General features: G+C 43.3%; 77 protein-coding genes, 3 tRNA genes and 1 other annotated feature. Of the genes, 27 read left to right on the forward strand and 53 right to left on the reverse strand.

Features of this window, described 5'->3' with window-relative positions; genetic code table 11:
- Positions 1-489 precede the first annotated feature (489 nt).
- The 3 genes from clpB to rluD form a co-directional block, all read right to left on the reverse strand.
- Positions 490-3063 (reverse strand): ATP-dependent chaperone ClpB, encoded by a 2574-nt coding sequence (gene clpB / locus JK188_RS01300; protein WP_036949859.1) that lies wholly within the window; start codon positions 3061-3063, stop codon positions 490-492.
- Between the two features lie 125 nt (positions 3064-3188).
- Positions 3189-3923 (reverse strand): purine nucleoside phosphorylase YfiH, encoded by a 735-nt coding sequence (yfiH, locus tag JK188_RS01305; RefSeq protein WP_211886475.1) that lies wholly within the window; start codon positions 3921-3923, stop codon positions 3189-3191.
- Positions 3923-4900, reverse strand: coding sequence for a 23S rRNA pseudouridine(1911/1915/1917) synthase RluD (gene rluD / locus JK188_RS01310; RefSeq protein WP_036949853.1), 978 nt, complete (start codon positions 4898-4900; stop codon positions 3923-3925). Before rluD ends, yfiH begins: the two co-directional genes overlap by 1 nt.
- 137 nt (positions 4901-5037) lie before the next feature.
- On the opposite strand from rluD, the gene bamD reads away from it, so the two are divergent.
- The 3 genes from bamD (at position 5038) to pheA (ending at position 7963) form a co-directional block, all read left to right on the forward strand.
- Positions 5038-5766, forward strand: coding sequence for an outer membrane protein assembly factor BamD (gene bamD / locus JK188_RS01315; RefSeq protein ID WP_036949850.1), 729 nt, complete (start codon positions 5038-5040; stop codon positions 5764-5766).
- Between the two features lie 381 nt (positions 5767-6147).
- A complete protein-coding gene (gene raiA, locus JK188_RS01320; protein WP_036949847.1) occupies positions 6148-6477 on the forward strand; it encodes a ribosome-associated translation inhibitor RaiA in 330 nt (109 codons plus the stop codon).
- A 168-nt stretch (positions 6478-6645) separates the two neighbouring features.
- Positions 6646-6765: a sequence feature (Phe leader region), on the forward strand.
- Between the two features lie 25 nt (positions 6766-6790).
- On the forward strand, positions 6791-7963 hold the full coding sequence (gene pheA, locus JK188_RS01325) for a bifunctional chorismate mutase/prephenate dehydratase (RefSeq protein WP_154639454.1): 1173 nt from the start codon (positions 6791-6793) through the stop codon (positions 7961-7963).
- 75 nt (positions 7964-8038) lie between these two features.
- Here pheA and JK188_RS01330 read toward each other — a convergent pair whose 3' ends face one another.
- The 8 genes from JK188_RS01330 to ffh form a co-directional block, all read right to left on the reverse strand.
- A complete protein-coding gene (locus JK188_RS01330; protein WP_211886477.1) occupies positions 8039-9595 on the reverse strand; it encodes a methyl-accepting chemotaxis protein in 1557 nt (518 codons plus the stop codon).
- Between the two features lie 298 nt (positions 9596-9893).
- Positions 9894-11015 carry a bifunctional chorismate mutase/prephenate dehydrogenase gene (gene tyrA / locus JK188_RS01335; protein WP_154604586.1) on the reverse strand — a complete coding sequence of 374 codons (1122 nt, stop codon included), beginning with the start codon at positions 11013-11015 and terminating at the stop codon, positions 9894-9896.
- Positions 11016-11028: 13 nt separating this feature from the next.
- Positions 11029-12123, reverse strand: a complete 1095-nt coding sequence (locus JK188_RS01340; protein ID WP_283092570.1) for a 3-deoxy-7-phosphoheptulonate synthase — start codon at positions 12121-12123, stop codon at positions 11029-11031.
- A gap of 458 nt (positions 12124-12581) precedes the next feature.
- Complete coding sequence (rplS, locus tag JK188_RS01345) at positions 12582-12935, reverse strand: 50S ribosomal protein L19 (protein ID WP_036949834.1); 354 nt, start codon at positions 12933-12935, stop codon at positions 12582-12584.
- A 41-nt stretch (positions 12936-12976) separates the two neighbouring features.
- Positions 12977-13741, reverse strand: a complete 765-nt coding sequence (gene trmD, locus JK188_RS01350; protein WP_036949832.1) for a tRNA (guanosine(37)-N1)-methyltransferase TrmD — start codon at positions 13739-13741, stop codon at positions 12977-12979.
- A 37-nt stretch (positions 13742-13778) separates the two neighbouring features.
- A complete protein-coding gene (rimM, locus tag JK188_RS01355) occupies positions 13779-14327 on the reverse strand; it encodes a ribosome maturation factor RimM (protein ID WP_036949830.1) in 549 nt (182 codons plus the stop codon).
- A gap of 18 nt (positions 14328-14345) precedes the next feature.
- The gene (rpsP, locus tag JK188_RS01360) at positions 14346-14594 is read right to left on the reverse strand and encodes a 30S ribosomal protein S16 (RefSeq protein ID WP_036949828.1); all 249 of its coding nucleotides are present in this window, start codon (positions 14592-14594) and stop codon (positions 14346-14348) included.
- 137 nt (positions 14595-14731) lie between these two features.
- Positions 14732-16093: a signal recognition particle protein gene (gene ffh, locus JK188_RS01365; RefSeq protein ID WP_036949826.1), complete on the reverse strand. Its 1362-nt coding sequence runs from the start codon at positions 16091-16093 to the stop codon at positions 14732-14734.
- Between the two features lie 283 nt (positions 16094-16376).
- Between ffh and JK188_RS01370 the strand changes: the two genes are divergently transcribed.
- Positions 16377-17168, forward strand: a complete 792-nt coding sequence (locus JK188_RS01370) for a cytochrome C assembly family protein (protein WP_108479420.1) — start codon at positions 16377-16379, stop codon at positions 17166-17168.
- Positions 17169-17213: 45 nt separating this feature from the next.
- Positions 17214-18500 carry a CNNM domain-containing protein gene (locus JK188_RS01375; RefSeq protein WP_036949821.1) on the forward strand — a complete coding sequence of 429 codons (1287 nt, stop codon included), beginning with the start codon at positions 17214-17216 and terminating at the stop codon, positions 18498-18500.
- A gap of 84 nt (positions 18501-18584) precedes the next feature.
- Here the strand turns inward: JK188_RS01375 and luxS are convergent, their stop codons facing one another.
- From luxS to gpt, 16 genes are all read right to left on the reverse strand, one after another.
- Positions 18585-19100: an S-ribosylhomocysteine lyase gene (luxS, locus tag JK188_RS01380; RefSeq protein ID WP_036949818.1), complete on the reverse strand. Its 516-nt coding sequence runs from the start codon at positions 19098-19100 to the stop codon at positions 18585-18587.
- A gap of 156 nt (positions 19101-19256) precedes the next feature.
- On the reverse strand, positions 19257-20816 hold the full coding sequence (gene gshA, locus JK188_RS01385) for a glutamate--cysteine ligase (protein WP_211886478.1): 1560 nt from the start codon (positions 20814-20816) through the stop codon (positions 19257-19259).
- Positions 20817-21001: 185 nt separating this feature from the next.
- A tRNA-Arg gene (locus JK188_RS01390) sits at positions 21002-21078 on the reverse strand.
- Between the two features lie 11 nt (positions 21079-21089).
- Positions 21090-21182 (reverse strand) — tRNA-Ser (locus JK188_RS01395).
- 438 nt (positions 21183-21620) lie between these two features.
- Positions 21621-21806 carry a carbon storage regulator CsrA gene (gene csrA / locus JK188_RS01400; protein ID WP_004264815.1) on the reverse strand — a complete coding sequence of 62 codons (186 nt, stop codon included), beginning with the start codon at positions 21804-21806 and terminating at the stop codon, positions 21621-21623.
- Positions 21807-22031: 225 nt separating this feature from the next.
- Entirely contained in the window at positions 22032-24659 is a 2628-nt protein-coding gene (gene alaS, locus JK188_RS01405) for an alanine--tRNA ligase (RefSeq protein WP_211886479.1), read from the reverse strand.
- A 325-nt stretch (positions 24660-24984) separates the two neighbouring features.
- The gene (gene recA, locus JK188_RS01410) at positions 24985-26052 is read right to left on the reverse strand and encodes a recombinase RecA (RefSeq protein ID WP_036954212.1); all 1068 of its coding nucleotides are present in this window, start codon (positions 26050-26052) and stop codon (positions 24985-24987) included.
- Positions 26053-26144: 92 nt separating this feature from the next.
- On the reverse strand, positions 26145-26660 hold the full coding sequence (gene pncC / locus JK188_RS01415; protein ID WP_211886482.1) for a nicotinamide-nucleotide amidase: 516 nt from the start codon (positions 26658-26660) through the stop codon (positions 26145-26147).
- A 14-nt stretch (positions 26661-26674) separates the two neighbouring features.
- The gene (lplT, locus tag JK188_RS01420; protein ID WP_211886483.1) at positions 26675-27877 is read right to left on the reverse strand and encodes a lysophospholipid transporter LplT; all 1203 of its coding nucleotides are present in this window, start codon (positions 27875-27877) and stop codon (positions 26675-26677) included.
- 1 nt (position 27878) lies between these two features.
- Positions 27879-30026, reverse strand: coding sequence for a bifunctional acyl-ACP--phospholipid O-acyltransferase/long-chain-fatty-acid--ACP ligase (gene aas, locus JK188_RS01425; RefSeq protein ID WP_211886484.1), 2148 nt, complete (start codon positions 30024-30026; stop codon positions 27879-27881).
- 126 nt (positions 30027-30152) lie between these two features.
- The gene (gene aroL / locus JK188_RS01430) at positions 30153-30650 is read right to left on the reverse strand and encodes a shikimate kinase AroL (RefSeq protein ID WP_211886486.1); all 498 of its coding nucleotides are present in this window, start codon (positions 30648-30650) and stop codon (positions 30153-30155) included.
- Between the two features lie 292 nt (positions 30651-30942).
- The gene (gene proA / locus JK188_RS01435) at positions 30943-32196 is read right to left on the reverse strand and encodes a glutamate-5-semialdehyde dehydrogenase (RefSeq protein ID WP_108479427.1); all 1254 of its coding nucleotides are present in this window, start codon (positions 32194-32196) and stop codon (positions 30943-30945) included.
- A 2-nt stretch (positions 32197-32198) separates the two neighbouring features.
- Entirely contained in the window at positions 32199-33302 is a 1104-nt protein-coding gene (gene proB / locus JK188_RS01440; protein ID WP_211886773.1) for a glutamate 5-kinase, read from the reverse strand.
- Between the two features lie 115 nt (positions 33303-33417).
- The gene (gene crl, locus JK188_RS01445; protein ID WP_036954207.1) at positions 33418-33819 is read right to left on the reverse strand and encodes a sigma factor-binding protein Crl; all 402 of its coding nucleotides are present in this window, start codon (positions 33817-33819) and stop codon (positions 33418-33420) included.
- 71 nt (positions 33820-33890) lie between these two features.
- Complete coding sequence (frsA, locus tag JK188_RS01450) at positions 33891-35141, reverse strand: esterase FrsA (protein WP_211886493.1); 1251 nt, start codon at positions 35139-35141, stop codon at positions 33891-33893.
- Between the two features lie 169 nt (positions 35142-35310).
- Positions 35311-35775, reverse strand: a complete 465-nt coding sequence (gene gpt, locus JK188_RS01455) for a xanthine phosphoribosyltransferase (protein ID WP_108479429.1) — start codon at positions 35773-35775, stop codon at positions 35311-35313.
- 319 nt (positions 35776-36094) lie between these two features.
- Between gpt and pepD the strand changes: the two genes are divergently transcribed.
- Positions 36095-37555: a beta-Ala-His dipeptidase gene (gene pepD / locus JK188_RS01460; protein WP_211886495.1), complete on the forward strand. Its 1461-nt coding sequence runs from the start codon at positions 36095-36097 to the stop codon at positions 37553-37555.
- Positions 37556-37636: 81 nt separating this feature from the next.
- Here pepD and dinB read toward each other — a convergent pair whose 3' ends face one another.
- A complete protein-coding gene (dinB, locus tag JK188_RS01465; protein WP_036954203.1) occupies positions 37637-38692 on the reverse strand; it encodes a DNA polymerase IV in 1056 nt (351 codons plus the stop codon).
- A 234-nt stretch (positions 38693-38926) separates the two neighbouring features.
- Here dinB and JK188_RS01470 point away from each other — a divergent pair, with 234 nt between their 5' ends.
- Positions 38927-39823, forward strand: a complete 897-nt coding sequence (locus JK188_RS01470) for a glycerophosphodiester phosphodiesterase family protein (protein WP_211886498.1) — start codon at positions 38927-38929, stop codon at positions 39821-39823.
- 209 nt (positions 39824-40032) lie between these two features.
- A complete protein-coding gene (locus JK188_RS01475) occupies positions 40033-40398 on the forward strand; it encodes a hypothetical protein (protein ID WP_154600391.1) in 366 nt (121 codons plus the stop codon).
- A 104-nt stretch (positions 40399-40502) separates the two neighbouring features.
- Here the strand turns inward: JK188_RS01475 and nqrM are convergent, their stop codons facing one another.
- The 8 genes from nqrM to JK188_RS01515 all read right to left on the reverse strand — a co-directional run bounded on the left by nqrM (position 40503) and on the right by JK188_RS01515 (position 47847).
- Positions 40503-40730 carry a (Na+)-NQR maturation NqrM gene (nqrM, locus tag JK188_RS01480; protein ID WP_006657399.1) on the reverse strand — a complete coding sequence of 76 codons (228 nt, stop codon included), beginning with the start codon at positions 40728-40730 and terminating at the stop codon, positions 40503-40505.
- A 15-nt stretch (positions 40731-40745) separates the two neighbouring features.
- Positions 40746-41777, reverse strand: coding sequence for an FAD:protein FMN transferase (locus tag JK188_RS01485; RefSeq protein ID WP_036954198.1), 1032 nt, complete (start codon positions 41775-41777; stop codon positions 40746-40748).
- Positions 41778-42008: 231 nt separating this feature from the next.
- Positions 42009-43235 (reverse strand): NADH:ubiquinone reductase (Na(+)-transporting) subunit F, encoded by a 1227-nt coding sequence (nqrF, locus tag JK188_RS01490; protein ID WP_036954195.1) that lies wholly within the window; start codon positions 43233-43235, stop codon positions 42009-42011.
- A 15-nt stretch (positions 43236-43250) separates the two neighbouring features.
- A complete protein-coding gene (nqrE, locus tag JK188_RS01495) occupies positions 43251-43847 on the reverse strand; it encodes an NADH:ubiquinone reductase (Na(+)-transporting) subunit E (protein ID WP_006657396.1) in 597 nt (198 codons plus the stop codon).
- 4 nt (positions 43848-43851) lie between these two features.
- Entirely contained in the window at positions 43852-44481 is a 630-nt protein-coding gene (locus JK188_RS01500) for an NADH:ubiquinone reductase (Na(+)-transporting) subunit D (RefSeq protein ID WP_036954193.1), read from the reverse strand.
- On the reverse strand, positions 44474-45268 hold the full coding sequence (locus tag JK188_RS01505) for a Na(+)-translocating NADH-quinone reductase subunit C (RefSeq protein ID WP_036954191.1): 795 nt from the start codon (positions 45266-45268) through the stop codon (positions 44474-44476). The genes JK188_RS01500 and JK188_RS01505 overlap by 8 nt, the downstream gene beginning before the upstream one ends.
- Entirely contained in the window at positions 45261-46499 is a 1239-nt protein-coding gene (locus JK188_RS01510; protein WP_036954189.1) for an NADH:ubiquinone reductase (Na(+)-transporting) subunit B, read from the reverse strand. Before JK188_RS01510 ends, JK188_RS01505 begins: the two co-directional genes overlap by 8 nt.
- A 4-nt stretch (positions 46500-46503) precedes the next feature.
- A complete protein-coding gene (locus tag JK188_RS01515) occupies positions 46504-47847 on the reverse strand; it encodes a Na(+)-translocating NADH-quinone reductase subunit A (RefSeq protein WP_187128822.1) in 1344 nt (447 codons plus the stop codon).
- Positions 47848-48262: 415 nt separating this feature from the next.
- On the opposite strand from JK188_RS01515, the gene JK188_RS01520 reads away from it, so the two are divergent.
- Complete coding sequence (locus JK188_RS01520; protein ID WP_036954185.1) at positions 48263-49000, forward strand: L,D-transpeptidase family protein; 738 nt, start codon at positions 48263-48265, stop codon at positions 48998-49000.
- Here JK188_RS01520 and JK188_RS01525 read toward each other — a convergent pair.
- Together JK188_RS01525 and lpcA are read right to left on the reverse strand one after the other, a co-directional pair.
- Positions 48971-49738 (reverse strand): class II glutamine amidotransferase, encoded by a 768-nt coding sequence (locus JK188_RS01525; protein ID WP_036954184.1) that lies wholly within the window; start codon positions 49736-49738, stop codon positions 48971-48973. The genes JK188_RS01520 and JK188_RS01525 overlap by 30 nt on opposite strands.
- A gap of 26 nt (positions 49739-49764) precedes the next feature.
- Positions 49765-50343: a D-sedoheptulose 7-phosphate isomerase gene (gene lpcA / locus JK188_RS01530; RefSeq protein ID WP_036954182.1), complete on the reverse strand. Its 579-nt coding sequence runs from the start codon at positions 50341-50343 to the stop codon at positions 49765-49767.
- 339 nt (positions 50344-50682) lie between these two features.
- On the opposite strand from lpcA, the gene fadE reads away from it, so the two are divergent.
- Positions 50683-53148 (forward strand): acyl-CoA dehydrogenase FadE, encoded by a 2466-nt coding sequence (gene fadE / locus JK188_RS01535; RefSeq protein WP_211886500.1) that lies wholly within the window; start codon positions 50683-50685, stop codon positions 53146-53148.
- A gap of 94 nt (positions 53149-53242) precedes the next feature.
- On the opposite strand, the gene lysA is transcribed toward fadE, so the two are convergent.
- Positions 53243-54517 carry a diaminopimelate decarboxylase gene (gene lysA / locus JK188_RS01540; protein ID WP_211886501.1) on the reverse strand — a complete coding sequence of 425 codons (1275 nt, stop codon included), beginning with the start codon at positions 54515-54517 and terminating at the stop codon, positions 53243-53245.
- A 123-nt stretch (positions 54518-54640) separates the two neighbouring features.
- On the opposite strand from lysA, the gene JK188_RS01545 reads away from it, so the two are divergent.
- Positions 54641-55576 carry a LysR family transcriptional regulator gene (locus JK188_RS01545; protein WP_211886502.1) on the forward strand — a complete coding sequence of 312 codons (936 nt, stop codon included), beginning with the start codon at positions 54641-54643 and terminating at the stop codon, positions 55574-55576.
- On the opposite strand, the gene JK188_RS01550 is transcribed toward JK188_RS01545, so the two are convergent.
- Positions 55556-56470 carry a LysR family transcriptional regulator gene (locus tag JK188_RS01550; protein ID WP_211886503.1) on the reverse strand — a complete coding sequence of 305 codons (915 nt, stop codon included), beginning with the start codon at positions 56468-56470 and terminating at the stop codon, positions 55556-55558. The two genes, JK188_RS01545 and JK188_RS01550, sit on opposite strands and share 21 nt — an antisense overlap.
- 125 nt (positions 56471-56595) lie before the next feature.
- Here JK188_RS01550 and JK188_RS01555 point away from each other — a divergent pair, with 125 nt between their 5' ends.
- Together JK188_RS01555 and JK188_RS01560 are read left to right on the forward strand one after the other, a co-directional pair.
- Positions 56596-57468 carry an MBL fold metallo-hydrolase gene (locus JK188_RS01555; RefSeq protein WP_211886504.1) on the forward strand — a complete coding sequence of 291 codons (873 nt, stop codon included), beginning with the start codon at positions 56596-56598 and terminating at the stop codon, positions 57466-57468.
- 148 nt (positions 57469-57616) lie between these two features.
- Positions 57617-58261 carry a DsbA family protein gene (locus tag JK188_RS01560; protein WP_211886505.1) on the forward strand — a complete coding sequence of 215 codons (645 nt, stop codon included), beginning with the start codon at positions 57617-57619 and terminating at the stop codon, positions 58259-58261.
- On the opposite strand, the gene JK188_RS01565 is transcribed toward JK188_RS01560, so the two are convergent.
- On the reverse strand, positions 58254-58931 hold the full coding sequence (locus JK188_RS01565; RefSeq protein ID WP_211886506.1) for a prepilin peptidase: 678 nt from the start codon (positions 58929-58931) through the stop codon (positions 58254-58256). The genes JK188_RS01560 and JK188_RS01565 overlap by 8 nt on opposite strands.
- Before the next feature lie 277 nt (positions 58932-59208).
- Here JK188_RS01565 and rsmE point away from each other — a divergent pair, with 277 nt between their 5' ends.
- The 9 genes from rsmE to hemW all read left to right on the forward strand — a co-directional run bounded on the left by rsmE (position 59209) and on the right by hemW (position 66036).
- On the forward strand, positions 59209-59940 hold the full coding sequence (gene rsmE / locus JK188_RS01570) for a 16S rRNA (uracil(1498)-N(3))-methyltransferase (RefSeq protein WP_211886507.1): 732 nt from the start codon (positions 59209-59211) through the stop codon (positions 59938-59940).
- A gap of 9 nt (positions 59941-59949) precedes the next feature.
- Positions 59950-60897 carry a glutathione synthase gene (gene gshB, locus JK188_RS01575; RefSeq protein ID WP_154604536.1) on the forward strand — a complete coding sequence of 316 codons (948 nt, stop codon included), beginning with the start codon at positions 59950-59952 and terminating at the stop codon, positions 60895-60897.
- A gap of 150 nt (positions 60898-61047) precedes the next feature.
- Complete coding sequence (locus JK188_RS01580) at positions 61048-61611, forward strand: YqgE/AlgH family protein (RefSeq protein WP_211886508.1); 564 nt, start codon at positions 61048-61050, stop codon at positions 61609-61611.
- The gene (gene ruvX, locus JK188_RS01585; RefSeq protein WP_036954161.1) at positions 61611-62030 is read left to right on the forward strand and encodes a Holliday junction resolvase RuvX; all 420 of its coding nucleotides are present in this window, start codon (positions 61611-61613) and stop codon (positions 62028-62030) included. Before JK188_RS01580 ends, ruvX begins: the two co-directional genes overlap by 1 nt.
- A 128-nt stretch (positions 62031-62158) precedes the next feature.
- Positions 62159-62851, forward strand: coding sequence for a YggS family pyridoxal phosphate-dependent enzyme (locus JK188_RS01590; protein ID WP_283092569.1), 693 nt, complete (start codon positions 62159-62161; stop codon positions 62849-62851).
- 16 nt (positions 62852-62867) lie between these two features.
- Positions 62868-63689: a pyrroline-5-carboxylate reductase gene (proC, locus tag JK188_RS01595; RefSeq protein ID WP_211886510.1), complete on the forward strand. Its 822-nt coding sequence runs from the start codon at positions 62868-62870 to the stop codon at positions 63687-63689.
- Between the two features lie 21 nt (positions 63690-63710).
- Positions 63711-64295, forward strand: a complete 585-nt coding sequence (locus tag JK188_RS01600) for a YggT family protein (protein WP_187128812.1) — start codon at positions 63711-63713, stop codon at positions 64293-64295.
- Between the two features lie 15 nt (positions 64296-64310).
- Positions 64311-64904, forward strand: a complete 594-nt coding sequence (gene rdgB / locus JK188_RS01605) for an RdgB/HAM1 family non-canonical purine NTP pyrophosphatase (protein WP_211886511.1) — start codon at positions 64311-64313, stop codon at positions 64902-64904.
- Positions 64897-66036, forward strand: a complete 1140-nt coding sequence (gene hemW / locus JK188_RS01610; RefSeq protein WP_211886514.1) for a radical SAM family heme chaperone HemW — start codon at positions 64897-64899, stop codon at positions 66034-66036. Before rdgB ends, hemW begins: the two co-directional genes overlap by 8 nt.
- Positions 66037-66131: 95 nt before the next feature.
- Here the strand turns inward: hemW and JK188_RS01615 are convergent, their stop codons facing one another.
- The 5 genes from JK188_RS01615 to trmB form a co-directional block, all read right to left on the reverse strand.
- Entirely contained in the window at positions 66132-67082 is a 951-nt protein-coding gene (locus JK188_RS01615; protein WP_211886516.1) for a siderophore ABC transporter substrate-binding protein, read from the reverse strand.
- Between the two features lie 215 nt (positions 67083-67297).
- The gene (locus tag JK188_RS01620; protein ID WP_108479448.1) at positions 67298-68029 is read right to left on the reverse strand and encodes a DUF2884 domain-containing protein; all 732 of its coding nucleotides are present in this window, start codon (positions 68027-68029) and stop codon (positions 67298-67300) included.
- Positions 68030-68071: 42 nt separating this feature from the next.
- Positions 68072-69040: a glutaminase B gene (gene glsB / locus JK188_RS01625; protein WP_410431244.1), complete on the reverse strand. Its 969-nt coding sequence runs from the start codon at positions 69038-69040 to the stop codon at positions 68072-68074.
- Between the two features lie 36 nt (positions 69041-69076).
- Complete coding sequence (locus tag JK188_RS01630; protein WP_036954142.1) at positions 69077-69406, reverse strand: YggL family protein; 330 nt, start codon at positions 69404-69406, stop codon at positions 69077-69079.
- A gap of 2 nt (positions 69407-69408) precedes the next feature.
- Positions 69409-70125, reverse strand: coding sequence for a tRNA (guanosine(46)-N7)-methyltransferase TrmB (gene trmB, locus JK188_RS01635; RefSeq protein WP_108479449.1), 717 nt, complete (start codon positions 70123-70125; stop codon positions 69409-69411).
- Positions 70126-70362: 237 nt separating this feature from the next.
- Between trmB and mutY the strand changes: the two genes are divergently transcribed.
- From mutY to JK188_RS01655, 4 genes are all read left to right on the forward strand, one after another.
- A complete protein-coding gene (gene mutY / locus JK188_RS01640) occupies positions 70363-71430 on the forward strand; it encodes an A/G-specific adenine glycosylase (protein WP_211886518.1) in 1068 nt (355 codons plus the stop codon).
- Complete coding sequence (locus tag JK188_RS01645) at positions 71427-71696, forward strand: oxidative damage protection protein (RefSeq protein WP_006657365.1); 270 nt, start codon at positions 71427-71429, stop codon at positions 71694-71696. Before mutY ends, JK188_RS01645 begins: the two co-directional genes overlap by 4 nt.
- 123 nt (positions 71697-71819) lie before the next feature.
- A complete protein-coding gene (mltC, locus tag JK188_RS01650; protein ID WP_036954136.1) occupies positions 71820-72893 on the forward strand; it encodes a membrane-bound lytic murein transglycosylase MltC in 1074 nt (357 codons plus the stop codon).
- Positions 72894-73083: 190 nt separating this feature from the next.
- Positions 73084-73159 (forward strand) — tRNA-Phe (locus tag JK188_RS01655).
- Between the two features lie 174 nt (positions 73160-73333).
- Here JK188_RS01655 and JK188_RS01660 read toward each other — a convergent pair.
- The gene (locus JK188_RS01660; RefSeq protein WP_211886520.1) at positions 73334-74476 is read right to left on the reverse strand and encodes a Fic family protein; all 1143 of its coding nucleotides are present in this window, start codon (positions 74474-74476) and stop codon (positions 73334-73336) included.
- Positions 74477-75032: 556 nt separating this feature from the next.
- Between JK188_RS01660 and caiF the strand changes: the two genes are divergently transcribed.
- Positions 75033-75425, forward strand: coding sequence for a carnitine metabolism transcriptional regulator CaiF (gene caiF / locus JK188_RS01665; protein ID WP_036954132.1), 393 nt, complete (start codon positions 75033-75035; stop codon positions 75423-75425).
- A gap of 96 nt (positions 75426-75521) precedes the next feature.
- Here the strand turns inward: caiF and caiE are convergent, their stop codons facing one another.
- The 6 genes from caiE to caiT all read right to left on the reverse strand — a co-directional run bounded on the left by caiE (position 75522) and on the right by caiT (position 82625).
- Complete coding sequence (gene caiE, locus JK188_RS01670; protein WP_211886522.1) at positions 75522-76115, reverse strand: carnitine operon protein CaiE; 594 nt, start codon at positions 76113-76115, stop codon at positions 75522-75524.
- A gap of 33 nt (positions 76116-76148) precedes the next feature.
- Positions 76149-76934, reverse strand: coding sequence for a crotonobetainyl-CoA hydratase (gene caiD, locus JK188_RS01675; RefSeq protein ID WP_211886524.1), 786 nt, complete (start codon positions 76932-76934; stop codon positions 76149-76151).
- 27 nt (positions 76935-76961) lie between these two features.
- The gene (gene caiC / locus JK188_RS01680) at positions 76962-78521 is read right to left on the reverse strand and encodes a crotonobetaine/carnitine-CoA ligase (RefSeq protein ID WP_211886526.1); all 1560 of its coding nucleotides are present in this window, start codon (positions 78519-78521) and stop codon (positions 76962-76964) included.
- A gap of 72 nt (positions 78522-78593) precedes the next feature.
- Entirely contained in the window at positions 78594-79814 is a 1221-nt protein-coding gene (gene caiB, locus JK188_RS01685; RefSeq protein WP_108479453.1) for an L-carnitine CoA-transferase, read from the reverse strand.
- A gap of 70 nt (positions 79815-79884) precedes the next feature.
- Positions 79885-81027, reverse strand: a complete 1143-nt coding sequence (gene caiA / locus JK188_RS01690; RefSeq protein ID WP_036954121.1) for a crotonobetainyl-CoA dehydrogenase — start codon at positions 81025-81027, stop codon at positions 79885-79887.
- A gap of 80 nt (positions 81028-81107) precedes the next feature.
- Positions 81108-82625, reverse strand: a complete 1518-nt coding sequence (gene caiT / locus JK188_RS01695) for an L-carnitine/gamma-butyrobetaine antiporter (protein ID WP_036954118.1) — start codon at positions 82623-82625, stop codon at positions 81108-81110.
- Between the last annotated feature and the right edge of the window lie 105 nt (positions 82626-82730).

The following is an 82730-nucleotide window of genomic DNA, read 5'->3' on the forward strand; positions in this document are numbered from 1 at the left end:
TACCTATTAGTTCATATATATGAATTAACGTGTTAGTCACTCTTCAAGACTTAAAATCAAATATTTTTTTGATAGTGCCCTGTGAGTGCCCACACAGATTGTCTGATAAATTGTTAAAGAGCGGTGCGACATTTCTTGAGAAATTCGACTCAGTTTTTATCAACTTAGGTCGTTGTCGCGAGGTGGCGTATATTACGCTTTCCTCAGTGAGAGTCAAGTATTTTTTTACTTAATCTTTTCAGATTCTCTCGCTGCCGTTTCAGTGTCCATCGCGCTTTGCTTTGGCTTGTTCCCGGTCAGTGGATGCGCATTATAGGGAGTCAGAAAAATCTGGCAAGTGTTTTTTGCAAAATAATTTCCAACTGATTATCCTTTATACTTCACGTGTATTTTTTCAACAAAAAATGCCATTTTGGGCGATATTTATATGAAAAAGGCGACCTTAGGGTCGCCTTTTAACTTACATTTTGATAATAACCGAGCGCTTACTTACTGCTTTGCTACGATTTCATCGTTTTCAACATCCAGAGTAATTGGTTTACCCGGGATTAATCTGCCTGACAGAATTTCTTGTGCCAGTGGGTTTTCAATCTCTTGCTGAATTGCACGTTTCAACGGACGAGCACCAAAGATTGGATCGAAACCAGCTTCACCAATTTTCTCTAATGCAGCCGCCGTTGCAGTGACTTCATAACCATGTTCTTCCAAACGTTTATATAAACGAGCTAACTGAATATTCGCAATATTCGTAATTTGCTCTTTACCTAATGGATGGAATACCACGACTTCATCAATACGGTTAATAAATTCAGGTCTGAAGTTATGAGCGACGACTTCCATCACCATATCTTTCATTTCTGAATAACCGATCATACCAAAACGTTCTTGGATAAGATCGGAACCTAAGTTTGACGTCATGATGATTACGGTGTTACGGAAATCTACCGTTCTACCTTGCCCATCAGTTAAACGACCGTCATCTAATACTTGCAGCAAGATGTTAAATACATCTGGGTGCGCTTTTTCAACTTCGTCCAGCAAAATAACTGAATATGGACGGCGTCTTACCGCTTCAGTTAAATAACCGCCTTCTTCATAACCCACATATCCTGGAGGTGCACCGACTAAACGAGATACAGAGTGTTTCTCCATAAACTCGGACATATCGATACGAACCATGGCGTCGTCACTATCAAACATAAAGTTTGCTAGTGCCTTACATAATTCAGTTTTACCTACCCCTGTAGGGCCTAAGAACATAAACGAACCAATTGGGCGGTTAGGATCCGATAAACCTGCACGACTACGACGGATAGCATTCGACACAGCCACAACCGCTTCATCTTGCCCAATCACACGTTGATGTAATTGTTGCTCCATCCGTAACAGTTTTTCTCTTTCGCTTTCAAGCATTCTTGATACTGGAATACCTGTCCAACGAGCCAGAATTTCTGCGATTTCGACGTCAGTAACTTTATTACGTAAAAGCTTCATGCTTTTACCTTCTGCTTTCGTCGCCACTTCTAACTGTTTTTCTAATTCAGGAATACGCCCATACTGTAACTCAGACATTTTCGCCAAATCACCATTACGACGCGCTTTTTCCATCTCAATACGCGTATTTTCTAATTCAGCTTTGATATGTTGAGTGCCAGTTAATGATGCTTTCTCTGCTTTCCACTCTTCTTCCAATGCAGAATATTCACGCTCTTTTTCCGCCAGCTCTTCTTCTAACATTTCCAGACGTTTTTTACTGGCATCATCAGACTCTTTTTTCAGTGCCTGCTGTTCCAGTTTTAATTGGATAATACGTCTTTCCAATCTATCTAAAGATTCTGGTTTTGAATCCATCTGCATACGTAAGCTAGCGCCCGCTTCATCGATTAAGTCGATAGCTTTGTCTGGCAGCATACGGTCAGTAATGTAACGGTGCGATAACGTCGCTGCCGCCACAATAGCTGGGTCAGTAATTTGCACATGATGGTGCAATTCATAACGTTCTTTCAAACCACGCAAGATAGCAATGGTGTCTTCCACGGATGGTTCTGCAACATATACTTTTTGGAAACGACGCTCTAACGCAGGGTCTTTCTCTATATATTGACGATATTCATCAAGGGTTGTTGCCCCCACGCAATGCAGTTCACCGCGAGCCAGTGCAGGTTTTAACATGTTACCGGCATCCATCGCACCGTCGGCTTTACCCGCACCCACCATAGTATGTAATTCATCGATAAACAGAATGACGTTACCTTCTTGTTTAGCGAGGTCATTCAGAACACCTTTCAAACGTTCTTCAAATTCACCACGATATTTCGCCCCTGCAATCAGAGCCCCCATATCCAGTGATAAAACACGTTTGTTTTTCAATCCCTCAGGGACTTCACCATTAACAATACGCTGTGCAAGCCCTTCAACAATCGCCGTTTTACCTACACCAGGCTCACCAATTAATACTGGGTTATTTTTAGTACGACGTTGTAATACTTGGATGGTACGACGAATTTCTTCATCACGGCCAATCACAGGGTCTAATTTCCCTTGTTCTGCACGTTCGGTTAAATCAACGGTAAATTTTTTCAAAGCTTGGCGCTGGTCTTCAGCGCTTTGGTCATTCACTTTTTCGCCACCACGCATCTGTTCTATTGCCTTTTTCAAATTGTCTTTATTAACACCCGCCGCTTTCAACATATCAGCGAGGGTTGTATTGGCTTCTAAAGCAGCGAGCAGAAATAATTCTGAGGAGATAAAGTCATCCCCATTTTTCTGAGCAAGCTGGTCACATAAGTTCAAATGACGCATTAAGTCACTTGATGGTTGTACATCCCCAGCAACACCTTGCACTTGAGGGAGTCGAGCCAATGCATCTTCAATTTTGTTTTCGAACGTAACTGCGTTCACGCCGAGCGTCGTCAATAATGGACGCACGGTACCACTTTCTTGATTAAACAAAGCACTGAGTAAATGAATTGGTTCAATAAATTGATTTTCGCGCCCAAGGGCTAATGACTGGGCGTCAGCGAGAGCTTGCTGGAATTTATTAGTTAAACGATCCAGACGCATAACACCTCCAATAGAATATGATTAAAATTGCTACTGAAGATAAGATGCGGTCTGTTTTTAAATATTCAAGTTTTAGGCGGGATTATTTTTTCAATATTTGTTAATTTGGAATATTATTCCATGAACTAGTTATTTATCCATATAAGGGATGCCATTCTTCCCGTTTGCCCCTCACGTCGGTAGGAAAAAAATCTGTTTTCATCACTGACCGTACAAAACTCACCACCATAAATGGCTGAAATGCCCGCGGCTTGTAGCTTTTTACGCGCCAGTAAATAGATGTTTGCCAGAAATTTGTCATTGTGAGGTGTAAACGCATCTGCAAGATCGGCAGATTGACCAGTAAATGCTTGTTTAACTTCTACGCCAACTTCAAATTTTTCAGGGCCAATAGCCGGCCCCATCCACGCCATAATGTCGCTCGGTTGTGCATTAAATGCCGCTAGCGTATTTTCCAATACGCCATTGCAGAGGCCTCGCCATCCGGCATGAGCCGCTGCCACTTCTTTACCATCGCGGCTGCAAAACAATACTGGCAAGCAATCTGCTGTCATGATGGCACACACTTGACCAACTTGGTTGGTATACACCGCATCCGCTTGACGATTTTCAATCTCGCTTCCCATTAAATGCAGAACATGAGTACCATGTACTTGCTCAAGCCACACGGGTTGCTGTGGTAATTGAGCAAGCTTTTCAAGACGATGGCGATTTTCACTGACTGCCTCAGGCAAATCCTCAACATGGTCACCTAAATTTAGGCTATCAAAAGGCGGAAGGCTCACTCCACCTGCACGAGTTGTACTGCATGTTGAAATATTTTTAGGTTGCGGCCAATCAGGGAAAATCAACGTATTCATTACCAGTCCATATCGTCTTTATGAAGTTCAGTGTCAGCTTTCAGTGCTTCAATCAATTTCACCATATCATCAGGTAATGGCGCATGCCATTCCATTTGGATTCCTGTGATTGGGTGATAAAGACGCAGCATTGTTGCGTGTAGCGCTTGTCTATCAAAATTACGCATCACTTCGAGGAACTCTTCTGTTGCTCCTTTCAGTGGACGTGGTCGACCGCCGTATAATGGATCACCGATTAATGGATGGTTGATATGCGCCATATGAACACGGATTTGATGCGTTCTTCCGGTTTCTAAGCGTAGACGTAAGCGCGTATGAGCGCGAAAATGCTCCATGACTCGATAGTGAGTTACCGCAGGCTTGCCCATTGGATGAACAGCCATGTGCGTTCTTTTGGTTGGATGGCGAGAAATTGGCTCTTCGACCATACCGCCTGCTGTCATACGGCCAACAGCGACCGCTTCATATTCACGTGTAATTTCACGGCGTTGCAACGCTTCCACTAAGTGAGTTTGTGCAGGGACCGTTTTAGCGACGACCATCAACCCAGTTGTGTCTTTGTCTAAACGGTGAACAATGCCCGCTCTTGGTACATCCGCGATTTCAGGATAGCGATATAATAATGCGTTTAAAATGGTTCCGTCTGGATTACCCGCCCCCGGATGAACAACTAAATCACGCGGTTTATTAATAATTAGGATATCTTCATCTTCATAAACAACGTCAAGTGGAATATCTTGAGGTTCCCAACGGCTATCTTCTTCAATCAAGGCATCGATGGAAATTTGTTCACCACCTAAAACTTTTTCTTTTGCCTTATTGATAACTTTGCCGTTAACCTGCACTCTATCGTCTAAGATCCATTCTTTTATTCGAGAACGTGAATAATCAGGGAACAATTCAGCCAAAGCTTGATCTAAACGTTGACCAAGCTGTGATTCAGCGATAGTTGCACTTAATTGTACTTGTTGAGCCATAAATTAATCTACTTTTTGGTGTTTGTGTTTTGACGGCGCTGCCGTTTCATTTAAAATGTATGCTATTGTAACTCGAATTTTGCCGGGAGCCTTACGGATAGACTCCCTCGATACAGTCAGAGGATAACCAACACGTGATGATACGTATGAAATATCTGGTGGCAGCTGCCACGTTGAGCCTGGCTCTCGCCGGATGCTCCAGCAATAACGAAGTCAGCCCCGATAGTTCCCCAGCTGAGATTTATAGTACAGGTCAGCAAAAATTACAGGACGGTAACTATAACGCGGCAATTAAACAGTTTGAAGCGTTGGATAACCGCTACCCGTTTGGTCCGTATGCTCAGCAAGTACAGTTAGACCTGATTTACGCCTATTATAAATCAGCAGAGCTACCAATGGCGATAGCTTCAATTGACCGTTTCATGCGTTTAAACCCAACTCATCCCAATATTGACTACGTACTTTACATGCGTGGCTTAACGGCAATGGCGTTAGATGACAGCATGTTACAAGGTTTCTTTGGTATCGATCGCTCTGACAGAGACCCACAACACGCATTGGTTGCGTTCAAAGACTTGAGCCAGTTAGTTCGTTACTATCCGAACAGCCCATATTCCAACGATGCAAGTAAGCGTTTAGTTTACTTAAAAGATCGTTTGGCAAAATTTGATCTCTCTGTCGTTGAATATTACAACAAACGTGGGGCCTATGTCGCGGTTGTTAATCGTGTCCAACAAATGTTACGTGACTATCCAGATACAGAAGCAACGCGTCAAGCGCTCGGATATATGGAAATTGCGTATAAAGAGATGGGCTTAGACAAAGAAGCAAATAAAGTCGGCAGCATTATTGCAGCAAACCAATAAATTGCTTTTAACGCTATCGATTAAAATAAGAACGGCAGCTTCGGCTGCTGTTTTTTTGATAATTTTAATCGTGATTTGAAATTCAGAGGGTTTGAAGATGAATAAGAATGAGGGATAGTTTTGAACTTTTTCTTTTAAAATTCATAGCCTAAAATTTTACCCAAAAAAAGTACCGGCTATTTACCGTGTCGATAGCCAACTCTCTCAGTCTCCCTCAATATAGTTATTTTGGCAATCCTTTTACCTGCCTTTTTTAGCCAAAATCACACTTCAAGTGGGTACCCCCTTCCCCATAATTTAAGTGTGATCTAGATCAATTTTTTATTCCTAGATATCGGTATTCTGAATTCATCAAAGACGGAAACAATGAGAGGTAACTATATGATAGTTAACATTACTAGCAAACAAATGGACATCACACCAGCAATTCGTGAACACATTGAAAGCCGTCTTGCAAAACTCGATAAATGGCAAGTTTCCTTAATTAGCCCCCATGTGGTGCTATCGAAAGAGCCTCAAGGTTTTATGGTTGATGCCAACATAAAAACCGCTACCGGACAGTTGGTAGCAAGTGCTAAGCATGAAGATATGTACGTTGCAATAAATGACCTTATCAACAAACTCGAAAGACAGTTAAACAAAGTGCAACATAAAGGAGAATCAAGAAGGGCAACTAATAGTGTAAAAGAAGCGAATCTAGAAACGTTGTAATCAGTTGCGTTTAAGTAGTTACGTTATATTTTTATATTATCAATCCACTTATCTTGAAACCTTCCAAACGCGCTCATCATGGGCGCGTTTTTACGTTGCGCGCTATTTTTTGTTGACTTCTCGTTCACTATCATGTCTATTTGAATAACTTCACTCGAAAGGATTTCCCATGAAACTAAATACTGTTTTCTTTTTCTTCTTTAGCCACTCACATTAAGGGGCTTTTGTCGTTCGAGAAAAAAAAGAAGACAATATTTTAAAGCCCCCTACCTAGGGGGCTTTTTTATTCACTGATGTTTGATAGGGTCGCAGAATGGAAAATAGCACTAATTTACTGAAAGTCCGTGAGAAAATTAGCCAGTTAGACAGTGAACTCCTTGGGCTTCTTGCAAAACGTCGAGGCTATGCAATTGAAGTTGCGGAAACCAAAATCGATGATAACCGCCCAATCCGTGACAAAGAGCGCGAACGCCAATTACTCGATGTATTAATTAATAAAGGCACGCCTCTCGGTCTTGATGGTTTTTATATTACACGCTTGTTTCAGATGATCATTGAAGATTCTGTTCTTACCCAGCAAGCTATCCTGCAAAAACATTTAAACCTAACACCTAGTGATACCGCAAGATTTGCATTTTTAGGACCAAAAGGTTCTTATTCCCATGTTGCCGCGCGTCAATATTCAGCGCGTCATTTTGATCAACTGGTTGAATGCAGCTGCCATAAATTCCAAGATATCTTTTCACTCGTTGAAAGTGGTCAAGCAGATTATGGTATTTTACCTATTGAGAATACCAGCTCAGGGGCAATTAATGATGTTTACGATTTACTGCAAAATACATCATTATCCATTGTCGGTGAAATTCGTTTACCGATAAACCATTGCTTGTTGACCACGCCAGGTAGTGAATTAAGCAAGATTGATACTGTATATAGTCACCCTCAGCCATTCCAGCAATGTAGCCAATATTTATCTCAATTCCCTCATTGGAAAATTGAATATTGCGACAGCACATCTACAGCAATGCAAAAAGTGGCAGAACATAATTCCCCTAATGTAGCTGCACTAGGCAGTGAGGCTGGCGGTGCATTGTATGGCTTAACGGTTTTGGAGCATAACTTAGCGAATCAGCAAATTAATATGACTCGCTTTATTGTTGTGGCTCCACGAGCAATTGAAGTAACTGAACAAGTTCCAGCAAAAACCACATTACTGATCACTACAGGTCAACAAGCCGGTGCATTAGTAGATGCTTTAATTATCTTGAAAAATAATAAGATAGTGATGAGTAAATTAGAATCTCGCCCAATTAATGGTAAGCCTTGGGAAGAGATGTTTTATGTAGATGTTCACGCTAACTTGCGTTCAGATAATATGCAACAAGCACTGAAAGAATTAGCAGAAATCACCCGCTCAATTAAAATTCTTGGCTGTTACCCATCTGAAAATATCGTTCCTGTAGAACCAGAAAAAATGGCGCCTTAGTTTTAATTTTGACTCAAAAAAAAATAACACAGGTCATTAGCCTGTGTTATTTTTATTAATTACGATTTATGCCAATCACGATTTTTGTATTGTCGCGCTGAGCTTAAAATAATTAACTAAGTTTTGAAGATGGTAAGCTTGGTCATTCAGCGAATCTGCCGCTACGACCGATTCTTCTACCAGTCCCGCATTTTGTTGTGTTGTTAAATCCAATTGCCCCACGGCGCTGTTAATTTGTGAAATACCATCACTTTGCTCCCTGCTAGCTTGACCAATTTCACGCAATAACGCATTCATCTCTTCAACACTAGCGACCATTCCGTGGATCTGCTGGCTAGCTTGTTCAACCAATTCCATACCTTCTTGGGTTTGTGAAGAGGAGTTTTCGATTAATGAACGAATATCACTGGCCGATGCAGCGCTTTTTTGTGCCAGTAATCTCACTTCACCCGCCACTACCGCAAACCCACGACCATGCTCTCCTGCCCTTGCCGCTTCAACGGACGCATTCAAGGCTAAGATATTCGTTTGGAAAGCAATAGAGTCGATTAAGTTAATGATATCCGTCATTTTTTGAGATGAACCATTAATTGCGCGCATTTTATCGGTTAACTGAACCATCATCTGACCATTGTTTTTGACCGTTACAGCGGTATTGTCAGCCAACATTGTCGCTTCATGGGTATGTTCAGTGGTGTTCTGTACCGTGGATGTAATTTGCTCCATCGAACTTGCCGTTTGCTCAACAGAAGCCGCTTGCTCTTCCGTTCTAGCCGCTAAGTTCTGATTACCCGCGACAATTTGCCCTGCTGCCGCAGAAATACTCTCAGATCCATTTTGGACTTCTTGGACAATCTCTAGTAGGTGCCCTTTCATTTCGCTGAGCGATTCAAGTAAGATCCCAGTTTCATCTTTAGATTGCGCTTGAATATCTTGGGTCAAATCACCACTGGCAATTGATTTAGCAAAATCAACCGCTTGCTCTAAAGGTTTAGTGATAATACGCGTGATGTACCACCCCATAACGCAGCCCACAACAATGCTAATAATTGATAAAAATGCTAATAAAACACGATTTGCTTTATAGTCATCTTCCACCTGATAACCCGTTTCTTGCATCAACATATTTTGGATGGCTATCAGGTTTTGGACTTGCTCACGATATTCTCGCTGAATAGCTGATGTTTTTGTCATCATCATTTCAATCGCAGCTTGGCGATTTCCCTGATTCATAAACTCCATCATCTGTTGCTGAGCACTAATAAATTTAGCTCTCACCTCTTGGATATTATCAAGCACTTCACGAGAACGGCTATCAGTTATACTTCGATCCAACTCATCCAACAGATCAGAAATATTTTGGCTAATTTTAACTAGCTCTTCCTTGCGTTTTTCACTCCCTCTGTCATCCAATAAAATCAATTCTTGGATACCAATATAAGAATAAAAGTTATCCATCACCGAATTTGCATTAGCGGTTATTGGATAACTTTTAAAAATGACGTTCTGAATGCTTTCATTTGCTCGATTCATATTTACTAATGAAAACAGAGAACTTAAAACAATTAGCGTGATGAAAACGCCAAACGCGATAGTTAATTTCAAACTAATTTTGAGGTTCTTAAAAGACATAGGTTTACCACACTTATCATCATTTAATGATTAGTGTTATCGGTCAATGGCAAGGGATCTTTATTAGATAAATCGTTTAATTTATAAATATCGATATTATAAATTGATTAATTTCTAATTAATTGGTGGATAAACCTACTTAAGGAAGAAACTCAATTATAAATTTAGGATAAACTACAGAAATAAGTACAATTACTTATTTATTATAAATATTAATAATAGAAATGCGTTTAGCACTTTTAGCATAAAGATAGCCATTACCCTTTTTCATCGATTTATCGAGTAATGGCTAAAGAGACTATTTACGGTTATCGTTCGCCCGTTGTAATAGAGACTGGCTTTCTTTCATGAAATGATGTGCATCTTCACCAAACCACTGACTGACTTGCTCGAATTGTCGAATAAATTCGGCTTTATCTTTGCGCTCCAGCATTTCAATGGATTGCCCCAAAAGCTGGTAATAACGGCGGATCAATTCAACATTTTCGTCCGAAGACATGATGATATCTGCATACAATTGTGGATCTTGTGCAAACAAACGCCCTACCATTGCCAATTCAAGACGATAAATTGGGGAAGAGAGATCCAACAACTGCTGTAAATCAACCTGCTCTTTCGCTAAATTCTGCCCATAAGTAAACGTCGTAAAGTGGCGTAACGCTTGAATAAAACTCATATTACGATCGTGTTCTTCAGGCTTAATCGCTTTCAAGCGCGCCCCCCAAACTTGCAGCTGCTCCAACAGCCATTGGTAAGACTCCGCTTTTCGCCCATCACAGAATGCAAAAACTTGCTTGGCAACACTGCCAATATCAGGACCAAACATCGGATGTAATCCTAATACAGGGCCTTGATGTACTGACAGCATAGCTTCGAGTGGCTTTTGCTTCACAGAAGCAATATCCACTAAAATTGTTTCTGGATCTAAAGTAGGCAAACGTTTAATGACATCAACAGTGAGGTGGATAGGTACACTAACCATCACCACGCTTGCACCAGAGACTATCGAAGCCGCATTATCCCAATCTTGCTCACCCAGTAATTTAACTTGATAACCAGACAGGGAAAGTAGACGATGAAATAACCGCCCCATTTTCCCATTCCCACCGACGATCACAATCGGACCGGCGGTAGGGTTCAGTGTTTTAAATCCTTTGTCATTTTCGCGCGCATAGGACTCACGCATGATCCGTCGAAGAATATCTTCAATCAGATCAGGCGGGATCCCCATTCGCTCCGCTTCTGCTCGGCGAGCCGCCAACATACTAGATTCACGCTCAGGCACATAAATAGGTAATCCGTGCTGGCTTTTGACTTCACCGACTTCAGCCACTAACTGAAGCCGTTTGGCGAGCAAATCTAATAATGACTTATCAACTTCATCAATCTGTTCCCGTAAATGGGATAATTCAGCAGACATACCAATCCCTTGCTCAGCTCACTTTGCTTAATTTTTGCCCGCGCTGCTCAAGCACTGGTGATAATGCTTGGTGTAATTTACGCAACACAGACTCAGTGTCATCCCAGTTAATGCATGCATCTGTCACTGAAACCCCGTATTTCATATTTTCACGTGGCTGTTCTGATGACTGATTGCCTTCATTAATATGGCTTTCAAGCATAATACCTGTAATTGATTCATTACCATTAACAATTTGCTCGATAATTGAATCAACCACCAGTGGCTGACGACGAAAATCTTTATTTGAGTTACCGTGGCTGCAATCCACCATTAATGATGGTTCGAGCCCCGCTTTTTTCATTTCAGCTTCACAAGCAGCAATACTTTGCTCATCATAATTTGGCGTTTTGCCGCCACGTAAGATCACATGACCATTTTTATTACCGCTAGTGTGCAGCAAGCAAACTTGACCGGATTGGTTGATCCCCATAAAACGATGCGGCATCGCAGCAGCTTTTAATGCGTTGATGGCGGTAGATAAACTTCCATCTGTACCGTTTTTAAAACCAACTGGCATTGATAAGCCGGATGCCATTTCACGGTGAGTTTGGGATTCCGTAGTTCTCGCTCCGATTGCTGACCAACTGAATAAGTCACCTAAGTATTGTGGGTTATTAGGATCTAACGCTTCTGTCGCCAGTGGTAATCCCATATTCACTAAGTTGGTCAATAAATCGCGGGCAATGTGCAGCCCTTTTTCCATTTCAAAGCTGCCATCCATAAATGGATCGCTAATTAAGCCTTTCCAACCCACGGTTGTACGTGGTTTTTCAAAGTACACACGCATCACAATATATAAGCTATCACTTAACTCAGCGGCAAGTTTCTGTAAACGCTCACCGTATTCGATGGCAGCATCTACATCATGAATTGAACAAGGACCACATACCACGAGTAAGCGCGGGTCACGCTGATGAATAATATCAGCAATCACTTTACGCGATGTCGCAATGGCATGCAGGTTGCTGTTACTCAATGGGTATTTTTGCTTCAGACTTTCAGGGGTAATAAGAACCTGCTCGTCTTGAATATTCACGTTATTGAGTACATCTTTTTGCATGATCATTTGATTACCTATTTAGCTTATTATTTATTAGTGATGTTATTTATCGATCTTGTGTTTAGTGCGTGAGAGATAACATATCATGCATCGTAAAGATTTCAATCCAAAACTGTAAAATAATTCAATTCAGTGTACATAAAAAATTACATTTATTTATCTTTTTGAATTTAAATAAAATTGTAGGTTTTAAAGAGAATAAGTTCATATTAAAAAGCAAAAAACGAATAAAAATAGTAAAGATAAGTTTACGAAGTGGGATTTATTGAACGGTATATTCTAAATAGTTCGAGTTGTGGCTAGGCTGCAAAATGAAGACAGCGCAGGGAGCATACATAAGTATGTGACCTGTGTGGCTGAATGAAGCCAACACCGCCACAGCGCGAAATATGACGAATATACGACGAATATAAAAAAGGCCCGCTAATGCGGGCCCTTTAACTTTCGGATGTAGCGAAAGCGTATTACTTGGCGTTCAGACGCTCTTTGATACGAGCTGCCTTACCAGAACGCTCACGCAGGTAGTACAGTTTAGCTCTGCGAACAGCACCACGGCGTTTAACAGCAATGCTATCTACGACTGGAGAGTGAGTTTGGAATACACGCTCAACACCTTCGCCGTTAGAAATTTTACGAACAGTGAATGCAGAATGCAGACCGCGGCTACGGATAGCGATAACCACGCCCTCAAATGCCTGCAGACGTTTTTTAGAGCCTTCTACGACCCATACCTTAACTTCCACGGTATCACCCGGACGGAATGAAGGTACGTCCTGCTTCATCTGCTCTTGTTCAAGTTGTTTAATAATGTTGCTCATAATAACTCTCTTACCCTAGGTAAACTGATATGTTTAGACAATTAATTGTCTGGATTCACTGGTTGCTCAGCCTGAAATTCCCGTTGGAACTCAGCTAGCAACATCCTCTGCTCGTCAGTCAGAGCTAGGCTTTCTAGAAGCTCAGGTCTTCTAAGCCAGGTACGACCGAGTGACTGCTTCATGCGCCAGCTATCGATCTTGGCATGGTTTCCTGAAAGTAGTATGTCAGGAACTTGCATGCCGTCTAACACCTCTGGTCGGGTATAGTGAGGACAATCTAACAAGCCATCAGCAAAAGAATCTTCTTGAGCTGAAGCTTGATGACCTAATACTCCAGGAATAAACCGAGAGACTGAGTCTATCAACACCATAGCAGGGAGCTCCCCGCCACTGAGAACGTAATCACCGATTGACCATTCTTCATCAATTTCGGTTTGAATTATCCGCTCATCAATACCTTCATAACGACCACAAACCAGAATTATCTTCTCGTTTGTTGCCAGTTCACAAACTCCGTCTTGACCGAGTTTGCGACCTTGAGGTGAAAGATAAATCACTTTTGCACCATCACCGGCCTCAGCTTTTGCTGCGTGGATTGCATCTTTTAACGGTTGCACCATCATCAGCATGCCTGGACCACCACCATAGGGGCGATCATCAACAGTTTTGTGTCTATCGTGAGTAAAATCTCGCGGATTCCAACACTCAACCGTTAGCAGGCTATTTTTCACTGCCCGACCAGTTACCCCGTACTCGGTTATTGCGCGGAACATTTCGGGAAACAGGCTAATTACCCCAATCCACATGATTTATCCCACTCATAAAAACCGGTAAACCGGAGATTTAAAAACCAGGATCCCACTCCACTTCAATAGTTTTGGTGGAGAGATCGACTTTCTTGATAACCTGCCCATCAAGAAACGGAACCAACCGCTCCTTGATGCCAAATGCATCTTTTAAATTTGCCTTGATGACGAGAACGTCATTCGATCCCGTTTCCATCATATCAATGACAGTACCAAGGTCGTAACCCTCAGACGTCACTACATGGCAGCCCATAAGGTCTTTCCAGTAGTATTCGTCGTTGTCCAAATCAGGAAGTTGGGTTGAATCAACCGCAATTTCAAAATTGGTCAATAGAGCAGCTGCATCGCGGTCTTCGACCCCTTTGAGCTTGACGATGATATCTTTGTTATGATGTTTCCAATCTTCTATTTCAATATGTTGCCATTGACCAGAACGTTGGATAAACCAAGGTTGATAATCAAAAATACTTTCAGCATGTTCGGTGGAGGAAAAAACTTTGAGCCAACCACGAATACCGTATGCCGCGCCTAATTTGCCCAATACAATTGGGTTCGCAGGAGGCAGTAGTTTAGTTTGCTTGCTCATTGTTACCACCGTGACAGATTAAGCTACTTTTTTAGCTTGTTTGACCAGTTGTGCAACACGGTCAGAAACAGTTGCGCCTAAGCCAACCCAATGCTCAATACGGTCCAGGTCTAAACGCAGTTCTTCTGCTTGACCTGCAGCGATCGGGTTGAAGAAACCGATACGCTCAATGAAACGACCGTCACGCGCATTGCGGCTATCGGTTACAACGATTTGGTAGAACGGACGTTTTTTAGCGCCGCCACGAGATAAACGAATTGTTACCATAACATCCTCATTAGTTAACAAAACAACCAGACTCCATCGAGGGATAGAGTCCGGCTGTCATATAAAAAGCCCGAAAAGTTTACTCACTTTGACGCAAAAATCAATCAAAAGTACACTTTTGTTTCAGGCTTTATTGCTTAACGCCCCGGAAAACCCGGAGGCATCATACCCTTCATACCGCGCATCATCTTGGCGAGACCGCCTTTTTTCATCTTTTTCATCATGCGCTGCATATCATCAAACTGTTTTAAGAGTTTATTAACCTCTTGTACTGTGGTTCCAGAACCCGCAGCAATACGACGCTTACGCGATCCTTTGATAATCTCTGGCTTTTCGCGTTCTTTACGCGTCATGGATTGGATCATCGCTTCCATACGGATGGTAATTTTGTCATCCATTTGGGATTTAACCGCATCCGGTAACTGGGACATACCTGGCATCTTACTCAACATGCTGGTCATTCCGCCCATATTACGCATCTGTTTTAGCTGGTTTAAGAAGTCATTGAAATCAAAGGTATCCCCTGTTTTCAGCTTCTTCGCTAATTTCTCTGCTTCATCACGGTCAACTTTGTGTTCAATCTCTTCAATCAGAGATAACACATCTCCCATACCTAAAATACGTGAAGCCACGCGCTCTGGATGGAATGGTTCAAGGGCATCAGTTTTTTCACCAACCCCTAAGAATTTGATTGGCTTACCTGTAATAGAGCGGATAGATAATGCAGCACCACCACGCGCATCACCGTCAACTTTGGTTAAAACAACCCCTGTTAATGGCAATGCTTCGTTAAAGGCTTTCGCTGTGTTTGCCGCATCTTGCCCCGTCATGGCATCAACCACAAACAAGGTTTCAACTGGATTGATTATACGATGGACTTCCTGGATCTCCTCCATCATCGCTTCATCAACATGTAAACGACCAGCGGTATCCACTAACAATACATCGTAGAATTGTAATTGTGCGTGTTTTAAGGCTTTTTGAACAATTGCCGCTGGCTTTTCTTGGACTTCAGATGGGAAGAAATCAACGCCAACCGCTTGTGCTAAAGTTTCTAACTGTTTGATCGCCGCAGGGCGATAAACGTCGGCAGAAACCACTAAGACTTTTTTCTTTTGCTTTTCTTTTAATAATTTACCCAGTTTTGCAACGCTGGTTGTTTTACCCGCACCTTGCAAACCTGCCATCAACACAACAGCTGGAGGCTGAGCAGATAAATTCAGCTGGTGATTCTCTTCACCCATTGCGCGGGTCAGTTCATTTTGAACAATTTTAATGAACTCTTGACCCGGTGTTAGGCTTTTATTAACGTCTTGACCAACAGCACTTTCTTTGACTTTTTGAATAAATTCACGGACGACTGGCAAAGCAACGTCGGCTTCCAGTAACGCCATGCGAACTTCGCGTAATGTATCTTTAATATTGTCATCAGTCAGACGTCCACGCCCGCTGATATTGCGCAAAGTGCGCGATAGTCTGTCAGTTAAATTATCAAACATGTGTCTTAGCTCAATTCTGTTATGGGCCTATATGTAGCCTTATTTGGTTACTCGCGCGCTGTATTTCAAGGGCAAACTCAAGATAGCCACGGCACAATTCAACGCTGTGTTGGTCGCCGATTGTATCACACTTGATGGGGTTTCGCTGCTTCGTTTAGTTAGCCTAAATGAGCGATTAGTAAAGAATATACAGCGATACGTCATACCAATAGTTGGAGCCTACACTTGCACGGGTTATACTAGTTAATTACTATCCACTTAAAATGAATAACGACACTATACTATGCCCGTATTTGCAGTCATAGCAGTTTGTACATACATGGTCAGTCTGCTGCTGATCGTCCCCGGACAAGTGCGCAAGCAAGCTCTTTATCGTCGATTGGCTATTTTATTAGCTATCGTGGCGATGGTTACTCACGCAATCACGTTGAAATTACAAATTTTTAGTGAAGCCAGCGGGCAAAATCTCACCCTCTTAAATTTAGGCTCCTCTGTCAGCCTCTTAATGTGTTTGATTATGACGGTGGTTTCCTATTTAGGGCGTGCGTGGTACTTAACCCCTATTGTGTATAGTTTCGCGATTATTAACCTGATTTTATCTACGATTATGCCTGGTGAGTTTATTACTCATTTAGAGGCAAGCACTCCATTATTTGTTCATATTGGCTTGGCATTATTAAGCTACGCTACCTTGCTTATCGCGGCGTTATATGCGTTTCAAGTCGCCATTATTGACTACCAACTTAAAAATAAAATTCTGAAATTTAGCCCTGATATGCCGCCAATGATGGTCATTGAACGCAAAATGTTTCACGTCACTCAGGTGGGGGTCATTCTGTTGACCTTAACCCTGTGCACGGGCTTTATTTATATGGATAACATCTTTGATAAAGAGAATATCCACAAATCCGTACTCTCCGTCATTGCTTGGTTTGTTTACGTTATTTTGCTGTGGGGACATTTTCATGGTGGATGGCGAGGCAAACGCGTCCTCTTTTTCCATGTGGGCGGTTCACTTATCCTTACCTTGGCGTTTTTTGGTAATCGATTGATTCAGCAATTAACCATGGCGTAGAGCCATTTTAGCTTTAAACGGCTGTTATAAAAAAGGAACCTTGTTTTGGATGAAGTATCTACTGGTACTCTAATCATCATACTGATTGTTTTAATTTTTTTATCCGCTTATTTTTCAGCGTCAGAAACCAGTATGATGACGTTGAACCGTTATCGGTTAAAACATTTAGCGAAACAAGGTAATCGCTCCGCTATCCGTGTTGAAAAACTACTACGCCATCCCGATCGCCTACTGGGCTTAGTATTGATTGGTAACAACCTAATCAACATTGTTGCCTCTGCTCTCGCGACCATTATCGGGATCCGCTTATATGGCAATATGGGTGTCGCCATTGCAACTGGCGTGCTCACATTTGTTATTCTGCTATTTGCAGAAGTGATGCCAAAAACCATTGCGGCACTGTATCCAGAACGTATTGCCTTTCCTAGTAGCTTTATTCTTACGCCACTGCAAAAAATCATGCTACCTGTCGTGTGGGCGTTTAATACTATTTCTGCCCTTTTTATGCGTTGCTGTGGGATAAATGTCTCAAATACTCGTAATGATGCGGTCAATAAAGAAGAGTTGCGTACCATTGTTCATGAGTCAAAAAACAAGCTCAGCCGCCGTAATCAAGACATGCTGATTTCGATTCTTGATTTAGACAAAGTCACCGTTGGCGATATTATGCTGCCACGTAATGAAATTGTGGGGATCGATATTAATGATGATTGGAAGTCGATTGTTAGGCAGCTCACTCATTCCCCTCATGGACGTATTGTCCTGTATCGTGATTCTCTTGATGATTTGATTGGTATTTTGCGTGTGCGAGAAGCTTATCGATTGATGGTAGAGAAACGTGAGTTCAACAAGCAGAATTTGATCAAAGCCGCCGATAGTATCTATTTCATTCCCAATAGTACGCCACTCAACGTTCAGTTGGTTAATTTTCAGCATAAAAAAGAGAAGCTTGGCATCATCGTTGATGAGTATGGCGAGATCCAAGGTTTGATCACCGTAGAAGATATTTTGGAAGAAATTGTCGGTGATTTCACAACATCAATGTCGCCTTCTCTAGCTGAAGAAGTCATGCCTCAGAGCGACGGCAGCGTCCTTGTGGATGGAACAGCAAACATTCGTGACCTGAATAAAGCATTTGATTGGAACCTTCCTATTGATGGTCCTAGAACCGTTAATGGGATGGTTTTAGAGGTATTAGGTGATATTCCACAGCCTGAAGAACAAATAGTTGTTGGTCACTATGTTATCGAAGTTTTAGTGATCAGCGATAATATTATCAAGCAGGTAAAAATCACTCCGCTCGGTTTTGACTCACAAGCCCCTGAATTTTAATTGTTCATTTCAATGGAAAAAGCCTTAAAAACCTGACCAATTGATCGGTGATTTTAAGGCTTTTTAGTCTATCTTTTTCAATAATTAAACGTGAAGCTGGGCAAGCTTTTCTTCTGGCAATGCAAGCTCATCGTTTTTATTGACGAGAATATCCTTCGCAAGCACACTGCGAGCAATTTGCTGAGCTTCTTCAAGAGAGTGCATCTTGTAAGTACCACATTGGTACACATTAAGCTCTGGGATCTTATTTTGATCTTGCACATGCAGCACATCCTGCATAGCAGCCTTCCAGGCGTTAGCAACACGCTGTTCATCCGGTTGACCAATCAAGCTCATATAGAAGCCTGTACGGCATCCCATTGGCGAAATATCGATGATTTCAACACCGTTACCATTAAGGTGATCTCGCATAAAACCCGCAAAAAGGTGCTCTAGGGTATGCGTTCCTTTTTCTGTCATTGCTTCTTTATTTGGGACTGTAAAGCGTAAATCGAATACGGTGATAGTGTCCCCATGAGGCGTTGTCATCGTTTTCGCTACACGAACAGCAGGAGCAGCCATACGCGTATGATCCACAGTAAAACTGTCTAATAACGGCATTTCATGACCTCCATAAAAATAAAAAAAATAATTTTGAATAAAATGAAACTAATCCAAAAATGCAGAGTCTTAATATGTGAAAGACGCGCAAATTGTTATCATCCCTAATTCTTTAAAAGATTTTTTGTTTGGCCACCTTGTTGTGGCCATTTTCTTTTAGCGTCCAGCGTGGATCTTAAGATACTCTTCAAAGCTTTCGCTCTGATCCTGCTCCATTCTCTTTTGTTTCTCAATTGAAGCCAAACGCGCCTGTTCAAACTGCTCTTCAGTGATCACTTCATAAGGTTCATTAATTAGCTGCTGATAATATTTTTCAGCTAATTCTAACCCATAGCCACCAATACCTTTTTCCAGCATTTCGTCCATCACCAGCGCTGAATAGGTCAAGTTTGGATCTTCAAACATGGCGACAAACTGATGACACACGTCTTTGTATTTGGCATCACAGCAGGTATCTAAGACTTCAGCCACACGGATCAGATCTTTGAACAGTGTTTGTCCCACTTCAACCAATGGCTTAAGCTCGCTACCACAACCAAAGCCAATCACCTGCTCCGGCTTACGACCTTCAAGGATCACGCGGTTCCAGTTTTTGCGGCAGCAATCCAGCTCTTGAACATTCATTTCCGGGGCATCTGCAAGCACGCACCAAATGAGGAATAAATCCACAAAGCGGGCCTGAGTTTCATTAACTCCAATCGGACTAAATGGGTTGATATCAAGGGAGCGAACTTCAATATATTCGATACCACCACGTAATAATGCATCAGAAGGCGATTCATTGCCTTGTGGTACACGCTTCGGACGAATTGGCGCATATAGCTCATTCTCGATTTGTAACACATTAGTGTTCAGCTGAACGTACTTGCCATCTTTTTTCACGCCCAACTTTTCAAATTCAGCAGAAGGCTTATGAATGGCTTTCTTCAGATTTTCCACATATTCATCAAGGTGGTTAAACGTAATATTTAAATCACTCTGAGATTTATTGGTGTAACCTAAATCACTCATTCTCAATGAGGTTGCATAAGGCAGATAATAAGTACCACACTCAGTTTTATTAAAATTCAGTGAGGTTTCTCTGTTCTTTAAGAAAGAGCCGCAAATAGCGGGAGATGCACCAAATAGGTATGGGATGACCCAACCAAAGCGATAGTAATTCCTGATTAGGCGTAAATAGCCTTCAGAAATTTTTTCCTTTCCGCTTTCTGCGTCTTCAACACCCGCCCACGCCTTCCAAAACTCAATTGGGAATGAGAAGTTATAGTGAACCCCCGCGATGGTTTGCATTAATGCCCCATAGCGGTTTTTTAACCCTTCACGATACAGTGTTTTAAACTGCCCCACATTGGAGCTACCGTATTGCGCCAGCGTGATCTTATCTTCACTTGCAATAAAGCAAGGCATACTTAACGGCCACATTCTTTCATTTTGTAAATGACGTGCCGTATAGCGATGTAGATCTCGCAAAAAAGCCAAGTTGTGGCTAATGCTTTTATCTACAGGAGTAATAAATTCGAGTAAGGATTCCGCAAAATCCGTGGTGATCCATTTATGGGTAAGGGCTTTCCCCAGCTCATCTGGATGTAATGTCTCAGCTAACGCACCTTGAGGTGTCACACGTAGTGTTTCACGCTCAATGCCGCGTTGAATGCCATTGAGAATTTCCGGGTGCGCTTCTAACCATGAGAGCGCTTTTGATACGTCCGGGATCAAATCGACCTCCCGCCTGTGATTTAGTTTTATTTTAATAAGGTGATTACTTTAGCTTAAATCACATAAATTGTCGCTGTCTAGATGTGTGGTTTACCCGATGAGAAAACAGAAAGAAAAGGAAGGAAGATAGTAAGTTAGGATTTTAGGCAAAAAAAAACTCCTCAGATTGAGGAGTTTTTTAATGATGGTGCATCCGGGAGGATTCGAACCTCCGACCGCTCGGTTCGTAGCCGAGTACTCTATCCAGCTGAGCTACGGATGCAGAGCCTAAAATGGCGGTGAGGGAGGGATTCGAACCCTCGATGCAGCTTTTGACCGCATACTCCCTTAGCAGGGGAGCGCCTTCAGCCTCTCGGCCACCTCACCATATTTTAGTCACATACGATTTGTTTTTGTTTAAACATCTCGTCTCTGTGTGGCGCACATATTACTTTCCTAGACTTAGAAGTCAAACAATTTTTCCAAACTTTTTGCATTCCAATGATCGTTTGCACATTTCACAAGCAAGATGATTAGTTTAACACCGAAAAAGCAATGTTTCCGTGCTTTCTTGCTCTTTTATTATCATCACTTTTAATATAAAAAATTCAGGAAAAAATAGAGAAAGTTGATAACGCGTAGCTTGGCAGCATAAAAATAGTACAAAAAGAAAGGTGGATTCATTCAAAGAGATAGCGCTCAACACCAACATAATGTGCTAAGCCAATTAAAAAATAGAAAGATTAAGGAATTACTAAAGATAAAAAGGGGAAAGACAAGCGCCCATTATTGCTGTGTGATAACTCACTGGACGCTTATTCATTATTATTGATTGTCTGGTTGAGTCTTTTCGGCCTGGATCCGTTGATAAATTTCTTCACGGTGAACAGAAACTTCTTTTGGGGCATTAACACCAATACGTACTTGGTTGCCTTTTACGCCCAATACGGTCACTGTTACCTCATCGCCTATCATGAGTGTTTCACCAACTCGACGAGTCAGAATAAGCATTCTTTGCTCCTTGAAATATTAAAAGAGTCGGGTCTCTAGGTATTCCCCGCTATTGTCCATCACACACCGTGAAAACGTAAAGCAATGACATTCACCTAAAGCATTGATGCCATCAAGGCAATAATTCTAATTATTTACAAGCAAAATATAACACTACCGGCAACATATTAACAATGCTGCAACAGATTAAAGTTACCCCACTAAAATGGGGTAACTTCGCAGCAATTACAGTTTAGAATCAACCCATTGTTCGACACTTTCCATCGCTGTTGGTAATGCGCTTACGTCAGTACCTCCAGCCATCGCCATGTCTGGTCGACCGCCACCTTTACCGCCTACTTGCTGAGCAACATAGGATACCAAATCACCTGCTTTAATTTTAGCAGTCAAATCATTAGTCACACCAACAATTATACTGACTTTATCACCACTTGTGGTTGAAAGCACGATAATCGCCGATTTCAGCTGATTTTTTAGATCATCGACCATTGTTCTCAATAGTTTAGGATCAGTATCGCTTAATTGACTAACTAATAGTTTGATACCTTTAACATCTTTCGCTTTACTACCTAGTGAAGCACTTTCTTGAGAGGCTTGCTGATCTTTTAATTGCAAAATCTCTTTTTCAAGATTTCGTGATTTATCCAATGCAGCTTTAACTTTCTCAACTACGCTATTTGCATCACCTTTTAATAGATGAGCAATCGCAGAAAGTTGTTCTGACTGAGCATGTAAGTGCTCCATTGCAGTTGCGCCAGTTGTCGCTTCGATACGACGAACCCCAGCAGCGGTACCAGACTCACTTAAGATACTGAATAAACCAATATCCCCTGTGCGGCTAGCATGTGTACCACCACATAATTCGATGGAGAAATCCCCCATACTCAGAACACGTACGCGCTCTTCATATTTTTCACCGAATAATGCCATAGCCCCTTTCGCTTTCGCACCCTCTAAATCCATCAACTCAGTTTCAATTTCTGAGTTTTGACGGATCTGGGCATTCACAATATCTTCCACTTGACGCAGTTGCTGTTGTGTCATCGCTTCAAAATGAGAGAAGTCAAAACGGAGATACTTGTCATTTACCAACGAGCCTTTTTGAGAAACGTGCTCGCCTAAGACTTGGCGTAATGCTGCATGTAATAAGTGAGTCGCCGAGTGGTTTAGACGAATAGCATTACGTCTTTCACTATTGACTATAGCTGCAATTCGATGGTTAACAACTAATGAGCCAGATTCAACTTTACCCACATGACCAATTGCTTGGCCATATTTTTGGGTATCAGTAACCGTAAAGTTAGCGCTGTCATTTTTAAGAACACCAGTATCACCAACTTGACCGCCTGATTCTGCGTAGAATGCGGTTTTATCTAGGATGACTAAACCTTCATCTCCCGCTTGCAGGGAATCAACTGGCTGACCATCTTTATATAATGCAGTGATAGTCGCTTGCTGTTCATCATGCTGATAGCCTGAGAATTCACTGTGTTTGTCAACTTTAATCAGTGCGTTATAGTCTGCGCCAAAGCCGCTTGATTCTCTCGCACGACGACGCTGATCTTCCATTGCACGCTCAAAGCCTTCTTCATCCACTTTAAGATTACGCTCGCGACAAACATCAGCCGTTAAATCTAACGGGAATCCATAAGTATCATAGAGACGGAATGCCGTTTCACCGTCTAGCGTATCGCCTTTCAGTGTTACCAGCTCTTCATCTAATAATTGCAGACCACGTTCTAAAGTACGCGCAAACTGTTCTTCTTCCGTTTTTAATACTTTCTCAACTAAAGCTTGTTGACGCTGTAGCTCTTCCGCAGCAGGTCCCATCACTTTAATTAGGGTAGAAACTAATTTATAGAAGAACGTTTCTTTTGCGCCCAGCATGTAACCATGACGTACCGCACGACGAATAATACGACGTAAAACGTAACCACGACCTTCGTTTGATGGAATGACACCATCACTCACTAAGAATGCGCATGAACGAATATGGTCAGCAATAACGCGCAGAGATTTGTTGGACAAGTCAGTTGCACCTGTCGCTTCTGCTGCTGCAGCAATCAGTTCACGGAAAATATCGATTTCATAGTTCGAATTCACGTGTTGCAGAACCGCAGAAATACGTTCCAGCCCCATACCTGTATCTACAGAAGGTTTTGGTAGTGGTTCCATGGTACCGTCAGATTGACGGTTGAACTGCATAAAGACGAGGTTCCAGATTTCAATATAGCGGTCGCCATCTTCTTCTGGACTTCCTGGAGGGCCACCCCAGATGTGATCGCCATGGTCAAAGAAAATTTCGGTACATGGTCCGCAAGGTCCAGTGTCACCCATCTGCCAGAAGTTGTCAGAGGCGTAAGGAGCACCTTTGTTATCACCGATACGAATAATACGCTCAACAGGAACACCAATTTCTTTGTTCCAAATATCGTAAGCTTCATCGTCAGTCGCGTATACAGTAACCCACAGTTTTTCTTTTGGCAGGTTAAACCATTGTTCGCTGGTTAAAAGTTCCCATGCAAAGCGAATAGCGTCGTGCTTAAAGTAATCACCGAAGCTAAAGTTACCTAACATTTCAAAGAATGTGTGGTGGCGAGCTGTATAGCCCACGTTTTCTAAGTCGTTATGTTTACCACCTGCACGTACACAACGTTGTGCGGTTGTCGCTCGGGAATATGCTCGTTTATCCAGACCAAGAAATACATCTTTGAACTGGTTCATCCCTGCGTTAGTGAACAATAGTGTTGGGTCATTATTTGGCACTAGCGAACTGCTGGCTACCACCTGATGACCTTTCGTATGGAAAAAGTCGAGAAACGCTTGACGGATCTCAGCGGTGCTTTTACTCATATTTATCCCGATATCAAGCTGGAAACAGAATTACGAATTGTTGAGATGGAATGTAACATCACCTCTAATCAACTCTCCGATTAAAAAGTGACTGATAAGATAAAGTCTCTTTGTATAGAAGTAAAATATAGATACATCCATTCGCGGCTTTCATTGTAAAGCGTCTGAATATTTTCTGAAAGTATGTTTATACCTCTGGCTAGGGTATTTTTCCACAGAAAAACTGTGCAATAAACTATTATTGTGATAGGCAGAAACAAAAAAGCGCCAGTCAATTATGAATGGCGCTTTTGATATCAATTTATTTCAACAGGTTAGCGTTGAATTAAAATTCTTCTGGAACTTCCTCTTCATCAGAATCACTGATGAAATCAGTTGCTGCACTGTTAAATTCACCTGTGTGGTTTAATAATAAATCACGCAGCTTTTTATCAATTTCTTGTGCAACTTCAGGATGTTCTTTCAGGTAAGTTGTCGAGTTCGCTTTACCTTGACCAATTTTGTCGCCGTTATAGCTGTACCAAGCACCCGCTTTTTCAATCAGCTTATGTTTAACACCTAAGTCAATCAGCTCACCGAAGGTATTGATACCTTCACCATAAAGGATTTGGAATTCAGCTTGTTTAAATGGTGCCGCAACTTTGTTTTTCACGACTTTAACGCGAGTTTCGCTACCAACAATTTCTTCACCGTTTTTCACTGCACCAATACGGCGGATATCTAAACGGACAGAAGCGTAGAATTTCAGTGCGTTACCACCAGTTGTGGTTTCTGGGTTACCAAACATCACACCAATCTTCATACGGATCTGGTTGATGAAAATCAGCAAGGTATTTGAGTTTTTCAAGTTACCCGCTAATTTACGCATTGCTTGGCTCATCATACGCGCCGCAAGACCCATATGAGAATCACCGATTTCGCCTTCAATTTCCGCTTTTGGTGTTAATGCTGCAACGGAGTCAACGATGATCACGTCTACTGCACCAGAGCGAGTTAATGCATCACAGATCTCTAACGCTTGCTCACCAGTATCAGGTTGGGAACACAGCAGGTTATCAATATCAACGCCTAATTTTTTCGCGTAGATAGGGTCAAGTGCGTGCTCAGCATCAATAAATGCACAAGTTTTACCACTACGTTGTGCTGCGGCAATAACTTGCAAAGTTAATGTCGTTTTACCTGAAGATTCAGGACCGTAGATTTCAACAATACGCCCTAATGGCAAACCACCCGCACCTAAAGCAACGTCAAGAGATAAAGAACCTGTTGAAATGGTTTCAACATCCATTGTGCGGTCTTCACCAAGACGCATAATGGAGCCTTTACCGAATTGCTTTTCGATTTGACCTAATGCCGCAGCAAGTGCTTTTTGTTTGTTTTCATCAATAGCCATGTTCACTCCCTAAGGCAATGGTGGTAACCATTGCGAATAAAACGATTGAATTCGATTTGTTGGAACTAAGTATACTGTATAATCATACAGTATCAAGAAAATTTTTCAGATATTAACTGTAAAAGCGTTTCTATCGAATAACCTGTTGATTGTAAACGAACTTGATACCTATCACCTTCGAATACTTGATGACGAGTCACAACATCCACAGTACCATTGGACTGCTTTAATGCAAAACCAAACCAAACTGTTCCGACTGGTTTCTCTTCGCTTCCGCCACCCGGCCCGGCAATTCCACTGACTGACATCGCAAAGTCTGCCTGAGCTTCATTTAAGGCACCAAGCGCCATTTCCTGAACAACTTGCTGACTCACTGCGCCAAAACGCGTTAATGAGTCGTTCGTGACCCCAATCATTTGATGCTTGGCTTCATTACTGTAAGTGACAAACCCACGGTTAAAGTAGGCGGAGCTACCTGAAATATCCGTCAACACTTTAGCAATCCATCCACCAGTACAAGATTCCGCCGCCGTCACTGTTTTATCAAGTTGCAGTAAACGCTGTCCTAACTGCATACTTAATGTCTCGAGTTGCTTCTCATTTATCATTTGGCTATTCACCATTATGCTGTTTTCTTACGAGCGCGATCCCAAATCCACAGCCCTGCAATCGCAATTGCGAATACTACGCCAAAACCGACACCCACGCTCACGACCGAGAATCCGACCTTTATCGCCAGAGAATATAACCCTAGCATTAATAGCATGGCACTGTTCTCGCCGAGATTTTGTACTGCGATGGCATTACCTGCGCCGACCGTTTCTTTACCTTTCTCTTGAAGTAAAGCATTCAGTGGAACCACAAATAACCCACCAAAAATCCCTAATACCATCAAAATAAAATAGGAAGGAATAATATTGGTTTGCAGTGACAGGAAAACCACCATAACCCCAATCACGATCCCTGCTGGAATACAGCGATAAACCGTTTTTAAGGTGATAAATTTCGCTGCTAACCCTGCCCCCACAACAATACCTACCGCCACCATCGCATTCAAAATGGTCGGGGTTGTATTATCTTGCAATCCTAACGCCACTGGCACCCATGCCACCAGCAAGAAACGCAATGTTACCCCTGCGCCCCAAAACATGCTGGTGCCCACAAGGGAAAAACGGCTTTCTTGATTTGCCCATAAAACACGACAGGCAGAGAAGAAGTCCCCCAGCAACTGTTTGAAATTCCATCCCGTTCCTGGTCTTGCGGCCGCTAAGTGAGGAATAAAGAAGTTAACAATCACCGCTAGCGCATACAGTAAAGAACAAGTTCCCAATGCCAATAATAGGTTAATGTCAGAGAGCATACCGCCGACCACAGAACCCACTAAAATAGCAGCGATCGTTGAGGCTTCCATTAAGCCGTTCGCTTTGACTAAATTATCGCCGCCAGTCAGCTCCCCCAAAATACCGTATTTTGCTGGAGAATACGCTGCGGCACCGACACCGACTAACCCGTAACAGAGGAATGGATTAACCCCTAAGCAGATCCCCAATGCCCCAACAAATTTAAATATGTTGGAAAATAGCATCACGCGGCCTTTAGAGAATCTATCCGCTATTTGCCCCACAAATGGTGCCAGCACAATATAGGTGAAAACAAACACCATTTGTAGAATTGGATGACTCCATTCTGGGTAAAATTCCGCTTTTAACTGCGCTAATATCGCGAATAATAACGCGTTATCTGCAAATGCAGAAAGAAACTGAGATGCCAAAACGGCTTTCATCCCAGTGCTCATCAGTGGCGTGTTTGGTGTGCTATCCTGCATATTATTCCCCTGTTAACGCCATCTGTTTTAATGTCACGAAATCCGTTTTTCCGCTACCTAATACTGGTAAGGCTTTAACCCAGCGGATATCCCGTGGAACCGCCAATTCGGTTAAACCTTTACTTTTCGCTGCGGCAGATAATGCACCTCGGTCAAGATCCTTATCGGTGGTAAATAGCACCAACGCTTCGCCTTTGCTACTGTCGGGTTTAGTCACAACTCCGTGGTCGCAACTTGGCGAAATCTCTGACACCATTTGTTCAATGCTTTCAAGAGAAACCATTTCGCCAGCGAGTTTAGCAAATCGCTTCACTCGTCCTTTAATAGTGCAGAAGTTTTTACTGTCTAACTCAACAATATCCCCAGTGTCATACCAGCCTGGTTCTATCTCGCCCTGAGCATTCTCCGCTTTTGGCTCCTCTAACACACCCGGTGCTTCAACTCGTAAATAGCCCTTCATAATATTCGGGCCTTTCAGTTGAAGTTTTCCACCGTGTTCAATGCCCGGCAATGGGATAATACGGGCTTCCATACAGGGCAAAATCTGCCCTACAGAGCCTTCTTTCGCCGCCATAGGGACATTAATAGAGACAATCGGCGCACACTCAGTCACGCCATAGCCTTCAAGAATACGAATACCAAATTTTTCGTACCAAATTTTCTTGGTTTTATCCGACAGTTTTTCGGCGCCAGCCACGACATAGCGTACTCTTGCAAAATCATACGGATGGGCAAAGCGGGCGTAATGACCTAAGAATGTTGAAGTTCCAAACAGAACGGTACAATTTCGGTCATACACTAACTCAGGAATAATTCGGTAATGTAGTGGGCTTGGGTATAGGAAAACACGGCTACCCGAAAACAGTGGAATAAATAACCCAACCGTTAATCCAAATGCATGGAATAGCGGAAGCGATGACATAAAACGGTCACGCGGCGTAAAATCGGCAATGGTTTTGATCTGTTCAACGTTCGCCATTAAGCTACGATGACTATGTACTACGCCTTTTGGCGTTCCTTCAGAGCCAGAGGTAAACAATACAATGGCTTCGTCATCTACGTTGCGAGGAACGATAGCGTTACGCGGTGAAAATAAGTGTTTAACAATCCACCACTTATCTTGGAAAGTGACAGTATCTTTTAAGTCTTCGAGGTAAATCCACGTTGCTTCAGGTACTTGCTCAGGAATATGAGTCAGTTTCCCTTTTTCCAAAAATTGTCTTGAGGTGAAAACCACTTTCGCCGTCGACGCTTTCAGTGCATTACTGATCCCGTGGCTTCCCGCCGTATAGTTCAGCATTGCAGGCACACGACCACGCATTAAGCAGCCAAAAATCGCCGCGGCGGTCACGGTTGCATTGGGCAGCAATAACCCGACGCGTTCATTTTCATGGGTATAGCGCTCGATAATTCGGCCTACACCAAGGGATTTTTTCAGTAATCCTTGATAGCTATCCTCTTTAAAGGCGATATCTTCAATACAGCGAGAACGACGCCCATAACGTTCAATACTATCAATAAAGGCTTCGACTAACGTCATTTGTGGGCGGCTTGCCATACGTGCCGCTTTCATGATTTGGTAAAGATGTTCACCTGCTAGTGCACGGCGCTCAACCGCACGAGGTGCATCCGGCATAGGAATGGCTTCAGCAGGTAGGATATGTAACTTGATTTTCGGGAACCACTTTAACGGGATAACCCCTTTTAAGCGCCCAAAATGACTTCGCTCAGCACCATCAATACGAATAGGGACAATTTTTGCCCCTGATTTGGCAGCGACGAAAGCAGCGCCTTCATAGATCTTCATTAAAGAGCCATGAACAGAAATACGGCCTTCTGGGAAAATAACAATGGGGCGACCTTTGTCCACTTCACGAACAAGGTGTCTGAGACCTAATGGATTTTTTGGATCTAATGCAACAACATCGGCATAAGGCTTAAGGCGTTTGATCATCTTAGGCGTCGCCACCGTGCTATACACAGCAAATACAGGTCTTACTGGTAAGAATAACGCAATCAACACACCATCAAGAAAAGAGACATGGTTTGGCGTAATGATACATTTGTCTTGATTGAACTCATTTGGGTTGCCAATGACTTCGACACGAAACAAAAACTTCAGTACTTTTTTTATTATCTTTGCCAACATAATGATTCCCTTTCTTATGGTGATAATTTTATCTATTGATTAACAATTAGATACTACAATAATTATCTCGATACCCATGCACCTCATTAAGGGGTTTATTCCTAAAGGCACTGGTATACCTAATATTTATCTCAAATTTGCGATCTGGTTAATGATAGCATCAATGGATTGATTGGCATCAATAACGTGGTGCGCAGTCGATAAATAGATAGGATCACGCTGCTCCATTACCTCTTCAATTTCTTCAAGCAGTGATTTTCCTGTTAAGCTCGGTCGCTGTTCTGCTTGAGGCTCTGCCGCCAGCCGCTGTGCGAGAGTTTCTGGGGTTGAACGTAAATAAATAACCGTTCCATTATCTCGCATAACCTGCTGATTTTCAGAGGCTAAAATAATCCCACCCCCTGTTGAAACAATCGCTTTTTGTGGTTCGATTGAAGCAAGAATTTGGCTTTCAAGCTGACGAAAATAGTCCCAACCTTGTTGCTTGACAATGTCAGCGATGCTCATTCCTGTATGTTCAAAAATAAGTTTGTCGGTGTCAATAAACTGGTAACCCGTTTTTTCCGCGAGTTTCTTACCAATTGTTGTTTTTCCTGAGCCTCTAGGCCCAATAATGTAGAACATCGATATTCATCCCATCATCATGATTACTATGATAAATTTGCCATACACATGCTTCTAGCGGGTTAGCCTAAATGGCGAATAGCCTAAAAAATAAAGCCACACGCAGTGTGGCTCGAACCATTTCAAAACCTATCTGGTTTGGGAATGGTACTTTAGGGTTGTAAAAATAAATCAGGAAAATCAATTTATTGATTTTCGCCTGATAACACAAAGAGGGAAAAACCACGCTTTTATCCCTCTTTGTCTGCAACTTAAGCCACACGCAGTGTGGCTCGAAATTATTATGATTAAATTATGGTCGACTTAAAAAATCACCGTAACCAATCCATTTATAAGTAGTCAGAGCATCTAACCCCATAGGTCCACGGGAATGGAGTTTTTGGGTACTCACAGCCACTTCCGCACCGAGTCCAAACTGTCCACCATCGGTAAAACGGGTGCTGGCATTCACGTATACCGCAGCTGAATCCACACGCTGTACAAAGTAATCCGCTTGGCGAATAGATTCCGTTAAGATGGCGTCAGAATGCGCGGTACCATAATGGCGAATATGCTCGATAGCGGCATCAATCCCTGAAACAATTTCAACGTTCAAGTCCAAAGATAACCATTCATCAACTAAGTTTTCCGCTTGAACAGGCACTACTTTAGCCACGCCATCTTTCAAGAATGCCATTGCTTTTTCGCTGGCATGTAATGTCACTTGCTGCTGAGCCATTTTCTCACTTAAACGCGGTAAGAAACTCGCTGCAATATTTTCGTGAACCAACAGTGTTTCCAATGAATTACATGCGCTTGGGCGCTGAACTTTAGCATTAGTAATAACGCTCAGTGCCTTATCAAAATCCACAGAGTCATCTACAAAAGTATGGCAAACACCAATTCCGCCAGTGATCACTGGGATCGTGGATTGTTCACGACATAGTTTATGTAAACCCGCGCCACCACGAGGAATCAGCATATCCACATAGCGATCCAATTTTAATAATTGAGTCACTAATTCACGATCCGGATTATTGATTGCCTGTACTGCATTGGCTGGCAGCCCGCTATTTTTCAGCGCTTGCTGAATAACCTCTACCACAGCAAGATTGGTATTATGCGTCTCTTTTCCACCACGCAGAATGACCGCATTTCCCGTTTTTAAACATAAAGAAGCAACATCCACAGTGACATTAGGACGAGCTTCATAGATAACCCCAATGACCCCTAACGGAACACGGCGACGTTGTAAATTTAACCCGCTATCTAACTCGCTACCATCAAGGACTTGCCCTACCGGATCAGCCAGTTGGCACACTTTTCTGACGTCATCCGCGATGCTTTTTAAGCGCGCTTGGGTCAGCAATAAACGATCTTGTAATGCCTCACTCATACCGCTTTGTTGAGCTTGAGCCATATCCAGCTGGTTAGCCGCTAAAATACTGGCACTCTTTTGCTCTAAGAGGTCAGCAATTTGCTCAAGCGCACTATTTTTTTGTTTGGTATTGAATTGAGCCAACTGCCATGACGCTTCGCGCGCCGCTTTACCCATTTGTTCTAACATAATTAACTCACTATCATATCGTCGCGATGAACGGCTACTGAGCCATGTTCATAGCCAAGGATTTTACCAATATCTTGGGAATGATGACCGGCAATCATTCTGAGCGCATCACTATTATAGTGGCTTACGCCATGTGCCAAATCTTTACCTGCCATATTGCGAATACGGACCACTGCGCCACGGGAGAAATCGCCTTCAATTTTCTTAATGCCTTTTGGCAATAACGAACTACCTTTTTCAGTGATGGCTAATTGTGCACCATCATCAATGTAGACATCGCCCGCCGCTGGCGCCCCAAAAATCCAGCGTTTACGGTTTTCCATTGGATTTTTCTGCCCATAAAAACGAGTTCCTACAGGGATATTTTCAATCACTGAATTGATGACATCCGGTTTATTGCCCGCGGCAATGAACACGTCAATTCCAGCACGGCCAGCAACATCAGCCGCCTGTAATTTTGTTGCCATTCCACCGGTGCCTAAGCCCGTTACACTATCCCCTGCCATACGGCGTAAATCATCATTAATACCGTGAACTTCAGGGATTAATTTTGCGTTCGGATTACTGCGAGGGTCCGCGTCATACAGGCCTTCAATATCGGTTAATAACAGTAATTTATCTGCATCACCAAGGATGGCAGCAAGTGCGGATAAGTTATCGTTATCCCCTACTTTAATTTCTGCCGTCGCCACTGCATCGTTTTCGTTAATCACCGGAATAATGCCGTTATCTAACAGCGCTTGCAGTGTATCTCGCGCATTTAAAAAACGTTCGCGATCTTCAAGATCCGCACGCGTTAATAGCATTTGTCCAATGTGGATCCCATAGATGGAAAAAAGCCTTTCCCATAATTGGATTAAACGACTTTGACCAACCGCCGCCAGCAGCTGTTTAGATGCAATGGTGGCCGGCAGTTCGGGGTAATTGAGATGTTCACGCCCTGCGGCAATTGCGCCAGACGTGACAATAATAATTCGGTGACCCTTTTCATATTGCTGCGCACACTGTCGAACCAACTCAACGATATGAGCTTGATTTAAACGACGTGAGCCCCCTGTTAAGACACTTGTGCCAAGTTTGACCACGAGTGTTTGGCTATTTTTCATCATTTTTCTGCCATTAGGATTAATAAATACAAAGTGGGTATCAGTTTTATCAGGAGATGCGCGTTATGCCAACAGGCATAACGCAAAATTAAACAAAAGTTGGTTTAAAACAATTTTATGCGCTTAATTCCAGCTTTAATTCTGTCATTAAGGGGGATGGGAACAAGCTTAACTCTAGGGCAGATAATTGCTGGGTAAGGCGTTGATGGAAGGCATGCAGGTTCTTTTCGACGGCTTCCGTCGTTGCGGCATCTTTCAAGGTTTTTGCTTGCCAACTTCCCTGATTGTTGTAGATCCCTAACTTGTAAGCAAATTCGAAGCCTTCATCCATAGGGGCTAGTTCTAACCACCATCCCCAAAACTCACGTTTTTCAGGCGCGATATTCGCATTAACACAGACAACCAAGCTATCAAAAAAGTAGCAGTTTTTGATAGATTGTTGCTCACGTAAATAAGGCCCTATCGCAGCAAATTTCTTTAAAAATTTTCCATTTGTGTAATCAGTCGGTAACGCCATATTAAGGATCTCCTTCTTGGGAAGATCCCTTTTTAGCAAATGTTAAAAAATAAGCAAGCTATTCAATACAATTATAATATTTTACTTTCTAACCATTTGGTTGTATCTGACATTGATCGCTCGAAAGCCTCTAATATAGGGCTACTCGGCAACGTCAACAAATGACTATCCATAGACGAACGAGCGATTAAGTCTGAGTCAGCTTTCGGACTGTAGGGATCATTTTTAAAACATACTGACATCATCGGGACTTGGTTACGGCGACCTAACAAACCTTGATTACGCAGTGAATAGCAGCTGAGTTCATGGCGTAACGATTGACCATCAACTTGATAAACCCCTAAGCGGCTAGCAAAAACATCCAGCACCATACGGGGGATATCTTTTTGGTATTTTTCTTCATGCAATAGGCTATGAACAATAGGTCCTATCACCGCAACCGCTTTAATTTTATCTGGGCACATATACGCTAAACGCACGGCGATATTCGCGCCAAAACGGATCCCTGTGATGGCAAATCGCGTGTGGTCAATCCATGGAATGGTGTCGAGTTGGCGAACAATCTGTTCATGCAATGTGCTGGTTTCTTGCGAAAGGCTATATTTGCCGGAATAACCGATGGATGGCATATCCAGTGTTAACATCGCAATACCTCGAGGCTCTAAATACTCTCTAAAGTAGCGGCTGTAATCTGTCTGTAGGCTATCAAGCATGCCACAAACCATCACGGTTGGATAAGGACCTTGAACATTCGATGGTATGTGTAAAAAGCCACAAACTTCTTTGCCACCATCGACTTTGAATGGGATTTTTTTCAATTGGTACATTGAGAATTTAGCCGCGCTATCATAAGCTTTACAGGCTAACACAATCGCTTGATCCGCCAGCTCATCCCCTTTAATAAACGGGTATGCCGCAATGCTGTATAGGTTAGCGGCACGCAGCCACGCATCGCACGCTTCCTGGCCTTTTTCAAATTCTAAGGCTTTTTGCTGCCAGTACATGGCTTGATGGGACCATTCAAAGCACCAATTACCGCGACGATTACCAATAACGGTATCAAGCCATTCTTCACGGCTGCGTTTAGCATCCGAAATGGCAATACGGCTTAAAACTTCTTCAATTTCAATCGCATCAATACCACGCCAAATCCACATTAAACGGTTGAGAGTACGATACCAATGATTATGCGAAGAGCCACTTAATACACTGTGGTTCTCTAATTGGGACAAAGTATGGGAGGAATAAGAAACCAACGTTGATGTTTCAACTTGTCTAACGCGAGGTTTAAAAAGTTTTTCGGATAAATTTTGCTGAGTCATGTGGGTTCCCTACTTTTACCTATTAAATCTGTCACATAAACAAAAAGGGAGTGCATTTCGCACTCCCCTCTATCATATCGTGTTTAGCTCAAATCACTTAGGTAATAATGTGTTGTTTTTATCAAACAACCCTATCACGGCTAAACAGATTTAAATTATTTCGTTCGGACTACTTATCTTGTTCGCACAGAGGATCGATAAACACAACGCCCATATCCCAAGGCTGTTCAATCCAAGTGTTTTGTGGGATATCAACCACATAATCATCCACTAATGGGCGACCTGCTGGTTTTGCAAAGATAGTCACGAAGTGTGCTTTTGGATACATGTCGCGGATAGCTTTCGCTGTGCCACCAGTATCCACTAAATCGTCAATCACGATAAAGCCTTCACCATCGCCTTCAGCGCGTTTGATTACATTCAATTCGCGTTGGTTATCATGGTCATAGCTAGAGATACAAACGGTGTCAACATGACGAATACCCAGCTCACGCGCTAACAGTGCGCCAGGGACTAAACCACCACGGCTAACTGCGATGATACCAGTCCATTGTTTTGCTGGTAATAAACGTTGTGCGAGTTTACGGGCATGTATTTGCAACATATCCCACGTTACGACATATTTTTCGCTCATAAAATTCGGGTCCCGAAGGTGAGTAAAACAGAAATGTGTCTTGCGGAAAAAAGGTTGCGCGAGATTATAGTGATTTGACGCAGGAAAAACCAGCGAAACCATCCCACTAAATGAATTATTCTTATTAACGCTCTCCATTATTCGATAGAAAGTGTTATGCTGAATCAATACTTAAAACCGCTTAAAACCTGAGTTGTTACACTTAAGTGCAATCTTAAATTAAGCGACCAACGCCGTCAGTCGATTGTTTTGGGTGTAAGCCAATCCCCAGCTTGAAATATGACGGAAAGATTACGATCAAAGTGTCAAGGAGAAGAACGTGTCACAATTATCAACGCTAAAACCACAGCCACTGTGGGATATTTTCGCTAAAATCTGCTCCATTCCTCACCCATCAAAACACGAAGAAGCTTTGGCTGCCCACATCATGGAGTGGTCTAAAGGGAAAGGTTTTCACGTTGAGCGCGACCAAGTTGGCAATATCTTAATCCGTAAACCGGCGACAAAAGGCTACGAAAACCGCAAACCAGTTGTACTGCAAGCTCACTTAGACATGGTGCCGCAAAAAAATAACGACACAGAGCACGATTTCACTAAAGATCCTATCCGCCCTTATATTAATGGCGAGTGGGTCACTGCTGAAGGCACAACACTAGGCGCAGATAACGGCATCGGTATGGCATCCGCATTAGCGGTATTAGCGGATGACAGCGTTGAACACGGCCCACTGGAAGTGTTACTGACCATGACCGAAGAAACCGGCATGGACGGTGCTTTCGGTTTACAACCAAACTGGTTACAAGCTGATATTCTGATCAACACCGATTCCGAAGAAGAAGGCGAAATTTACATGGGTTGCGCAGGTGGCGTTGATTTCACTGCCACATTTGATTTAACCCGTGAAGCATTACCACAAGGTTATAAAACCTTCACCATGACCTTAAAAGGCCTTAAAGGCGGTCACTCTGGTGGCGACATTCACTTAGGTTTAGGTAATGCCAACAAACTGTTAGCACGTTTCTTAGCGGGTCACGCTGAAGACTTAAGCTTAAAACTGCTGGAATTCACTGGCGGTACACTGCGTAATGCAATCCCACGCGAAGGCCACGCAACTTTCGCGGTACCAGCTGATAAAGTGGCTGAATTAACCGCGCTGAGAACTCGCTACGAAGGCATTCTGAAAAATGAATTAGCCGCAGTAGAACCTAACTTAGCTTTACTGTTAGATGAAACAACAAGTGACTTAAAAGCCCTGACGAATGATTGCCAACAGCGTTTAGTGTTCTTTCTGAACTCTGCGCCAAGCGGCGTTATCCGTATGAGTGATGTGGTGAAAGGGGTTGTTGAAACTTCTCTGAACGAAGGCGTTGTGAAGATGACTGAAGACAAAGCGGAAGTTATCTTCTTAATCCGTTCACTGATCGACTCAGGTAAAAATTACGTCGTTAATATGCTGACATCGCTAACAAAATTGGCGAAAGCTCAACACCGTGCTGAAGGTGGATACCCAGGTTGGCAACCAGATGCAGACTCACCAGTCATGCATATTGTTAGCGACACTTACCAAAAACTGTTTGGTAAAATTCCAAATATCATGGTTATCCATGCCGGTCTCGAGTGTGGTCTGTTTAAAAAGCCTTATCCATTAATGGATATGGTCTCCATTGGACCAACCATCCGTGGAGCACACTCACCAGATGAGCGCGTTCACATTGAGAGCGTGGGTCAATACTGGACACTGTTAACTGCTATCTTAAAAGCTATCCCAGAGAAAAACTAAGTAGGCTTTAAGCTATCAATATCAGGGTCATAAGCGACAGTTTATGACCCTATTTTTCTCATTCTTTAAACATAATAAAAACTATAAAAGTAATGAAAGCTGCCTTTCAATTTGTGGATTCTGCAATGTCACATGCAGACCAACTAACCTAACCCCCCGCCCTGCTCGTCGATTTTCCCAAGCCTGCTGTGCCAACCGAATAAGATCCTGCTTATCTATAATGGGATAAACATGCTCTTGCGTCGTTTGCTGAAAATCCTCAAATTTTAATTTCACTCCTTGGCGAGCAATGCGCAGATCTGGCTTCACTTTCTCTAAGCGAAAATGTAGCTCATCGTATAAAGTATCGAGTAAAGGCAAACACTCTTCCCACTGATGAATATCTTTGGCGAGAGTGCGTTCTACCCCAACGGATTTACGTAAGCGTTCGGTATTTACTGCTCGTTCATCAATGCCATGACAGCGTTCCCACAGAGCTTGTCCAAATTTACCCATGCTTTTTACCAACGCCAGCATGTCATAGCGCTGAACATCCGCGCAGGTCAATAACCCCATATCCGCAAGTTTTTGCGCTGTCACTTTTCCAACGCCAGGGATCTTTTTTAATGGCAGCGTGGCAATAAACGCCGGTAATTCCTGTGGAGTGATCACAAATTGCCCATTGGGTTTATTCATATCAGAGGCAATTTTGGCGAGGAATTTAATCGGAGCAATTCCCGCAGAAGCTGTGAGTTGAAGTTCATCAAAAATTTGCTGGCGGATAGCCTCGGCGATAAGCGTGGCAGAACCGTGAAGCTGCTGGCAATCAGTCACATCCAAATAGGCCTCATCTAAAGATAATGGCTCAATCAGATCGGTATAGCGGGCAAATATTTGGCGAATATGATGGGAAACGTCTTTATAAACTGCCATACGACCGGGTACGACTTTCAGGTGAGGGCATAATTTCAACGCCAATGCCGTCGACATTGCACTGTGAACACCGTAGCGTCTCGCTTCATAATTTGCAGTGCTCAATACGCCACGTCGGTCTGCACTTCCCCCGACAGCCAGTGGAATATTGCGTAATTTTGGGTCATCACGCATCTCTATCGCTGCAAAAAAGCAATCCATATCAATATGAATAATTTTACGCATGATAGCCGCCCCAACCAATAAGTACTGAATAAATATACAGTAGTTTTATTAGCTATGCAACCTTATTCATCTGATTGAAATGTATTCCTGAAATACTGTAAATAACCGAAAAAGTAAAAAGTTACTCCTAATTTATAGGCTCATTGCTTACAAAACGGATAAAACATATTACAACAGCCACTCGGTCAATCTTATGTTAGTTCATTGAATTTTCTATTATTATGGATTATACAAATGCAAATTATATCAACGTCAGTGTTCAAAAAATCCGCCGTAATGGGTTTACTCCTTTTGGCTAGCCAATCCGCTTTTGCATTAATGCCGCAGATTGTGGCACACCGCGCAGGTACCGCAGATGCCCCTGAAAATACCCTTTATGCAATCGAGCAAGCCAAAAGCAATAAAGCTGATGCAATTTGGTTAACTGTTCAGCTCAGTAAAGATAATCAATTAGTTCTGTATCGCCCAAGTGATTTAGACGCGTTAACGGATAAAAGCGGTGTTATTTCTGATTATTCCGCCAAACAATTAAGCCAGATAAATGCGGCGTATAAATTTAATCAGAAAAATAACCAGCAACTGCCCGCTGCGCAAACCACTATCGTCACACTAGAAGATGTTTTAAAAAAATACCCCGATACGATTTTTTATATCGACTTAAAATCCCCTGATGCAGACCCTAATGTTCAAGCTCAAGCTATTTTAGCATTGTTGAATAAAATCAACGCATTTAACCAAGTCCGTTTTTATTCCACCAATGATACATTTTTAAAAGCCCTTAAACCCCTTTCTACTAAGTTGCAGTTATTTGAAAGCCGAGATGAAACTCGCACCATGCTGGCAAACAGCGTGATGAGCCATCAATGCACACTTGATAATGATAAATCTGCGACTCGCTGGTATGGTTTTGAGCTGCATCGTAAAGTTGAAGTCGTTGAGAAATATACCCTTGGGGAAGCTCGCTCCCCAGCAACGCTCTCATGGGATAAAGAAGCTATTGACTGCTTTAGAAAAAATGGCAGCGCTTACATTATTGTTTTTGGTGTAAATAGCGATAGCGATTATCAATTGGCTAAAGAAATTGGTGCTGATGCCGTTATGGTTGACTCACCAAAAGCTTTCAAAAAATAAATTCTGACTATTAAGCTACTTTATTTTGAGAATGATTTATTCGATTTAAGTAGCTTATTTTTATTACTCATCTTTTCTACCCATACATTTCCCTATCTTATCTTTCCTTCTTTTTTAATAGTAAATAACATTCAATATTAATTACTTAGTAAAGTATCGATGCCAAAATAAGTAAATACATTTAAACTCTTATTCATAAGGAATTTAACATGGCGATATCAAAAGGCTTGCTTTCTATCGAGAATCTATGGAATGAAGACTTAAAAAAGGTGGAAATTTCTTTCAAAAATAATGCGAATGAGTATGGAAATGTTTTTATTTTTTATAATCTTATGAATGGAAAAAAATTAAGTGATATCACAGAGTTCACTTTTTCTTCAACCGAACAGAGCTATTGGATGGGAGTAATCACAACAAAATCAGGAGAAAAATGGAGTAGCATCGCTGACTTAGCATGCAAGCTCAATGAGAAAGATAATGGCAAAGTCACTCTCAGTTTCAAGGGAAATACGCGACACATGTTTGTTCACTACCCTGTTTCCACATCATGCTCGACTTCATTACATAAAATTTAGTTTGCAATGAAATATATCACTATTTTTATCAAAATAACCTTAAAATAAAAAACCCTAGCAGCTCATTAAAGCAACTAGGGTTAATATTCACAACAGAGTAAAAATTACAAAATGCGGTTTTTCTCTAGCATTTTTTTGCGCGCTTCTTCCCGTGCCATACGCTTTTTACGCGCATCGCAAGGCTCAGGGCAGTCACAAACTTTCTCAACCCCAATGCTACTTAAACCGCCGCAACTGCCTTGGATACTTTTCCGCTTAATAATATATCCAAGGGACATACCTAAAAACGCCAACAAAAATAAGGCAAAGGCTGCAAGAAAAACATTCAACATTCTGCTTTCCTCCTTTTACTGTTTTTTCTGTAAAAATGGCTCGAATGCTTTAGTGTAACGCTCTTCGAAGCCTTTATCTGTCTTCACAATCATAAAAACAGGAATATTCATCTTTTCAGCAAGTGCAAGACCCGCATCTGGTCCCATCACATTAAAACCTGTAGATAATCCATCCGCACTCATGCAATCGTCGGCTAATACGGTAATTGAGACTAAATTGTGGGAAATTGGCTTACCTGTTTTTGGGTCAATTGTGTGTGAGAAATGCACACCATTTTGTTCAAAATAGTTACGATAATCCCCTGAAGTGGCGATAGATAAATCTCCCGGCTCGATAATCTCCTGTGCCGTTTGACTCACACCATCCGTTGCAGGTTTTTCAATCGCAATACGCCATGGTGTATCTTTGCCATTTTTACCTTTTGTACGGACTTCGCCACCAATATCAACCATATAATCCTTGATACCGATGGACTCTAAATATTCCGCTACCACATCAACACCATAACCTTTAGCAATGGAAGATAAATCAACATACAGCTCAGGAATGGTTTTAATTAAGTTGTTGTCTTGTACAGAGAGTTTATCGATACCCACCCATGCACGACGTTTTTCAAGCTCCTCATCTGTAGGTGCTTTTGTGACTCGCCCCTCTGGACCGAATCCCCATAAATTAACCAGTGGACCAACAGTGACATCCAGACCGCCATCCGTTAATTTATTAATCTCAATGGCTTTACTGACCACTTTTGCCGTCGCGGCAGAAACAGGGAATGGCACATTAACTTCATTGGATTGATTGAAACGACTTAATTCGGAACCAGGGCGATAAGTCGACATTTGGTCGTTCACTTCTTCCAAACGCTTGTCGATTTCGGCTTGGATAGCTTCCGATGAAGGCTCTGAAGAGTCTGTCACGAACTTAACAGAATAATAGGTTCCCATGGTTTGTCCCTGAAGATTCTTTTGTTCAGGTCCACCACATGCGGCAAGAAGAAGAGTGGCTGCGAATAGCAGCACAGGAGCAAATACTTTTCTGTTTAGCATAAATTTTCTCAGCGTTAATTGTAAGCGCCCACTAGAGAAAGAGTAGGTGCTGAGACGTCTAACAAACTCAACATTCACAAATCTAGAGAATACTCACGTTTAAAAATTGAATTGCCTATTTGGCGATTCACAGTTTACAACCAAAAAGAGGAAAAAAACCCATTTTTTCCTCTTTTTAATCAACAAGCGCCCAGTTTCCTGAGCGCTTAATAGATAATTCACAGTAACTAATCAGCCACCAAAATCATCCAGTAAGATGTTTTCGTCCTCAACACCAAGGTCTTTTAACATCTTAATGACTGCGGCGTTCATGACAGGAGGTCCACACATGTAGAACTCACAATCTTCTGGCGCAGGGTGATTTTTGAGGTAGTTTTCATATAGGACATTATGAATAAATCCTGTGTAACCGTCCCAATTATCTTCTGGCAAAGCGTCAGAAAGTGCAACATTCCATGTAAAGTTGTCATGCTCTGCGGCTAATTGGTCGAAATCTTCGGTATAGAACATTTCACGTTTAGAACGCGCACCATACCAGAAACTGATTTTACGCTTAGAATCTAAACGACGTAATTGGTCGAAAATGTGGGAACGCATCGGCGCCATACCCGCACCACCACCGATAAAGATCATTTCCGCATCAGTTTCTTTCGCGAAGAACTCACCAAACGGACCAGAGATAGTGACTTTATCACCCGGTTTCAGTGACCAAATATATGATGACATAATTCCCGGCGGTACATCTGGATTACGCGGAGGTGGCGTTGCAATACGCACGTTCAGCATAATAATACCGCGCTCTTCTGGGTAGTTTGCCATTGAGTAAGCACGTACTGTTTCTTCTTTGACATCAGAAACATAGCGGAACAGATTGAATTTGTCCCAATCTTCACGGTATTCCTCAGGCACATCAAAGTCTGAGTACTTCACCACATGAGGCGGGCATTCAATTTGAATAAAACCACCCGCACGGAATGGAACCACTTCGCCCTCAGGAATTTTTAACTTCAGCTCTTTAATGAACGTTGCTTTGTTATCATTGGAGATAACTTCGCATTCCCATTTTTTCACGCCAAAAATTTCTTCAGGTAATTCAATTTTCAGATCTTGTTTTACGTTAACCTGACATGCCAGACGGCAACCTTCTTTCGCTTCACGTTTATTGATGTGTGAAAGCTCAGTTGGCAGGATGTCACCACCACCCTCTTTGATTTTCACACGGCACTGACCACATGAACCACCGCCACCACAGGCAGAAGAAACAAAGATACCCTGGTTTGCTAACATACCTAACAGCTTATCGCCTGCTGGAGCATCAAAGCTCTTCTCAGGATCGCCGTTGACTTCAACTTTAATGTTCCCTGTATTGACCAACTTGGACTTTGCAAACAGGATCAGGCCTGTCAGCGCCAAGACAATCAGGGTAAACATAACTACGCCTAGAATAATAATATCCATGAATTCTTCTCGCCTTTATAGCTGCACACCGGAGAAGGACATAAAGCCCAATGCCATCAAACCGGTCGTGACAAAGGTGATGCCTAACCCTTTTAGACCCGCTGGAATGTCTGAATACTTCATCTTTTCACGAATCGCGGCCATTAAGACAATCGCTAACATCCAACCAATACCGGAACCAAAGCCATAAACAATGGATTCAGTAAAGTTGTAGTCACGCTGAGCCATGAAAGATACACCACCAAAGATTGCACAGTTTACGGTGATCAACGGTAAGAAGATCCCCAATGCGTTGTACAGTGATGGGAAGTAACGATCTAAAATCATTTCCAGAATTTGAACCAGTGCCGCGATAACACCGATAAAGGTAATGAAGTTGAGGAATGAGAGATCCACGCCTTCAACTAGCGCGCCGTCACGTAACACTAAGTTGTACACTAAGTTGTTCGCAGGGACGGAAATCCCAAGCACTACGGTTACCGCAATACCCAGTCCAAAAGCAGTTTTTACGTTCTTCGATACCGCAAGGAATGTACACATCCCTAAGAAGAAAGCTAACGCCATGTTTTCGATGAAAATGGCTTTTACAAACAAGCTAATATAATGTTCCATGCTCTTAATCCTTCTCTACCTGAGCTGGTTTCAGAGTACGTAGACCCCAAATCAGCATACCGATGATAAAGAATGCACTTGGTGCTAACAGGAATAAGCCGTTTGGCATGTACCAACCACCATTTTGCAATGATTCAAATACCGTAATACCAAACAGTTTACCGGAACCAAATAGCTCACGCAGGAAGCCAACCAGTACCAGAATCACACCGTAACCAAGACCGTTACCGATACCATCCATAAAACTTTCGATTGGTGGTGCTTTCATCGCATACGCTTCAGCACGTCCCATCACGATACAGTTGGTGATAATTAAACCAACGAATACGGAAAGTTGTTTCGAAATTTCATAGGCATAGGCACGTAAGATTTGGTCAACCACAATTACCAATGATGCAATAATTGCCATTTGAACAATAATACGAACACTGCTTGGAATGTAATTTCTAATTAATGAGATAAAAAAGTTAGAGAACGCGGTAACTAACGTTACGGCGATAGTCATAACCAATGCAGTTTCAAGTTTAGTGGTCACCGCTAATGCGGAGCACACACCCAAAACCTGCAATGCAATCGGGTTATTATCTAACAATGGTCCAAGTAGGACGCGTTTTACTTCTTTAGAATCAGCCATTATTCAGCGCTCCTTCACGAACTTTTTTCAGGAACGGACCAAAACCGTTATCGCCTAACCAGAAATCAAACATATGTTGAATACCGTTTGAAGTCAGGGTTGCACCTGAAAGACCATCGATACCAAATGGGTTATCGGTGGCACCACCACGTACGATTTTGATTGCAGGAATCCCCTGCTCATTGAACAGTTTTTTACCCGGCCATTGCGCTTTCCATTGTGGGTTGTCAACTTCACCACCCAGACCCGGAGTTTCACCGTGCGCATAGTAGGTAATACCGCGAGAAGTTACACCATCGATATCCACCGCGATGAAGGCATACATCACTGACCATAAGCCTGAACCATAAACTGGCAGAATTACTTGGGTCACTTTCCCTTGTTCATCTTTAACCAGATAAATTTCAGCGCTATTGGCACGACGGCGAATTTTCGCAATGTCTTCTTCTGGAGATAACGCGATGCTGGTCTCTTCGCTACGCAGTTCGCTGTTTAAGTCAAAACGACTGACGCTGTTGGATAACTCATTGGTTTTGAAATTCAGCAGTTTAGGCTCGATACGTTCGCCATACACTTTTTGAATTTCTTCCGCGCTCATTTTTGGTTGCAGCAAACCTGCAACACTTAAAATATTACGTTGAGTATCTAACATCATTTGTTCTTGCTGCTGTGGTTTAAGACCCACCGCAGCACCTGCAACAACGACGGAACAGACTAAGCAGAGAATGAAAACAACGATAAACGTTCTGCCGACGCCATCTTTATTTACTGGTTTATCATTAGCCACGGGCTTTTCTCCGTTTAATATTTGCTTGAACGACCATATAGTCAAACAGAGGAGCAAACAGGTTGGCGAACAGGATTGCGAGCATCATCCCTTCCGGATATGCAGGGTTCACAACCCGAACAAGTACGCACATTACGCCGATCAAGATCCCGTAAGCCCATTTACCTTTATCGGTAAAGGAAGCGGAAACAGGGTCTGTCGCCATAAAGATCATACCGAAGGCAAAGCCGCCTAAGACCATGTGCCACCACCATGGCATAGCAAACAGTGGGTTGGTGTCTGAACCGATAAAGTTGAACAGGTAAGACATGGCAATCATGCCCAGCATCACACCCGCCACGATGCGCCAAGAGGCGATACGGAAGAAGATAATAAATGCGCCACCGATGAAGATCATCAGGGTAGAAACTTCACCAATTGAACCCGGCATGTTACCTAAGAAAGCTTGCATCCAAGTGATTGGCTCGCCAGTTACTGTGTTTACCAGTGAACTCACACCACCCGTCGCCCATTGTGATAGAGGCGTTGCACCCGAGAATCCATCAGCCGCAGTCCAAACTAAGTCACCTGAAATTTGTGCAGGGTAAGCAAAGAAAAGGAAAGCACGACCCGCTAATGCAGGGTTAAGGAAGTTACGACCTGTACCACCGAAAATCTCTTTTGCAACAACCACACCAAAGGTGATACCGAGCGCCGCTTGCCATAATGGAATGGTAGGCGGAACAATCAGCGCAAATAAGATAGAGGAGATAAAGAAGCCTTCGTTGATTTCATGACCACGGATCATGGCAAACAACACTTCCCAGAAACCACCGACCAAGAATACCACTAAGTAAATTGGCAGGAAGTAAATCGCACCTAGCAGCATTTTGCTGCCCCAGCCGGCATCCGGCGCTAAAGAAGCACCTAATAATTGCGCTAGAGAATAGTGCCAATCACTCGCTAAAACTTGTTGCAGTTCAGCGCCACTGTATAAGTGATGCAGCGCGGGAATAGCTTGGTTACCGACATTATACATACCCCAGAACATCGCTGGGAAAACAGCAAGCCAGACTAAAATCATCATGCGCTTGAGGTCGATAGTATCACGTACGTGTGAGCGACCTTTTGTCACCGTGCCCGGTGTATAGAAAACTGTCGCAACAGCTTCATACAATGGATAGAATTTTGCTAATTTTCCACCGGGTTCAAATTGGTGCTCATATTTTTCAAATAAATTTTTCAGACCCATGGAATTACCCTTCTAGCTCAATCTTGGTCAGGACATCACGCAGTACTGGACCATATTCATACTTAGCTGGACACACATAGGTGCACAGTCCCAAGTCTTCTTCATCGAGTTCCAGACAACCCAGTTCCTGAGAAGTATCGGTGTCCCCTGCAAGCAGATCACGCAGTAAGTGGGTGATCATAATATCGAGAGGCATTACACGCTCATAGTTACCAATTGGTACCATTGAACGCTCACCGCCATTCATCGTCGTGGTAAAATTGAAGCGTTTATTCTTCAAGAAATGCCCGATGGTGGTACGCGTGATAGTGAACTTGTTCACGCCTGGCATAATCCATCCAAACAGCTCTTTTTCACGACCTTCCGCTAATACAGAAACTTGGTTATGGAAACGACCAAGATAATGATGAGCATCATCACAAGTCACGCCCCACAGTACAGAACCAGAAATAATGCGGTTCTCACCTGCTTTGAGCTGACCTTTGGTTAATTCATAGATATCTGCGCCAAGGCGAGTACGTAGCAAGCGAGGTTTCTCAACTTGCGGACCTGCGACAGAGACAACGCGATCAGTATAAAGATGACCAGTGGTAAATAATTTACCGATAGCAATCACATCTTGGTAATTGAGGCTCCACACTTTTTTGCTAATGCTAACAGGCTCAAGGAAATGAATATGAGTCCCTGCTAAACCCGCTGGATGTGGTCCTGCAAATTGTGTGTATGTGATTTGTGCATTAGCAGCTTGTTTTGGAAGCTCGCCCGCACCATGGCAAACATGCACCTTGCCTTCAGTCAGTCGGCTCAAAACGATGAGGCCGTCAGTAAAGGCTTGTGCATTTTCACCAATAATAATCGAAGGATCAGCAGCAAGAGGATTGGTGTCAATTGCAGTCACAAAAATCGCTGCGGGGGATGAACCAGGCTCTGGCGAACGACTAAATGGTCGCGTTCTTAAAGCAGTCCATAAACCGGATCTTAAAAGATTTTGTTCAACCTGCTCTTTCGTCAGTGATGGGAGTTGGTCAGTAGAATAAGACTCAAAAGTCTCTTGTTCGTCACCATCGATTTCGATAACAACGGACTGAAGTACACGACGCTCACCACGATGAATAGCAATAATTTTACCGCAGGCTGGGCTCGTAAATACCACGCCAGGATTCTTTTTATCTTCAAAAAGAACCTGCCCTTTTTTTACACGCTCACCTTCTTTAACCAGCATCGAAGGACGCATTCCGACATATTCTTCACCTAGCACAGCTACGTGTTGAATTTTCGGGCCGTCTTCTATCACTTGGGCTGGCTCACCTGCTATTGGAAGGTTAAGGCCTTTTTTAATTTTAATCATAAGATCTGCACAAGTTTATCAGTTAAACCCTAAGCTAACGATTCAGCAATGAATGATAGCGACTCAATAATAAAAATAACTCAAGTTGCTTTCGCCACTCGAGTAAGTAAATCTAACAATATTGCTACACTTTCTCTTCTTCTGCCGAGGTCAATTTTATCAGTTCCCTCGTCCTCTGTCCGGTTATAGAAGTGACCTAGTTCAAGCAAATTGCAATAAAATTTAAAATTTTGTTGTAACAACTCGGAAATGCCTACATGTTGGCTCACATTTATCGAGCATCGATTAATTTGTAGTCAATAATGATTCATTAGAAAATTATTAACTTGATATATTAAATTTTGTTCCATTCGTCTAAAATATGCTGAATTTGGTCCATTTTTAATCAGCTTATTTTTCAACATTTGGCTTAATTATGCATATAAGTAAAACCATCGGTGTTTATTTACTCTTCACATTTGCAGCGTCTGCATTTGCTCAAGAAGAAAACACATTATTCTCCCTTAATAGTAAGCCAACTGCTCAGCCTGATTCACCGATATTTATTCAAATATTTAAGCAAGAGGGTGTGCTTGAGCTCTACCAAAAAACAGCCGTAGGAAAGTATAAATTAGTCAAAACCTACCCTATCTGTAAGTTTTCTGGTGGACTAGGTCCTAAAAAGATAGAAGGCGACTTGAAAAGCCCTGAGGGGTTTTATCAGATCACGCGCTCGCAACTCAATCCAAATAGTCGATATTACCGATCTATCAATCTTGGATTTCCTAATGAGTTCGATAAGACGCAGGGGTATTCTGGTAACTATCTGATGATTCACGGTAGCTGTGTGTCTGTCGGATGTTATGCAATGACAGATAAATCCATGGGGGAAATTTATCAAACCGTGGAACAAGCACTTCAAAATGGTCAACCTGCCGTTGATGTGAGCATTTATCCATTTCGCATGACTAAAATGAATATGCTGCGTTATCGCAATTCAACGCATTATGCTTTCTGGAAACAGCTTCAACCTGCTTATGATTATTTTGAGCGAACCGGCAAACCTGCTGAAATATCAGTAACATTAGGTAAATATCATGTTAACAGCATGCCAGAAACGCCCACTAAGTTATTGGGATCTAAATCACAGTATGCGTTGGCCACGGTCGAATAGCACAAATTCACCGGGTTCAATTTTTTGCCACGTCTCGTTACCTGTTAAGGGAGCCGTGGCAATAACTGAAACAATATCACTTGGCGTTGTGCACTGTTGGAAGTCAATCTCGATGTCCTGATCCAACAGTTTCGCTTTACCAAACGGTGCTCTACGCGTGATCCAATGCAGCTTTGTTGAGCTAAACGCCATCAAATATTGCCCATCGGATAACAACATATTAAATACCCCTTTTTCACGCAGTTGCTGCGCAAGAGTGCCAATAAAACGGAAAACAGCTTTCCAGTTTGTTGGTTTTCTTGGATATTTTTGATTCAGTTGATGTAAAATCCAGCAAAATGCCCATTCGCTATCAGTTTCACCGATTGGTCGATAGTGTCCCGTCTTTAATGAACGAAACCCTTTCAATTGCCCATTATGCGCATAAGTCCAGTTTCGTCCCCATAATTCCCGCGTAAACGGATGGGTATTCACCAGTGAAACATCCCCTCGGTTCGCCTGACGAATGTGCGCCACAATGCTTTCTGATTTGATGGGGTATTCCTGCACAAAACGCGCCACAGGGGAGACAAAACTCGGTTGAGGATCTTTAAATGTGCGACAACCTAATCCTTCGTAAAACGTGATCCCCCATCCATCTTTATGTGGGCCAGTCTGCCCACCACGGGAAATCAGTCCACTTAGGCTAAACGTAATATCGGTTGGTACATTGGCACTCATGCCAAGCAACTCACACATTTAAAGTCTCCTGCTACTAAAAATGGTTACTTAACCATCTCTTTTTCAATTAATTGGATCAAAATATGGATCACTTTGATGTGGATCTCTTGGATACGATCTGCGTAACCAAAATGCGGAACGCGAATTTCAATATCAGCGCTTCCAGCCATTTTTCCGCCATCTTTCCCTGTCAGGGTGATGACTTTCATGCCTTTCGCACGTGCCGCTTCAATCGCTTTAATAATATTGCCAGAGTTACCTGAAGTCGAAATACCGAGCAGCACATCACCTTTTTGCCCTACCGCTTCCACAAAGCGAGAGAAAACAAACTCATAACCAAAGTCATTGCTCACACAAGAGATGTGGCTAACATCAGAAATCGCAATCGCAGGGTAGCCAGGGCGGTTTTCACGGTAGCGTCCAGTTAGCTCTTCCGCAAAGTGCATTGCATCACAGTGAGAACCACCATTACCGCAAGAGAGCACTTTACCACCCGCTTTGAAAGAGTCCGCCAGCAATACTGCGGCTTTCTCAATCGCTTGCAGATTTGCATCATCACTTAGAAATTTTGATAACGTATCTGCCGCTTCAGTCAGCTCACCACGGATCAAGTCTTGGTACATGAGTTTCCCCTTAATTTTCACGAATACTTGATGGAGATAATTACGTCTTTATAGGTAATTTATCTTTGATTTCTCGATTGTTGCACAGGGTACATTTTGTTTCTACTTTTGATTGTACCGTATGGGGTATGGTTGGCGAAATCTCCAACAGTGCGCTTCCACTCTATGGCCAATCAAATGCTGTCTATTTTTCATCCACCTCACCTATACAGAGGGAACTGATGATTTTGTGAGCCAAGTTGTAATTAAGATGTAAATATCTTGCTAATTGTTTATTACCGGATATAGATTAATAAAACAAACAGGTCAGACCTCTTACAAGTAGACAGGAGTTTCACTATGATCCTTCTCAGTATTGTTTTATTTATTGCGTTAATCGGCGTGCTGAGCTACCACAAAAGCTCACTTATGCTGAGCACAATTGTGTTATTGGCTTACACCGCAGCAATGGGAGCCGCCAATGTCTGGAGCTACTGGATGCTGTTACCCGTCGCTCTGGTTTTACTGCCATTTGTCATCACGCCAATTCGCCAATCACTGTTTTCATCAAAAGCGATGACAATGTTCCAGAAAGTAATGCCACCGATGTCTAGCACGGAAAAAGAAGCGATTGATGCTGGAACCACTTGGTGGGAAGGTGACCTGTTCCGTGGGGCGCCAAATTGGAACAAGCTTCATAATTACCCAAAACCACAACTCACCGCTGAAGAACAAGCTTTTATGGATGGTCCAGTGGAAACGGTTTGTGGCATGGTGAATGACTTTGAAGTCAGTCATGAACTTGCCGATTTACCGCCAGAAGTCTGGCAATACCTACGCGATCACCGTTTCTTCGCCATGATCATCAAAAAAGAGTATGGTGGATTAGAATTTTCAGCCTACGCCCAATCTCAAGTCCTGCAAAAATTAGCGGGTGTTTCCGGTATCCTTGCTATCACTGTGGGTGTTCCAAACTCATTAGGTCCGGGTGAATTACTGCAACATTATGGTACCGATGAGCAAAAAAATCGTTATTTACCAGGCTTAGCTACTGGTGAAGAGATCCCATGCTTTGCATTAACTAGCCCTGAGGCGGGTTCTGATGCAGGTGCCATTCCTGATGCTGGTGTTGTCTGTATGGGCGAATGGCAAGGCGAACAAGTTTTAGGTATGCGCTTAACTTGGAACAAACGCTATATCACCCTTGCGCCAATCGCGACTGTATTAGGCTTAGCCTTTAAATTAACTGACCCAGATAAGTTACTGGGTGGCGAGAAAAACCTCGGTATTACCTGCGCTCTGATCCCAACGAACACCCCAGGTGTTGAAATTGGTCATCGTCACTTCCCATTAAATATACCATTTATGAATGGTCCAACTCGCGGGAAAGATATTTTCGTACCTATCGATTACATTATCGGTGGTCCGCAAATGGCGGGACAAGGTTGGAGAATGCTGGTGGAATGTCTGTCTGTTGGACGTGGGATCACATTGCCATCCAACTCAACAGGTAGCTTGAAGAGTGTCGCAATGGCAACAGGGGCTTATGCTTATATCCGTCGTCAGTTCAAACTTCCTATCGGAAAAATGGAAGGTATTGAAGAGCCTCTAGCCCGTATTGCAGGTAATGCCTATTTAATGGATGCCGCAGCAACTCTAATTACCTCCGGTATTATGCTGGGCGAAAAACCAGCAGTGCTCTCCGCCATTGTGAAATACCACTGTACTCACCGTGGTCAACGTTCAATTATCGATGCGATGGATATCACGGGTGGTAAAGGCATCTGCTTAGGAAGTTCCAACTTCGTTGCCCGCTCCTACCAAGGCGCACCTATCGCCATTACTGTTGAAGGCGCCAATATTTTAACCCGTAGTATGATTATCTTTGGACAAGGCGCTATCCGTTGTCACCCTTATGTTCTCGAAGAAATGTCCTCAGCTCAAGATAATAACCTGAATAAGTTTGATAAAGCGGTATTCGGTCATATTGGTCATGTGATCAGCAATAAGTGCCGTAGTTTCTGGTTAGGTTTAACCAATGGACGCGGCAGCAGCGCTCCAACTAAAGACGAAACTCGCCGTTATTACCAAATGCTTAACCGCCAAAGTGCTAACTTAGCCCTGCTCTCCGATGTGTCTATGGGGGTTCTAGGTGGTAGCTTAAAACGCCGTGAGCGTATCTCCGCTCGTCTTGGGGATATTCTGAGTCATCTGTATCTTGCTTCTGCAACCTTGAAACGTTATGAAGATGAAGGTCGCCAAAAAGCGGATTTACCTCTGGTGAAATGGGCAGTTGAAGATTGTCTGTATCAATCAGAAAAAGCGATGGATGATTTACTGAAAAACTTCCCAAATCGCTTTATTGCTGGCGCATTACGTATTGTTCTGTTCCCGACAGGCCGTGCAATGTCGATGCCATCTGACCGACTGGATCACAAGCTGGCGCAGCTAATGATGGAGCCATCGGAAACACGCGACAGAATTGGACGTGGTCAATTCCTAACCCCTGTAGAGAACAACCCGCACGGCTTAGTGAACCAAGCACTGTATGACATCATTGCTGCAGAGCCAATCTTTGAACGTATCTGCCGCTTAAAAGAACGCAAATTCAGTTTCACGCGTTTAGATAAGTTAGCCGACCAAATGTTGCCAGAAAACATTATCACCCAAGAAGAAGCAGATATTTTACGTAAAGCAGAAGCCAGCCGATTACGTACTATTAATGTCGATGAGTTTGATTTCGATGATTTAGGTGTGGTTCCATCAAAAAAGCCACACGCTGAGTCAGAGGATGAATCTCAGTCGAAAAAGAAAAAAGCGGCATAATTAATTTAACGCGCTTAAAATTGTCACTGTACTAAAAACAACAAGGGAGCCAATAGCTCCCTTGATTTATATTCATCTATTAATATGAATTAATTTACAGCTCTAAAGCTAATAATTCTTGAATAGTTTGACGGCGACGAATCAGCGTCGGTTTTCCGTCAATGAACATAACTTCTGGCAATAATGGGCGGCTATTATAGTTCGATGACATTGATGCGCCGTAAGCCCCTGTGTCATGGAAAACCAAATAATCGCCAACGTTGACTGCTGGCAGTAAACGCGTTTCCACCATCCCGCCTTCTAGCTGGGTAAACACATCCCCAGATTCACACAATGGCCCCGCCACGATCGTCTCTTTTAATGGCTGATTGCCTAATGAACAAAAAACAGCGCTACTACCGTCTGCTGGCAATACCGAAATATGGTGATAACTACCATACATCGCAGGGCGCATTAAATCGTTAAAACCGCTATCCACCAGCACATAATGGCGGCTGCCCATATCCTTAACCGCGCGCACTTGTGCCAATAAAACACCCGACTCCGCCACTAAATAGCGCCCTGGTTCAATTTCTAATTCAATAGAGTGACCTAAGTGCTGCGCGATACGCTGGCGAGCGTTATCCCACAGGCTGTAATAGTGCTGAACATCAATAATTTCATCCTGTTCGCGATAAGGCGTTGATAGACCACCACCCGCCGAGATAGCCTCAATATCCACGCCCGCAGACATCACTAGCTCCACCATAGAATCACACACATTAGCAAGATGCTGGTAGTCAACACCGGAGCCAATGTGCATGTGAATGCCCACTAACTTCAGGTTGTACTGCTGTATTTTCGCTAATGCTTCAGGTAAATCTTGGTACCAAATCCCATGCTTGCTGTTCTCTCCGCCCGTATTGGTTTTTTGGCTATGACCGTGCCCAAAGCCCGGATTAATACGCAGCCAAACTGGATGACCCGCTTTATGCTCACCAATCTGTTGCAGCATATCGATAGAGCCCGCATTCACAGGAATATCTAACTCTGTCACTTTCAGTAATGTTGCTGGATCTAACACATCCGCCGTAAATACAATTTCGGACTTTTCACGACCCGGCTGAAAACCCGCCACTAGCGCACGCTCAATTTCACCCAATGACACCGAATCCACTTTCACCCCCTGCTCACGCATCAGACGCAAAATATGAATGTTTGAACACGCTTTTTGAGCAAAACGAACGGTATCGAACACTTTTAACTGTTCAATACGGTCAATAATCACTTCACTATCATAAACCCAGACAGGCGTACCAAACTGCGCAGGCAGTGCGCGTAAATGTTCAGGAGTGAGATACTGGCTGGTGGTATTGGCGAATGTGGTCATCGGAACCTCGTTGGCAAGTTTTATTATAGTGAGTTCGATTATTAGACGAATAAAACGGGAAAAAAAATATCCTTTTTGCTAAAGTCTATTCATATTTGATATAGAAATACGAGAGGAGCAATCATGCAGGCAATTTCTTGGCGACATATTGAAATTTTTCGTGCGGTAATGACCACCCCCAACCTCACGGAAGCGGCAGCATTGCTAAATACCTCTCAGCCAACCATCAGCCGAGAACTGGCGCGACTCGAGCATTTATTACAGTTTAAATTATTCGATAGAGTCAAAGGTCGCTTACACCCCACGGCACAAGGCTTGCGCTTTCACGAAGAAGTCGAACACTCCTATTATGGTTTGGAGCGTATTCGCAACTCAGCAGAAACTATTCGCCGCTTTGAATACGCTCAAATTTCCATTGCCTGCTTGCCCGCATTTGCACAATCTTTACTACCACAAGTTTGCCAAGCCTTTATGGAAAATTACCCAGATGTGAACTTAACAGTGATCCCGCAAGAGTCCCCCGTGTTAGAAGAGTGGCTATCCGCCCAGCGTTATGATGTGGGGCTAACTGAGCACTTACAAACCCCGCCAGGTACGGAACAACTGACTTTAGGTTCCTTAAATGAGGTTTGTGTGCTGCCCGTTGGGCACCCTTTAGAACAGAAAAAAGTTCTCACTCCACAAGATTTTCATCAGCAGCGCTTTATTAGCCTGTCTCTGACAGATAGCTATCGGCAAATCATTGATACCACCTTTGCCGAGCATCAAGTGGAGCGCAAAATGGTGATGGAAACCCACTCCGCTTCCTCTATTTGCGCTATGACATTGAAAGGAATTGGTGTCTCTATCGTTAATCCACTGACTGCATTGGATTTTTATCAGCAATCGGCAGGCAAACTGGTGATCCGCCCACTCAATTTTTCTATCCCTTTTACCGTCAGCTTAATTACGCCGAATCACCGACCGTCTTCACAAGTCACCCAGATTTTCACTGAGCATTTGCAGCGGACTTTCACACAAATTGAGCAAGATCTCGCCTTAGCGCTGCGACATCAATGAAAGCCAGTGAGGTGATGTTTTAAACCAATTGGCAAGGAAGTCGATCACAGCACGTAATGGCGTTGGCATATACTGCCGGCTGGTATAGACCCCGTAAATACCAAGGGGCATCGGTGTATAATCCGGTAACAGCTGAACCAACGCCCCCGATTGCAAATAACTCGCCACCGAATAGTAAGGCTGCATCGCGATACCCGCGCCATTTAATGTCGCTTCCATTAAAAATACGGATTCATTGGCGCTGAGTCGACCATCTACTAGCACCGTCGAGGTTTCCCCCGCTTTTTCAAAGCTCCACATGCTACGCCCAAAAAAGCTGTAAGTTAGGCACTCCATCAGAGCCAAACCTTCGGGTTTGGTGGGTAAATTTTTGCCTTGTAGAAACTTCGGCGAAGCACAAATCACGGAATGGCAGGTTGATAGCGGCTTGGCAATTAAATTCGGTTCTAACTGATTGGTAATACGGATAGCCAGATCGATACGTTCCTCGATTAAATTCACCGATTTATTCGAGATCTGCATATCAATCATCATATTGGGATACATCTGCAAAAACTCAGAAATGGCTAGAGACAATGCACTTTGAGCGATAGATTGGGAGCAGCTAATCCGCACCAAGCCCGCTAACTCTTTCGTATCGTGCTTTTGCTCTACCGGAACGCTTAAAGAGATAGCATTTAGTTGCAATGATTGCTGATAAACCCCTTCCCCCGCTGACGTTAAACTTAAGCGCCGCGTGGTACGGTTAAGCAAGCGCACCCCTGCCCACTGTTCCATTTCAGCCAAATAGCGCGTCACCATCGCACGGGACATATCCAATTTATCTGCCGCACCGCTGAGGCTACCTTGTTCTACAATAGTAATAAACACCTGCACCGCTTTGAGTCTATCCATATTATTTGACCGATTTATGCAACAAAGATGACCTAATTATGGCGTTTTTCTTACCTTAATTGCAATTTAATATACACACCAAGCCAAATCAGGCACACAACATGACTTAACATTAGGATAAGAAAATGAAATTATCGACTGTATTAACTGCAACCGCCTTTGCTACTGCCACGCATTTTGCTCAAGCTGCAAATTTAACTTTAGATGTTTATAACCCGGGCAATAACAGTGTATTCCCAGTCTCCTCTGAAATTATCAGCGGCGATAAAGAAGTGGTTTTAATTGATGCACAATTCCAAAACAATGATGCCCAGCAGTTGGTCGATAAAATCAAAAAGCTGGATAAAAAGCTGACCACCATTTATATCAGCCACTCTGACCCAGATTACTATTTTGGTTTAGAAACACTGACTAAAGCCTTCCCTGATGCCAAAGTGGTCGCAACTCAACAAACCGTTGATGCGATTAATGCGACTAAAGATGGCAAACTGGCTTACTGGGGCGGCGTCTTAAAAAATGAAGCACCAAGCAAAGTTGTAGTGCCTGAAGTTATCAAAACCAATCACTTCACGGTGGATGGTGAAACGTTAGAGATTAAAGGGTTAGATGGCGCATCACCAGACAGAAGCTACGTTTGGGTGCCTTCACTCAAAGCGGTTGTTGGGGGTGTCGTTGTTTCTGACAATATCCACGTTTGGGTTGCTGACACACAAACCAAGCAATCGCGCCAAGATTGGCAACAAACACTAGAAAGTATCAAAGCGCTGAAACCAAGTGTGGTTGTTCCGGGACACTTTACAGGTAAATCCAAAATGGATCTGGCGAGTGTGACCTTTACCCAAAAATATTTAACGGACTTTGAAAAAGCTAACAGCCAAAGTAAAGATTCCGCAGAACTTATCAATAAAATGGAAACGCTCTACCCAAGCTTGGATGATAAATCCAGCTTAGAATTAAGCGCGAAAGTAGTGAAAGGCGAAATGCAGTGGCCGCAATAAGCCGCTGCTCAGTATAAAGACTGTCAATAACGGAGATAGCGACGATTAACTCGCTATTTTCCGTTAGTTCGATTTGTTTTTTTTAACGACTAGCTTTTCAGCGATTCGAATAGAATGATAAAACAAAGAATTAGAGAGAATAAAAACCATGAACACAATTACCCTACATTATATTTATGACCCATACTGTGGTTGGTGTTATGCCGCTGCACCGTTAATCGCTATTACGGCTAATCACCCAAATATTCACCTAGAATTGCACGGTGGCGGAATGCTTGCGGGTAGTGCACGCCTGCATCTTGACGACCAATTCCGTCAATATATTTTGCAATCAGATAAACGCATTGCAGCAATGACGGGGCAAGTTTTTGGTGATGACTACATCGCCATGCTGCACCAACCCAATGTAGTAATGGACTCTGCGCCACCACAAACCGCCATTTTGGCGGCAACAAAGCAAGGCAAAGGCGTTGAAATGCTTAAAGCGTTGCAGAAAGCTCACTACGTTTCAGGTCGCCAGATTAAACAGCCCGAAGTCTTAGCCGAAGTGGCGCAAGAAATTGGTCTAAATATTGACCAGTTCCAAAAAGATTATGCCCAATGTGCACAAATGGAAACCGACGCTCATATTGCACAAAGTAAGCAATTACTTGGCCAATCTGGCTCATCGGGCTTCCCAACACTACTGATCGAACAGCAAGGCAAATGGCTGCGCGTACCACTGCAAAACTACCTTGGCGAGCCCGAAAAATGGCAACAGTTTTTAGACTCGCTGGTGAAAGCTGCTAATTAGGATGCCAGCTAAGCAACAGCCAAAAACTGGCACTACAAATAATGGCGGGACCAAACGGGATGCTCTGCACGAATTTCTGTTTGCCTCGCCGTTCCTTTTTTTCTCGCCATGTGCGCCAAAGAAAATGCAGTAAACCTAAGCTCGCGGCAAGCCCTAGAAAATAGGGAAGATTGAATACACCGAGCCACGTCGCGCACGCAGCAATTAATTTAAAATCCCCTCTTCCCATTTGCGGACGCCGACGAATTTTCTCTACTAACGTCGTGATAGCCACTAACCCAATGTAACTGAACAGCAGCGCATAAATAGCGGATAACAAATTTCCCGTTGGTATTCCCCATTGAAATAACAGGCCAAAAACCAATAAAGGATAATTGAGGACATCCGGTAAATAGCCCGTTTTTAGGTCGATTAAAGCTAATGGAATAACCAAGTTAAAAAACAGAAATAATACAGCGAGAACTGAAGGTGGATAGCCAAGGAGCACAATCCCTGCCCCCAATATCCAATAACCTATCCATACCCAATTGAAGCCAATAATAATACTCGGTAAATCAAAATAACGGGCGGGAATCTCCCTCAATAGCAGAGTTGTCAGCCACGCTGACAAGAGCGACAATACAGTGATTAGCGATATAGGTATTAAAAATCCATTTACGGCATCAATCATGGTGTTCTCCTTTTCCATGAGCACTAAAGATAGGTTTACTAGACAAAGACAGGGCTTACTATACGGCGATGAATGCAGAAACCAACACTATAATTTCGTGGTTTGGGGTCGGTTTTATCGACAAATTTAGCGTGGATATGAGAGTGTGAAATGCAAGGCACAGACGAGCTAAAAAATCCCTCTTTTTAGTTATAAACTCAGTCCGTCCTCTTGTTTTTCGAGATTTTGCCCCCATATCCTGCATCAGTTATCTTAATTATTGGACTAAGGAAAAATCATGCGCGTTCCACGCATTTATCACCCAGAGCCACTCCAAATTAACACCACCATTTCGCTTTGTGATGATGCAGCCAACCATGTGGGTCGAGTTCTTCGCATGACAGCCGGACAACAGCTAGAATTATTTGATGGAAGCAACTATATATTCCGCGCTGAAATTACAGAAGCAACGAAAAAAAATGTGTTTGTCACTATCCAAGACAGCACATTGGATGACCGTGAATCCCCATTAGATATCCATCTTGGGCAAGTGATGTCCCGCGGTGAAAAAATGGAATTCACCATTCAAAAATCCGTTGAACTTGGCGTTAACACAATCACACCACTACTTTCAGAACGTTGTGGCGTACGCCTTGATGGCGAGCGTTTAGAGAAAAAATTACAACAGTGGCAAAAAATTGCCATTGCCGCCTGTGAGCAAAGTGGTCGCAACCGCATCCCTGAAATTCGCCCCGTTCAATCCCTTGAAGTGTGGTGTGCAGAAAATGACGGCGCGTTTAAAATTAATTTACACCCTCGGGCAAGTGAGAGCATCAACACGCTCCCCGCTGATTTAAAGCACGTAAGATTACTGATAGGTCCAGAAGGTGGCTTATCTGCTGACGAAATTGCCATGACAGCCAATTATCAATTTACTGATATCCTGTTAGGGCCACGAGTATTACGAACTGAAACGACCGCGCTAACCGCTATAACGGCATTACAAGTGCGTTTAGGTGACTTGGGTTAAGGAGATAAAATGATCAAGCTCGGCATAGTAATGGATCCTATTTCATCCATTAAAATCAAGAAAGACACCAGTTTTGCAATGATGCTGGAAGCTGCACGCCGCGGTTATGAAATCCATTATATGGAGATGAACGACCTGTACCTGCACCAAGGCGAAGCCCGTGCGACCACAAAGATCGTGACGGTCGAAGAGAACCCAACCAAATGGTATGAGTTCCATTCAGAACAAGACATCGCCCTGAGCGATCTTGATGCCATTTTAATGCGTAAAGACCCGCCATTTGATACTGAATATATTTACGCGACTTACATTCTTGAGCGAGCAGAACAAGCGGGCAGCTTGATTGTCAACAAGCCACAAAGCCTACGTGACTGTAACGAAAAGCTGTTTACGGCATGGTTCCCTGAGTTAACGCCAGATACCTTAGTCACTCGTAGCTCTGAAAAACTGCGTGAATTCCATAAAAAACACGGCGACGTGATTTTTAAACCGCTGGACGGTATGGGCGGTGCATCGATTTTCCGTTTGAAGAAAGAAGATCCGAACGTTGGCGTTATTATTGAAACATTAACCGAGCACAATTCCCGTTATTGCATGGCACAAAACTTCTTACCTGCAATCAAAGATGGCGACAAACGCGTGCTAGTAGTTGACGGTGAACCTGTGCCATATTGCCTTGCGCGTATTCCTGCTCAAGGGGAAACCCGTGGAAACCTCGCCGCTGGTGGTCGTGGTGAAGCACGCCCATTAACAGAAAGTGACTGGGCGATTGCTCGCGCTGTCGCACCGACCTTAAAAGAAAAAGGTTTGATTTTCGTGGGTCTGGATATTATCGGTGACCGCTTGACTGAAATTAACGTCACGAGCCCGACTTGCGCCCGTGAAATTGAAGCTGCATTTGATATCTCCATCACCGGTATGTTGATGGATGCGATTGAGCGCCGCCTGAAAAAATAATTTTTATGAAGGATCGTGTATAAATAAAAACACATCATTCAAAAGGCAGCCTTTCGAGGTTGCCTTTGGTGTTATTTACCATCACAGTAACAAGCTATCTTTATCATAACGACATAACGAATAGGAACATAACCCCTGAGCTTGCCATTTATGAATTTACAGAATCATTTTTTAATTGCCATGCCTTCACTGACGGATCCCTATTTCGACCATTCCGTGGTGTATATCTGCGAACATAATGAAAATGGCGCAATGGGACTTGTGATCAACAAGCCTATTGAAGATTTTTCTGTCGCAACCATGCTGAAAAAGCTCGAAATTGACGTGACTGACAACACCAACACGCGAAACCTTGAAAAAATGGTAATTGCGGGCGGACCTGTTTCTGAAGAGCACGGGTTTATTATCCATACCCCTGTTGCGGGCTATGCTGCAAGTTTGCGCCTCAATGACCATGTTATGGTAACGACCTCTAAAGATATTCTAGAGACGTTAGGCAGCGATCAGCATCCCATGAATTCCTTAGTGACCCTCGGTTATTCAAGCTGGGAGCCAGGGCAGTTAGAAAATGAAATCATGGAAAATAGCTGGTTGACTGTTAAAGCGGATCCTAAACTGATTTTTGATACGCCGTTAAACGAACGATGGAAAGCCGCAGGTAACCTTTTAGGTATCGACATTCATAATATCTCCATGCAAGCGGGGCATGCTTAATGTCAGCAAGAACTTTATTAGCGTTTGATTTTGGAACGAAAAGTATTGGTGTCGCTGTCGGTCAAGAGATCACCGGTACCGCTCGCGCGTTAGCCTCATTAAAAGCCAGCGATGGCAGACCCGACTGGTCACAAATTGAAAAATTGCTCAAAGAGTGGCAGCCACAGCTGGTGATCGTCGGGCTTCCATTGAATATGGATGGCACTGAGCAGCTCGTCACCAGCCAAGCACGTAATTTTGCCAATCGCATTCACGGGCGCTTTGGTGTACAGGTTCAGCTGCATGATGAAAGATTGTCTACGGTGGAAGCTAAATCAGGGCTGTTTGAACAAGGTGGCTATCGCGCACTGAGCAAAGGCAAAGTGGATTCTGCCTCTGCGGTGGTGATTTTAGAAAGTTGGTTCGAACAAAATTACTAAAAGGCATATCTTTACGTTTATTTTCCCCATTCAGTTGCTGCAAAGGTGCCGTTCGCCCTTAATATGTTTTACACTAGGGTTAATTCTCACTATTCACCGAAAGCAACTGAAAAACGGTATTGAATAACATGACCATTCAAAAAAACCTATCTGATGTCACTGAGCGTATTCATCTTGCAGCAACCGAGTGTCACCGCTCCCCTCAAGATATTACCCTGTTAGCTGTGAGTAAAACCAAGCCTTGTGAAGCCATTATGGAAGCCATTGACGCAGGTCAGCGCCAATTTGGTGAAAACTATGTGCAAGAAGGCGTTGAGAAAATTCAATATTTCGCAGATAGAACCGACCTAGTTTGGCACTTTATTGGTCCACTACAGTCCAATAAAAGCCGCTTAGTGGCAGAACATTTTGATTGGTTCCATACTTTAGATCGCGCCAAAATCGCTCAACGTTTAAATGAGCAGCGCCCTCAAGATAAAGCGCCGCTGAATGTGCTGATCCAAATTAATATTAGCGATGAAAACAGCAAGTCTGGAATAACCCTTGAGGAAGTGAATGAGCTTGCGGCTCAAGTCGCCCAATTACCCAATTTAGTGTTGCGTGGGTTAATGACCATTCCAGCCCCAGAAACCGATTATGAGCGCCAATGCGCAGCGTTTCGCCAAATGGAACAGGCATTCGAGCAGTTGAAAGCTAACTATCCGACTGTGGATACCTTATCCATGGGAATGACCGACGATATGCGCGCCGCAATCCACTGCGGGTCGACACTTGTCCGCATCGGCACTGCAATTTTTGGCGCCCGTCAGTACCATAATTAATCTTTAGGAGAACAACATGCAACATCGCAAAATTGCCTTTATTGGCGCGGGAAATATGGCGAATGCCATTATTGCGGGTCTTGTGGCTCATGGCTATCCTGCATCGATGATCACCGTCTGTTCACCAACCCCTGTGCGTCGAGACAAAATGGCGCAAGACTACGGCATCATTAGCACCAATGATAATCTCACCTCCGCCCAACAAGCGGACGTGATTGTGCTTGCAGTCAAACCGCAAATGATGAAAGAGGTTTGCGAGCCATTACAGAAACTCACAAACTTAGAAAATAAGCTAATTTTAACCATCGCTGCCGGTATTCCTGCGGCGCGTTATAATGATTATTTCGCCCACTCGCTGCGTTTAGTGCGCATTATGCCAAATACCCCGTCACTGGTGGGTAAAGGTGTTAGTGGCTTGTTTGCTCAATCGAATGTTTCTGAAGATGATAAGCAATTTACTCAGCAATTGATGGAAAGTGTCGGTTCAACAACCTGGTGCGCCAAAGAGAGCGAAATCAACAATATCATTGCGTTAACCGGTAGCTCCCCCGCTTACTTTTTCTTGTTTATGGAATCCATGCAGCAAAAAGCCGAGCAGCTTGGCTATGATGAAAAGCAAGCCCGCGAGCTGGTTCTTAATGCCATTGAAGGCTCCGTGGCGTTAGCGAAATCACAGGGAGATACCCCATTTTCAACCTTGCGTGAGCAAGTCACCTCTAAAGGCGGTACCACCGCAATGGCTTTAGAGCAATTTTACCAAGGTCATCTACCGCAAACCGTCGCCAACGCTATGCAAAGCGCGATTGACCGTGCGGAAGAAATGGAAAAACTTTTTTAATTTATTTTTTTGGGATAAGCCATGCAGACTATCGTTTTTGTTGTTACCACCCTAATTCAACTGTACATCTTTGTACTTCTGCTCAGAGTATGGATGCAGTGCGTTCGCGCCGATTTCTATAACCCATTCTCGCAGTTTGTGGTTAAAGCCACTCAACCTATCGTGGGGCCTTTACGCCGCCTAATTCCATCCGTTGGCTCCATTGATACTGCAACCCTGCTGGTGGCGTTTGTACTAGCAATTGCTGACATTATCTTTGGCATGTGGGCAACCAATATGCTGCCGGCCATCGGTCTAACCATACTGCCAATGGGATTAATTCTCTTACTGACTTATATCGGTAAATTGATTTTCTGGATGATCTTAATTCGCGCCATTTTAAGCTGGGTCAGTCAAGGCCGTAACCCTGTCGATTATTTACTGTTCCAATTAACTGAACCGTTAATGGCACCGATTCGTCGTATTATCCCAGCCATGGGTGGGTTAGATTTCTCCGCGATGATTGTGATGTTTATTTTGATCGCCCTGAACTACTTACGCGTTGATGTCTCTTTAATGATTGACCCTGCGTTAACCGCTATGCTGTTCTCTGTCGGCATTATGTAAGGGAAGAGAGAAACGATGCAAAAAGTTGTATTAGCCACTGGTAACCCGGGCAAAGTTAATGAATTAGCGGATTTACTTCGCGAGTTCGGCATGGATATTGTCGCTCAAACGACCCTTGGGGTTGAGTCTGCGGAAGAGACCGGATTAACCTTTATCGAGAACGCAATTTTAAAAGCTCGCCACGCTGCGGCACAAACAGGCTTACCCGCCATCGCTGATGATTCCGGTATTTCTGTTGATGCATTAGGCGGCGCGCCGGGGATTTACTCTGCGCGTTATGCGGGGGAAGATGCGACCGACCAGCAAAACCTCGATAAGCTTCTCGATGCCATGAAAGATGTGCCGGATGACCAACGCCAAGCGCAATTTAACTGCGTGTTAGTGTATCTGCGCCATGCCGAAGACCCAACGCCGTTAGTGTTTCATGGTCGCTGGCACGGAGTTTTAACCCGTGAAGCAAAAGGTCAAGGTGGCTTTGGCTATGACCCGATTTTTTACGTACCAGAATTAGGCTGTACCTCAGCAGAACTAACTAAAGCGGAAAAACAAGCGGTATCACACCGCGGTAAAGCCCTTGCGATGATGTTGGATGCTCTGAAAAATGCTTAAGCTTCCTCCATTAAGCCTGTATATCCACATTCCTTGGTGTGTACAAAAGTGTCCGTATTGTGATTTCAACTCACATACTCTTAAGGGGGAAATCCCTCAAACTGAGTATGTTGAGCATTTACTTAGCGATCTTGATAAGGACGTGGCGCTGATTGGCGCCCGTCCTGTCAAAACCATCTTTATTGGTGGCGGTACACCAAGCTTATTAACTGCTGAATCCATGCAAATGTTGATGGATGGCGTTCGTCAGCGAGTAAATTTAGACCCTGATGCGGAAGTCACCATGGAAGCTAACCCCGGCACTGTAGAAGCTGACCGCTTTGCAGGCTACCAAGCCGCGGGGATCAACCGTATCTCCATCGGTGTACAGAGCTTCGGAGACGACAAGCTGATCATGTTGGGGCGCATTCATGGCCCTAATGAAGCTAAACGCGCCGCTCAGCTCGCCACCAACTTAAATCTACGCAGTTTTAATTTGGATTTAATGCACGGCTTACCGTCACAAACTCGCGACGAAGGGCTATCGGATTTACGCCAAGCTATCGAACTCGCTCCGCCGCATCTTTCTTGGTACCAGCTAACCATTGAGCCGAACACGCAGTTTGGTTCTCGCCCGCCGCATTTACCGGATGACGATACTCTATGGGATATCTACACCGAAGGGCATAAATTACTCACGGCGGCAGGCTATCAGCAATATGAAACCTCCGCCTATGCCAAAGCGGGTTATCAGTGCGAACATAACCTTAACTATTGGCGGTTTGGGGATTATCTGGGTATCGGCTGTGGCGCGCACGGTAAAATCACCTCAACCGATGGGCAGATTTTACGGACCGTCAAAACCAAGCACCCGCGGGGTTATATGGAAGGTCGTTATCTTGATAATCAATATAATGTCGAGAACGAAGACCGCCCATTCGAGTATTTTATGAACCGTTTCCGGTTACTTGAAGCGATGCCTCGCCGTGAATTTACTGAATATACCGGTCTGGCAGAGTCTGTGGTTCGCCCTGCTATCGATGAAGCCTTAGCCAAAGGTTATATCTCAGAAACCGCTGATGAATGGCAAATTACCGAACATGGAAAATTATTCTTAAACTCCCTTTTGGAGCTGTTTTTAGGGGAAGAATAATTTCTATTTCTCCATAAAAAAGCCAGCTTGCGCTGGCTTTTTCTTTTACTAAAGGTAATAAACAAGGGTAATAAACGAAAATAATAATCTATCGATCACAGTGCCTTGGTGACTGCATCGATTTGTTCGGTGAGGCTGACTAAACCGCCACCGGAGAGATACCACAGGTCAGATTGCAAATAGGTAATTTTGCCATCTTTATACGCTTTGGTTTCTTGAATGTTTTGGTCTTCAAATACCGTTTTTTCCAATTTACCTGCGCCAATCGCTTCACTGCGATCCACAATCAAAATCACATCAGGATTCGCTTGTGCGATAGTTTTGGTATCCACTACGCGACGTTTAGATTTATCCGCATCCGCCTGAACTGGTAATTCAGCGCGCTGTGCTTTTACCACATCGTAAACAACCGCTTGGTTATTTGGGATTAATTTGCCGTCATTGTGCAGTAAAACCAGCACTTTTTTATTGGATGCAGCCGCTTTTTTCTGGGCTTCAGTAATGGTTTTATCCAATTGAGCCAGTTGCTCGTCCACCGCTTTTTGGTCACCGTATAAATCGCCAATTAAACGAATGTTGGCTTTCACTGACTCAATATAATTTTTGCTGTCAGAGCCTAAATTCAGTGTCGGGGCAATTTTTGATAGCGCATCGTAAGATTTACCTTGGCGACCCGTGATCACGATTAAATCGGGCTTCAATGCAGCGATCTCAGCTAAGTTTGGTTCTTTCATGCCGCCTGCATTTTTGACTGTCGCAGGGATACCCGCTTTTACATAAGCAGGTGCATTACCCATCGGCAGAGCAACAACCTTGTCCCCTAACCCCAGTTTTTGCATTGAGTCATAAATACCGAAATCAAACAGAACCACTTTTTGTGGTTTTTTCACCACTTCCGTTTCACCGGAAAGGTGTTTAACCGTGACTTTTTCAGCACCTTGTGCAGTGATTGCGTTTGGCGTAAATGCAGCAGACTCAGCACTCAGTGCGTAAGGCGCGGAGAATGACAGGATGGAAACCAGTACCGCTGGAATAAACTTTTTCATATGAATAACACCCATTTAGTCGTTAAGCCAAACCAGCATTCTAAGGAGAGTTACTCATAAGTCAATTAAATGATAATGATTCTTAGTATTGTTTTTATTTATGTTAATGTCGTCATGGTTTGATGAGACTTTTAATGTAAAAGGCAGTAATCAGTTTCCCTATTACTGCCTTTCATTACCGATGATAGCGTTGAGGACACATCAAACTATCTGAATTATTTACCGTTAATTGAATTCAGTAAGCTAATGCGTTGTTGCTCTAATGAAGTGACTTTAGAACAGACTTGCTGACCAAACTGCTGGAAGCTATTTTCTTGGTTTTTCCATTCACTATCAATTTCTTGCTGTAACCCACCAAGGCTACCTAACATGCCTTGCAGCATTTTGTTGGTATCACCACCAGCAAGTAACTGTTTGCGCCCCATTTCATTGATACTGTCTTGTAAAATCCCACCTAAGCTTTCATTGACTAATTCACGCCCTGAAGTTTCTACTTTCTTGATGCCTTCATGGTGGAAAGCGTAGCCGTTTGAACGAGTTTCAATGATTTGGTTAATTTGACCGTTTAAATCTTTTTCAAGCTTAGTCAGGCGGTTGCGAATATTACTATCGCTGCCAATCACTTTAACCACCACTTTATCGAGAGATTTACGCGATGCCGCTAATTTCTCTTCAGATTCTTTTTTGATCCACGGTAAATCCTGACGGATAGCCGATTGATAACGCAGTGCTTGCTGCTGTTGCTCAGAGGTCAGTGCAACTTTTTGGCCATTCAGCGTGACATCACCATTTGGGGTGATTTTTAAATCCCCACTGCGACCGACGACTTGGACATTATCAGGCGTCATAAAAATATCGTCTTTAGGGGTTACCGAGCAGTTGTAATCCGCCGCTTGGCTAGTGGCGCAGGCCAGTAATGAAAACGCAATTAAAGTACGGCGTAACATAAAATCTCCTCGTCGATTACCTCTATATTTATTGAGAGGTAATTAGAAAACAGAACGTCCAATTCGCTTAGATAAAAGCTCTAAGGCAGCACAACCCACCAAAGAGTTTCCGGCTGAATCTAATTCCGGTGACCATACTGCCACCGTAAATTGGTTAGGAACCACACACACAATACCGCCACCGACGCCTGATTTACCGGGCATTCCAATACGAAATGCAAACTCACCGGAACCATCGTACATACCACAAGTCATCATCAACGCATTGATTTGTCGAGATTGTAGCGGCGTGATAATTGGGTCTATCGAACAAGGCGACTCACCTTGATTCATTAAATAGGTAAAACACCTAGCCAGTTCGACACAATTCATACTTAGAGAACAATAATGAAAATAAGTTTCTAAAACCGTTAAAACATCATTATCAAAATTGCCAAAAGATTTCATTAAATACGCGATAGCTGCATTACGGCTCGCGTGTTCCATTTCTGAGCGAGCGACATTTATGTCGTAGCTAATGTCGGGTTCGCAAGCGAGTTTTCGGACAAACTCCAGCATCCGCTGTTTTGGTGCACTCAAACGAGATTGCAGCATATCAGCAATTACAATCGCGCCAGCATTGATAAAGGGATTACGAGGAATACCTTTTTCCATCTCTATCTGAATCAATGAGTTGAACGGCAACCCTGATGGCTCTTTACCTACACGACTCCAAATTTCTTGCTCTTCGTAGCGCGTCATTGCCAAGGTTAAACTCAGAACCTTAGAAATGGATTGAACTGAGAAACGTTTTCTCGCATCTCCCGCTGTGAAAATATCGCCCTCTGCGGTATGAACCGCAATCCCCAAATGATGTGAAGGAATACCGCCAAGCGCCGGTATGTAGTCAGCCACCTTCCCTTGACCTATCAGGGGGCGGACTTGCTCCAAAATATCATGCAGTAATTGGTCAGAAAACTGGGTGCTCAAGTGTTTTGCTCCAGAATGGATTACTCTAGAAAATAAAGGCATCCAATTGGATGCCTTTATTAATAATCAAACTAGTTATTATTCCCACCAAACATCAAACAGTTCAGAAACAACAACGTCGTTCATCCCTTTTGATTTTAGCCAGTTTTCAACGATTTGACGGTGTTCTTCAGTGCATTTACCAATTTTCTGTAGGCAAACAATCCCTTCCCAGTTCATGTAGCCGCTAGCTTCAAATGCCAGACCGTTTGGCTCGATAGCTTCAGCAATCAGTTGGTCAACGACGCTGTCCACTTCTTCTATTGGCGTGCCTTCTTTAAAGTTCCACTTAACAATGAAACCTAATTCTTGGAACTCGTCCAAACGCATTTTTTTACGTAAACGGCGACTACGTTGTTGTTTAGCCATGATTAAACCCTCTTAAACATTAAATCCCATACACCGTGCCCTAACCGCTGGCCGCGCTTTTCAAACTTTGTTTCTGGTCTTGATTCTGGACGAGGAACGTAGTCCCCTGACGTGGATACGTTTTCATACCCAGCCACGCTGGTCATTACCTCAAGCATATGTTCTGCATAAGGTTGCCAGTCTGTCGCCATGTGGAATACGCCACCATCAATTAATTTACTGCGAATTTTTTCTGCGAAAGGCACCTGCACAATACGACGTTTATTGTGTTTCGCTTTATGCCAAGGATCAGGGAAAAATAACTGAACCATTGCTAAGCTGCCGTTCGGGATCATGAAGTCTAAAACTTCAATGGCATCGTGGCACATCACGCGTAGGTTGGTGATGTTCTCTTCTTTTGCTGATGCCAAACAAGCCCCAACGCCCGGTGCATGCACTTCAATACCCAGAAAGTTTTGATCTGGGTTTTGTGCTGCCATCGTCACTAATGAGGTGCCCATTCCAAATCCAATTTCCAGAGTGACTGGATTTGAATTATTAAATAGTTTTGCGAAATCAAAGGGTTCGTTGACAAAATCGATGCCCATTTCTGCCCATTCGCTTTCTAATGCCTCTTCCTGACGTTTTGTCAGACGCCCTTGACGGCGGACAAAACTACGGACACGGCGCATAACCCGCCCTTCTTCATTATATTCGGGGGAGATAACGTTATTGATCATAATAAAGTTCTAAAAAATTCGTTGTCCAGTTAGATAATGTGCCAACAAGAGTATAAAAAAACCCAAACATACCTAATTAATTAATATCTAAGTATGGTGGGAAAGGGAGTTTAGCAAAACTTCAAGGATCTTGCAGTTGATAATTGGATAACTTTACACAAGAAGCGGTTTACAGCTATCACCGTCTATGTTGCAATCCTCTCCATGACTGAAATCGCGATAAAAATATTATAAATAATGGAAGCTCAACAATTCTCAAGTGCAGTGCTCAAGTGGTATCACAAATACGGTCGTAAAACCTTGCCATGGCAGCAGGAAAAATCCTCCTACCATGTTTGGCTCTCTGAAGTCATGTTGCAGCAGACCCAAGTCAGCACAGTCATTCCCTATTTTGAAAAATTCACCCAACGCTTTGCGGATGTGACCGCGCTGGCGAATGCGCCCCTTGATGAAGTTCTGCATTTATGGACAGGGCTCGGCTATTACGCGCGAGCGCGTAATCTGCATAAAGCCGCGCAGGTGATTGCCACCCAATATAATGGTCAATTTCCTACCACGTTTGAGGAAGTGAATGCGCTTCCAGGGGTGGGTCGTTCAACCGCAGGCGCCATTCTTTCCCTTTCTCAACAGCAGCATTACCCAATTTTGGACGGTAATGTAAAACGCGTGCTTGCTCGCTGCTATGCTGTCGCGGGTTGGCCGGGTAAAAAAGAAGTAGAAAATCGCCTGTGGGAAATCAGCACCAACGTCACCCCCAAAGTGGAAGTGGAATATTTTAACCAAGCCATGATGGATCTTGGGGCGATGGTGTGTACTCGCAGTAAACCCAAATGTGAGTTATGCCCACTCAATACCGGCTGTATTGCTTATGCTAACCACTCTTGGCAAGAATATCCGGGGAAAAAACCTAAGCAGAAAATTCCGGAAAAAAGCGCATGGTTTTTGATCCTTCAGCACCAAGATAATGTCTGGTTAGAACAGCGCCCACCTTCGGGTATTTGGGGCGGTTTATTCGCCTTCCCACAGTTTGAAAGCCATGAGCAACTGGCTCAGTGGCTGGCTGATTCTGGTCTGCAACATGACACGCCAGAACAATTAATTGCTTTTCGCCACACGTTTAGCCATTTCCATTTAGATATTATCCCTGTAAAAGTTAATATTCAGGCATTTAACTCTGCCATGGATGAAGGCAACGGACTCTGGTATAACTTACACCTAGGCGCAACCGTTGGGCTTGCAGCTCCGGTTGAAAGTTTACTAAAACAACTTGCCTTACTACCTGATATTCGAGGAAAAAATAAATGAGTAGAACCATTTTTTGCACTTTCTTACAACGTGACGCTGATGGGCAAGATTTCCAGCTTTACCCAGGTGAATTAGGAAAGCGTATTTTTAATGAGATTTCGAAAGAAGCATGGAGTCAATGGATGACAAAACAGACCATGCTGATCAATGAAAAGAAATTAAACACCATGAACCCAGACGATCGCAAAATGCTGGAACAAGAAATGGTGAAATTCTTATTTGAAGGTCACGATATTCAAATTGATGGCTATACCCCGGAAAAATAGTTTTTAGGTCTATACCTATCGAACCTCAAGTTGCATGGCTCGGTTTACTAACCTCCTGCAACTTGAATGTTTTAGAGTAAACGACCAAATAAGTAGCTAGCTTGCATTAATATTGTGGATCGTATGAAAAAATTATTTGCACTCACATTGTTGATTCCCCTGATTGTTTCTTGCTCCAGTAATCAGAAATCCGACTTTAATCCCGACTACGTCAAAGATACTAATGGCTTTGATATTTTGATGGGGCAATTTGCTCATAACATCGAAAATATTTGGGGAATAAAAGAAGTCCTCATTGCAGGGCCAAAAGATTATGTGAAATATACCGATGAGTATCGTACTCGTAGCCACATTAACTTTGATGCAGGGACTATCACGGTTGAGACCATCTCTGCCGTTGAACCGTCAGAACACCTGAAAAAAGCCATTGTCACCACTTTATTGATGGGCGATGACCCAAATTCCATCGACCTCTATTCTGATATTAACGACATTCCCTACAGTAAAGAACCATTCCTGTTTGGTCAGGTGATGGATAATACAGGGGAACCGATCCGCTGGGAGTGGCGAGCCACTAAATTTGCAGATTATCTGATTAGTAATAAAATGCAGCGCAGACAGTCTGGTATGAATATTGTTTGGTCGGTGACCATGCAATTGGTACCAAACCACTTAGATAAACGCGCCCATAAATATCTGCCTTATATTAAGAAATCCTCCGCAAAATACGGCGTGGATGAATCATTGATTCTGGCGATCATGCAAATTGAATCGAGCTTCAACCCATACGCGGTTAGCCGTTCTGATGCGCTAGGCTTGATGCAAATTATGCCAAACACGGCCGGTAAAGATGTGTTCCGCTCTCAAGGTAAATCTGGAGTACCAAGCCGCAGTTATCTATTTGACCCTGAGCAAAACATTGATACGGGCACGGCATATTTAGCTATCTTACAAAATAGTTATTTGGGGGATATCAGCAACCCAACTTCACGTCGCTATGCGGTCATTACGGCTTATAACGGTGGCGCAGGCAGCGTGCTACGCGTATTCCACAATGATAAAAAACAAGCGGCTCAGCGTATTAACAACCTCGAGCCGGGGGAAGTTTACGAAACGCTTTCCACCAAACACCCTGCGGCGGAGTCTCGTAATTATCTTATTAAAGTGAATAAAGCGCAGAAAAAATATCTACGCTAATAAATCCTTAAAATAGCGATAAAAATGCCAGTAAACCATCACGGTTGTTGGCATTTTTTTCACTTTTTGTGAGTTTTTGCATTGATTTGCTTAAAAATTAATTGAAACGCTGAAAAAAAACGCATTCAATCAAAAGTTTTTAGAAACCGCCTTGACTCACTCTCTTAAATCAGGTTTAATACGCTCCGTTGCCCGGATAGCTCAGTCGGTAGAGCAGGGGATTGAAAATCCCCGTGTCCTTGGTTCGATTCCGAGTCCGGGCACCACTCATTTATAAGGCCTCGCTGAAAAGCGGGGCTTTTTTTATGCCTAAAGCTTGCGCTATAAAGCACGGTAAGGTGTTACAGAACTTCAATTTGTCAACCAAGTTCAACCGGCGTTACCCCGCATCAAGTTGCAAAGAAGAGTAACAACAGCTCGATTTAATTTGCTCTTTAAGATTATAGGTTAGGAATAAACCCTTCTTCACGCAGAACCTTAATCACCCCACGAATCAAATACGAGTTAGAAAACTTCGCCGTATAGATACGAGCCCCCTCTTCTACTGGCCTGAGCAACCCCCGCTCAATCAACTTACCAAGCTGATAAGTCACCTGCGTCGGTTTCAGATCAGGTAAAACGGCACGTAGATCGCCAGCTTTTATTGTCCCCAATTCAACTGAGCGTTTCAGAACCTTCGATTCCAGTAAGTTTATCAGCCCCCTCTCTAACGAAAAATCGATAGCAGGATACAAAATTTTTTTACTCAGAAAAGCGTGGTTTGTCAGTTGGTCAACTTTCTTCAGCTCAGAGGAGATCCCCGAAAGCACATACAAGCACCATTCTTCCAGTCCTTGCTCTGTTCCCTTATCGGCTAACGAAAGCATGGCGTAATACCGTTCACGATCATTACAAAATACCGCTGTCGGATTAAGTACCCGACCACCTGTCTGAACATTAAAACCATACTTGATAAGCAACGCGTAGGTCAGCAATCTAACGGTTCTGCCATTACCGTTGCCAAAGGGGTGTATCCAACCGAAGCGATGATGAACCAGAGCAATCTTCATCAGATCGTACTTTGGCTTATCTTTACGGTTAATAAAAGCGGTCAGCTCTGCCATATAATCCGGAACGTGGATATGATCTGGAGGTAAATGATCAGACTGGGCAATGCTGACGTTATGTTGCCGATATGCTCCGGGCGTTCTATCGCCTTCCTGTTGCAGCTCAGCGACCGCTAGACTATGTAACTCGCGGATAAAATATTCCGTTATATCATCGCCGTTACTCAGATATTCGTCGATGAACTCCATCGCAGCTTCAATGTTGTTGATTTCTTTGAGCTGATCCGTCGAACTCTGCGTTCCTTCCACCTTACTTTCAACATAATCGGCAAGCGTAGTGTGATTTCCCTCAATTCTGGCAGAGCCAAGACTCTCCAGCATGTGGAATATGGCCTTTAACTGTGCAAAAAGGATGGGGTGAACATCGGTTTCCAACTGCAGATGTCGGAGGATCTCCAGTTCCGTCAGCGCGTCGACCAAAGGGGAATCAAAGCTGGGATTCAGAAGCGAGAGTTCAAAGTGATTAAATTGAGCCATGATATTTAATTATCTCAGATGGAGTATGACGGCATCTCAAAAGTATAGCAAAAAAACCAATAGATTCTATAGATTAGAAAACCCACCTATTTTTATTATCTCAAAAACCTTTATTCCAAAATATCAAATGTATGTTTGAACGATGTTCAAATCGTGAGTATGATTCCGAGTCCGGGCACCACTATTTAAAGAACCCGCCCTAGTGGCGGGTTTTTGCTTTTTAGCCTTTCCAAACTGATTCAACCCCAATCTACTCAGCAATCACCTTAACTTAATCTAAATTTCATAAATTCAGATCTTATTTGATTTAGCTCCACATTTGCGTTGATTTTATAGCGTATAAATAACTATATGATAAAAGTTGTTTTGTAACTTATTGGTAAACAACAAAAAAACAACCCAGAGTTAATCTTCTCTCAACGTTTTTAACCAACTTTTAATCATTAATCATGGCTATTTATAGTCTAATAAATATACAAGACATCATAACAACAAGATTGGCGTATAGTTTCTTATTGCCTTAATCACTTTTAAGCAATGAGCTGAAGGAGCGCTTATGTGTAAAGAATCAGTGAAAAGCCCGATGTATTTATCCATTGCAAACTGGGTAATGAAACAGGGTCGCTGGATCACCGCCAGAGAAATCTCGAATAACTTTGAAATTCCGCATACCAATGCGGTGAATATTGTCTCTTATATTCTTTCAGATGTGGCTGAAATACAGTGTGAAGTCAAAATGATCCCGAATAAATTATCGGGACGAGGCTGCCAATGCCAACGGCTGATTAAAGTGACTAAAATTGATAGCCAGCTTTATTCGCGACTAAAAAATTACACTTCCGAGAAAATGACGATTGAGTCACCAGTGAAAACCAATCTCGTCCCACCAACAGAACTTAATCGTGAGCAGAAATGGCAGTGGATGCTATCTAAAGCCCAGCGTCGTTAGTATTATTTTCATCGACGCCATAACGAAAAAACGCAGGCTTAAAGCCTGCGTTGAGGTTACTGACAAAGTATTATTGACGATTTTTGCACATTGGTATCATTGACCTTTCGGTTTGACATCCGTGGTTCCCTGCAACCGAGGGCGATTCTGCTCTATCTCAGTTAACGGTATGGCTTCCTCTAAACTTTGAAGATAACGTCCCGCTAAATCTTGATACTCTTTGGTATTTAGCTGTTTCCAATGAAGCTCTTCATCGCTCACATGGCGAAAAAAACGCGCAGGTGCGCCGATCAACATTTGTCTTGGCTCACCTTGAAAACCCGCCTTAACGAAACTCATCGCACCAATAATGCTCTCGTCACCGATGACAGCGCCATCCATCACTACGCTATTCATGCCGACCAGTGCATCACGCCCAATAATACAACCATGTAAAATTGAGCCATGACCAATATGTCCAGATTCCCGCACAATAGTCTCAACATCACTGTAACCATGCATGATGCAACCGTCTTGAATATTCGCCCCTTTTTCGATGGTTAGGCGCCCATAATCCCCCCGTAATGAGGCATTTGGCCCCACAAACACATCGGCACCAATAATGACATCACCAATCACCACGGCGGAAGGATGAACGTAGGCCGTTGGATGCACCACGGGTGTCACCCCTTCAAAGCTATAAAAACTCATAATCACCTCACAGTCATCCAATCACTGGTAGGATTAGCGCCCTGTCCAGTTTGGCTCACGCTTCTCTGAGAATGCTAAAGGACCTTCCGTTGCATCTTCGGAGTGCAATACAGCCGGGTAGTTTTCTAACACACCACTGCGCATCAATTTATAGCCCTCTTCCACCGTTAATTCTCCGGTTGTACGGAAAATTTCTTTCAGTGCAGCAACGGCTAGCGGTGCGCTTTGTGTGATTTTTTCAGCCAGCTCTCGCGCTTTATCCATTAAATTCTCGATAGGCACCACTTCATTCGCAATACCCCAGCGCAGCGCTTCTTGAGCATCCATTCGGCGCCCTGTCATCACCATTTCATTGACGATAGGCGCAGGCAGAATTTTTGGTAAGCGCAGAACGCCGCCGCTATCAGGCACAATACCTAATTGCGCTTCAGGTAGCGCGAAACTGGCATTTTCAGAGCAGATAATCATATCTGCCGCTAGCGCTAGCTCAAAACCACCACCAAACGCATAACCGTTTACTGCCGCGATCACGGGTTTATTTAAGTTGAAAATCTCGGTTAACCCCGCGAAACCACCCGGACCAAAATCAGCATCAGGGGCTTCCCCTTCCGCCGCAGATTTTAAATCCCATCCCGCAGAGAAAAAACGTTCTCCAGCCCCCGTAATAATGGCTACTCTCAGCGTTGGGTCATCACGGAAATTAAGGAAAACTTCTCCCATTTTAAAACTGGTTTTTGCATCAATGGCGTTGGCTTTAGGTCTATCGAGTACAATTTCTAGCACGGCACCATGACGGGTAACTTTTAATGATTCGCTCATAGTTTAAACCTTTAGGTTGTTATTCGATTATTTCAGATGTTTTTTCAGCACCTTACCAGAGCAATTACGAGGTAAACCTTGACGGACTTCCACCAATGAGGGCACTTTGAACTTCGCCATTTTCGTTTCACAGAAGGCGAAAAACTCTTCTTGAGTTAGCGTAGCCCCCTCTTCCAGCACGATAAACGCTTTGATAGCCTCATCACGAATGGCATCCATCACACCGATAACCGCGACATCCGCAACTGCCGGATGGGACGCAATGATGTTCTCAATTTCACTACAAGAGACATTTTCCCCGCCGCGTTTGACCATATTGCTACTACGATCAACAAAGTAGAAAAATCCATCTTCATCTTGATAAGCAAAATCGCCTGTGTGCATCCACCCTTCACTATCAAAAGTTTTCTCTGTAGCTTCTGGATTGTTGTAATAGGCTTTAAATAAGGTTTTACCCCGCTCGCCTTTTACACATAGCTCGCCAATTTCGCCGGTTTTTAACGGTTGATTATGTTTATCTCGAATTTGAGCTTGATAACCAAATCCAGGGCGTCCAATGGACGGCCAGCGCCGTTCATCCCCAGGTCTATCACCAATCAGCCCAACAATAGTTTCAGTCATGCCATACGATGTAAGAAACCGCGTCACCGCAAAACGATCCATAAACTGTTGTTTTTCTTTGTCACTTAAATTGAGATAGAACATCACTTCCCGTAAACAGTGCGCTTGCTCATTGTCGGCAACTGGTTGACTCATTAAGGTGCGGATCATCATTGGGATCAGCTCCGCCACTGTCGCGCGATGCTTCACAATCTGTTGCCAAAAACGCCGAGCACTGTATTTCTCAAGGAGAACAAAGGTTGCCCCAGCGGAAAATGCCGCCATAGCCGCTGTGCATTGGCAATCGATATGAAAAGCGGGCATCACCGTCAAATAGACATCATCAGAACGTAATGCACATTGCCAAGAGGAGTAATAACCAGCAAAGCGCAGATTATAGTGGGTGATAATGACCCCTTTTGGTTTAGAGGTCGTCCCTGAGGTAAATAGAATTTCGGCAGTATCATCCACACTGAGTTCAACCTGCTCCGCCAGCACAATCGATTGTTGAGCTAGTTCAACGGTAAAGTCAGTTATACCTTGCTGCGTTGGTAATTGGGTGTCTGAAATTAAGAAGATATGTTCGAGCGCTGTTGCTTTGTCATCGACAAGGGTTTGGTAAATATCGACAAAATGGGGACGAGTGACAACCAGCCGGGGTTGGCAGTTTTGGATGATCCACGCGCTCTCTTCATACTTGAATCGCGCATTGATCGGCACCATGATCGCCCCAATTTTGGCAAGACCAAACCAGCAAAAGAAAAACTCTGGGCAATTATCTAAATGTAACGCAACTTTATCCCCTTTTTGGATGCCATAGCTTAAAAAGAGGTTGGCAGTGCGGTTAATCTGCTGATTCATTTCTAAATAGCTGAATTCACGCACATCGCCATCACAGGATTCAAAGATAAGCGCCTTTTTATTGACGTGAGTTTTCGCAAAATCATCCCACATTTGACGCAAATTTTGTTTACCGATTACATCCATTAATTGTTATCCCATCATTTCCCTAATGTCTATTCAGCCCAACAGGAATGATTGAACTGAATAGTCATTGAATTACTCAACAATTTTAGCCAGCCCTTTCTCGACCAGCCCCCTAATCTCATTTTCGTTATAACCAATGTTTTGCAGAATATCCGACGTGTCCATGCCGTGAGATGGCATGCCGCGCCAGATTTGCCCCGGATTGTTTTTGAATTTTGGCATCACATTTGGACCACGACAGGTACGCCCGTCCATGGTTTGCCAACTGGTGATAGATTCGCGGGCAATATATTGTGGATTGGTTTCTAATTCTGGAATGGTAAGCACCTTGGCACTGGCAATATTCAGCTCCGCCAAACGCGCTAAAACCACATCAATGTCACGCGCCCCTAGCCACTCATCTAATTTTTCTTCAACAAGTGGACCATACGGACACTCAACACGGTGAATGAGCTGCGTACCTTCAGGAATTTCCGGTGTACCCAATAAGTGAGCAAGGCCAATATCTTTGAAGATTTCTTGGATCTGAGTGATACCCACAATCTCCATTACGATATAACCGTCTTTACAGCTATAGAGGCCGCAGCCGGCATAATACGGGTCTTTCCCTTTCGTCATTCGTGGGCAAATTTCGCCGCCGTTAAAGTAGTCCATCATGAAATATTGCCCCATACGCAGCATTACTTCGTACATGGCAATATCAATACTTTCGCCTTTACCTGTTTTTTGAACTTTATACAGAGCCGCTAAAGCGGAGGTGGTGGCGGTCATGCCAGAAAAATAGTCTGCGGTATATGGGAATGCCGGCATTGGCTGGTCTTTATCACCGTTTTGAATTAAATAACCGCTGAATGCTTGCGCAATGGTGTTATACGCCGCAAGGTTGGTGTATTGCGGGTCTCCGTATTGTCCGAAGCCTGATAAGTGGGCGATCACTAACTTCGGGTTGTGCTCCCACAGTAATTCATCGGTGATCCCTCTGCGTGCAAAGGCTGGACCTTTACTGGCTTCGATAAAAATATCCGTCGTTTCCATCAGTTTAAGGAACGCTTCTCGACCTTCATCTTTAAAGATGTTCAGCGATAGCGCCCGTAGATTGCGGCGAGATAGTTGCGGGTAGTTAGGTTGAACGCGAATAGTGTCAGCCCATGCGACGTTTTCGATCCAAATAACCTCTGCGCCCCACTCTGCGAACATTTGTCCGGCAAATGGGCCTGCAATTTCAATCCCTGAAAATACCACCCTAACCCCAGATAGCGGGCCAAACTCGGGCATAGGTAAATGCTCTGCCATTTTCTCATCTCCTGTGAAACTAAAGTGATCTCCCGAAAATCTCAGGAGATCAATCAACGACAAACCTCGATTAGCGGTACTGTTTTAGTACGCTACGACCTAATGTCAGTATTTGCATTTCATCTGAACCGCCCGATACACGATCCACACGCAGGTCACGCCAGAAACGTGCGATACGGTGTTCACCTGCAATACCCACACCACCGAGGACTTGCATTGCTGAATCCACAACTGCAAATGCTGCGTTTGCACAGAAGTATTTACACATTGCCGCATCACCAGAGGTGATTAAACCGTTGTCACTCTTCCATGCAGTTTCATATAACATGTTGCGCATCGAATTGAGCTTGATCGCCATATGTGCAAATTTTTCTTGAATTAATTGATAACGACCGATGGCTTCACCAAATTGAACACGTTGGTTGGCATAACGCGCCGCATCTTCAAACGCACACATTGCCGTACCGTAGTTGGTCAATGCCACTAAGAAACGCTCATGGTCAAACTCTTCTTTCACACGGTTAAAGCCGTTGCCTTCACGACCAAACATGTCTTTTTCATCAAGTTCCACGTTGTCGAACGTAATTTCGCAGCAGCTATCCATGCGCAGACCCAGTTTTTCAAGTTTGTTCACCTTGATACCCGGCTTGCTCATATCTAAGAACCACTCAGTGAAAACAGGTTTATCCGGTGAATCCGCATCGCGGCTCATCACCACGATGTATGGGGTGTACGCACTACTGGTGATAAAGCATTTGCTACCATTTAAGTACACTTTTCCATTACGGCGAGTGTATGTCGTTTGTAAGCTACCAACATCAGAACCTGCGCCCGGTTCAGTAATAGCGGAGTTCCACATCTGTTTACCCGTACCACGGAACGCCATGATTTTGTCGATTTGCTCTTGAGTACCTTCACGCAGAACCGTATTAAAACCACCCGGTAATTGGTACAGAACATAAGTAGGAGCACCAAGGCGACCTAATTCCATCCATACCGCAGCAACCGTAATAAACCCCGCATTTAAGCCACCGTGCTCTTCGGGGATCAGCAGGTTATCGATTTCCATATCCGCTAAGGCTTTTACAAAACGCTCTGGGTATTTGCTTTCGCGGTCACATTCAGCGAAATAGCTTTCCCAGTTCTCACTTGCCATCAGTTCACGGATCCCTGCGACAAACAGTTCCTGCTCATCATTCAATCTAAAATCCATATCAATAACCTCTTCAATGTTGTTTCTGAAATATTGTTTCTGAGTAAAATTGTTTCTGATTAAAATTGTTACTTAGTAAATTAATCGTTTTTCCAATGCACTCTTGCATCTTTAATAAAGGAGAGCGTTACCATGATGTTCACGAAAAAAAGTGGGCATCCTCCGGCAATAATCGCCGTTTGAATGGGTTTCAATCCGCCTAATGCCAGTAAGACAATGCCAATCACGCCGACAAGAACAGACCAACCAATACGCACTAATAACGGTGGCTCCTCTCCATCTTTCACTGCGCGACAAGTCGACATAGCGAGAGTGTATGAACAGGCGTTAATCAGTGTGACAGTGGCGATAAAGCAGAGGATGAAGAAGCCCCAAATTGTTACAGTGCTCAAAGGTAAAGCGGCCCAAGTTTCAATGATGGCTCGTGCAACACCGAACTCTTCAATCAACTTAGGAATGTTAATGACATTTTTATCAATCAGTTGGAGCGTGTTACTGCCGAGAATGGTCCAAATTAAGGTAGTACCTGCGGTTAAGCCCGCAACCATACCTAAACACAGTTCACGAACAGTACGTCCTTTGGAAATACGTGCGAGGAAAATACACATTTGAATCGCGTAGATAACCCACCAAGCCCAGTAAAACACGGTCCAACCTTGAGGGAATCCACCTTTGCCAACTGCATCGGTATAGAACAGCATGCGTGGCATATACATTAATAATACGCCGACAGAGTCTGTAAAATAGTTGGCGATAAAGCTCGCACCACTGACAATAAGCACCCATCCAAGCATTAAGAAACTTAAATAGCTGCGTACATCACTGGCGGCTTTCACCCCTTTTTGCAGACCAAATGCTACACACACCGCATTGAGGATGATCCAGCAGAAGATAATGATCGCATCAAGCTGCAAGGTATGTGGAATACCGAACAGATATTGAATACATTCAGTCACCAGCGGTGTTGCCAGACCCAAGCTGGTTCCCATCGCTAAGATCAATGCAACCAAATAGAAGTTGTCGATAATGGTACCGAACCAGCCATTGGCACGCTTCTCACCCACTAGCGGAGCCAGCGTACTACTTGGGCGGATCACATCCATTTTACGAACAAAGAAAAAGTAAGCGAAAGCAACAGAGAGGAAGCTGTAAGTTGCCCACGGCAGCGGTCCCCAATGGAACAAGCTGTAAGCTAACCCGATACTTTTGGCTTCATTAGAATACGGTGCAAAATCAAACGGCGGCGATGAAATATAGTAATAAATTTCAATCGATCCCCAGAACAGCACCGCGGCTGAAGTACAAGATGCGAACATCATAAAAATCCAGCCTGCACGGCTAAATTCAGGCTTTTCATCCCCTAAACGTTTCTTCGCGTAAGGTCCAAAAATTAACCAAAACCAACCACCAAACATAATGACCATATACCATTCAAATGCCCATCCCCAGACATTGGTGACATAGCTAAAGACTTGGTTAATCACTTCGTTTGATGCATCGAGGTCACGTACTGTTAACCAGCACAGTAACCCGACAATAATTAATGGTGGGAAAAAAACTTTCGGTTCTATTCCGACCTTTTTATTTTCTTTGCTCATAGGTCTATTCCAATTTATTATTTAATACATAAGTTTTAAAACAATAAATATTTAACATTCATTTAATGACTTCTAAATAAACGCCTCTTAAATATGCCCAATTAC

Source organism: Providencia sp. JGM181, from assembly GCF_018257375.1.
GTDB lineage: Bacteria > Pseudomonadota > Gammaproteobacteria > Enterobacterales > Enterobacteriaceae > Providencia > Providencia lanzhouensis.

Excerpts from the sequence above, each read along its gene's own strand:
- proB (WP_211886773.1), bottom strand. The coding sequence starts at position 33,302 with ATGAAAAATAGCCAAACACTCGTGGTCAAACTTGGCACAAGTGTCTTA.
- crl (WP_036954207.1), bottom strand. The coding sequence starts at position 33,819 with ATGGCGTTACCGACTGATTACACAAATGGAAAATTTTTAAAGAAATTT.
- caiD (WP_211886524.1), bottom strand. The coding sequence starts at position 76,934 with ATGAGCGAATCATTAAAAGTTACCCGTCATGGTGCCGTGCTAGAAATT.
- aroL (WP_211886486.1), bottom strand. The coding sequence starts at position 30,650 with ATGTTCTACATTATTGGGCCTAGAGGCTCAGGAAAAACAACAATTGGT.
- JK188_RS01645 (WP_006657365.1), top strand. The coding sequence starts at position 71,427 with ATGAGTAGAACCATTTTTTGCACTTTCTTACAACGTGACGCTGATGGG.
- hemW (WP_211886514.1), top strand. The coding sequence starts at position 64,897 with ATGCTTAAGCTTCCTCCATTAAGCCTGTATATCCACATTCCTTGGTGT.
- luxS (WP_036949818.1), bottom strand. The coding sequence starts at position 19,100 with ATGCCGTTATTAGACAGTTTTACTGTGGATCATACGCGTATGGCTGCT.
- JK188_RS01580 (WP_211886508.1), top strand. The coding sequence starts at position 61,048 with ATGAATTTACAGAATCATTTTTTAATTGCCATGCCTTCACTGACGGAT.
- JK188_RS01340 (WP_283092570.1), bottom strand. The coding sequence starts at position 12,123 with ATGATCATGCAAAAAGATGTACTCAATAACGTGAATATTCAAGACGAG.
- caiE (WP_211886522.1), bottom strand. The coding sequence starts at position 76,115 with ATGAGTTTTTATAGCTTTGAAGGGGTGACACCCGTGGTGCATCCAACG.
- pncC (WP_211886482.1), bottom strand. The coding sequence starts at position 26,660 with ATGATAAATGAGAAGCAACTCGAGACATTAAGTATGCAGTTAGGACAG.
- JK188_RS01330 (WP_211886477.1), bottom strand. The coding sequence starts at position 9,595 with ATGTCTTTTAAGAACCTCAAAATTAGTTTGAAATTAACTATCGCGTTT.
- JK188_RS01615 (WP_211886516.1), bottom strand. The coding sequence starts at position 67,082 with ATGAAAAAGTTTATTCCAGCGGTACTGGTTTCCATCCTGTCATTCTCC.
- caiF (WP_036954132.1), top strand. The coding sequence starts at position 75,033 with ATGTGTAAAGAATCAGTGAAAAGCCCGATGTATTTATCCATTGCAAAC.
- clpB (WP_036949859.1), bottom strand. The coding sequence starts at position 3,063 with ATGCGTCTGGATCGTTTAACTAATAAATTCCAGCAAGCTCTCGCTGAC.
- trmD (WP_036949832.1), bottom strand. The coding sequence starts at position 13,741 with ATGTGGATTGGGGTAATTAGCCTGTTTCCCGAAATGTTCCGCGCAATA.
- caiA (WP_036954121.1), bottom strand. The coding sequence starts at position 81,027 with ATGGATTTTAGATTGAATGATGAGCAGGAACTGTTTGTCGCAGGGATC.
- JK188_RS01600 (WP_187128812.1), top strand. The coding sequence starts at position 63,711 with ATGCAGACTATCGTTTTTGTTGTTACCACCCTAATTCAACTGTACATC.
- JK188_RS01525 (WP_036954184.1), bottom strand. The coding sequence starts at position 49,738 with ATGTGTGAGTTGCTTGGCATGAGTGCCAATGTACCAACCGATATTACG.
- caiC (WP_211886526.1), bottom strand. The coding sequence starts at position 78,521 with ATGGATGTAATCGGTAAACAAAATTTGCGTCAAATGTGGGATGATTTT.
- raiA (WP_036949847.1), top strand. The coding sequence starts at position 6,148 with ATGATAGTTAACATTACTAGCAAACAAATGGACATCACACCAGCAATT.
- JK188_RS01620 (WP_108479448.1), bottom strand. The coding sequence starts at position 68,029 with ATGTTACGCCGTACTTTAATTGCGTTTTCATTACTGGCCTGCGCCACT.
- nqrE (WP_006657396.1), bottom strand. The coding sequence starts at position 43,847 with ATGGAACATTATATTAGCTTGTTTGTAAAAGCCATTTTCATCGAAAAC.
- nqrM (WP_006657399.1), bottom strand. The coding sequence starts at position 40,730 with ATGTTGAATGTTTTTCTTGCAGCCTTTGCCTTATTTTTGTTGGCGTTT.
- fadE (WP_211886500.1), top strand. The coding sequence starts at position 50,683 with ATGATCCTTCTCAGTATTGTTTTATTTATTGCGTTAATCGGCGTGCTG.
- mutY (WP_211886518.1), top strand. The coding sequence starts at position 70,363 with ATGGAAGCTCAACAATTCTCAAGTGCAGTGCTCAAGTGGTATCACAAA.
- JK188_RS01660 (WP_211886520.1), bottom strand. The coding sequence starts at position 74,476 with ATGGCTCAATTTAATCACTTTGAACTCTCGCTTCTGAATCCCAGCTTT.
- frsA (WP_211886493.1), bottom strand. The coding sequence starts at position 35,141 with ATGACTCAGCAAAATTTATCCGAAAAACTTTTTAAACCTCGCGTTAGA.
- csrA (WP_004264815.1), bottom strand. The coding sequence starts at position 21,806 with ATGCTTATTCTGACTCGTCGAGTTGGTGAAACACTCATGATAGGCGAT.
- JK188_RS01555 (WP_211886504.1), top strand. The coding sequence starts at position 56,596 with ATGAAATTATCGACTGTATTAACTGCAACCGCCTTTGCTACTGCCACG.
- rsmE (WP_211886507.1), top strand. The coding sequence starts at position 59,209 with ATGCGCGTTCCACGCATTTATCACCCAGAGCCACTCCAAATTAACACC.
- JK188_RS01550 (WP_211886503.1), bottom strand. The coding sequence starts at position 56,470 with ATGGATAGACTCAAAGCGGTGCAGGTGTTTATTACTATTGTAGAACAA.
- lysA (WP_211886501.1), bottom strand. The coding sequence starts at position 54,517 with ATGACCACATTCGCCAATACCACCAGCCAGTATCTCACTCCTGAACAT.
- dinB (WP_036954203.1), bottom strand. The coding sequence starts at position 38,692 with ATGCGTAAAATTATTCATATTGATATGGATTGCTTTTTTGCAGCGATA.
- JK188_RS01560 (WP_211886505.1), top strand. The coding sequence starts at position 57,617 with ATGAACACAATTACCCTACATTATATTTATGACCCATACTGTGGTTGG.
- JK188_RS01565 (WP_211886506.1), bottom strand. The coding sequence starts at position 58,931 with ATGATTGATGCCGTAAATGGATTTTTAATACCTATATCGCTAATCACT.
- rimM (WP_036949830.1), bottom strand. The coding sequence starts at position 14,327 with ATGAGCAAGCAAACTAAACTACTGCCTCCTGCGAACCCAATTGTATTG.
- gshB (WP_154604536.1), top strand. The coding sequence starts at position 59,950 with ATGATCAAGCTCGGCATAGTAATGGATCCTATTTCATCCATTAAAATC.
- bamD (WP_036949850.1), top strand. The coding sequence starts at position 5,038 with ATGATACGTATGAAATATCTGGTGGCAGCTGCCACGTTGAGCCTGGCT.
- JK188_RS01510 (WP_036954189.1), bottom strand. The coding sequence starts at position 46,499 with ATGGGTCTGAAAAATTTATTTGAAAAATATGAGCACCAATTTGAACCC.
- JK188_RS01630 (WP_036954142.1), bottom strand. The coding sequence starts at position 69,406 with ATGGCTAAACAACAACGTAGTCGCCGTTTACGTAAAAAAATGCGTTTG.
- ruvX (WP_036954161.1), top strand. The coding sequence starts at position 61,611 with ATGTCAGCAAGAACTTTATTAGCGTTTGATTTTGGAACGAAAAGTATT.
- rpsP (WP_036949828.1), bottom strand. The coding sequence starts at position 14,594 with ATGGTAACAATTCGTTTATCTCGTGGCGGCGCTAAAAAACGTCCGTTC.
- trmB (WP_108479449.1), bottom strand. The coding sequence starts at position 70,125 with ATGATCAATAACGTTATCTCCCCCGAATATAATGAAGAAGGGCGGGTT.
- JK188_RS01590 (WP_283092569.1), top strand. The coding sequence starts at position 62,159 with ATGACCATTCAAAAAAACCTATCTGATGTCACTGAGCGTATTCATCTT.
- glsB (WP_410431244.1), bottom strand. The coding sequence starts at position 69,040 with ATGCCTTTATTTTCTAGAGTAATCCATTCTGGAGCAAAACACTTGAGC.
- recA (WP_036954212.1), bottom strand. The coding sequence starts at position 26,052 with ATGGCTATTGATGAAAACAAACAAAAAGCACTTGCTGCGGCATTAGGT.
- alaS (WP_211886479.1), bottom strand. The coding sequence starts at position 24,659 with ATGAGTAAAAGCACCGCTGAGATCCGTCAAGCGTTTCTCGACTTTTTC.
- caiT (WP_036954118.1), bottom strand. The coding sequence starts at position 82,625 with ATGAGCAAAGAAAATAAAAAGGTCGGAATAGAACCGAAAGTTTTTTTC.
- JK188_RS01520 (WP_036954185.1), top strand. The coding sequence starts at position 48,263 with ATGCATATAAGTAAAACCATCGGTGTTTATTTACTCTTCACATTTGCA.
- nqrF (WP_036954195.1), bottom strand. The coding sequence starts at position 43,235 with ATGGATATTATTATTCTAGGCGTAGTTATGTTTACCCTGATTGTCTTG.
- yfiH (WP_211886475.1), bottom strand. The coding sequence starts at position 3,923 with ATGAATACGTTGATTTTCCCTGATTGGCCGCAACCTAAAAATATTTCA.
- proC (WP_211886510.1), top strand. The coding sequence starts at position 62,868 with ATGCAACATCGCAAAATTGCCTTTATTGGCGCGGGAAATATGGCGAAT.
- ffh (WP_036949826.1), bottom strand. The coding sequence starts at position 16,093 with ATGTTTGATAATTTAACTGACAGACTATCGCGCACTTTGCGCAATATC.
- tyrA (WP_154604586.1), bottom strand. The coding sequence starts at position 11,015 with ATGTCTGCTGAATTATCCCATTTACGGGAACAGATTGATGAAGTTGAT.
- caiB (WP_108479453.1), bottom strand. The coding sequence starts at position 79,814 with ATGGCAGAGCATTTACCTATGCCCGAGTTTGGCCCGCTATCTGGGGTT.
- JK188_RS01470 (WP_211886498.1), top strand. The coding sequence starts at position 38,927 with ATGCAAATTATATCAACGTCAGTGTTCAAAAAATCCGCCGTAATGGGT.
- rdgB (WP_211886511.1), top strand. The coding sequence starts at position 64,311 with ATGCAAAAAGTTGTATTAGCCACTGGTAACCCGGGCAAAGTTAATGAA.
- JK188_RS01515 (WP_187128822.1), bottom strand. The coding sequence starts at position 47,847 with ATGATTAAAATTAAAAAAGGCCTTAACCTTCCAATAGCAGGTGAGCCA.
- proA (WP_108479427.1), bottom strand. The coding sequence starts at position 32,196 with ATGTTAGAACAAATGGGTAAAGCGGCGCGCGAAGCGTCATGGCAGTTG.
- aas (WP_211886484.1), bottom strand. The coding sequence starts at position 30,026 with ATGTTGGCAAAGATAATAAAAAAAGTACTGAAGTTTTTGTTTCGTGTC.
- JK188_RS01500 (WP_036954193.1), bottom strand. The coding sequence starts at position 44,481 with ATGGCTGATTCTAAAGAAGTAAAACGCGTCCTACTTGGACCATTGTTA.
- rplS (WP_036949834.1), bottom strand. The coding sequence starts at position 12,935 with ATGAGCAACATTATTAAACAACTTGAACAAGAGCAGATGAAGCAGGAC.
- mltC (WP_036954136.1), top strand. The coding sequence starts at position 71,820 with ATGAAAAAATTATTTGCACTCACATTGTTGATTCCCCTGATTGTTTCT.
- JK188_RS01485 (WP_036954198.1), bottom strand. The coding sequence starts at position 41,777 with ATGCTAAACAGAAAAGTATTTGCTCCTGTGCTGCTATTCGCAGCCACT.
- JK188_RS01370 (WP_108479420.1), top strand. The coding sequence starts at position 16,377 with ATGCCCGTATTTGCAGTCATAGCAGTTTGTACATACATGGTCAGTCTG.
- lplT (WP_211886483.1), bottom strand. The coding sequence starts at position 27,877 with ATGCAGGATAGCACACCAAACACGCCACTGATGAGCACTGGGATGAAA.
- JK188_RS01475 (WP_154600391.1), top strand. The coding sequence starts at position 40,033 with ATGGCGATATCAAAAGGCTTGCTTTCTATCGAGAATCTATGGAATGAA.
- gpt (WP_108479429.1), bottom strand. The coding sequence starts at position 35,775 with ATGAGCGAAAAATATGTCGTAACGTGGGATATGTTGCAAATACATGCC.
- rluD (WP_036949853.1), bottom strand. The coding sequence starts at position 4,900 with ATGGCTCAACAAGTACAATTAAGTGCAACTATCGCTGAATCACAGCTT.
- JK188_RS01545 (WP_211886502.1), top strand. The coding sequence starts at position 54,641 with ATGCAGGCAATTTCTTGGCGACATATTGAAATTTTTCGTGCGGTAATG.
- lpcA (WP_036954182.1), bottom strand. The coding sequence starts at position 50,343 with ATGTACCAAGACTTGATCCGTGGTGAGCTGACTGAAGCGGCAGATACG.
- pheA (WP_154639454.1), top strand. The coding sequence starts at position 6,791 with ATGGAAAATAGCACTAATTTACTGAAAGTCCGTGAGAAAATTAGCCAG.